The following is an 89,561-nucleotide window of genomic DNA, read 5'->3' as shown; positions in this document are numbered from 1 at the left end:
GAATGGGAGCCATTGGAAAGTCATCCGCATATTACTGTTCAGACTATGGTTTGGACGAGGCAGTGACCTCACCCCTAAAAGGGTTGCAGCTAGGCCATCGCAATGTGACTTCCCTGGACGCTTACGGGCCAGCAGAGACTCGTCGCATCACGATCGCTAACACGTCCCAGCTGAATGCCAATTTAAGCAACGCGACTGGCTCGCTGAGGTGCCGTAGCAAGTTGTATTGCTCTTCCCACGCCCCGTGCCAAGGCCTGAGGTATCGACTCTCCCGAGCGAGTATCGAAAGCTTCCTCATGGAGCGCCATGCCGGAGCCGGCATAAATACCAATGAACATCTCGATGTGGTCAGTTCGGGATCTCCGTACCTGAACATCGATTGTCCTGCCTTCGCTCAGCGCTTCGTTGTGAGTTCTGTGATAGAGGGTCGGGTCAGCCCATTGCCAGAAAACGTCACCACGAATTCGCATACCTTTAGGCTATATATGGTGTGGTTTCACGGTAGCGCAGGTAGGTGGCGATGTGATCACAGGTACGCAGATTTGCTGTTCATATTGTGACGAAATATAACGCAAGGCGCGGGTGGCAGCGATCAGCAGGGCTCGGGTTGGCCAAGGATTTGGAAAGCTCTTAAAAGGTTGCTCCTGAGCGCCGACTTGCACCATCTGCCCACGTTTATCAGTGTTCCATAGGAGCGAAGACGAGCGACATCGAGCACCACTTGGCGACCCCTTTTTCTCATCACAAATTGTCGAGCTTCAGTGGGCGTAGGGTTCAGACGCTTGGCCCCTGGCAGCTCAATTTCTGGGGCGGTACCCGCTTGGCTGTACACTGATATCTTCTGAATATGCAGTGCTTGCTGTGCACATTGCAGGACGCGCTGAGCAAGACTGCGATCTTTCGCGGAGCCTATATCCCGCTCCACCACAAGGCAGGCCGCCGCGAGCACCTCTGCGATTAACTGCTCGGCTTGTTCCTTGTTCTGATTTGGCATGGCTACCCTCGCATTGCTCGAAACCCCAGGCGCGTAAGGTTCCTGGTCTCATTTCAAGCCTGGAAATCATCTCAGATAGACCCGAGCGCTCTGCATCATTCAGCACTGTCCACTCGAATTCGATTAGGCCGCTGTTCCATAGTGATTCTTGCTCAACCTGGAGGGATCAGGCCACAGACGCGGGCAAAAAACGGACAACAATGGTGCCAATACCCTTTAGGGACGGTAGCCAGATCGTACGCGGTGCTAAGGTGAACCGGAGCTTTTGGGCTGCTAAAGATAATGAAAGCTCTTGCAAGTCCACCTTACGAACCCATAGCGTTCGCGATGATAGGGCAGGGCACTGCCTGTGCCGAAGATTGGCCCGCCTCAGCATTGATGCAGCGGTGCATTTCGTGGAGTTGTGCTATATCAATGTCTTTCGCGTGAGTAGCGCACCTGGTACGCGTCCACGCTTCAACGGAATGAGTTATGACCGATTACGCCTGCAGAGAATGCGTGTCTGAGCGATACCTCCAAGAAACACTCGATTTTGAGGTTGAAGCATCTTGCAGTTTTTGTGGCTCTGAAACGGACGTGATTGGCGTCGGTGAGCTGGTTGAAGCTTGCGAGACGGCACTTCATGCTAGCTTCCAGTATGTGCATCAACCGATGTCGGTGGTGCTCTACCACCGCCCGCACGTCGGTGAGCATCTGTATGATGTGCTACACAGAATGCTCGGTTGCTCCAACGAGTTGACGACGAGTATCGGTGAGAAGCTTCTTGACGCATGGAGTGATTGGAACGACGACGACCCTCACTTCAACGAAGGTGTGACGGCAACCACAGAGATGTCTCGCGCCTGGTCGGAGATGGAGCGCAGCCTGCGCGACGAAGCACGAATTGTTAACCCCACCGTCGCGCGCGTATTGGAAGAAGTCTTCGGTGAGATCGAGCAACTCAACATAGATGAGTCGGCCTCTGCCATCCTCACCATCGCTCCTGACCACCCTTTGAATCAGTTTCACCGTGCTCGTGTTTTCTCGAATCATGATGGTGTTGCGGATGCGCTTGCCCATCCTGAGCGCTTCTTGGGGCCGCCGCCACCCGGTGTTGGTGCAGCAGGGCGGATGAATGCCAAGGGTGTGTCAGTGTTTTATGGCGCCACCGATGTGCAGACCGCTATCGCTGAGGTGCGTCCGCCTGTAGGTAGCCTGGTGGTGACAGCCACCTTCAAGGTCTACCGCCCCCTTCGCCTGTTGAACCTTGCGGGCCTAAGTAAGATTCGGCCTAGCCGAGATTTGAGTTTCTTCCAAGAGGAGCGCATTGAGCAGGCTCATCGCTGTGCTTTCCTCAGCGAGTTGCAGCAACAACTGCTTTTGCCTGTGATGCCCGAAATGGTGGATCAAGGTTACCTCATCACTCAGGCGGTCGCTGATTTCCTGTCGACACATCCGAAGCTGAACCTCGACGGGATCTACTTTCCTTCAATCCAGGTTTCCAAGCGAGACGATGCATCCTCAGGGCACAATGTAATCTTGTTCAACAAGGCATCGGGCGTTCTCAATAGCGAGAAAGGTGATCCGACGTGCCACGTCAATCTCTGGGACAGTTCCGAAGACGGCACCTTTTATGCTCCCGAATTTTGGCCCCAGGATGACGACGCAGAGGGGGAGGCAATTGACTCCAGTGCTCGTGAGAGTGGGGCACGACGCTCCCCCCCTGCACTTGAGCTCAATCGGAGCGAGATTTACATCCACGAAGTGAAGGGTGTTCGTTTTGACACGAATGACTCGGACGTTGCATACCATGGCCCTCTTGCTTGCAGCAACGTTGACCCGGCCTTTTGATTCAGGGGTAGACGAGCAATCGTGGGGAGTCCATTCGAGCACTGACCAGATCGCCGTGTCAGGGTCGCTTGGCGCTCCAGGCTCTCCAGATATTGAATCTTGAGTTGATCAACCATCGGTTTGAGCACCGAATTGTCCTTGAATTCAACCAGCAGCTCGTCAATGGCAGCCAAGGTTTGCTGGGTCGCCAGCTCGATGCTGGCGGGGAGGGCAGGGTCGTAACAAATGGCCTCCAGCCTTCAGTCAAGTTGCGCAAGCGCAGTCAAAGCAGCCTTCATTTGGGCAAAAGCTTCGTCTGATACTGACTGCATTATTCACCATCCCTAGCGAGCGGTATGCTGACTCAAAGCCGACACAAAATTGTAGGCTACGGCTGCTGGCGGAGATGGCTGATTTGCTGGGAGGTGACGTTATGCAAAACTGCAAGGTTGTTGCGGAAGTCGGTTAGAGGGGCTTGAGTCTGGGAATCTTAAGTCGGAGGCCTGATACGCCTCGCCAGTGACCGCACCTGTTAATGCAGCCTCTACCGAAGCGTACCGAACATGCTTCATCTGCCCTGTTCAAGGGATTGAAGAGACCGTCAGCTATGAAAAAGCTCGGGGTTACGTTCTATCGTCTCCATGAGAGCGTCGTCCGTTGTCAGCCCTGCCCGAATCAGTTCCGCGAATGCCTCCAATGCAGCCATGGATGTGTTCATTTCCAAAGTGTCTTGCATGAAGGCCGTCGCGATTTCAGGATATTCGCCACTCGTCTTCTGTGGTCCGCCCAGTCGCTCGAACATTTTCAGTACGGCTGCTCCATTGAAGTACTCGTCGATCCCGAACACCTCACTAAAAACCATGCCTAATGTACCGACGATGTGCGCTTGCTGGCGATTCCAGTCGTTTCTAAGCTCTCCCTCCTGCTTGGACAGCTCAAGCTGCTTGCGAATATTTCCCGGAATAGTGGCGGTAGCACGTCGATCGCTATAGTAGCTGCGCCTGGACAACGCCGCCGCATCTCGGGCCACCTTCCACATGATGAACCACATCTGGGCCACACTGTGCGTGTGCAATCCATGACGAATAGTGCTTCGAATTTTGGTCAAATCCGCAAGCTCGATCTCCAAGTTGTGAAGATCGCACTGATCGATCAGGTACCAGAGGACGTCATCACATGCGTATTCAAGCCATAGATTCCACAGCGTTTCAGAATCGGTAAATGCACGATCCATGATCCGCTCAAACACGTCTTGACCACAGCCTAGCTCGGCATCAGGTAGAAGGAACAACTGCGCTTCATCAAGCAGGAGGCGAAGCTCCTCATCTTCCAGGAAGTAGGTGCCGGGATGAGCAGCCATGGGGTCGTCACCTAGCACACCTTGCTCATACAGACGGTTGATGAATGGGCCGGGGTTGTAGGGCGTCAAATCGCGACACTGCGCGTGAGTAAATCTGCCATTCCACAGACGTGGCCCGACCGAGTCATACAGCGCGCGCAGCACCAAAGCAGCATCGTCTTTAAGCTGGCTGTACACGATGGTTTGACGTTTCGTATATGCGATGTGAGAGGTAAGGCGTGCATCAAGCTCGGCCCTTGCCGCAGCCTCTGCCGCTTGCTTTTTCCTGATCATTACCTCAAAGCATTCGTGACAGGGGCGATAGGATTTGCGAAGTGACTTCTTTACATCTGAGCGCGCACTCGCCGGAATGAGCTTGCCACACTCGCACACATGGTTGTGGTCACGCGCGGTAGCGATCTTGCGCACGAACTTGGCTAATTGCGCAGATTGCGTTAGCTCGCGGAAGGGTACGAGTTCCTTCAGCGGCGCCAAAAACTCACACGACTCATTCATCGCCCAGTAGCGTGTGGCTAGCTCGATCTCTTCTGGATCGGTCGTCAAAAACTCAAGCGTTACAGCCATGTAGATACAACCTAAGTAGTTTCAATGGTGTTAGGCATCCGTCGTTGTGTGCCTGTTCGTGCTCGACCGCCAGGAAGCCCAACCTTCCAATCAGTCCACGCCAGCAGCATCTGCTTGGCGGACGCCCCGGGGCAATGTATGCAAAACTCGACCACTATGAAAGCTGGCCAGCTTAAGAATTGACGATCACGTTCGGCCCTAAGCCTTTCAGATAAGGACATCCAGATGCCAGCCCAGCAACCCTGCCTCATTTATCTCGATAGCTGTGATTACTCCAACCTCAGTCATCCCAAGCTTGACTCGGCGAAAGCTGAACAATTGGCCGGACTGAGGTCGCTCAAAAAGCTCGGTGATGCTGTGTTTGTATACTCGGGCGCCCATATCTCCGAAATGTCGCCCTTGGATCAGCAGTATGCCGATGCCGCAATTGCACGGACGCAGCTGATGGTCGAGCTCTGTGGCCGTTCTACGATGATCTCTTACGATCGGCTGATGCGAGCGGAGCTGACTCGCTTGCTGGAGCGTGACTCGCAGCGAGTGAATGTTCTTGATACCAACGGCGGCTGGTTTCCCGATATGGGGTCACTGATCAGTCCTTTGGATGATCTGGATTTGAAGAGGCATATAAATGACGAAGTGGACAAGCATCAACTGAACCGCAAACAGCGAAGGATGTTGAATGCCGCAATGGTGAAAGGCGGCGGCATTCGCGGCAGCTTTGAGCAACGTGCCGGCGAAATGGATATGACGGAGTTGCTCACCCAGATTCCAATGCGGCCTAGAGATGCACTGGTGATCAAGCGCTACGTCATGGGTAACGCGACGCGTCAGCAGGCCGACGAGGTGTTCCTAGAATGCCTGCGTGATCCGACTTTCATGGCACAGTGGTTCATCAACCATCACCATCAGATGGGCGCAATCATCCAGTGGGTCAGACGCCCTGCTCAGCAGCTTCTGGACAATTGCAATCAGGCGCTGGTGGATCTTGCTGCAAACTTTGCCAAGCTTCCGGAGGATGAGCGCGCCAAAGCTATGAAAGGTGTCAGTGGAGAGCGCTGGGTGAAGCTGAAAAAGCGAGGGATGCTCGATATCGTGAATCGAGGGATGGCTGGTCTTTTCCCAGGTGCACCTGAGTGTGATGACGTCAGTTTGATAGAGCAATATTGCCCAGGCATATTCGTATGCATTAGCGCATTCTACGATTCGCTTAGGAACTCGCTCGGGGAGAATGGGCGTCTACTCAAAGGCAGTGATTTCGTCGACACCATCCACGCACTCTACATCCCGTACGTATCGTACTTTCGAGCCGATCGTTACATGTGCGGCGTGTTGCAGCCGTTGGCGGCGCGCTATGGAAGCCAGGTGGTGGAGTCGCCTGCCAAGCTCCTCCACGCTCTGGAAGCGCTTTGATTGCTTGCTTCAGGCGCAGACGGCGAGATCAACGTCTTCGCTAATATGGCCCACATGGTTCGGGAAGTGCGCGCCTATGATCGATGCCCTGTTGTAGAGATGGCGCCTGACAGCGCTTGAGCATGCATGTAGACATTCGCCAAGCCGGAAGTCCTACTCATTGCTGAGCAAGACGAGGGCTTCATTTGGCAGACCTTTCGGCTTCAACTTTGCTACTGGAAGCCAGGGCAATGGCCGTTAAACATCGGTTGCTGGGGTTGACAAGCTCAGAGTCCGAGATCCTCCTGGAGCACGTGCTCGATCAGGCACTCAGGTGCAATGTCCATGCGTATCAGCTCCCTCATGAGGTTCCTAGTGATACTTTTCCAGCCGGAAAGATCAAAATAGAAATCTGATTCTTGGCTGCCAATCAAACAGGGGTATTCTTCACGGATTAGGATTTGAATCTGGATCGAAAATATGCAGATATGCATTTGGCTATGAGTCAGCCAGTATTCGAAGAAATCCTGACCAAAAATCGGCTCTTTAGATGTGGCTTTGCTAATGATCTCTTTTCGTTTGTTTTTAGAAATGCTCGATGTGGCTAGGCTCCATGTTTCGAACAGACGCTCCGGCTCACAGTTTTCGTATATTCCCTCGATCTGTGAAGCTATGGCATCTTTCCTGTAGTACTGCGTGATGGTAGTGGGTGTATGGCCCAGTGCGGCTCTAATCGCGCGAATAGAGGCCAGATGGTTGTTTTGCTGCGATTGCTTCTGCTTGAGGTAGGCATGCACCAGTGCTTTGCGAAGGAGGTGAAAAGGCCGAGTGGAGTTCGATGCCTGTAGCCTAGATTGTTCGCGCTTAGACAGCATGTCAGTGCCTCCTCAGATGCTTATTTTCGTGGTTTAGGGAACGGCAGGACATTTTCGTGTTGGCTGAAAATTTCTTCGTTGCTGCGCAGCGCACGTTGTGCCTCATCCAGCGCTCTAATCAACATAAGCTCTCTGCTCAGCGACTCTATATAACGGGACTCAAAATCTTTGGCCTTGGCTTTCGCTTTCTTGGTTTTTAGCTGTGCGTCCTTGGCTTTCCCTTGGCCAGGCGCTAGGCGTTCGGCCATTTGCTCGGCCATTTTCGTGATGTCCTCGATGAGTGGAATGAAAATGTCCCTGTCCTTTCTGATACTGCTCGGGGATTTTCCTGCTTCTAGTGCAACATTTTTGATGGTCATCTTAGAGTCTTTAGGCAACACGTTTGTGGTGTTATTAAAAATTCGATATGCTGCCTCGTAATAAGCGTTCAGCGTTGGTTGATTTGAATTTCCAAAAGTCATGTCAATCTCCTTCTGCGTATCAAGATGGGATCAGCCACGGGCAATGACGCGGTCACGCATAGCTTTAAAGTCTTCGAGATTCTGGAGCTCTGCCCGGTATTCGATGGTGCCTGGCTGGAGCTCCGCCAGGTCAAATTCCATGATTTCTATCGTCTCTGCCATCTTCGCCTCCTGTCCCACAAAGCTCTTGCAGGAGCTGCAGAAATCCATCTTCGCGTGGGCACGTTTGTCACATGGGACAAGAGAAGCGCAACCGCCTGCAGGAGTTTCCTCATACGCTATCAGCCCGAGATCTACTTGGCGTTTGGTCTGCTCTTCTGTGCCAGGCAGCCAGACCGAATCTTTGCGCATTTCCATGGCTCGACGACCAGCGAATCCATACATCTGTTCTGCGGACTTGAGCACATCTCGAATGTACAGTGCGGCGTCAGCCTCCTGCTTAGCTCTCTTGAGTTCACGCGTAAGTTGCGGATTGAGGTCGCTGAACAGGTAGTTCTTGGCTGAGCACCCCTTCATGTAATAAGCGGACATGACTTTGGTGATGTGCCGAAGCAGGCGTTTGAGCGAGGGCAGGGTGATCAGGCCACTCTGGCCGGCAAATACGGCGATTGAACGGCGAAATTGGTGCGAAGTGACACGCCAAGGTTTGCCGATCTGAAATTTCTTGTCATCACGCCAGTTGCGAAAGGGGTCGATGGTCTCCAGTTCACAAATGTCAGCCTCGGTAATGATAACCTCAGGCAACGCTTTATCATAATTAATTCTACTGACCACTGTCTCGTTCGAAACTTTACTGGAGAGTAGATTTGAAGCCGCCAGAAGTAACCAGTCAGTGTCTGCATCGTTCTCCATGTGCGATGCTACAAATTTTTGAATGGATTGAAGAACCTCCACGGGTTTGCAGATGTCTTGGGTGGTAATCCACTTGGCATTGGTTCTCTCTCTTTCCAATTTAGTCGATGTGCCACAAACGTACAGGGCTTCGTTGTTCCAGCCTCGAATGGGTTCCAAACAATCTACTGGGAGATTGATGGCTTCAGAATCCCGCATGAGCGTGAAAAGATGGATCAGGCACTTGGCGCAATGTTGTACAAGTGCTAAAAAGTGGGGGATACTAGCAATTGTTCTCCAGTTATACTTTTTTGCAAGTGCTGTCAGTTTGTATTTTTCGACTACTTTCCAGAATGTGGGTGGGTCTTGAATGTAAGCCGCCTTTTTTTCAGTGGAGAGCGCGGCGAATTCGTCTGGAGAAAATAAGCGACTACGCTTGCCTCTGCCTAAAAATCGATCTTCGACCGTGGCGTTATAAAATGCGTATATGGCCTGGCTGTGCTGGTGGTAATCCTTGATGCAGTCATTATACTGTTTGTATTTGGCCCACAATATTCTGCTGGGCATAACTGGGTGTTGCTGTCCTTCATTTGTTTCTTCTCGTATTATTTTTTTGAGGAACGGTAGGATAGTGCCGTCGATCGTAAAGCCTCTCTCTCTAGTGTCTAAGCTGCTCAGTGTTCGAATGAGGCCGCTAAAACTTCTGTGACAAGAAGTTGGCATGGCTGACACAGCTTGTTCAAATATTTTTTTGGAGCCGAATATGTCCAGAATTCGTAGTTTGTTTTTGAGGGCGAACATATTCAGGTGGCGAAGTGCTGCTAACTGAGCTTGCATGCTCGACAAACGCATAGGCTTGCCAGTTTGGGGGGAGTTTGAGAACATCTTGATAGTGAAAAGTCGTTTGCAGGTTGCGACATTTTCTGAGTTTACCTTTAGTGCTTTTTCTTCTTTCTCTGATTCTCCAGCGCTATTGGACTCGCCTGAACGGTCTGTTATGCGAAATGGCAAGAAATTAAAGTATGGGTTGTCTGAGACGCTGTAGGCGAATGCTGGAAGAAACCATTCGTCGTCGTCAAATACAGAGATTACATTTCCCTCAATTGATCGTGACATCACCAAGCCTGGGCCGATGCGGGAAAGACTCATTCCGGAATAAACATCAGTTAGCAGGTGTGCCTTCTGCTGCGGGAATGCAGGGCTATTACTGGGCTTTTTACGCTGAATGCTCATTTCATCACCTTCAACTGAATCATACGATGGTAGAAGCGCTTCCAGTAGTCCGAGAGTTTAAACTCGTTGTTGATTTCGGCACTCACCCGGTCAACTACGACGGCCATCTCTGGTCGTTTTTCAAGAAGCTCGGTGATGATGCGGTCAATCTGCGCTATCGCTGCGCCGTGAACCCGATCGAACTGGCTTTTGTCCTCGCAGCAGTTCAGATACTCCATGATAACAAAGCGCATACTGAGGAGCTTACGAATTGACGCTTCGTTAGCGTGAGTTCGAAATTGGGTGCAGTAAATACAGCCTTCAAAGTTTTTGCAGTTGGGTTCATAGTCTGGAGGAGGAGGAACAGCATCGGAGCGCCCTTCAGTATCGGCGCAATCACCTGCGGGTATCTCTTCACCGGAGTAGTCATCTAGCAATTCAACTAGGCGCTTCATCATCGCGGTGATCTCAGCGATCGCTGTTGTTTCGTTAGCGTTCGCGTAGCTCTTGAATACTGTGACCTCGCTCGTTTGCATCAAGGCCGAAACCACTTGAATGGGATAACCTTGAGAAAGTAAGAAGTTGCTTTTGTACTTTCTGAGCTTTTGGTAACTCAAACCCTTGAAGTCAAGGATCAAGAAGTTTTTTATCCTGAAGTTAAGGCTTTTGATTTCGGCCTCGCGCAGCCTTCCATCCGCCTTGGCTTCGTAAACAGTCATTCCCACAAAAAGGTATTCATTTTGGGTGTTTTCGCAAATAAATTTGCGCAGGCGAATAAACTTATCTAAATGCTTAACGAATGTCTTTTTGATGGAAAGCCTAATTTCGCGGCCACCTGCTCGCATTTTGATGCCCACAAAGCCTTTCTCGTTTGAGTCAAAGGTTTCATAGCTGCCGTCAAACGGTAAATCCCTCAACGGCTGCTCGTTGATTCCACTGTTAGCGACGAAAAGAGGAATGAAAGCATCATGTGCGAGCTTCGCCAGCTGCATACGTTTCAAGTGACGTTTATCGTCATTTGCTGCCTTGATTGCTGCATGCCCCTCGTCAAGCTGATATCGCACGTGGTGCGGAAGAGTTGAACTGAACTGCTTCGCTTCTTCGAAAGTGCGGACTCTTCCTCGCTCGTAGTCCCATTTGACACCAAGGCGTGGACTGGATGTCGCAGCTAATAATTCCGCGCTAATGAAAGGTATATCTCCCGGCAGCAGCCAGATGTACTCAGCCATGAAAGGAATTTGGGCGGGATATTTTTTGAAATTGAGCAGGAAATCAGTCAAGCCATCAAATAGGTATTGGAGGGGGGTGAGGTAGGCTTCAATTTCATGTTTGAGAGGAGGCTCTGTTGGCGACTGGCTTCTTGTATCGTTGGAGGGCCGGGGCAGGTCGTCATGGAAGTTGACTGTGCTCTGGGGGAAGAATACGGGCCCACTGTGCAGCGCCTCTGATCGCAGGCGAGTGAGGGTGGCGCTAGATTTTTGTAATTTGAAAGTGTTCAGTTCCTGCGTATAGGCTTGCAGAGCCACATGATAGTTCTCTGGAGATTTGAGAAAGTCGCTGAAGTCGTTTCGCTCTGCCCAGTTAAAAAAGCTGTTTAGCTTGCTAGCATTCTGAGAAATGGTATAGCCACTGTTTCTTGTGTAGTAGAGCGTGACATTGTGTACAACCCACTCGCGCATGGCCTTGGAGCGCTCGGGGCGAAAGGTACTTAGGTCTACCCTCTTGATCCGAGTCCTCCTTCCATCGTTCCGACTTTGGTAGCACAATGCTCCAATGTCGAAGCTACGGCTGTCGGTGAATCTCAGCACAAGTTCCTCAATTTTAGTTGAGGAAATTAACCGCTGGCACTCATCCAGTTCGAAATCCCGGAGGTCTATTTCTTGAATTTTACGATCGACATACCTCATGTCGTCTCATTGCCTCAGTAATCACGCCCTCAAGATGAGATTCAAACTCTGACTGGGCGTGGGCAACCAGAGGATGATCAGTTCTAAATCTCAAGTAGCGTAGAGATACATCAATGCTACTGTGATTTAGTCTTCCTCTAACCAAGTCCAGCAGATCGGTTTGCGTGACTTTGTCTTCTTCGTGAGTATTCATATGATCCTCGATTAAGTTCATGCCGAATGTGGCGCGCAAATCATGAAACCGATATTTGAACTCCTGGTGCAGTTTTCTGAGTTCCTCGCGGATTCGATTGGTGAATTGACGGATGGCGGAACCCCGTTCGTTTGAATAGTCGAAAAGCTCGCTGTCTTCTTCGGCAACGTAGTACGGCTTGCCTGTTCTGGTCAGGAAGACGTATTGGTCGCTGTTCTCTTCAATTGGTGATTTCATGGCTCTCTCTTTGTATCGTTTGGAGTTCAAGTAAGTTGTCAATCGATAGTGCACCCAAGCAGGCATCAATACCGTTTGGCTTTTGTTTCCTTTTGCACCTACTTTGGTCTGACCACCAATCGCAATACCATACAGAGCTTCGCGATTCTCATCGTCTGGTGAACCTACGTCTTGGCGAATACAATGAAAGCGTAGGTTCAGGATTGACTGGAGCCTCATGCCTGTGGTCAAGGCCACGGTATAAATTAGCAGCATTTCTGGGTTCTGCAACCTCACTAATGCATCAATTAAGTAACGCTGATTTTCGCGGCTGATTGGATATAGCTTTCCTCCATCTTCTATATAGGATCCGTCGTTGATCTCTTTCGTTGCATGAAAGGTCAGGTCGGTGGTGGTGACCTCTTTCGACTGTGGGAAACCATGCCGGTCGGTATATGTAATACGTTTAGTGGAGCTCTGCCACATGGATTGCTGAGGTCTGAAGCGCCCTGAGGTCACCAACCAGCGATAGAAGCCAACCATACTCGTGGTCTTTCGATTGGCTGTTCTTTTACCTAGGGCCTGGCCGGTTCTTTGGTTTTTTGGGGTTCCTTGACTTCCACTCCCCGATGAACCGCTCCGATTTTTTCGCAAGATTGCCCGCTTCAGTACCGACTGGTAGTGGTAGGTCGGGCGGCTGTACACCTCACCCTCGAAATTCAGGTAGTGCCTCCCGCCAACCATGGTCTCGTTCATGAAATTGCACAGGTCGCCCGCGATGTTCTCGACCGTCGCGGTCTTTCTCCCGAGCTCCGCTGAGAGGTAGTACAGATACAAGCTCCCGTCGGGCCAGATGCTTCCGTCGGGTTGGAGAATCACGTACAGCGTGTTGATGCTGCTGTCCTGGAGAGGAATGCGTTCAACGGGGTAGGGCTCGATACCCAGGCCGTCCTCTGAGATACCACCCACCCAGTCCATAGCTTTGTCCGGGGCGCAGGGTTGCCAGAGCTTGACGTTTTTGAGCTTTACCTTGGCGTAGAAGCCATTGGATTCCTGGGAGGATTCGGGAGGAATATGTGAGCTCATTGGACATCATCCGAGCGAAGATGTCTGTCAATTCAAGATGAGCTCACGGGTGCTGTCAAATGACGGGAGCTCACGCGTAGATCGGGTTTTCGTCACCATGACCTATCAGCACAGCTACGCCCAGTCCATAGCCGAACCTGCCGCCTTCTGGGCCGAACAGGCCGCCGAGCTGGCCTGGTTCCGCGCGCCTTCCCAGGCCTTGCAAGCCAACGCCGACGGCACCCACCGCTGGTTTGCCGACGGCCGCCTGAACAGCTGCTACCTGGCCCTCGACCGGCAGATCGAGCTGGGCCGTGGCGAGCAGCTGGCGTTGATCTACGACTCGCCAGTGACCGGTGTGCAGCAGGCCTTTACCTACCACCAACTGCGTGACGAAGTGGCGCGCCTGGCCGGGCTTTTGCGGCAACTGGGCGTGGGCAAGGGCGATGGGGTAATCATCTACATGCCCATGGCGCCCCAGGCGGCCATGGCCATGCTGGCCTGCGCGCGCATCGGCGCGGTGCATTCGGTGGTGTTCGGTGGCTTTGCCGCCAACGAGCTGGCCCTGCGCATCGACGATGCACGGCCAGCGCTGCTGCTCACCGCCTCGTGCGGGCTGGAGTTCGACCGGGTGATCGAGTACAAGCCGCTGGTCGACCGGGCGCTGCAGCTGGCCCAGCATCAACCGCGCCATGTGCTGGTGCTGCAGCGGCCCCAGGCCCACGCGCACTTGCAACCGGGGCGTGACCTGGACTGGCAGCAGGCGCTGGCTGGCGCCGCGCCGGTGCCACCGGTGGAGCTGGATGCCGCTGACCCGCTGTACATCATGTACACCTCCGGCACCACCGGCAAACCCAAGGGCGTCGTGCGTGAAAACGGCGGCAACGCCGTGGCCCTGAGCTATGCGATGAAGCAGGTGTATGGCATGCAGGCGGGTGATGTGTGGTGGGGCATTTCCGATGTGGGCTGGGTGGTCGGCCACTCGCTGATCGTCTACGGGCCGTTGATGAGCGGGTGCACCACGGTATTCTACGAAGGCAAGCCGATTCGCACCCCGGATGCCTCGGCATACTGGCGTGTGGTGGAGCAGTACCGGGTGAACGCGCTGTTCTGCGCCCCCACCGCCATGCGTGCCATCCGCAAGGAAGACCCACACGGCGAGTTGATCGCCAAGCACGACCTCAGTTCCTTGCGCCAGTTGTTCCTGGCCGGGGAAAAGCTCGACTCCAGCACCCACGAATGGCTGGAGCGGGTCACCGGCAAACCGGTGCACGACCACTGGTGGCAAACCGAGACCGGCTGGCCGGTGACCGCCCCCTGCGTGGGCTTGGCGGGCAGTGCGGCGCGGCCGGGGTCGAGCAACCGCGCAGTGCCGGGCTACCACGTGCAGGTACTGGACGACGACGGTCGCCTGCTGGGGCCCAACCAGCAGGGGGCGATCGTGATCGCCCTGCCATTGCCACCGGGGTGCAGCCAAACCTTGTGGGGCGATCACCCGCGCTACCTGCAGGCTTACCTGCAGGCGTACCCGGGGTACTACCACACCGGCGACGGGGGCTTTCTCGACGAGGACGGTTTCGTCTACATCATGGGCCGCACGGACGATGTGATAAACGTCTCCGGGCATCGCCTGTCCACCGGGGAGATGGAAGACCTGGTCGCCCGCCACCCGGCGGTGGCCGAATGCGCGGTGATTGGCGTGTTTGATGAGATCAAGGGCCAGGTGCCGCTGGCGCTGGTGGTGCTCAAGGATGGCGAGGGTATTGGCGAGGCGCAGCTGTTGGTGGAACTGGTGGGCAGCGTGCGCGAGGAGATCGGCGCGCTGGCGTGCTTCAACCGGGTAAGGCGGGTGAAGCGGCTGCCCAAGACGCGGTCGGGGAAAATTTTGCGGGCGGTACTGCGCAAGATTGCCGATGGGCAGGATTATGTACCGCCCTCGACCCTGGATGACCCGGCGGTGCTCGGGGAGATCGAGGCGGTGCTGGCGGACTTGCCCAGGGCGGGGTGATCGCCTAAAGGCAACGCACCCCCCGTAGGAGCGAGCGTAGCTCGCGATGGGGCACGCACCGGCCCCAAGCGTTGTTGCGCCGCGAACGGGCCGGATCAGGCAATAGCGCCCTCAGGCCCCACCTGATGCAACTGCCCCAACCGGCTGCGGGTGCGCATCAGGTCGGCCAGCGGCCCGCCCAGGCTTTGCGCCAGGGGCCGGGTGCCGATCACCGTTACCTGCCGGTCCTGGTCATACAGCACATCCACCAGGTTGACGAAGCGTTGCTGCGCAGCCAGTGAGCACTCCGCCAGGTCATCCAGCCCCTCGATCACCCACTCGTCGTACTGCCCGGCCAACACCAGGTAGTCGATCACTGCGGTGGCCTTTTCGCACAGGTCGTCGAACGCCAGCACCACCCGCCGGCCATCGATGGCCAGCGCGCGCAAGGGCCGCTTGTTCACTTCCAGCACCACCGGTTGTTGATCCGGCAGCTTCAGTGTCTGGCGCTGGGCTGCATCGCCCGGCCATACATAGTGGCCCTGGGTGAAACGCTGATGCTCGCGGTTGGCCGGCAGGCTGCGAAAGTCCGTGTCACCTCCCACTTCAAGCACTTCCATTGAGCTGTGGATCAGGCGAATCACCGGCAGGAAGCGCTCGTGGTAAAGCGGGTTGGGCAACAACCCTTCGGGCGCGTAGTTGGACGTTACCAGCAGGAAGATGCCGCGGGCGAACAGGGCGTTGAACAGGCGAGTGAGCAGCATGGCATCGCCGATGTCATGCACATGGAACTCATCGAAGCACAGCACCCGGCAGCCGCCCAGCAGCTCATCGAGGGTCGCGCCCAGGGCGTCGTCCAGCAGACGGTGCTGGTGCATGCCCTGGTGCAGGCGGGCAAAGAAGTCGTGAAAGTGCAGGCGCTGTTTGGCCTCGACCGGCACGGCCTGGAAGAAGCCGTCCAGCAGCCAGCTTTTGCCGCGCCCCACCGAGCCATACAGGTAAAGGCTGCGCGGTTGGCCCTCTTCAAGCTGCGCCAGTTGCGCCGCCATGCTGCGGATGACCCGGCGCTGGCCCTCGCTGAGCTGGTAGCCGCGGCTGGCGGCCTTGTCTTCGAACCAGGCAAGCAGTTCGCAGTGCTGCGGCGCGGCGGTACGCAGGCGCTGGCCGAGTTGGCGCAGCGGGGCAGGGATCCAGGCGGACAAGACGAAGCCTCCTTGGGCGATGGCAGGGCAGGGCGCAGCTTGCCCGAGGACGGCGCGTTTGACCAATACAAAAAATGCCAGGCATCGATCGCCTGGCTCGATAGCTCAGGCCTTGCGCTGCAACTGGCGCTCGATCATGTACTTGATGCTGAGCCGGCGCTCCTTGAGGTGGCGCAGGTCGTCGTCCTGGAAATTGCCGGCCGAGATGGACTCGGCCGCCAGTACCTGGTTGTCGATATCCACGTACTCGTCGAGCAGGCGGTCCAGGGCCGGGTCTTGCTGGCGACGCTGCTGAACGATCTCGCGGGGGTAGTGCAGGTCCTGGTAGAGGTCGTGGGAGACGGGCATGAAATCCTCCTTGGTCAATGCAGTTGGCTTATCTGATTGGAAGGGAGGAATGCCAATGTGTTGAAGCGAAGCGGCAGAAATGCGACGGATGGTGCCCTGGAGACCGCAAAACCGGCTCGCGAACACTAACTTGCTGTTTTAAGGCATTTTTTTTCACGTAGGGGGTTCACAGACTGAAACTTTGTTGTTAAAGTGCCGCGCATTCCAAGACAACAACCCAGTTGTCACCTAATTGGAATTGTCAGAGCAGCATCAGCTGCATCCGATACAGGGGCGTCGCCAAGCGGTAAGGCAGCAGGTTTTGATCCTGCCATGCGTTGGTTCGAATCCAGCCGCCCCTGCCATTTTTCCTATCGAATTCTTTATTCAGTGCAGACAACGGTCGGCGCTGGGTTTTGGCGTTTTCGGGTTTCCTGTTTTGGCCCTATCGCGAGCTGCGCTCGCTCCTACCGAGGGCGGTGCGGTCCTGGTAGGCGCGAGCGCAGCTCGCGATAGGGCCGAAACAGGTAGCGCCTGGCTACCCGCCCACCCGCAACAACTCATTCAACACCCGCGCCAGCTCATCGGCCTGCACCGGTTTCTGCATCACCAGGCTCCGCGGCAACTCCAGCCCACCCAGCTCGGCATACCCGGTGAGGAACACCACCGGCAGTTGCGGATAACGCTCGCGTGCCGCCAGCGCCAGTTGGGCACCGTTGAAGGCCGGCATGGCGAAGTCGGTCAGCAGCAGGTCGATGCCGTCATCCAGCAACGCCAGCGCCTGTTCGCCACTGTGCGCCTGGCGCACCTGGTAGCCATACTGGCGCAGCACATCGCCGAGCATGTCGCGCACCAGGTGGTCATCGTCCACCAACAGCACCGTGCGGTCGCGGCCACTGTCGGCAGCCGACTGCACCGCCCCGGCTGCGACTGGCTCGTTTGGCATGTCATGTTTCACCGCCGGCAGGTAAACGGCCACCTGGGTGCCGTGCCCAGGCTCGGTGTCGATGCGCACGCCACCGCCGGACTGCTTGGCAAAGCCAAATACCTGGGCCAGGCCCAGGCCCGAGCCCTTGCCGATGTCCTTGGTGGTGAAGAACGGTTCGAATACCTTGGCCAGGACGTCTTCGCTCATGCCGCAGCCGGTGTCGCGGATGCTCAGCATCACGTACTCGCCAGGCTCCGGGTCTTCCGGGCGTTGCGGGCGGGCGCTGATGCGGGTGTTGCGGGTAGCCAGGGTCAGCTGGCCGCCGTCGGGCATGGCGTCGCGGGCGTTGATCGCCAGGTTGAGGATGATCATCTCGGTCTGGGTCGGGTCCGTCAGCGCCTGCCACAGGCTGTGGTCCAGGTCCAGGCTTACCGCGATGCTGCCACCGAGGGTGCGGCTGAGCAGGTCCTCAAGGCCGGTGAGGGTGCGGTTGAGGTTCAGCGGCACCGGTTCCAGGCGCTGGCGGCGGGAGAATGCCAGCAACTGCGAGGTCAGCTTGGCGCCGCGCTCGCCGGCTTCGCGAATGTGCGTGAGGCGGCTGCGGGCCTTGCCCAGGTCGCCCTTGCCCAGGTCGCGCTCAAGGAAACTGGCGCCGGTGAGGATCACCGTCAGCAGGTTGTTGAAGTCGTGGGCAACGCCAGCGGTGAGCTGGCCCACCGCTTCCAGGCGCTGCATCTGCTGCAGCGCCGCTTCGATGCGTTCGCGCTCGGTGATCTGTTCGCGTAGGCGGCTGTTGGCCTCGGCCAGGCCCAGGGCGGTTTCCCGTTCGCTGGTGATGTCCCGGGCCACCACGTAGAGCAAGGTGTCTTCCGGCACCACCACCCACGACAGCCAGCGCAGCTGGCCACTGGCATGCTGGATGCGGCCAACGAAGCGCGCACTGGTGCGGCCATGGGCAAGTGCGGCCAGTTCGGTCAGCAGCGCTTCCTGGTCAGCTTCAGGCAACAGGTGCAGCAGTGAGGCCTGGCTCAGGCGTTCGCGGGAGAAGCCCAGGCTGGCTTCCCACGCCGGGTTGAGGGCGACCGGGGTCAGGTCCTTGTTGAGTACCGCCAGCAAGTCCTGGGACAACTCCCAGGCGCGGTCGCGCTCGCGGGTACGCCGCTCGACCCGCTCGCCGAGCATTTCGTTGAGCTGCTTGAGCGCCTGGGTGGCCTGGCGCTGGGTGTGGATGTCCTGCAGCACGCCGGAGAAGCGCACGCACTGGCCATCGACGAACTGGCACTGGCCACTGCTGAGCAGCCAGCGCGGCTCCTGGCCAGCAGGCGGTGCGATGCGCAACTCGACCCGGTACAGGCCATCGCTGTCCGGGCGCATGGCCTGCTCCACGGCTTGGCGCACGCGCGCGCGGTCGGGCGGGTAGATACCGGCGTAGAACACGTCCAGGTTCATCTCGGTATCGGCTGGCAAGCCGAACAAGGCCTTGCAGCGGTCGTCCCAGACCAGCAGGCCCTGCTGCGGGCGGTAATCCCAGGTGCCCATGCCGGCGGCGTCAATGGCAATGCGCGCACGTGCTTCGACGTCGGCCAGGGCTTCTTCGGCGCGGCGCCGGCGCTGGCGCTCCTGCACTTCGGTGAGGGCGCGGCGCACGGCCTTGGGCAGCAGCGGCAGGTTCTTTTTCAGCACATAGTCGGTGGCACCCAGGCGGATCATTTCCACCGCGTGCTCTTCGCCATAAATGCCGGACAGGAAGATGAACGGCGTGTCCGGTGCCAGGCGCTGGGCGATGGCCAGCACGTCGGTGCCGGAGGAGCCGGGTAGCACGCAGTCGCAGAGAATCAGGTCGAAATGGCTGGCGAGCAGGGCATGCTCGACGCCGACATGGTCGAACACCAGGTGCGACTGTACCTGCAGGCCGCTGCGCTCAAGGCGCATCAAGGCCAGCTCGGCGTCCATCGAGCTGTCTTCGACCATCAGCAGTTTCAGGGGCGTTGGCTGCATCTGGCGCTGGCCTCAGTGGCTGCCACGGCGGTTCAGGCGCAGCGAGCCGGGTGGCGGCTCGTTGAGCACCGCCCAGAACACGCCCAGGTCGGAAATGGCAGCGACGAATGCCTTGAACTCCACGGGCTTGACCACGTAGGCGTTAACCCCAAGCTCATAGGCGCGCAGCAGGTCAGGCTCCTCGCGCGAGGAGGTCAGCATCACGGTCGGGATGCTGCGCAGGTCGGCGGTGGCGCGCACGGTCTTGAGCACTTCCAGGCCATCGACCTTGGGCAGTTTCAGGTCCAGCAGCAGCACCGCCGGGTTGCCGTCGTCGCGTTCGGCGTAGGCGTTGCGGCGCAGCAGGTAGTCCAGGGCATCGGCGCCGTCACGCAGAACGATCACCTCGTTGGCCAACTGGCTGCGCTCAAGGGCCAGGAGCGTGAGCTCCAGGTCCCGGGGGTTGTCTTCGACCAGCAAAATGGGCTTGAGCATGATGGTACGGGTGCCTCAGGGGGTCGCTGGGTGACGGGGTAGGGTGAAGTGGAAGCTGGCGCCCCGGTCGATCTGGCCTTCGGCCCAGACCCGGCCATCGTGGCGCTCGATGATGCGCCTGACGCTGGCCAGGCCAATGCCGGTGCCTTCGAATTCTTCCATGCGGTGCAGGCGCTGGAATACGCCGAACAGCTTGTTGGCGTAGGCCATGTCGAAGCCGACGCCATTGTCTTGAATATAGATCTCGGTTTCCCCGGCGTGCTGCCGGGCGCCCACGGTGATGCGCGCAGGCTCGCGGCCACGGGTGTACTTGATGGCGTTGGCGACCAGGTTGTGCAGGGCCAGGTTGATGAACGCAGGGTCGGCGATGACCTTGGGCAGCTTGGCGATGTTCCAGACGATTTCCCGGCCTTCGTAGTCGGGCGCCAGTTCCTGGCGGATGGTTTGCACCAGGGCATTGAGGTCGACGTCCGACAGGCGCAGCGCCGAGCGGCCCATTTGCGAGAAATTGAGCAGGTTATCCACCAGGCTGCCGGCAAACCGCGCCGCTTCCTCGATGTGCTGCAGGTAGCGCTTGCCGCGCTCGCTCAGGCCCTGGCCTTCGATTTCACCCAGCAGTTCGGTGTAGCCGGCAATGTGCCGCAGCGGTGCGCGCAGGTCGTGGGACACGCTGTACGAGAAGGCTTCCAGCTCCTTGTTCGAACGGCGTAGCTCGTTGGCCAGCTGGGCCATTTCCTCGGCCTTGCGCAGCACGATGCCGAGCACGGCGGAGCGCAATTCAAGCACGCCTTCGAGCACCAGCGGGTCCCAGGGCTCGCAGTAGCCACTGAGCTGTTCCTGCCAACGGACGAAGCTGTGCCGCGGGTCGAGCGCGCCGTGGGCGCCGATGTGTTTGTCGGGGCGGCCGGCCCAGTCGACGTTGCGCACCTGTTCGGCCCGGAACCACAGCAGGTAGTGGGAGTGGATTTGCGAGATGGCCACCGCCAGTACCCCGCCGGCATGGGACGCCAGCTCCGGCAGGTCGTCGACATCGCGGCCGAGGTTGTCGGTGTGGAACACCGCTTCCTCGCCGCGCTGGGCCAGCCAGTGCACCAGGGCGTTGACCTGGGCGGCGGGCGGGGTTTGGCCGATCAGGTCGCAGCGCTCGGCGGAGATCACCGCGGCACCGTTGGCACCGGCGAACGCCAGCAGCACCTCGGGCAGGTCGAGCAGGCCGGCACTGACGCTGTCGTGGTCGGCCATCGACGAGATCATGCGCACGATGTGCTGGCGCAGGTAGAGCAACTGGCGGGTCTTGGCGTGGGCCTCGCGCGACTCGATCTGCAGCGACAACACGCTGGCCAGCAATTCGCACGCGGTGCGGGTGCGAAAGTCCACCGGCTGGGGCTGGGCGTGGTGGCAGGAAATCAGCCCCCACAGCTGGTCGTCGACCACGATCGACAGTGACATCGACGCCAGCGTGCCCATGTTGCGCATGTACTGCAGGTGCACCGGCGACACGCTGCGCAGGGCGGCGAAGCTCATGTCCAACGGCTTGCCTGTGCGCGGGTTGATGGCCGGGTGCAGGGGGGATGCAGTGTAGTTGGCGTCTTCGATCACGCGAATGCGGTTGACCCGGTACAGTTCACGGGCCTGGCGCGGGATGTCTGCGGCAGGAAAGCGCAGGCCCAGGTAGCGCGGGTAGTCGGCGTCGGCCACTTCGGCAAGCACCTGGCCGTTACCTTCGGCATCGAAACGGTAGGCCTTGACCCGGCCGAAGCCGGTGATGCGCTTGAGCTGCACCACGCACTGCTGCAGCAGGGCCTCCAGGCTGTCGGCATTGTGCAGGCTGCTGACGAAGCCGCGTACCAGCGGGTAATAGTCGCCTGTGTCGGCCATGCTGGCGGGTTGTCGGCAGGGTTCGAATTCGGCGATCAGCACCTGGTCGTGGCGGTGCGCAAGCAGGCGCAGCGGCGCACTGTAGGGCGCGCCCTGGCGCAGGTGCAGGTCACCGATATGGAACGGGAAGGCTTCGTCGCCGGGCAGGCGCTGCAGGTGCTGGCGCAGGTCGAAGCTTTCGCTGACCACGTCGGTGAAGGTGCAGCCGAGCAGTTCATTGGCCGGCACCCCCAGCCACTGCGCGACGTTTTCACTGGCCTGGAGGATGCGCAGGTCGTGTTCGTCCAGTACCAGCAGAAAACCGTGCGGCTGGATGCTACCGGGCACCTGGATCGGCTCCTGGGCGCAGCGCTCCACGGCTGCGGCTAGCGCGGTGTCTGCTGTGGTCAATGGAAACGCTCCTGTGTTCAGGTACCGGCCGGGTATAGCCCTGCACCGTAACAGAATGCGGGGTGTTTTGCCGGTTCATGGCTTTTGAGGGCTTGTGCGGGTTGGGGTTCGGTTTGGGGGGTGGAAAATCTTTGGGGCGGTGGGGTCCGGCTGGGGAGTTGGGTTGGCCGTGAGATCGAGCGCCGCCCGCGCGGCGCTTCGCGAGCTTTGCTCGCTCCTACGTTTGTTTCGGGCCAGTTATGCCTGTTACAGGCGCGCGCGACCGCCTTGTTTGTACGGCGCGATATCGTGCCATGCGCCAAAGCGTTCGCGCGCAAATCCCCCAGGACTCACTGGCCCGAAACAAACGTAGGAGCGAGCGCAGCTCGCGAAGCGCCGCGTGGGCGGCGCTCGGTCTCACGGCCAACCCAACGCCCCAGCCGAACTTTATGCCTAACACCAAAGAGTGGCCCCCCGCCATTACGCACTTGCCACCTGCTGCTACGCTCAAAACAGAGAACAGGGAAACAAGGAATATTCAGTGACGGAACGCTTCCTGGCCGCGCTGTTGGGCCTGTTGTTGAGCGGCAGTGCCGTGGCGACAGACTTCCTGGTAGAAGTGCGGGTGTTGGTCGAGCGCGGTTGCATGCTGGTGACCCAGCAGCGCGACGCGGGCGCTCAGGCCCTGGGTCAAATCGACCTGGGCAGTGCCGCTCGCCTGGACGGCCCAGGCGCGCCCTTGAGCGGCGTGCTGGTGACCCGCCACCCACCGCGCCTGGAATGCAACCCCGACACCACCTACCAGGTGCGCATCGACGGCGGCCAACACGGCGGCATTGGCGAACTGCGCTTTCTGGCAAGCCCGGACGGCAAGGCCCGGCCCATTCCTTACCGGCTCTACCGTGACCCCGCCTGGCGCGAGCCAGTGGTGGTGAACGAGGCGCAGACGGCGCGCGTGCCCGACAGCGGCAGCGTGGAGCTGCCGCTGTATGCACGGATCGACCGCCTGGCCTGGGTGCCCCGCGCTGGGCAGTACGCCGACCTGCTGAAAGTCACGGTCACCTGGTAGCGAGGCCGCCATGGACAAGGACGCCACCCCATGAAAACCACGTCGATCCTGCTTCTGAGCCTCGGCCCACTGCTGTTGCCCGAAGGCGTGGCCCATGGCACCACCACCGGTTTCATCCAGGCGCGCCTGGAAATCAGCGCCGCCTGCCAGATCAATAGCGGCGACCAACCGCCTGCCACCCTCGGCAACCCTGGGGTGATGGACTTCGGCCAGCGTGGCCCGAACTGGGAGCAGCCCCTGCGAACCCGGGTCGATGGCGCCGCCGGCGATGGCAATCTGCAGATCAGTTGCACGCCCGAGGTGCGGGCCTTCAACGTCAGCATCAACGCTGGCCTGAACGGCGGCGACGGCGTGCGCCGGCTGAGCAACGGCAACGTCATGATTCCCTATCAGCTGGCGGTCGACCCCAGTGGCAACAGCCATTACGGCATCGGCCAGGCCCGCGCGTTCCTCATCAACAGCACCGACCAGGTGCCGATTCCCATCTTCGGCGTAGTGGTAGCGCAGCCGCGCGCGCTGCCTGCCGGGCTGTACCGCGACACCCTGAGAGTGACCCTGGACTGGTAAACGACGCAAGGAGACTCCGATGCGAACGACTTTCACGCGCTGCATGCTCGCCGGCCTCGGCCTGGCCTTGGCTGCCCAGGCCCAGGCGGCCACGGTGACCGGGACCATTTCATCCACCCTGACCCTGATCTCGGCCTGCCAGGTCAATGGTGCCGGCGGCACCTCGGGGTTGAACTTCGGTACGTTGAACTTCGGTACGGCCGATGCCCTGTTCACCACGGCCAACGCCCAGGTGCTGGGCGGTGGCGGCGGTGCCATGAGCATTCTCTGCTCGGCAGGCACCGTGCCGGCCATTCGCGTGCGGGCCGGCGCCCACGATGGCCAGTCCACCGGCGGCACCCGCGCGCTGGCCGATGGCGCCGGCAACTTCGTGCCCTACGACTTCTACACCGACTCAGGGCGCACCACGCTGCTGGCCATCGACGGCACCATTACCCTGCCCACCAGCACGGGCGTGGCGCAAACCGTCAACCTGTACGGCCAGGCACGCGGCAAGGCGGGCCTGCCGGCCGGGGTGTACACCGACACGGTTGCGGTCGAGCTGTCGTTCTGAGCCATGCGCAGCTGGCTCGGCGGGTGCCTGACGGGCCTCGGCGTGCTGCTGGCCACGCCCTTGGACGCGGCCACCACCAGCACCTTCCAGGTGAGCGCGCAAATCGTTGCCGGCTGCCTGGTGGTAGGCGGGGTGAGCAACTATGGGGTGCTCAACTTCGGCACCCAGTCGGCGCTGTCCACCGGCATTCTCAGCACGTCCCTGGGCGGCACCACGGTGACCTTCCAGTGCACCCCGGGGGTGAGCATGACCATGAGCGTGGACGGCGGCCAGAACAGCGCCAGCGGTACCCGCAACCTCAAGCTTAGCGGCGGCACGCAGGTGCTGGCCTACCAGTTGTACCGGGACGCGGCCTACAGCCAAACCCTGGGAATCGGCCAGAGCGTGGCGGTGAGCTACACCGACGCCACGGCCATCAAGTTGCCGGTGTATGGCCGTACCCAGTTGCCCGGCACCTTGCCGGCCGGGACCTACACCGATGTGGTGCAAGTGTCGGTGACCTGGTGAAGCCAGCGGCACCGCAGAAGAAGAAACCAAGGAGAGCGGCATGGTGGCAGGCGCGAAGTGGGCGCAGGGTGTAGTCGGTTCACTGTTGCTGGCAAGCCTGCCGGCGGGGGCGGCGACGTCGGTGCTGATCTGGCCGATTGACCCGGTGCTGGAAGCCGGCCAGAAGGCCGGTGCATTGTGGCTGGAGAACCGCGGCGCGGCCCCGGCCAGCTTGCAGGTACGGGTGTTCGCCTGGCGCCAGGGTGACTACCAGGAGCAGTTCCAGGCCCAGCGCGACATCATCGGCAGCCCGCCGGTGGCCAACATCGCGCCGGGGCAGAAGCAACTGATCCGCCTGACCCGCACCGGCAGCTCGCCGGCCGGCCAGGAGCAGGCCTACCGCATCATCATCGATGAAATTCCTTCACCCCTGCCGGCCGACAGCGCAAGCCAGGGCACCACTGCAGCCATTCGCCTGCAGATGCGCTATTCGGTGCCGCTGTTCGTCTATGGCGAAGGCTTGTGGGGCAAGGCCGACCCGGAGGGCAAGCGCAACGCCGCCGGGGTCGGCAAGCCGCAGCTGAGCTGGCGCCCGGTGACGGTGCAGGGCAAACCCTATGTGGAACTACGCAATACCGGGCCGGTGCACGCGCGGCTGACTGATGTGGTGGTGCAGCAGGGCAGCCAGGCCAAGCCATTGGCCGAAGGGCTGCTTGGCTACGTGCTGCCCGGCGCCAGCATGCGTTGGCCGGCCCCGGTGGCGCCCAATGCAGGCAGCGTGATCAAGGGGAGGGTCAACGGCCAGGAAACGGCCGAAGCGATCCGGCAAGGGCAATGAGTGCGCGGTTGAATGAGCGTCAGGGACCAGGGAGGCCCCGGCAATGGTCGGAATCCGGGTGTGAAAAGGCTATGGCAGGTGCCGTGCCGCTGGTGCATGGGGCTGGCGATGATCGCCCCCTGCCTGGCCGTGGCCGACGACCTGCCGCCACCGCCCACCGAAGCCGCCGCCGTGGCCGATGCCACCCTGTACCTCGACCTGTTGGTGAACCAGGTGCCCAGGGCTGAATTGGTGCCGGTGCAGCAGCGCACTGGGCGGCTGTACCTGGACAGCGACGTGCTGCGTGCCGCTGGCATTCACCTGCCCGGCGAACCCCAGGGCGAGGTGGCGCTGGAGGACATCAGCGGCCTGCACGCCGATTACGACAGCCAGAACCAGCGCTTGATGCTGCAGGTGCCGCCGGCCTGGCTGCCGGACCAGCAACTGGGCGATCGCAACCTGTATCCGCCGAGCGAGGCGCGCAGCAGTTTCGGTGCCTTGCTCAACTATGACATCTACCTCAACGACACCGACGACGGCGGCACCTACCTGGCGGCCTGGAACGAGCTGCGCCTGTTCGACAGCTGGGGCACGTTCAGCAGCACCGGCCAGTGGCGGCAAAGCTTCAATGCCGCGCAGAACGACACCAACCGGCAAGGCTTCCTGCGCTACGACACCACCTGGCGCTTCACCGACGAGCAACGCCTGCTGACCTTTGAGGCGGGCGACTTCGTGACCGGCGCCTTGCCCTGGACCAGCTCGGTCCGGGTCGGCGGCCTGCAACTGTCGCGCGACTTCGGCGCACGCCCCGACCTTGTGACTTACCCGCTGCCGGCCTTTGCCGGCGAGGCGGCGGTGCCGACTTCGCTGGACCTGTTCATCAATGGCTACAAGGCCAGCACCTCGGAACTGCAGCCCGGCCCCTACACCCTGACCAATGTGCCCTTCATCAACGGCGCCGGCGAAGCGGTGGTGGTAACCACCGACGCCCTTGGCCGGCAGGTGTCCACCACCTTGCCGTTCTATGTCACCAGCAGCCTGCTGCAAAAAGGCCTGTCGGACTACTCGGTGGCTGCCGGTAGCCTGCGCCGTGACTACGGGGTGAAGGATTTCGGCTATGGCCCAGGCGTCGCCACCGCCAGCCTGCGCCATGGCCTCAGCGACACCTTCACCCTGGAAACCCACGTTGAAACCGCTGAGTCGCTGCTGCTGGGCGGGCTGGGCGGCAACATGCGCCTGGGCACCTTCGGGGTGCTCAACGCGGCCTTGGCGCAAAGCCAGTTCGACGGTGACAAGGGCCATCAGGTTGCCCTGGGCTACCAGTACAACAGCCAGCGCATCGGCTTCAGCTACCAGCGCCTGCAGCGCCATGGCGACTACGCCGACCTGACCCGCGTCGACACCCCCGATATCCAGCTGAGCCAGCGTAGCGAGCAGGTGACCGTCAGCCTGAACCTCAACCGGTACGGCAGCCTTGGCGCCGGTTACTTCGATGTGCGCGCCGGGGACGGCACGCGCACCCGGCTGATCAACCTGAGCTGGAGCAAGCCGCTGTGGGGCAACAGCAGCCTGTACCTGTCGGCCAACCGCGAGGTGGGTGACAGCAACTGGGCGGTGCAGGCGCAGGTGGTGATTCCGTTCGACTTCGGCAGCACCTTGGCGGTCAGCACCGAGCGCAGCAAGGACGGCGAGAGCCTGCAGCGGGTGAACTACAGCCGCGCCGTGCCGGTGGGCGGTGGCGTTGGCTACAACCTCGGTTACGCCAGCGGCAGCGACCGTGATGCCTACCGCCAGGCCGACGTCACCTGGCGCCTGCAGTCGGTGCAGCTGCAGGCTGGCGTGTATGGCAGCAGCGGCGAGATGACCCGCTGGGCCGATGCCAGTGGCTCGCTGGTGTGGATGGATTCGGGCGTCTACGCCGCCAACCGTATCGACGACGCCTTCGTGGTGGTCAGCACCGGCGGTTACGCCGATGTGCCGGTGCGCTATGAAAACCAGGAAATCGGCCACACCGATCGCAGCGGCCACTTGCTGGTGCCCTACAGCAGCGGCTACTACCGGGGCAAATACGAGATCGACCCGATGAACCTGCCGCCCGATGTGCTGGCCGCGCAAGTGGAGCAGCGAGTGGCGGTGCGCCGTGGCAGCGGCTACCTGCTGGAATTCCCCCTCAAGCGCGTGCTGGCGGCGAGCATCGAGCTGGTCGATGCCAACCAGCAGCCGCTGAAACTGGGCAGCACGGTCGTGCACCAGGAAAGTGGCGGCCAGGCGGTGGTGGGCTGGGACGGCCTGGTGTACCTGGAGAACCTGTCGCCGCGCAACCACCTGCAGGTGACGGTGGAGGGCGCAGGGCCATGCACGGTCGAGTTCGAGCTGCCCGACACGCAAGGCACGGTGCCGCTGATCGGCCCGCTGGTGTGCCGATGAAAAGGCTGCTGTATGCATTGCTACTGCTGCTTCTGCCGGCCGGCTCGGCGTGGGCCCTGTGTTCGTCGGTGGCAACCCTGCCTGCAGGGTTCGGCACGGTCAACTCGACCCTGGTACGCACCACCGCGCAGACGGCCTCGACGACCAACGCGGGGCTGCAATGCACCGGCTCGCTGTTGAGCTTGCTCAGTTCCACCGACCATTTCTACGCCACCATCACCGGTAGCAGCAGCGGCGGCCTGGTTGGCCCAACCGGTGACGTGATCGCTTACACGCTGTATGCCGACAGCACCACCAGTTACCCGATCACCCGGGGCGTGGCATTCGACTTTGCCCGCAACGGCATTCTCGACCTGCTCGGCCTGCTCAACGGCACCTCACCCAAGGCCGTGCCTTTGTACATGCGCACGGTGGTTGGCAGTAACGTCGCCGCTGGGGTGTACCAGGAAACCTTGACCGTGCTCTGGAACTGGAATTATTGCTCCGGCATCGGTATTGGCGCCATCTGCCTTGGGCGTGATATTGGCTCAGGCACGCAGACGCTGGTCGTGACCCTGACCGTGAGCAACGATTGCCAGATCACTACACCCAACATCAATTTCGCCAGCGCGCCCGTGGTGGCCGGGTTTGGTACGGTGAGCCAGAGCGTGAGCCTGTCGTGCACCAAGGGTAGCGCCTACACGGTGGGTTTGAATGATGGCGAGAACGTTTCCAGCGGGCGCCGGCGCATGAAGTCATCGGCCGGCAACTTCCTGGCCTATGACATCTTCAAGAGCGCCGGCACCGTGCGCTGGGGCTCGCTGACCACCGCCCGGCGTTCCAGCAGCGATGCCGACGTGAACCCCGGCAACGGCACGGGGACCGGGAGCCAGGTGTTCAACTACAACGCGAAGGTTTATACCGACCAGACCACGCCTCCGGCCGGTAGCTATCTCGACAATGTGATTCTTGATGTGGCGTTCTGAGCGCGCAGTCCTGCTCCGGCCCTTTCGCGGGGCAAGCCCGCGCCTACAGGTTGTCCGCTAGGCTCAAGGCCAGTGCGGTACCTGTGGGAGCGGGCTTGCCCGCGAAGGGGCCGAACTTGCTCAGCGCAAATCGTCAACCATCTTCAACAGCGTCTCCAACACCGCCCCCGCCAAGGCCTTGGACCTTGCCCCCGACCATCCAGCCACCGGCTCCGGTGCATCGTCGTGGTCCTTGAACGGCATCTCCAACGTCAGCGACAGGCAGTCATACGCCATGCCCACCGCATTGCACGCCAACGTGGTATTGGCCTGCCCCGGTTCATCCCGGGTGTACCCGTGCACCGTCTGGAAATCCCGGGTCACGCTGCACAAGGTGCTGCGAAATTGCTCCTCAAGCTTTGCCAGCCGTGGCGTGTACCCTGGGTTCCCCTCGCAGGCTGCGGTGAACACATGGGGGATCTCCTCATCCCCATGCACATCGATAAAGGCATCCACCCCGTACTGCTTCATCTGCGCCTGGGCGAAGAACACCTCAGGGCTCAGCTCCACACTCGCATCCTGCCAAGCCCGGTTCAGGTCCTTGCCCTTGAAGTTGGTGCGCAGGTGGCCGAGGAAGGCACCGTCGGGGTTCATGTTCGGAATCAGGTACAGGTCGGCTTTTTCCAGCAGCTTCTGCACGGTCGCATCATTGGCCTGCAGGCGGTCGATCACCCCCTCCATGAACCATTCGGCCATGTGCTCGCCCGGGTGCTGCTGGGCAATCAGCCACAGCTTGCGTTTGCCCGCAGCGCCGTCGCCTGCGCGCAGCAGCGGAATGTCCCGCCCTTGCACACTGCGCCCATGGGCCAGCAACTCGACGCCCGGCAACTGCTGGGCCCGCTCGATCAGCTGGTTGTGGCGCGCACGCGGGTAGGGCTCGAAGTAGGCGAGCCAGATCTGCTCCTGCTCGGCCTTGACCTCGAACGCCAGCGCCTTGCCGTCGAACTGGCTCGGCACCCGGAACCAGCGCTGCTGGTCGTAGGAGGCCACCGCGTTGTAACCGCTCCAGGCGTTCTTGTAGGAAGACTCGCTGGCGTTGTCCAGGCTGAAGCGATGGACCTGGCCCGGCGTGAGGCCGCTGACCTTGAAGTGGAACCACTGGAAGTGGCCGCTGTGGGTGTCCGGGCGAATGGCCAGGTGCACCTGCGCCGGGTTGCTGGCATCCAGTACCCGGATATTGCCGGAATCGAAGGCGCAGTCGATCTGCAGGGGGGACAGCGTCACGGTCATGGGCGGGCTCCTTGGGAATTGTTGTGGGGGTTACTGTACACCGCTTGGGCGCCCCGTGAGTGCGCCGGATCACGCCACCAGCCAACTCGCGTCGCCTTCGACCAGCGTGCCCCCGTGGCTGGTGGTATCGCCCACCCGCGCGGCAGGGCTGCCTTCGATGAGCAGGTGGGCGGCAGCGGTGGTGACGGTGGTGGCGCCGTGGAGGGGGCAGTCGTGGCGGTGGCCGATGAGGACGATGGGGTTCATTGAGGCTCCAGAACGTGACTACTGCAAGATCAGGTTGAGTGAATCCAGCACTTCGGCGGTGACAAGGCGCAATCGGTAGCTGTAGTAGGCATACATGCCTGTGATCATGCCGGTAGCTAGCACCAATGGGCTCCACCACGGCCAGTGGCGGCGCATGCGGAAGTTGCGAGGCGCAACGTTGCTCAGCGCATCGGGAAACAGCTCAGGAAGTGGCCCGCGCTGTTTGCTGATAAGCGTGCGCAGTTCAGCGATGTGGGCTTCAAGTGTTTTATCCCCCCCGGGGACGACGGCATACTTGCCTTTCAAGCCCATGCACAGCACCAGATACATGAATTCCAGCACGTCCACGAAACGCGCGGGTTCCTGTTTCATGCGTTCCAGGATTACAAAAAATTTTTCACCACCCAAGGCGTCGTCGTGAAACTCACTCAGCAGCGGCATGTGGCTCCAAACTGAAACTTTGCCCCAAGGCCGGTCCATGACGGCTTCGTCCAAGTACAGGCACAGCGCGTAGGAAAAGGCCGATACCTGTAAAGGCTCATAGGGAAGCTGGGCCATTTCCGCGAGGATGTTGGTTATCTGGATAGAGACCACGCGATAGAGCTCTTCGAGATCGTCGATGTCGTCGAGTGTTTCCAAGCGAAGGGCTAGCCCAAGCAGTGACAGGGCGGCATTGCACATTGGGTTCATGAAGCCGGTGCGCAGGTCGAAGTCGGGGTCGCCCGGTGCAAGTTGCAGGAGGAAGCGAGTGGTTGAAGTGGAGGAGGGTGAGGCGTTATGTTTTTCTGCGTGTTTTGTAAGTTTTGGGAGTAGTGTGTTGGATGGCATGTTAAGAGTTACCTAATGTTATGAGAGGTTGGTTTGATTGGTTGTGAGTTGGTCGGGAAACTTGGAGTTCAGTTATTGAGTTGATGATATTTAAAGGTGGGGCGGTATCTAATTGTCAATCTTTACGCCATTTACTCGTATCACGGGCTTGCGTTTTTCAGCGAAGCCGCAGAGTACGTCGTTTTCATGAGGGAATTTAACGTAGGGTACGTTGTATTGAATCCATGCTTCGACGCTATTCGGGTATGTGTAAAAAAGCAGTAGAAAAATTGCTAGGGGTATAGTTAGTGGTGACCACAGCCAGGCCCGAGTCTTTGAGTGGTTTTCTTGAATGTCTTTTACCCATTCCCTATAAGGTTGAATTGTGGAGTCGAGTCGACTTAGCTTCTTGGCACGCTTTGGCGGTAGGGGTAGGTTTTGTATTCCGTCACTCATAAAGCGTTGTAAGTATTCCCAGAGGGCACGAGCGGAGCGCCCATTATCTAGCGCGCTAAGGTTCCCACAGGCAGCGCATATTTCAGTGGGAGGGCTCATGCGATAGTCAATGGCGAAGAGGTAAAGTGGGTGGCGGGAGCTATAGCCGTAAGATGAAACTATCGGGATGAACCCAGCCATAGCCTCTATTTTGTCCCAGTCGATGATGTGCATGTGTTTTTGGTTGTTTGGATATATGAAATATAGTTTTCGGGTGATTCGGTTTATACGGATATAAGCGCCGCGACAGCGATGAGCGCCGCTTGCAAAATACATGGCTAAGGCAATACAGGGAGTAAGCGGTGACCATGCTAGAGCTATCAGTAGGACTTTGCTGTCGGTGCTGACAAAAATTGCGACAACTACAAGAAATATCAGTGATAGTAATGCCGATAATCCAATGAACATAGCGCTGCCGCTTCTTGTGAGATTTGAATATGTCTCGAGTTCGATGCAGGTGTCATTTATACGATGTACTCCGTCTGGCAACGGTAAAATGTGATGATTTAAGGCGTGCGGTAAAATCGTGCCGCCAGCTTTTAGATTTTTAGGCAAGTTCTTGATTTTCATAATCTAACTGGATCTCGAAATGAATTAAATTTGCTCGCCTCTACGAGGGCGGAGATCGCGCGCTTGAAATTGCAGGAGTATTTCTGATCCCTTGCGGTGGTCGGTCTGGGAATGGCTAGGAGGCGGTTGTCGGAATCCATCAGTCGAGATTGCTCCTGAGTGCCGGTGCCGAGTATGAATTGCAGAGGGTGCGATCCTTGGCGAATGGCTGATTGGGTAAGGGCCGGCGAAGTTGCTTTCTCGAAGCCGGGCTGTCGTGAGCGGTGCTTACTGATCAAGTTTCACACCATTTACACGTATTACCGGTTTCCGTTTTTCGGCGAAGCCGCAGATTACGTCGATTTCGCGAGGAAATTTAACGAAGGGTACATTGTATTGAATACACGCTTCGACACTATTGGGGTAGGCGTGAAAAAGCAGCAAAAATATATATTCGGGAATTGTGAAGGGAGCCCATAGCCAGCCGTGTTTTTTACAAAGCTGTTTTCGGAAATCATCCGTCCACTCTCGGTATGGCTGAAGCGTTGCGTCTCGTCGGCTCACTGTTGCAGTTTGATTTGGTGGTGAGGGCAAGTCTTTTGCGCCATGGGTCATGTAATGCTGTAGGTATGCCCAAAGTGATTGAGCTGACTGACCACCATCAAGAGCTCCAGAGTTTCCACATGCAGCGAATATTTCTGTGGGAGGCGTCATGGCGTAGTCGGTGCCGAAGAGATAGAGAGGATGCCTCGTGGTATAGCCGTGCGAAGTTACAATGGGTATGAATCCAGCTAAGCCTTCGATACTGTCCCAATCAATAACGTGCATATAGTTTGGGTTGTTTGGATGTATGAAGTAGAGCTTTCGTGTGTTTCGGTTAATTCGGATGTATGATCCTCGGTACCGATGAGCCCCGCTGGCAAAATAAAATACAATAGAAAATAAGGGTAGCGAAGGGCTGGCCATTAATATGGCTAGAAGCGTTTCTGTATCTGTGCCAAGCACCAGGGTAATCATAATTGATATTATGATGGATGCTAGAATCGAGACGCCAATGAAGCCGGCGCTTCCGCTTCTAACAATGTTGGCGTAGGTGTTGATTTCGATGCATTTGTCATTGATGCGATGTACCCCGTCAGAATCTGGAAGAGAAGGCTGCTGGGTGCCGTGGTATAACTTTTTACCCCCGAAGCGAAGGTTTTTCGGTAGTTTTTTTATTGCCGTCATTTTTTAGGGGGCTCAATCAATTCTAGCTTGGCTGGGTCTATGATTTCTGAAAATAGATCGGGTGCTCTAAATTCTAGCGGAGACGGCGCTCCGTTTTGTTGAAAATAAATATCGGGTTGCGCAGTGTCTGGGATGAATAAGTACTCTAGCCAGACTTTTGCGGATTGGTGCATTTGAATACTCCAGCCATTTGGTTTTCCACCATGAAACGTAGGAGTGACCAGGCACTCAATCTCATAGTTGGTAGCTCGTTTTTCTGTGTTATGTGCTATAGGGCCCGTTATTTGTTTGAGTTTTTTTCATGTAGTGAGAGTGATAGTCGAGTTTGGAACTCTTCGGTTGGTATGTCGCTGGAATGTGGGAGTTGATACGTGATTCGGAGGGTTCCCACCCGAAATCCGAAGGTTTGCTGCCAGTCAGCCGATATGCGAGGGCGATAATGCAAATTATGCACGGCATTAAGTTCTTCGAGGTTTGTGTAATGCTTGAAATGTTTTCCCCAGGCACTATGTTTTAACCATATTTCTACCGGCCCATGCTTTGTTAAATCAACGCCTGCTGAAAATGCTATAGCTGCGCCAAGTGAAATTAATGCTAAAATCGACCATCCTGGTGGTGTGAGCCCTAATACCGTAACTGGGCCAGCTGTACTTATTGCACCTGCCGCTGCTGCTGTCCCTCCCGCCCATGAAGCGAGAGCTATGACCCCTCCTGCGATAGCAGAGCCAAAATACATAGCTGCTTGTTCAGTGTTTTTTTCTTTGACTGCTCGGATACCTTTTGCGCTGTCAATCAGAGAAACTAGCCCGGCTCCGCCTGCTCCAAAAAATGATACGCCAAATTTTGAAGACAAATATTTCATTGTAGATAAGCCCGTTTTCTGTCCGGCGATCTGGAGCTTTAGTGACAGTGCTGTGGTGGTGAGTTCAATTCCTGCACCTATTAGCGTTGCGCTGGCGCCTACCAGTTCGAATACACTGAAAACTGTTTCATTGCTATTTCTCGCTGCTTTTATGGTGTTGGTTAGGTTTGTTATCGCTAAATACCCTCCGAGTCCTGCTAGTGAAGGTCCGAGTCCTGAGCTTAGTGTATGTTTTGTGCGTAAAAACAGGTTGGTTTCTTTTTTTGAAAGGTGGTTGTTTTGGGTGGTGCTATGGGATGGATTTGTTGTTTGGTAAGTTGTTTCTCCAATCTTAATTAATTCGTAAATTTTTATTTGGACTGTGAATTTGATTTGGTTGGCACTGGCGCGTGGCGATTTCCAGTGCTTAAGTTTATTTTCTTCAAGAATTTCTGGGGTTTGAAACTCCTTGGCTTGTCGAACAAAATCTGCGAGATTCATTTCGTGCATAACTATCGTGGCATTAAACCGAATCTCCACCACAGCCTTGAGCCTAGGCACCAACACATCCGCCTTATGAATGGTTGGCAGTGCCTGAAGTAACCCCATCAATGCATTGGTCGCAGGTGTACCGGCGTGCTCGTCGAGGTAGTTATCCACCACCGCAAACGCCCCTTTGACGAGATCTCCGGCCTTTTCCTTGAACCGGCCGGCCAGCAATTCGCTGCCATTGCCCACCGCCAACCAGAACGGGCTCTGGTCGGTCGGCATCATCACAACGTCATGCAGTAAATCCCGACCTTCACTGCAATGCACCAATCCACCCAGGCAGTCGAACACGGTTTCTTCGTAAGCATCCGCCACTGCCTTGACCTGCAAGTCGAAGGTTTCCAGCGCCTTGCCCAGTAATTGCTCGGCATCGATCAGTCGAACCCAGGCGATAACATCCGCGACCGTTTCGGCCACAGCGTTGTCCAGCTTCGCCAGTTCTTGGGCATACAGATCGGGGAAGCGCATTGCGCCTTCGTAATCCAGCAATTTGCGCTGCCGCTTGAGGGCTTCGGCGGTTTCGGCGTTGCTTCCGGCCTGCTGGTTGGCGGCGTTGAAATAACCGGCAATGAAATTGGCACTCTGCAGGCGGTGGGCGTGCTGGCCGGCGTAGCGGGTCTTTCTTTCAACGGCCAGGGTCACCAAGTGGTGAAGTTCGCTCACTATCCCGATGGGGTCATGCAGGGCCACTGCCAATGGGCTTACGCCTGGGCGTGGGCCTAGTTGACGGGTTAGGTTTATCAAGGCCTGGCCATAGCGAGCCATGAAGTCCGGGCGCTTGGAGGGGCCTGCGAAAAGGGGGAATATGCCGGCGGTGCCGGAAGGCTTTAGGTCAGCCAAGGCATTGCCGGCATGGGCTGAATCGAACACATGCGGCTGCTTGGGCGAGCCTGCCGGTTGCATGGCAGTGGCAAGCTGGCTGCGCAGGCCGCCGTCGTCCTGCTCAATGCGCCACAGGGTGGCGTGGCTGAGCAAGGCTTCGCTGACCATCAGGTACACCCTGTCAGCGATACGGGTTTCGGGTGCCAATACGTGGTAGGCGGCACGGGCGGTGTCCGGGTGTGCGTGGCTGCCGGGTGCGTCGCTGTTGTAGTCCTCTGGTGTCCACCACAGGTGGGCGAAGCGCACGTCCTCGGTCACCTGGTAATGGCGGGTTTTCATGCGCCCCTGGTGGAAGTAGAACAGGTAGAGATAACTGCCCGGGCGCAGCAGCCTTAGCCCATAGGGCTTGGCCGACTGCAGGGGCGGGAACAGGCATCTTGTTATTGCTAGTTGCAATTTGGTGGTTTGGCCCGCAATGGAGATGGCGAGCGTATCAACCGCTGGCAAGCGCAGAAATGCGAGGCATGGCCAGTGTGTTGCTTGTGGTGTTGCTATTACTTTGCTGGCTGTTCGTCACGCGATCGCGTGTTCGTCGTTTACGGCACGAGCGAGAACAGGCCGATGCGATTGAACGGGACCCCGGATTGGGCCACGTGCAGGATCAGGAGCGCGAACTGAACCGGCAGCTGGCGAACTTCCTGGGCCATGTGGGTGGCCGTCGGGCGATGAACCGTTTGCCGCGGTACTTGATGATCGGCGCTGAACGGGCAGGCAAGAGCAGCCTGTTGGAGCGCTCGGGCCAGCGCTTTTCCCTCACGCAAATCGGCAAGGCGCAGGCGCTGGGGCGCCAGGAGCAGCAGCCGGCCCAGGCTGTGAAGTGGTGGGTCAGTGACCATGCAATCATCCTCGACCCGCCAGGGGACTTCATTACCCAAGGCATAATCCCGACCCGTCAACCGCTTGCCGCAAACACTAGCGAGCCGTCAGTACCGCCAGGTAACCCGGCCAGGCTATGGGTTCACTTGCTCGGCTGGCTCACTCGCAACCGCCCAGGCAAAGCGCTCAATGGCGTGATACTGGTGGTGGACCTGGCAGCGCTGCTGCATGCTACCCCGGCACAACGCGTGGCCCTTGCACACGCATTGCGTGCCCGGCTGTTCGAGCTCAGCAATGAGTTGGGGCTGCGTTTGCCGCTCTACATCGTGCTGAGCAAAATCGATTTGCTGGACGGTTTTGGCCAACTGTTCAGCCGGCTGGGAATGGAGCAGCGTGACGCATTGTTTGGCTTTACAGCCAAACTCGACCGTAGCGGTTCGTCCGATGCATGGTTGAGCGATTTTTCCGATCATTACGCCCGAATGATCCAGCTGGTGCAGGCCCACGTGCGGGACGGCTTGGGGGCACTCACCGACGCAAGCCAACGTAAGCGCTTGTTATCCTTTCAGGCCCAGTTTGCCGGGTTGCGCCCGGCGTTGATGGCCTTTCTGCACGAAGCCCTGGCAAGCGACCGTTTTACCACCGCACCCCTGGTGCGTGGTTTGTACCTGTCTTCCGTCATGCAGCAGGGTGAAATCGAGAACGCTTTCTTGCGCGAGTCAGCGCAGCGGTACCGCGTGCCCAGGCCATTGCGGGAGGCGCTTAAACCCGGCCTCAAGGCCTCGCCTTACTTCGCCCAGCAGATTTTCCAGCAAATCCTCTATCCAGAAGCCGGCCTGGCCGGCGACAACCTGAGGGTCACCCGCCGCAAACGCCGCAGCCTTTGGGTCGGCTCCAGCATCAGCCTGCTGGCCATCGCCGCCGCTGCTGCAACCCTGCATCGCTTCTCCGACATCGCCGGTTGCTGGAAACGGTGCGAGACAACACGCAGCTTCAGCCGCAGCCAGTGCTTGTGGAAGGTGATGGCAGTACCGCCCCGGTGGCCGAGCCACTGCCCGAGCCGTTACCCGTAAGCCAAACGGCAGATATTCGCGTAGCCTTCGCTGCCTTGAACGAGGTCATGGAAGCCAAGGGTGAGCGCCCAAGCTTTTACGAAGAAACCCTGGGTGCGATCAAGGCCCTGCATGACTATGCCAGGGCCGTCCAAGACAGCCCGAACCGGGGCAGCGCGGCGCTGGATGCTGTTCTTGAGCGCTCGGCAACCAAGGGTGGCGACCCCATAACGACCTTGCAGCGCATTGCCATCGGCCTGCCTGAGCCAATCCGCCAACACATCGAGTCGGTGGCCGAACAAACTGCGCAGGTGATGTTGAATGAGGCGCTGCAGGAGTTGGAGCGCCGTTGGCAGGCCGATATCCATGGCTTCTTCGAGGAGCGCCTGGCGCGGCGCTATCCCTTCGTGGTGCGCGCTGAGGATGCTGCGCTGGACGACTTCGCGGCGTTCTTCGGCCCCAGCGGGCGGCTGCAGCAGTTTCAGGCTCGCTACCTGGATACCGTCCTGAAGGAAAACCTGAAAGGGGGGTACGCAAAAACTGCAGGTGGCGGGCTGTTCCGTGCCGATGTGATCGAACAGCTGGAAAACGCAGCACGCATCCGCGAAAGCTTTTTCGACCACCGTGGCCAGTTGAGTGTGCAGTTCAGCATCGAACCCTTGGGCCTCAGTGGCAACCAGCGCACCAGCCTGCTCGAAGTGGCGGGGCAGCAGATTGCCTACACCCATGGCACTGGCCCGATGACGGGTATCGTATGGCCGAACCCTGAGCATGCACGCAGCACGCTGACCTTGCTGCGCCAGAACGGCAACAGCAGCAGCCTGGAATATCGTGGGCCCTGGTCGATGTTTCGCCTGCTCAGCCGGGGCGGGCTGAACGGGCGCACGCAAACGACGGTAGACCTGACCTTCAGGGCGGGCGATGGCGCAGTTCGTTACCAACTGCGCTCGGAAAAGGCCTATAACCCGATCACCCAGCAGCCGTTCAAAGGCTTCAAGCTGCCGCGTACCTTGTTTGATCAGCAGGATGCAGGTGAAGCCCGGTTCACCCTGTAATGGGCTTAGGCCCAGTACCCAAACAGCAACAGCGCAGCCACACCAAAGCCCACTGCCACCGAACACCCGCCCAGCGAAAGCGCTGCGCGCCCTTGCCGGTACCAGCCATCCTGCCCCAGCTCGCGTGCCGGAGCCAGCAGGCTGCGCCAGCGCAGCTCGGTGTCATGAAAGGCTTGCAGGTGGGACGGGTCGGCATCCAGCCAGCGGCGGAAGTCGATACGCTCGCACGAGGTGACGTCAGGGCTTTGCAGGCGCACGTACCATTGGGCAGCCTTGCTGGCCGAGGCATTGGCTTGCAGGTTTGCGGGCTGCAGCGCCTGGTTCATATTGCGCTCGATGCTCAGCAGCGGCAGGTCGAGGCGTTTGGCGATGCTGGCGAAATCCAGTTGGTCGAGGCGGTTGAGCAGGAACACTTGCTGTACACGCCGTGGCAGGCGTTTGAGCCCATGCAGCAGTTCATGCTCGGCAGTGTGCTCGCGCGAAGGCGTGGGGTGCTCAAGGGGCAGCAGCAGACGGGTCATGGACAGCTCCTTGCTCAAGGGGTAGGGGTGGGGGCATCGTCCTTGATGCGGAATTAGCGTAGGCGAAACGAGATTGATTCTCAAGTGCTGATTCCGCAAAGTTTTGTAATGAGCGTTCACGCCCTGACACACTTTTGCTATCATGGCGGCCATCAACGATCTTCATTAGCCTGAAGAGCCAAAAAAAATGACCCGGCAAAAAGCCGGGTCAAAAACCGTGATTAGCCTGATGAGGAGATAATCTGAGAGCGACCTAAGCTTTCAGGTTATCCAGCAGATCTCGCGATCAGCTGAGTGCAATAATAATCGTTATCATTTGCCAGTCAAATGATTTTTCTGTCATCCGGTGAAAATATTTTTCCGGAGCACTGCCTTGTCCCGGCAATCGGGGACTTTCGCCGTTCCGGCCATCACGTTTTCTCCCTTCTTTTTCCTGGCCTACGAGGCTTTCTGCACGGCGCGGTTGTGCTCCAGCAGAGCCCTGGCCATGTCCATCATGTGCATCAACGCGAAGGTCAGCTCGCGGGTACTGCCGTCCTGATGAGCGGCGGTTTCGTGGGCCGTGGCGGCGGCGCAGCGTAGCAGGGCGATGGCATGTTCCTGCGCCTGGTCGGCGGTGACGCCTTTGTGCAGGGTCCAGACCGGGTTGTTCTCGTCCGCGCGTGGCGGGTTGGGGTTGAGGTAGTAATCCAGGGCGCGGCGGGCGGCGTCGCTGTCGAGATCTGTTACGTCTTTTTTCGGTGGTTTCATCCTGATACCTGTGGATGGCCTATGGGCGTGGGGTCTGGCTAATTTTAATACTTAAAGTAGTCATGCGCCTTTGGGTAAATAATACTGAATGTTTATTGAGCGCCAGAGGGCAGTCCGTATCGTGCCAGCGATGAATATGGATAAATGGATTGCCCTCGTCCGTGAGCGGATCGAGGAACTCGATATCTCCCAGGAGCAGCTCGCCGAGCGCGTTGGGGTGTCTCAAGGCAGCATCGGCCATTGGTTGGGCAAACGGCGCCAACCGAAGGTCGAGTCGATGAACCGTGTCTTCGTCGAGCTGGGCATGCCGCATTACCATGTCAGCATGGTACTGCGCGTGCTTGGCCAGGTGGGTGAGGACAAGGGCCGATATGCGATTGTCGAGGATGATGATGAAATCGACCTCATGCAATACATCGTGTGCTTTCGCTACCCCGTTCGTGGTTGGGATGAGCTGGGGGCTGCAGAGCCTGAGAATGCGATGGTGTTCGAGCAAACCGAATATTTTGCCCAAGGCAAGGCGTTCTGGCTGACCGTGGAGAACGATGCCATGAGCTCCGCCAGTGGCCGTAGCGTGCCCCAGGGAATGCGGGTGCTCGTGGATGCTGGGTTGGAGGCAGAGCCTGGGCGTTTGGTGATTGCGCGGCAGCCGGGGAAAACGGCGATTTTGCGTGAACTGGCCGAGGAGGGTGGGCAGCGGTATCTCAAGGCGCTGAACAGCAGTTATCCGGCCCTTGTGTGTGAAGAGGGGTGTGAGTTTCTGGGGGTGGTTGTGCGGGTGCATGGGGTTTTCTAGGGGCTTGGCGTGGCGTCTTTGGTGCCTGTGAGATCGAGCGCCGCCCGCGCGGCGCTTCGCGAGCTATGCTCGCTCCTACGTTTGTTTCGGGCCAGTATCGCCTGTGCCATCGCGCGCGAACGCCTTGTTCGTTCACCTCGATATCGAGACATACGCCAAGGCGGCGCGCGCGCTGGCCACATGAACATTGGCCCGAAACAAACGTAGGAGCGAGCATAGCTCGCGAAGCGCCGCGCGGGCGGCGCTCGATCTCATAGGCGCCAACGATGCCATGCCAAGCGCGCGGCGCTCGATCTCACAGGCGCCAAAAATCCCCCGTCAGGCAGCCTCACTCCACCAACTCAACCAGCACCGCCCCTTCGCTCACCATATCCCCCTCCTGGCAAAACAGCGCCTTCACCGTCCCACCGTGGGGCGCACGGATGCTGTGCTCCATCTTCATGGCCTCCAACACCACCAGCGCCGTGCCCGCTTCCACCACCTGCCCAGGCTGCACCAGCACGCGCACGATGCTACCGTTCATCGGCGCCCCCAGCCCGCCTTGCTGGCCATGGCTGGCTTCAGCCTCGGCGATCGGGTCGAAGGCCTCTACGGCATGCACCTCACCGCCCCAGCGCAGGAACAACGTGCCACCCCGGCGCACCGCCAGGTGGCGGCGACGAACACCGCCCGCGTCATGCCCCAACTGCTCACCGTCCAACTGCCACGTCGGCGCGCTGGTGCGTTCCAACGCCACCGCTTGGCGCTCACCGCCACTCACCAGGTGCAGGCTGCTGCGCGCCGGCAAACCCAGGCGCAAGCCATTGCGCTCGGCCCATGGCGAACCGGCATCGTCATCGCGCGTGCTCCGCGCCTGGCCTTGCAGCCAGGCCTCGGCCGCCGCTTCCCAGAAGCCGGCAGGCAAGGCCTCGGGCGCAGGCAGCAACGCCTGCTGGTGGCGGGGGATGAACCCCGTGTCCAGTTCCGCCTCGGCAAACGCCGGGTGGGCAAGGATGCGCCGCAGGAAGGCGATATTGGTCTTCACCCCGCCAATGGCAAACTCATCGAGCATCGCCAGCAACCGCAGGCGCGCCTGCTCGCGGTCCTGGCCCCAGGCAATCAGCTTGCCCAGCATCGGGTCGTAGAACGGCGACACGCTATCGCCTTCGCTGACGCCACTGTCCACACGGCGGCCTTCACCGGCCGCCGATTCGCGGTACAACGCCAGGGTGCCGGTGGCCGGCAGAAATTCGTTGGCCGGGTCCTCGGCGTACAGCCGCACTTCGATGGCATGGCCAACCAGCGGCACCTGCGCCTGGGTCAGTGGCAGCGGCTCGCCGCAGGCCACGCGGATCTGCCAGGCCACCAGGTCAAGGCCGGTGATGGCCTCGGTGACGGGGTGCTCCACCTGCAGGCGGGTGTTCATCTCCATGAAGAAGAATTCGCCACGGGCATCGAGCAAGAACTCCACGGTGCCAGCGCCCACGTAGCCAATGGCCTGGGCCGCCCGCACCGCGGCTTCGCCCATGGCCCGGCGCAGCTCGGTAGACAGGCCCGGGGCCGGTGCCTCCTCGACGACCTTCTGGTGGCGGCGCTGAATCGAACAGTCGCGCTCATTGAGGTACAGGCAGTTGCCGTGTTGGTCGGCAAACACCTGGATTTCCACATGGCGCGGCTTGAGCACGTACTTTTCCACCAGCATGCGCGCATCGCCGAACGACGACTGGGCCTCGCGCTGGGCCGAGGCCAGGGCATCGGCCAGCTGGCTTTCTTCCTCCACCACCTTCATGCCCTTGCCACCGCCACCGGCGCTGGCCTTGAGCAGCACCGGGTAGCCGATACGCTCGGCGGCGGCGCGGAAGGTGTCCAGGTCCTGGGCCTCGCCGTGGTAACCGGGTACCAGGGGCACCCCGGCATCTTCCATCAGGGCCTTGGCCGCCGACTTGCTGCCCATGGCGTCGATGGCGCTGGCCGGCGGGCCGAGGAACATCAGCCCGGCTTGCTCGATGGCGCGGGCGAAACCGGCGTTCTCGGAAAGAAACCCGTAGCCTGGGTGAATCGCCTGGGCGCCACTGGCCTTGGCCGCTGCGAGGAGCTTGTCGATCACCAGGTAACTGTCGGCAGGCTTGCTGCCGCCCAGGTCGACGCGGATGTCGGCTTCGCGGCTGTGGCGCGCGTCGCGGTCGATGGCGCTGTGCACGGCGACCGTGGTCAGGCCCATGGCCTTGGCGGTGCGCATGACCCGGCAGGCGATTTCGCCGCGGTTGGCGACCAGCAGGGTGGTCAGAACGGGGCGGCTCATGGGCGCGGCTCCTTCGTGTCATCGGTTTGCCAGGCAGGGCGGCGTTTTTCCAGGAAGGCCCGCAGGCCCTCCTGGCCTTCGGCGCTGACGCGGATGCGGGCGATGGTGTTTTCGCAGTAGCGGCGCAGCGCAGGGCTGAGTTCGCCATCGTCCACTTCGCGCAGCAGGTCCTTGGTGGCGCGCAGCGCTTGCGGGCTGTTCTGCAGCAGGTTGTTCACCCAGGCTTCGACCTGTGCGTCCAGCTCACTGGCGGGGTATACCTCGGCCAGCAGGCCCAGCTCACGGGCCCGCACGCCGCTGAAGCGCTCGGCGCTGAGGGCATAGCGGCGCGCGGCGCGCTCGCCAATGGCCTTGACCACGAACGGGCTGATGACCGCCGGCGCCAGGCCGATACGCACTTCCGACAGGCACAGCTGGGCATCGTCGGCGCCAATCGCCATGTCGCAACAACTGATCAGCCCCAGCGCACCACCGAAGGCGGCGCCTTGCACCACGGCCAGGGTGGGCGCCTTGAGGCGGTGCAGGGCGTACATCAGCTCGCCAAGTTCGCGGGCGTCATCGAGGTTGGTGTTGAAGTCCAGCTGCGCCGATTGCTGCATCCAGGCCAGGTCGGCGCCGGCGCTGAAATGCCGGCCACGGCCGCGCAGCAGCAGGAAGCGCAGGCTGGCGTCTTCGGCCAGCTGGTCGAGGGCAACGATCAGCTCGCGGATCATCAGCGCGTTGAAGGCGTTGTTCTTGTCCTCGCGGCTCAGCCACAGGGTGGCGAAGCCGCGGGGGTCGCGGGTCACTTCGAGGGTGCTGAAATCGCTCATGGGTCACATCCGGAAAATGCCGAAGCGGCTCTGTTCGATCGGCGCGTTCAACGCGGCCGACAGCGCTAGGCCAAGCACGTCACGGGTTTGCGCCGGGTCAATGACGCCGTCGTCCCACAGCCGCGCACTGGAGTAGTAGGGGTGGCCCTGGTGCTCGTACTGGTCCAGAATCGGCTGCTTGAGCCGGGCCTCGTCCTCGGCATTGAAGGCCTGGCCACTGCGCTCGCTTTGCTCGCGCTTGACCTGGGCCAGCACCCCGGCGGCCTGCTCGGCGCCCATCACGCCGATACGGGCGTTGGGCCACATCCATAACAGGCGCGGGTCGTAGGCACGGCCGCACATGCCGTAGTTGCCGGCGCCGAAGCTGCCGCCGATGATGACCGTGAATTTCGGCACCTGGGCGCAGGCCACGGCGGTTACCAGCTTGGCGCCGTGCTTGGCGATGCCGCCTTCTTCGTACTTTTTGCCAACCATGAAGCCGGTGATGTTCTGCAGGAACAGCAGCGGGATGCCGCGCTGGCAGGCCAGCTCGATGAAATGCGCGCCTTTTTGCGCAGCTTCGGCGAACAGGATGCCGTTGTTGGCCAGGATCGCCACCGGGTAACCGTGCAGGTGGGCGAAGCCGCACACCAAGGTGGTGCCGAACAAGGCCTTGAACTCATCGAATTGCGAGCCGTCGACCAGCCGCGCGATCACTTCGCGCACGTCGAACGGCTGCTTGGCATCGGCCGGCACCACGCCGTACAGCTCATCGGCAGGGTACAGCGGCGCCACCGGGGCCTGGCATTGCAGCTTGCCAAGCTTGTGCCAGTTGAGGTTGGCAACGCTGCGCCGGGCCAGGGCCAGGGCGTGTTCGTCGTTGTCGGCGTAGTGGTCGGCCACGCCGCTGGTGCGGCAGTGCACGTCGGCGCCGCCCAGGTCCTCGGCGCTGACCACTTCACCGGTGGCGGCTTTTACCAGCGGGGGGCCGGCGAGGAAGATGGTGGCCTGCTGGCGCACCATGATCGCCTCGTCGGCCATGGCCGGCACATAGGCCCCGCCAGCGGTGCACGAGCCCATCACCACGGCGATTTGCGGGATGCCCAGGGCGCTCATGTTGGCTTGGTTGAAGAAGATGCGCCCGAAGTGCTCGCGGTCGGGGAACACTTCGTCCTGGCGCGGCAGGTTGGCGCCGCCGGAGTCCACCAAATAGATGCACGGCAGGCGGTTCTGCAGGGCGATGGTTTGCGCCCGCAGGTGTTTCTTCACCGTCAGCGGGTAGTAGGAGCCGCCTTTGACCGTGGCGTCGTTGGCCACGATCATGCATTCCACGCCTTCGATGCGGCCAATGCCGGCGATCACGCCGGCGGCGGGCACGTCCTCGCCGTACACCTCATGGGCGGCCAGCTGGCCGATCTCCAGAAATGGCGAGCCCGGGTCGAGCAGGCGGTCGATGCGTTCGCGTGGTAGCAGCTTGCCGCGTGAGGTGTGCCGTTCCTGGGCCTTGGGCCCGCCGCCCTGGGCCACCTGGGCAAGCAGGCCGCGCAGGGCCTGGACCTGTTCGAGCATGGCCGCGCTGTTGCTGGCGAACTCCGCCGAACGCGGGTTGATCTGGGTGTGCAAGGTAGCCATGTGCGCCTGTCCCTTGTGCTCAGCGGGTTTCGTTGAACAGTTCGCGGCCAATCAGCATCCGGCGGATTTCGCTGGTGCCGGCACCGATCTCGTACAGCTTGGCATCGCGCAGCAGGCGGCCGGCCGGGAATTCGTTGATGTAGCCGTTGCCACCGAGAATCTGGATCGCCTCCAGGGCCATTTGCGTGGCGCGCTCGGCGGTGTACAGAATCACCCCGGCGGCGTCCTTGCGCGTGGTTTCGCCACGGTCGCAGGCCTGGGCCACGGCGTACAGGTAGGCGCGGCTGGCGTTGAGCTGGGTGTACATGTCGGCGATCTTGCCCTGAATCAGCTGGAACTCGCCAATGCTCTGGCCGAACTGCTTGCGGTCGTGGATGTAGGGCACCACCAGGTCCATGCAGCTTTGCATGATGCCGGTGGGGCCACCGGACAGCACCACGCGCTCGTAGTCCAGGCCGCTCATCAGCACCCGCACACCGCCGTTGAGCTGGCCGAGGATGTTTTCCTCCGGCACTTCCACACCGTCGAAGAACAGCTCGCAGGTGTTGGAGCCGCGCATGCCCAGCTTGTCGAACTTGTTGCTGCGGCTGAAGCCTTTCCAGTCACGTTCGACGATGAACGCGGTGATGCCGTGGGCGCCCTTGTCCAGGTCGGTTTTGGCGTAGATCACGTAGGTATTGGCGTCGGGGCCATTGGTGATCCAGGTCTTGCTGCCGTTGAGCACGTAGCGGTCGCCGCGTTTTTCCGCCCGCAGCTTCATCGACACCACGTCGGAACCGGCGTTGGGTTCGCTCATGGCCAGGGCGCCGATGTGCTCGCCGCTGACCAACTTGGGCAGGTATTTCTGCTTCTGCGCAGGGCTGCCGTTGCGGTTGATCTGGTTCACGCAGAGGTTGGAATGGGCGCCGTAGGACAGGGCCACCGAGGCCGAGCCGCGGCTGATTTCTTCCATCGCCACCACATGGGCCAGGTAGCCCAGGCCGGCGCCGCCGTACTCCTCGGGCACGGTGATGCCCAGCAGGCCCATGTCGCCGAATTTGCGCCACATGTCGGCGGGGAACAGGTTGTCGTGGTCGATCTGCTGGGCGCGTGGGGCCAGTTCGGCGGCGACGAAGGTGCGCACCTGGTCGCGGAGCATGTCGATGGTTTCGCCCAGGGCGAAGTTCAGGGTGGGGTAATGCATGCGGGGGCACCTTGTTGTTCTTGAAGTTTGGGTAACACCGTAGCTCAAGGATCCGGCACCGGACCCTGGGGGGTGTTGTTCATCACCTTTACGTTAACGTAAACCTGCATCCCACCACTGTCAATCGGCTCATAACCTTTACGTAAACGTAAATCTGCGCCAGAGTATTCTCCGCTCGCATCAGCCGTGCCCAGAACAACCACAAGAAGGGACACCCATGAGTCAACCAAGCTACACCCGCGGCCGCCAGGACCAACCGCTGCTGACCCTGACCATCGGCCAGGCCTTCGACGCCACCGTGGCCCGCTGCGCCGACGGCGAGGCGCTGGTGGTGCGCCACCAGGGCCTTCGCTACAGCTGGCGGCAACTGGCCGAACAGGTCGACCTGCTTGCCCGCGCCCTGATGGCCCTGGGCGTGAACTCCGGCGACCGGGTCGGTATCTGGGCGCCGAACTGCGCCCAGTGGTGCATCTTGCAGCTGGCCAGCGCCAAGGTTGGCGCGATTCTGGTCAACATCAACCCGGCTTACCGTGTGGGGGAACTGGAATACGTACTACGCCAGTCTGGCTGCCGCTGGCTGGTGTGCGCCGATGCCTTCAAAACGTCTGACTACCACGCCATGGTGCAGGCACTGCTGCCTGAGCTTGCGCTCACGCCCCCCGGCCAGCTGGCCAGCGAAGGCCTGCCAGCCTTGCGCGGCGTGATTAGCCTGGCCGCCAGCCCACCGGCGGGGTTCCTGCCCTGGCAGACGCTGGCCGAGCGGGCAGGGCAGACCCCGCCCGAGGCCTACGCCGCGCGCCAGCACAGCCTGCAGTTCGACCAGCCGGTGAACATCCAGTACACCTCCGGTACCACCGGCGCACCCAAGGGCGCCACGCTCAGCCACTACAACATCCTCAACAACGGTTTCATGGTGGGCGAAAGCCTGGGCCTCAGCGAGCGCGACCGCATGGTGATTCCGGTGCCGCTGTACCACTGCTTCGGCATGGTGATGGCCAACCTGGGCTGCATCACCCATGGCAGCACCATGGTCTACCCCAACGATGCCTTCGACGCCGAACTCACCCTGCGCGCCGTGGCCGAGGAGCGCGCCAGCATTCTGTATGGGGTGCCGACCATGTTCATCGCCATGCTCGACCACCCTTCACGCACCACGCTGAACTTGTCGAGCCTGCGCAGCGGCATCATGGCAGGCGCCACCTGCCCGATCGAGGTGATGCGCCGGGTGATCGACCAGCTACACATGGCCCAGGTGCAAATCGCCTACGGCATGACCGAAACCAGCCCGGTGTCGCTGCAAACCGGCCCGGACGACGAACTGGAACTGCGCGTGACCACCGTCGGCCGCACCCAGCCGCAGTTGGAGAGCAAGTTGGTGGATGCCGACGGCTGTATCGTCCCCCGCGGCCAGATCGGTGAATTGTGCACCCGCGGCTACAGCGTGATGCTTGGCTACTGGGACAACCCCCAGGCCACGGCCGAGGCCATCGACCCGGCAGGGTGGATGCATTCCGGCGACCTGGCGGTAATGGACGAGCACGGCCATGTGCGCATCGTCGGGCGTAACAAGGACATGATCATTCGTGGCGGCGAGAACATCTACCCGCGTGAACTGGAAGAGTTCTTCCATACCCACCCAGCGGTGGCCGATGCGCAGGTAATCGGCATTCCCTGCAGCCGGTATGGTGAGGAGATCGTCGCCTGGATCAAATTGCACCCTGGCCACAGCCTCACGGTCGAGGAACTACAGGGCTGGTGCAAGGCACGCATCGCGCACTTCAAGGTGCCGCGGCATTTTCGCTTCGTTGACGAGTTTCCGATGACGGTGACCGGCAAGGTGCAGAAATTCCGCATGCGCGAGATCAGTGTGGCGGAAGTCGGCGCGGTTCGATGACGGTAGCCCAGGGCAACACCGGTGGCAGGGCTACGCAAACAGGCCGACCTTGCGGAGATCACCCAGCCCTGCGGGCTGCGCTGTTGCGTTGGGAACATTGCACGCAGGCAGGCCGTGATCCCCTGTGGGAGCGGGCAAGCCCGCGCTTACAGGGGATTGAATGTTCCCAGCGCGACAGCGCAGTCCGGGTATGAACGTCTACCCTTAAGCCTTCACCGGGGGCTCCTCATTCGGCGGGTCTCCCACCGTCGGCGGCATGGTCGGCTTGATGGGCAGCTCGTCCGGTTCCTGTTCCGGCACGGGCGGCGGCAAGCTTGGGTCGTCGATGTTGGGGTCGGGTGTCTCCGGTGGAATGGGAATGTTCATGGCCTGACCTCGCGTGGGTGAATGGAAAGAGGTGCTGAAGGCTCTGACCACTGGCAGCTGCCGTTCGCTCAATTTTTTTGAACCCCACGCCTGTGCCCGGCTCTGAACCCTTACCGCCACCAGCCTGAGGGAGCAAGGTCGATGTCACGAAACGAGCCCTTTGAACGCGTGCCCATGGCGAACGATCACCCGGACCAGGCCATCAGCCTGTCCCAGGCGCTGTTGGCGCCGCGTATCGTGATCGAAGACACCCAACCGGTACTCGAAGCCGGCACCTTCGCTGCCAAGGCCGTCAGCGGCCAGCCAGTTGCAGTCAGCAGCAAGGTCTACAGCGACGGCCACGACCGCCTGGCGGTGATGCTCAACTGGCGCCAGGCCAACAGCCGCCGCTGGCATTGCGTGCCCATGCACTCACCAGACAACGACCTGTGGCTGGCCGAGTTCACCCCATCCGAGCTCGGCCCACACCTGTTCAGCATCGAGGCCTGGATCGACCCCTTCGCCACCTATTGCCACGACCTGGAGCGAAAGTACCACGCCGGCGTCGAGGTCAAGCTGGAGCTCGAAGAGGGCCGGTTGATGCTGGGCCAGGGCATGGACCTCACCGAAGGTGTGCTGCGCGATGAAATCGGCGCCCTGCGCGAGCGCCTGGTGGCGCTAAAACCCGATGACCAGGTGGCGCTGCTGCTGCACCCCGACACCGCACGCCTGATGGCCGATGCCGAGCACCGCAGCTACCTCACCCGCAGCCGCGAATTCCCCGTCGATGTCGACCGCCCGGCGGCGCTGTTCGCCAGTTGGTACGAGCTGTTCCCCCGCTCGATCACCAGCAGCCCCGGCCGCCACGGCACCTTCAACGACGTGCACGAACGCCTGCCGATGATCCGTGACATGGGCTTCGACGTGCTGTACTTCCCACCCATTCACCCCATTGGCACCCAGCACCGCAAAGGCCGCAACAATGCCCTGCGTGCCGAGCCCGGCGACCCCGGCAGCCCCTATGCCATCGGCAGCGACGAGGGCGGCCACGAAGCCATTCACCCGCAACTGGGCAGCCGTGAAGACTTCCGCCGCTTGGTCGCCGCTGCCGCCGAGCACGGCCTGGAAATCGCCCTGGACTTCGCCATCCAGTGCTCCCAGGACCACCCCTGGCTCAAGCAACACCCCGGCTGGTTCAGCTGGCGCCCCGACGGCACCATTCGCTACGCCGAGAACCCGCCGAAAAAGTACCAGGACATCGTCAACGTCGACTTCTACGCCGCCGAAGCGGTGCCGAGCCTGTGGCTGGCCCTGCGCGACGTGGTGGTCGGTTGGGTGGAGGAGGGCGTGAAGACCTTCCGCGTCGACAACCCGCACACCAAGCCGCTGCCGTTCTGGCAATGGCTGATCGCCAATGTGCGCAGCCAGTACCCCGAGGTGATTTTCCTCGCCGAAGCCTTCACCAAGCCGGCCATGATGGCGCGCCTGGGCAAGGTGGGGTATGCCCAGAGCTACACCTACTTCACCTGGCGCAATACCAAGCAGGAACTGCGCGAGTATTTCGAAGAACTCAACCAGCCGCCGTGGAGCCAGTGCTACCGGCCAAACTTCTTCGTCAACACGCCAGACATCAACCCCTACTTCCTGCAAACCTCCGGCCGTGCCGGCTTCCTCATTCGCGCAGCCCTTGCCACCATGGGCTCGGGGCTGTGGGGCATGTATTCGGGCTTCGAGCTGTGCGAAGCCACGCCGCTGCCGGGCAAGGAGGAATACCTGGATTCGGAGAAGTACGAAATCCGTCCGCGCGACTTCACCCAGCCCGGCAACATCGTGGCCGAAATCGCCCAGCTCAACCGCATTCGCCGGCAGAACCGCGCCCTGCAAACCCACCTGGGGGTGGTTTTCCTCAACTGCTGGAACGACAACATCCTGTACTTCGCCAAGCGTACGCGCGAGCGCGACAACTACATCCTGGTAGCGATCAGCCTCGACCCGCACAACGCCCAGGAGGCCAGCTTCGAGCTACCGCTGTGGGAGCTGGGGCTGGGCGACAACGCCGATACCCTGGGCGAGGACTTGATGAACGGCCACCGCTGGACCTGGCACGGCAAAACCCAGTGGATGCGCATAGAACCCTGGCACCAGCCGTTCGGCATCTGGCGTATCGAAAAGGCTCATTGAAACCACCGCAACCTGGTAGGAGCGAGCGTAGCTCGCGATGGGGCGCCTGGCGGCCCCAGGGTTTCAGCTTCGCAGCCCGTGTTGCCGGGGCTGCCTTGCAGCCCATCGCGAGCTGCGCTCGCTCCTACCGGGGCCGTGCTGTACCGAGATCTGAAAGGAGTCACCCATGGCCAAGCGTTCCCGCCCGGCAGCCTTTATCGATGACCCGCTGTGGTACAAGGACGCGGTGATCTACCAGCTGCACATCAAGTCGTTCTTCGATGCCAACAACGACGGCATCGGTGACTTCGAAGGCCTGATCGGCAAGCTCGACTACATCGCAGGCCTTGGCGTCAACACCCTCTGGCTGCTGCCGTTCTACCCCTCGCCACGCCGGGACGACGGCTACGACATTGCCGAGTACAAAGCCGTGCACCCCGACTACGGCAGCCTGGCCGACGCCCGCCGCTTCATCGCCGAAGCCCACGCACGAGGGCTTCGGGTGATCACCGAGCTGGTCATCAACCACACCTCCGACCAGCACCCCTGGTTCCAGCGCGCCCGCCACGCCAAGCGTGGCAGCAAGGCGCGGGACTTCTACGTGTGGTCCGATGACGACCAGAAGTACGACGGTACGCGCATCATTTTCCTCGACACCGAAAAATCCAACTGGACCTGGGACCCGGTCGCCGGCCAATACTTCTGGCACCGCTTCTACTCGCACCAGCCTGACCTCAACTTCGACAACCCCCAGGTGCTCAAGGCGGTGATCGGGGTGATGCGCTTCTGGCTCGACCTGGGCGTCGACGGCCTGCGCCTGGACGCCATCCCCTACCTGATCGAACGCGACGGCACCCACAACGAAAACCTCCCCGAAACCCACGCGGTGCTCAAGGCCATCCGCGCCGAAATCGACGCCAACTACCCCGACCGCATGCTGTTGGCCGAGGCCAACCAGTGGCCCGAAGACACCCGCCCATACTTTGGCGAAGGCGCTGGCGACGAATGCCACATGGCATTCCACTTTCCGCTGATGCCGCGCATGTACATGGCCCTGGCCATGGAAGACCGCTTCCCGATCACCGACATCCTGCGCCAGACCCCGGAAATTCCCGCCAACTGCCAATGGGCGATCTTCCTGCGCAACCACGATGAGCTCACCCTGGAAATGGTCACCGACCGCGAGCGCGACTACCTGTGGAATTACTACGCCGAAGACCGCCGTGCGCGCATCAACCTTGGCATTCGCCGGCGCCTGGCGCCGCTGCTGCAGCGTGACCGGCGGCGCATCGAACTGCTCACCAGTCTGCTGCTGTCGATGCCCGGCACGCCCACTCTGTACTACGGCGACGAGCTGGGCATGGGCGACAACATCTACCTGGGCGACCGCGACGGTGTGCGCACGCCGATGCAGTGGTCGCCAGACCGCAACGGCGGCTTCTCCAAGGCCGACCCGCAGCGCCTGGTGTTGCCGCCGATCATGGACCCGCTCTACGGCTACCAGACCGTCAACGTCGAAGCCCAGGCCCACGACCCGCATTCGCTGCTGAACTGGAACCGCCGCCTGCTGGCGGTGCGCAACCAGCAGAAAGCCTTCGGCCGCGGCACCTTGCGCACCCTTGCCCCCAGTAACCGGCGCATCCTCGCCTACCTGCGCGAGTACACCGATGCCGACGGCAACAGCGAAGTGATCCTCTGTGTCGCCAACGTTTCCCGCGCAGCCCAAGCCGCGGAACTGGAGCTGCAGCAGTACGCCGAGCGGGTGCCGGTGGAGATGCTGGGCGGCAGCGCCTTCCCACCGATCGGCCAGCTGCCGTTCCTGTTGACCTTGCCACCCTATGCCTTCTACTGGTTCCTGCTGGCCGCCCACGACCGCATGCCCAGCTGGCACATCCAAGCGACCGAGGGGATGCCGGAATTGACTACCTTAGTGCTGCGCAAACGCATGGAAGAACTGCTCGAAGCGCCGTCGAGCGACACCCTGCAAGGCTCGATCCTGCCCCAGTACCTGCCCAAGCGGCGCTGGTTCGCCGGCAAGGAAGGGCCGATCGATGCGGTGCGCCTGTGTTACGGCGTGCGCTTCGGCACGGCCACCACACCGGTGCTGCTCAGCGAAATCGAGGTGCACAGCGACGGCGTGGCCACCCACTACCAGCTGCCGTTCGGCCTGCTGCCCGAGGAGCAGATCAACAGCGCCTTGCCCCAGCAACTGGCGCTTTCCCGGGTGCGCCGTGCCCACCAGGTGGGCCTGATTACCGATGCCTTCGTGCTCGAACCGTTCATCCGTGCGGTGCTGCGTGCTTGCCAGGAGGAGCAGCGCCTACCCTGTGGCAATGGCCAGGGCGAACTGCATTTCGCCAGCAACGCGCAGCTCGCCAGCCTGGGCTTGGACGACGAAAGCGCGGTGCGTTACCTGAGCGCCGAGCAGTCCAACAGTTCGGTGGTGATTGGCGACCGCGTGGTGCTCAAGCTGATCCGCCGGGTCAACCCGGGCATTCACCCCGAGCTGGAAATGAGCGCCTACCTGACTGCCGCAGGCTTTGCCAATATATCGCCGTTGCTGGCCTGGGTCAGCCGCGTCGATGACCAGGCAACGCCGCACTTGCTGATGATTGCCCAGGGCTACCTGAGCAACCAGGGTGACGCCTGGGCCTGGACCCAGAACACCCTGGAACGGGCCATTCGCGACGAGATGGAGCCCGACAGCGCCGAGGCACAAGCTCACACCGACGCGCTGGCCGAGCTCAACGGTTTCGCCAGCCTGCTCGGCCAGCGCCTGGGCGAGATGCACCTGCTACTGGCCGCGCCGAGCGACGACCCAGCCTTCCAGCCGCGCGCCAGCAATGCCGAGGACAGCCAGCGCTGGAGCACGCAGGTCAGCGCCGAACTCAACCACGCCCTCGACCTGTTGGCCCAGCACCGCGCACAGCTGGACAGCGACAGCCAGGCCCTGGTGGACGACCTGCAGCAGCAGCGCGAAGGCCTTGCCCAGCACATCGTCAGGCTGGCCGAGCAGGCCCAGGGCGGGCTGCTGATGCGGGTGCATGGCGACCTGCACCTGGGCCAGGTGCTGGTGGTGCAGGGCGATGCCTACCTGATCGATTTCGAGGGTGAGCCGTCCCGCCCACTGGAGGAACGCCGGGCCAAGCACAGCCCCTACAAGGATGTCAGCGGCGTGTTGCGATCCTTCGACTATGCTGCTGCGATGATCCTGCGCAGTGCGTCTGCGGTCGACCTTTCAGGCCCGGCGCGCCAGGCCCGTCAACGTGTTGCCCGGCAGTACCTGCACCAGTCTCGGCATGCCTTCGTCCAAGCCTATGGGCTGGCCACTGCCGCCATGCCCCATGCCTGGCAACAGGCCGAAGGCGAGCGCGCCGCACTGGAGTTGTTCTGCCTGGAAAAAGCCGCTTACGAAATCACATACGAAGCCGAGAACCGTCCGAGCTGGCTGGCCGTGCCCTTGCATGGCCTGCATGGACTGATCAGTACCTGGGGAGAGTCAGAATGAACGTTACAACGCGTGAAAACGGCGGCCTTCGGCAACGGGACCTGGATGCCCTGGCCCGCGCCGAGCACGCCGACCCTTTTGCCGTGCTGGGTCCCCACGCGGATGGCCACGGCGGCCTGCAGCTTCGCGCCTTCCTGCCCGGCGCGTTGAATGTACGTGTGCTGGCGCGCGACGATGGCCGGGTGCTGGCCGACATGGCGCAGGGCAGCCTGCCAGGGCTGTTCACTGCGCACCTGGATGAGGCGCACCCCTACCGGCTGCACATTGGCTGGGCCGGGGGCGAGCAGGTGACCGAAGACCCGTACAGCTTCGGCCCGCAACTGGGCGACATGGACCTCTACCTGTTCGCCGAAGGCAACCACCGTGACTTGTCCGGGCGTTTCGGCGCGCAGCCGATTCAGGTCGATGGCGTCGACGGCGTGTGCTTCTCGGTGTGGGCGCCGAACGCCCGGCGGGTGTCGGTGGTGGGCGATTTCAACAACTGGGATGGCCGCCGCCACCCCATGCGCCTGCGCCACAGCGCCGGGGTGTGGGAGCTGTTCCTGCCGCGCCTGGGCGTGGGCGAAACCTACAAGTTCGAGGTGCTGGGCAAGGACGGCGTGCTGCCGCTCAAGGCCGACCCCCTGGCCCGTGCCACCGAGTTGCCACCCAGCACAGCCTCCAAGGTGGCCGGCGCACTGAGCCATGCCTGGCACGACCAGCAGTGGATGGAGCAACGCGCCCAACGCCATGCCTACAGCGCGCCGCTGTCGATCTATGAACTGCACCCAGGCTCCTGGCAATGCGAGCTCGACGAGCTGGGTGAGGTCGCGCGCTTCTACAACTGGCGCGAATTGGCCGAGCGCCTGGTGCCTTACGTGCAGCAGCTGGGCTTCACCCACATCGAGCTGCTGCCGATCATGGAGCACCCGTTTGGCGGCTCCTGGGGTTACCAGCCGCTGTCGCTGTTCGCGCCCACTTCGCGCTACGGCAGCGCCGAGGACTTCGCCGCGTTCGTCGATGCCTGCCACCAGGGTGGCATCGGCGTGATTCTGGACTGGGTGCCCGCGCATTTCCCCACCGACGAGCATGGCCTGGCCCGCTTCGACGGCACCGCGCTGTATGAGTACGACAACCCGCTGGAAGGCTACCACCAGGACTGGAACACGCTGATCTACAACCTGGGGCGCAACGAGGTGCGCGGCTTCATGCTGGCTTCGGCGTTGCACTGGCTCAAGCATTTCCATATCGATGGCCTGCGCGTCGATGCGGTGGCGTCGATGCTCTACCGCGATTACTCGCGCAAGGCCGGCGAGTGGGTGCCCAACCGCCACGGTGGGCGCGAGAACCTGGAGGCCATCGACTTCATTCGCCACCTCAACGGCATTGCGGCCCACGAGGCGCCAGGCGCGCTGATCATCGCCGAGGAATCCACGGCCTGGCCCGGTGTCAGCCAGCCGATCCAGCAGGGCGGGCTGGGCTTTGCCTACAAGTGGAACATGGGCTGGATGCACGACACCCTGCACTACATCCAGAACGACCCGGTGCACCGGACCTATCACCACAACGAGATGAGCTTCGGGCTGATCTACGCCTATTCCGAGCATTTCATCCTGCCGATTTCCCACGACGAGGTGGTGCACGGCAAGCACTCGCTGATCGACAAGATGCCCGGCGACCGCTGGCAGAAATTCGCCAACCTGCGCGCCTACCTGACCTTCATGTGGACCCACCCGGGCAAGAAGCTGCTGTTCATGGGCTGTGAGTTCGGCCAGTGGCGCGAGTGGAACCATGACCAGCAGCTGGACTGGTACCTGCTGCAGTACCCCGAGCACCAGGGCGTGCAGCGCCTGGTAGGTGACCTCAACCGGCTGTACCGGGAGCTGCCGGCGCTGCACGAGCAGGACTGCCAGCCCCAGGGCTTCCAGTGGCTGATTGGCGATGACGCGCACAACAGCGTGTATGCCTGGTTGCGCTGGAGCAGCCAGGGTGAGCCGTTGCTGGTGGTGGCCAACTTCACCCCGGTGCCGCGTGAGGGCTACCGGATTGGCGTGCCGTTCGGGGAACGCTGGGAGGAAATGCTCAACAGTGATGCCGAGTTGTATGCCGGGTCCAACGTTGGCAACCTAGGGGCGGTGCAGAGTGAGGACGTGGCCAGCCATGGGCAGCCGTTGTCGCTGGCGCTGAACCTGCCGCCGCTGGGGGTGTTGGTGATGAAGCCGGCCTAATTGTAGGAGCGGGCTTGCCCCGCGAACACCGGCGCAGCCGGTGCCACGCACCGCGCCGCCTGCTTCGCGGGGCAAGCCCGCTCCTACAAAGGCCTACCAGCGCATGCGGATGCCAAGGCTGGCAATCAACCCGTTGATGTCGTTGTCATCCACATCACTGCTGTAGTCGGCACTGACGAACAGCGCCACCGAAGGCGTCACCCGCGCCACCAACCCCAGCCCCAGTTCCACCGTGGTCGAATACCGCGAGCTGGAAATCTTGTCGACCTGGTCCAACTTCACCTCATCGGCATTGCTGAAGTCGTACCACACGTTGGTGCGTACATAGGGCTCGATCGGCATGCCGTTGACATCGTAGCGCCCCGACAACCGCGCACCCACCCGGCCGCTCCAGCTGGGCTGGTTGTCGAAGGCCTGCGCGGTTGCCGCCGGCACCTGGCTGCCGGGGTAGAAACGCTGGTTCACCAACTGCGCCTGGGGCTCGATCACCCAGTTGTCAGTGAGGTGGATGGGGAAACCGCCCTCCACCGAAAAGGTCGTGGTACGGCTGTCATAGCGCCCCTGTGCGTTGCCGCCATCGAGTTGCGAGCCGGTGGCCGTGGCGTCCAGGTGCCAGCCCTGGGTGTGGGTCAGGCTCCAGTACGCGCCTTGGCTCTCGCCGCTGAGGTTGATGGCGTTGCGCTGCATGTCGGCTACCTGCGCACGGGGCACTTCGATCGGGCCCTGCAGGTTGTCGTGGCCCACGAAGGTGCCGCTGCGCAGCACCATGGCCGGCTGTTGCTGGGCACTGGGGTAGGTGGCGGGTTCTTGTAGTTCCGAGGCAAAGGTTTCCACCGGGGTTGCCAGAAGCATCGACGTGGAAACCGCGTAGAAAATACGGTCGAAACGCAACGGATTCGAGTGGGTATTCATGGCGGATCTCCTCAGTTTTCTTGTTGTACAGCCAAGGATCTGGCCTGTTGTCACGAGCTGTACGGCAAAAACAGAGGGCGACCCAAACCAGCACGCCACGCTTCAGGCGCGCGTGCAAAGGCGCGAGCTAGAGGCCCGGCATGAGTGTTAACTGCAAGTGGTAGTGTTCAGCTAAGGAGACGGCGGCGCTTGCGTCAAGAATGTGTGAAAGCCATGTGCAAAACCTGTATTGCAGGTTAACTGCTTGATTTCCCCGGCAATCGACTCGGGCATAGCGGGTATGGTTCTTTACTGGCCTGGCGCTATGCCGAATCGTTGCTAGAGCCGCACCTGCCGCCAGGGGGCCGCAGGGCGGGCGCTGCCTCAGTCTTCCTCGCGCTGCAGCACCATCAGCAACAGCGAGCGGCCCTTGACCTCGAAGGTGCTGTCGAACTGCAGGTGTTGCGGCTTGCGCAGTTCTGGCCGGTCGGTGTCGACCAGGCAGCTCCAGTAGTCCCCTTCAGGCACTGCAGGCAACTGGAACGGCACCACGTCATGGTGTGCATTGACGATCAGCAGCATGGTGGCCTCCGCACCAGGCCGGGCAATGCCGCTTTCCTGGGCGCGGCCATCGATCAGCATGCCCAGGCAGCGCCCGTGCGGGTCTTCCCACTGCTCCACGCTCATCTCGCTGCCATCGGGCGCCAGCCAGGTCACGTCCTTGACGCCGATTGCCTCGTTGTAGTCGCCCACCAGAAAACGCGAGCGGCGCAGCACCGGGTAGGCCAGGCGCAGGCGGGTCAGGCGCTTGACGAAGGCCAGCAGCTCCTCGCCTTGCTGGTCCAGGTCCCAGTTCACCCAGCCGATTTCGCTGTCCTGGCAGTAGGCGTTGTTGTTGCCATGCTGGGTGCGGCTGAATTCGTCGCCGGCAACGATCATCGGCGTGCCCTGGGCCAGCAGCAAGGTTGCGAAGTAGTTGCGCATCTGGCGCATGCGCAGGGCGTTGACCTGCGGGTCGTCGGTGGGGCCTTCCACGCCACAGTTCCACGACAGGTTGTTGTCGGTGCCGTCCTGGTTGTTCTCGTCGTTGTCCTCGTTGTGCTTGCTGTTGTACGACACCAGGTCGCGCAGGGTGAAGCCGTCGTGGGCGGTGATGAAATTGACCGACGAATAGGGCCGCCGGCCACGGTTGTTGAACAGGTCGCCCGAGGCGGTCAGGCGTGCGGCGAAGTCGGCCAGCTGGCCTTCGTCACCTTTCCAGAACGCCCGCGTGGTGTCGCGGAAGCGGTCGTTCCATTCCGCCCAGCCTGGCGCGAAGTTGCCCACCTGGTAACCCCCGGGGCCGCAGTCCCAGGGTTCGGCGATCAGTTTCACCTGGCTGAGCATGGGGTCTTGGCGGCAGGCCACGAGGAAGCCGTGGCGTTCGCTGTAGCCGTCGTGGTAACGGCCCAGGATGGTGGCGAGGTCGAAGCGGAAACCGTCCACGCGCATTTCGCCGGCCCAGTAGCGCAGCGAGTCGGTCACCAGTTGCAGCACCCTGGGGTGGCTCAGGTCGAGGGTGTTGCCGGTGCCCGAATCGTTGATGTAGAAGCGCTTGTCGTCGGGCATCAGGCGGTAGTACGAGGCGTTGTCGATGCCGCGCATCGACAGGGTGGGGCCGCGCTCGTTGCCTTCGGCGGTGTGGTTGTAGACCACATCCAGAATCACCTCCAGGCCTGCGTCGTGCAGGTGCGCCACCATCTCCTTGAACTCGGCGATCTTGCCGCTGGCAAGGTAGCGTGGGTGCGGCGCGAAGAAGGCGATGCTGTTGTAACCCCAGTAGTTGTTCAGGCCCTTTTCCAGCAGGTGCTGGTCGTTGACGAAGGCGTGGATGGGCAGCAGCTCGATGCTCGATACGCCCAGCTCCTTGATGTGCTTCAGCAGCTCGTCATTGGCAAGGCCGGCGAAGGTGCCGCGCAGTTTTTCCGGCACCGCCGGGTGGCGCATGCTGATGCCGCGGGTGTGGGCTTCGTAGATGATGGTGCGCTCCCACGGCACCTGCACTGGCTGGTCGCGGCCCCAGGTGAAGGCCGGGTCGATCACCTTGCACTTGGGCACGAAGGGCGCGCTGTCGCGCTCGTCGAACGATAGGTCGCCGTCGGGGTGGCCGATGGTGTAGCCAAACAGCGCTTCAGACCACTTCAGGCTGCCGACCAGCTGCTTGGCGTAGGGGTCGATCAGCAGTTTGTTGGGGTTGAAGCGATGGCCGTTTGCCGGCTCGTAGGGGCCGTACACACGGTAGCCGTAGACCAGCCCGGGGTGGGCGTCGGGCAGGTAGCCGTGGTAGATCTCGTCGGTGTATTCGGGCAGCTCGATGCGTTCGAGTTCCTGCTCGCCCGTGGAGTCGAACAGGCACAGCTCAACCTTGGTGGCATTGGCCGAGAACAGGGCAAAGTTCACGCCCAGGCCGTCCCAGGTGGCGCCGAGCGGGAAGGGCAGGCCTTCACGAATGCGCGATGGGGCAACGGAGCGGGTTTTCTTTGGGGTGCGCGGGCTCATGGCAATCCTCGAATGGCCTTGTGGATGGGGGGTGGGGAAACATGTACCGGCCTCTTCGCGGGGCAAGCCCGCTCCTGCACAGGGATCGTGATGGGCCTGTAGGAGCGGGCTTGCCCCGCGAAAGGGCCGCTACAGGCGTTAGCCAGCGGTGGGCTTTTTCACTGCCCGAGGCTTCTTGGCAGCCGGCGCCTTGGCCGCTGGCAGGGCCGTCACCTTGGGCTCGGCTGGCGCCTTGGGCTTGGCTGCCGCGCGCTTGCGTGGCTCGGCCTTGGGTGCCAGGGCTTCGGCTTCGGCCAACTTGCGGGCCATGTCCCAATGGCGGTCTTCCTGTCCCTGTGGCTTACCCTCCGACTCCCAGATCTGGTAGGCGAATTCGCGTACTCGTTTTTCATCGACACTCATCTCGACGCTCCTGAATGCTAGGCATGTTCAATCAACAGGTTGACTGGAAAATCCGCCAATACGGCGCTCAGTGGCAGCTCCCTTGTAGGGCTGACAGCGGCGCCGCCGAAAAGTCCAGTCCAAGTGGCAGGCGACAAGGCAAACGGCAAGATCACCCGTGTATCGTCCCAGTTCTGTGCCGGGATCAACGGTTCGGTTGCGCTGCCCAGCAGGCTGCTGGCCAGGCGCGGGGCTACGACGATGGCGCGCTCGCCGTCACCCAGGCGGGCGAAGGCGATGACCTGTTCGGCATGCCGGCCCTGCACGTTCAGGGGCAGGTAGGCGCCGCGGCGAAACAGCTCGGCGTGGGCCTGGCGGCAATCCAGCACGCGGGCCACAAGCGCCTGCTTGATGCGGCCATCGCGCCAGTGCGCCAGCAGCTCGCCAGGGGGCGTGGCAGCGTCCAGCGTACGACGCCTGCAAGCGTAGTCCACGGGGCGGCGGTTGTCCGGGTCGACCAGGCTGAAATCCCAGTACTCGTTGCCCTGGTACAGGTCGGGCACGCCGGGCACGGTCATGCGCAGCAGCGTCTGCACCAGCCCGTTGAGGGCACCGGAGCAGGCGATCAGCTGCACGGCATCGGCCAGTGACTGGCGCAGTTGCTGGTTTTCCCGGTCCAGCAGCAGGCCGTCGACATAGGCCGCGCACGCGGCTTCATAGGCATCGTTTGGTGCGTTCCAGCTGCTGCGCAGCTTGGCCTCGCGCAGGGCCTTCTGCTGCCATTGGCGAATGCGCTCGGCGTACTGGCGCAGGCCATTGTCGTCGCGCGAGTCGAGGTTCAGCGGCCAGCTGCCGAGCAGTGTCTGCAACAGCAGCAGCTCGTCGCCGGGGCTGGGCGCCGGGCCATCGTCCAGGCTTTCGCGCAGCGGTGCGGCCAGTTCGCGCCAATGCCCCACACGGCTGGCGAACCACGGGCCACGTTCGCTCAGCACGGCCAGGCGCGCGCGGGTATCTTCGCCGCGCTTGTGGTCGTGGGTGGCGGTGGCCAGCAGGTTGTCTGGGAAGTCGCGCAGGCGGCGTTGGGCTTCGTTGTGAAAGTGCGCGGGGCTGGCGCTGAAACGCTCGGCCTCGAAGCCCACATCGTTGCGCGACAGCAGCCGCGCCGAGCGGTAGAAAGCGGTGTCTTCCACGGCCTTGGCGGCGCTGGGCGCGGTGAGCTGTTGAAAGCGCACGCAGGCGTGGCGCAGGTGCTTGCGCGGGCGGCCCGGCGGCAGCTGGCGCCAGGGCTGGCCGCCCAGCCAGCGTTCGAGTTGCTCCAGCAGCGGCCAGTCGGCTTCGGCCAGGTCCTGGCGGGCATTGGCCAGGGCCTGCTGGAAGAAATGCTCGTCCTCGGCCGGGCGGCCGCAGGCGTTGAAGTAGGTGCGGTACACCGGGTAGTGCGCAACCAGGGCCTGCAACGCGCGGCGGATGGCGCCGAGGGTCAGGTCGCGGGTCATCAGGTCGTCGCGGGCCACTTGCAGCAGGGCCTGGGCGACCGACTCGCAATCGCCGGCCAGGCTGGCAGTGAGTACCAGGTGCCGGGCCTGGCGCACTTCCTCGGTGAACGCGGGGCGTTCGCTGACTGTGCTCCACAGCTCGGTCAGCGGCGCTTCGCCGGCGGGGTCGTGCTGCAGCAACGACACCTGGTTCATGAACTCGTAGCCGGTGGTGCCGTCGGTGAGCCAGTCGCGGTGCAGGTGCTCGTCAACGCCGAGGATCTTCTCGACGTAGATCGGGAAGTGCTCCAGCGCCGCGTGCAGTGGGCGCCGGGCAAGCAGGCTGTCGACCCGGCGGCGCAGCTTGCGGCAGTAGCCACGCGGGTCGGCCAGGCCATCGATATGGTCAATGCGCAGGCCATCGACCAGGCCGCGCTCGATCAAGGCGAACAGCTTGGCATGGGTGGCCTCGAACACCACTGCGCGCTCTACCCGCAGCCCACCCAGTTCGTTGATGTCGAAAAAGCGCCGCCAGTTGATGTCGTCGGCGGCGGTGCGCCAGCTAGCCAGGCGGTAGGTTTGGCGTTCAAGCAGCAGGTGCAGGCGTTTGAAGCCGGCCTCCGTGCGGCTGTCGAAGGCCAGCAGGGCCGCTTGCAGGTCGGCGCCTTCGCGCACCAGGCGCGCCAGTTCGGCGTGCAAGGGCAAGGCGCTGGCCAGCGGGTCGGTGGCCTCGGCCAGGGCGGTGAAGTGTTCGGCCAGGGTGTTCAGTGCAGGCTCCGGGCTTTGCGCCAGGATCCAGCCGTAGTCCTGGGGGCAGATCGGAAAGCGGTGATCGTGGTGGGCGACTTGCAGCAGGCCCTGCTGCGCGTCGAACTGCAAGGGAATTTCGCCGTTCTTCAACGCCGCGCCATAGTCGCTGCCCAGGAACGGCAACAGCAGCTGGCCGGCCAGCAGCGGGTCGCTGGAATGCCACTGGATGTCGAAGAATTCGGCATAGGGGCTGCGCCTGCCCCAGGCCAACAGGTTCTGCCACCAAGGGTTGTCGGCGCCGCCCACGGCCATGTGGTTGGACACGGTATCGAGGAGCAACCCCATGCCGTGCTGGCGCAGGGCGGCCACCAGCCGCTCCAGTGCAGCTTCTCCGCCCAGCTCGGGGTTCACGCACGTTGGGTCGACCACATCGTAGCCATGGCGCGAGCCGGCCCGGGCCTTGAGGATTGGCGAGGCGTACAGGTGGCTGATGCCCAGCTGGGCGAAATACGGCACCAGCGGCACCGCATCGTCCAGGGTGAAGTCGCTGTGAAACTGCAGGCGCAGGGTTGCGCTCAGGGCTTTCATCGGTCGCGCTCCCAGGCTTGTTCACGGGCCTGGGCCAGCAGCTCCAGGCGCCGGGCGGCGTGCTCATCGTCGAGCAGTTCGCGCACCGGCGTGGCAAAGCGCCGGCGCCAGTTCGGGTGGCCGCTGGTGGTGCCGGGCAGGTTGGGTTGCTCGTCGCTGCCCAGCAGGTCTTCCAGCGGGATCAGCACCAGCGGCGCGCGGGTGTGGCCGACGTAGCGGATGGCCGCATCGATCACGGCGTCGTTGTCTGCTTGCGGGCCGTAGTTGGCCTCCAGGGTGCGGCGCAGCCCCTCGCTTTCCCGCTGCCGCTCGTGGCGCCAGTGCAGCTCGGTGGCAGCGTCGATCAGTTGCAAGCGGTGGCTCCAGTCGATGTCGCGGCTCTGCAGCCAGCCGGCCAGCGGCGCCAGGTCGTGGGTGCCGGTGGTGGCCAGGGCGTTGTCTGGCCAGTCGAGAATCGGCTTGAAGTGGCCGGGCTGGGTTTGCTCGAAGGGCAGCACGCGCATGCCCAGCACGGCGTTGGCCGCCAGCTGCTCGCGCAGGCCCTCGGGCACCGTGCCCAGGTCTTCGCCGAGGATCACCGCCTGGTGGCGCACCGATTCCAGGGCCAGCAAGCGCAGCAGGTCTTGCAGTGGGTAATGCAGGTAGGCGCCCTCGCTGGGCTTGCAGCCGCGGGGGATCAGCCACAGCCGGCGCAGGCCCATCACGTGGTCGATGCGCAGGCCGCCGGCGTGGGTGAGGTTGGCCCGCAGCATTTCGATGAAGGCGCGGTAGCCGTTGCGCTTGAGGCCTTCGGGGGAAAACGCGCAGATGCCCCAGTCCTGCCCGGAGCGGTTGAGGATATCGGGCGGCGCGCCGACCTTGAGGTTGGCCAGTAGCTCGTCCTGGCGGCTCCAGGCCTGGCTACCGGCGCCGTCCGCGCCCACCGCCAGGTCGGCGATCAGGCCGATGGCCATGCCGCTGCTACGGGCCGCTTGCTGGGCGCGCTGCAGGCTGCGTTCGGTCAGCCATTGGCAGAAGGCGTGGAACTCGACCCTGGCCGGGTAAGCGTCGGCGAAGGCCTCCACTTCCGGGTGATAGGGGTCGTGCCAGGCGCTTGGCCAGTTGCGCCAGTCAGCGCCCAGGCCATGCTCGACGGCCTGGGCCTGCAGCACTTCGAAGCGGCAATGGTGCTCCAGGGCCTGGCCACCGGCCTGGCGGTAACTTTCGAAGTCCTTGCGCAGGGGGTGTTCGGCTTTGCTGAAGTCCTGGTACAGCGCCTCCAGCAGGCGCAAGCGGGCGTCGGCGGCGCGTGGCCAGTCCACCAGCGGGCGTTGTTCCAGGTCTTCGAGCACTTGTTCCAGGCCGCAGGCGGCGATGGCCATGCGCACGCTGCGCTCGCCCAGCAGCGCGGCGGGGCTGGCATACAGGGTGTTGAGCAGCAGGCGGCTGGAGGGCGAGTAGGGGCTGTAGTGCTGCTGGTCGACCGCCGACAGGGCGTGGATCGGGCTGATCGCCAAGGCATCGGCGCCGCGTTCGGCGGCGCTTCGGGCCAATTGCTCCAGGGCCAGGCAGTCGCCGTAGCCACCATCGCCAGGGCGGCGCAGGCTGTACAGCTGCACCGCCAGGCCCCAGCAACGTGGCGGCGGTTCGGCCACCGCGTCGGCCAGGCTGTAGCAACGCGGCGGCGCCACGGCCAGGGTGAAGCTGCGCTCGTCGATGTGCAGTTGGTGATAGCCGATTGGCAGGCCACCGGGCAGGTTGCCTTGGGCATCCAGCGTCAGGTGTTGCAGGCGGTTGCTTTCCAGGGTGCAGCGCACGGCGCTGCCCGGGGCGAAGTAGCGTTGCAGGGATACCGGCTGGTCCACTTCGGCGGTCAGCAGCGGCGGCAAGTGCTCGCCGTCTTCGGCGACCTCCACGGCGCGCAGGCTGGCCAGGGTGGCGGGCTCATCCTGGGCGGGGTGGCCAAGGCCGTCCAGGACCTTGCGCAGTACCTCGTCGCTGACTTGCTGGGGGCGGTTGTTGGCGTCGATCCAGTCACGGGCCAGCCCTACGCGGGCGGCCAAGCGGTGCAGGGCGGTTTCGCTCATGGGCGCTCCTGGCCAGGTGGAAGCAGGCTGACCACACAGCTGTGGGCGGCCAGTGCGGAGTCGGGGTGCGTGGTGTCGCTGCTGTCGAACAGGCGCCGTTCGGCTGCCGGCAATGCCACGGCCTGGGGCGTGGCGGCCAGGTTCAGGTCGATGCGCAGGATGTGGCCATTGCCCAGTTGCCAGCGTGCGGTCAGGGCCTTGTCGCCCAATACCTCGGCGCCCAGGGCGCGGCTGCCGGGCAGGTGCGGGATGACGTGGCGCTGGCGCAGGCTGAGCAGTTGCTGGTAGAGACCGTGCCAACCGGCGATCACTTCCTGGTTGCTTGGCCGTGAGGCTTCGAAGGTGTGCCGGGCGTTGGGGTCGGGGATGTGCGCGCGTTGCTCGGGGTCGGCGAAGGCGGCGAAATGGGCGAACTCGCCACGGCGGCCTTCGCGCACGGCATCGGCCAGTTCATCGTGAAAGTCGGTGAAGAACAGGAACGGCCGGCAACTGCCGTCGTCGTCGCCCATGAACAGCAGCGGGATCATCGGCGCCAGCAGCAACAGGCCGGTGGCGGCGCGCAAGGCCGGGGGCGGGCACAGGCGGGTCAGGCGCTCGCCCAGGGCGCGGTTGCCGATTTGGTCGTGGTTCTGCAGGAACAGCACGAACGCGCTGGGCGCCAGGTGCCCGCTGGGCTCACCGCGTGGGGTGCCGTGGCGGTTGGCCTGGCCCTGGAACACGAAGCCCTCGGCCAGGCAGCGGGCCAGCTTGTCGATCGGCTGCTGCTGGTAATCGGCGTAGTAGCCTTCGGTTTCGCCGGTCAGCAGCACGTGCAGGGCATTGTGGCCATCGTCGTTCCACTGGGCATCGAAACCTTGTTCCAACAGGAACGCCTGGTTGTGTTCGTTCTCCAGCACCAGCCACACCTGGCGCCCGGGTGCGACAGCGGCGCGTACCCGTTGGGCCAGTTCCAGCAGAAAGTCGGGCTGGTCGATGGCGTGCACGGCATCCAGGCGCAGGCCGTCGCAGCGGTAGTCGCACAGCCACATCAGGGCATTCTGGATGAAGTACTCGCGCACCTCGGCGCGGCGAAAGTCGATGGCCGCGCCCCAGGGTGTCTGGCGGTCCTGGCGAAAGAACGCGCTGGCGTACTGGTGCAGGTAGTTGCCGTCGGGGCCGAAGTGGTTGTACACCACATCGACCATCACCATCAGGCCCAGGCCATGGGCCTGGTCGACCAGCGCGCACAGCTGCTCGGGGCTGCCATAGCTGTGCTGCGGGGCGAAGGGCAGCACGCCGTCGTAGCCCCAGTTGCGCTCGCCGGGGAACTGCCCCAAGGGCATCAGCTCGATGGCGCTGATGCCAAGCTCGGCCAGGCGCGGCAGGTGCCGCGCCACGCCCGAGTAGCCTTCGAGCACGCCCACGTGCAGTTCCTGAATCACCGCCTCGTGCCAGGGCCGACCCTGCCACGGGTGTTGCCAGGGGTAGGCGTGTACATCCACCACCTGGCTTGGCCCATGCACGCCCTCAGGTTGGTAGCGCGACGCCGGGTCGGCCACCTGCAGCTGGCCGTCGATACAGAAGTGGTAACGGTCACCGGCCTGGCACGGGGCGATGCCCGTATGCCAGCCGCCTTCCTCGGGCAGCAGGGCGATGGCCGGCTGCTGCTCCAGGTGCAAGCTCACGTTGCGCGCATCGGGTGCCCAGAGGGCGAAGCGCGCCGACGTGGCGTCCAGCAAGTGTGCGCCATGCCTGTGCATCTTCGGCCCTCGCTCAGTAGTGGCTCAGTTGCGCCTGCTTGACCAGGTCCTCGTAGAGGCGGGCATAGGGTTCTACCGCCTGGCACCAGTTGAACGGCTGGGTCATGGACAGGCAGCGCATGGCGTTGAACAGGTCCTTCTTGGCGTAGATATAGAAGGCGCGGTTCAGGGCCTCGCGGTAGCTGTCCACGCTCGACTCATTGAACAGGAAACCGGTCACGCCATTTTCGATGGTGTCGGCCAGGCCCCCGGTGTTGCGCGCCACCGGCAGCGACCCGAAGCGCTGGGCGTACATCTGGCTCAGGCCGCAGGGCTCGTAGCGCGAAGGCATCAGCAGGAAGTCGCTGCCGGCGAACATGCGCCGGGCGTCGGTTTCGTTGAAGCCGATGCGCACGCCGATACGCCCGGGGTGACGCACGGCCAGCTCGCGCATGGCCTGTTCTTCCTCCGGTTCGCCGCGGCCGATAATTGCAATCTGCCCGCCTTGCTCGACGATGTAGTCGGCCACGCCCAGGGTCAGGTCCAGGCCTTTCTGGTACACCAGCCGCGACACCACGGCGAACAACGGCCCGGTGGATGGTTCAAGGCCGAACAGGCGGCGCACGGCCTCGGCGTTGCGGGCCTTGCCGTCCCAGTCATTGATGCTGAAGTTGTGCTCCAGGTGCTGGTCGGTGGCCGAGTCCCAGCTTTCGTCGATGCCGTTGGGAATGCCGCCCAGCAGGCCTTGCTGGGCCTTGCTGGACAGAAAACCATCGAGGCCGCAGCCAAATTCCGGGGTGGTGATTTCCCGGGCGTAGGTGGCGCTGACCGTGGTGATGTGGCTGGAGTAGGCAAGGCCGGCCTTGAGGAACGACAGCTTGCCGTAGAACTCCATGCCTTCCTGCTGCATGGCATGGTCGGGAATTGCCAGCTCAGGGCTGCAGGCGCGGCTGTACACGCCCTGGTAGGCCAGGTTGTGGATGGTGAACAGGGTAGGGGTATTGAGCCCACGCCAGTGCATGTAGGCCGGGGCCAGGCCGGCTGGCCAGTCATGGGCGTGGACCACCTCGGGCTGCCAGTGAATGCGCCCCTCGCCGGCAGCGATCTCGGCAGCGGCCAGGCCCAGGCGGGCGAAGCGGATGTGGTTGTCGGGCCAGTCGCGGCCGTTGTTGGCACCATAGGGCGTGCCGTCGCGCTCGTACAGTTCGGGGCAGATCAGCACGTAGATCACCAGGCCGTCGGCCATGTCCATGCGGCCGATGCGGCAGGGCGGCAGGGCGGCGTGGCCACCGAGTTCGCCCACTACATGGATGGGGTTGTCGCTTTCCATTACCTGGCGGTAGCCGGGAATCAGCACGCGCACATCGTGCAGGTGCGCCAGGGCCCGGGGCAGGGCAGCGGACACGTCGCCCAGGCCGCCGGTTTTCACCAGGTCGGCGATTTCCGAGGTCACGAACAGGATTTTGCGTTTGTTGGGGTTGTGCTGGCGCTGGGCGCCGGGTGCCTTGGCTGTCGTGGCGAGCGCCGGGGTAAGCGGCTCGCGGTTTTCCGGGTTGAATGAATCTACGTGAGGTTCGACAGCGGCACTGATCATACTTCTCTCCGTCCCTATGTGTGGCCGGGTGCTGGCACCCGTTGCAATGTGGCGTGCTGGTTCTCTCTGGTTCTGTCGTTGCGTAACGCTATCCATGCCCCGAAGTCGTGCGCACGGGCACAACGCGATCAGCATTCCGGCCGAAGGCGATTGGACTGATAGGGGTAGGCGGGCCGTGCGAAGGAAGTCCTTTTGCGTTTGGCCTACTCAGTTGCTGACCCGCCGCCATTTCCAAAAGTTCGACTTTTTTACGTCGCACTTTCCCTGAGCAAATGGCGGGCCGAATCCTGAGTGTAGGAGAGCTGGAGATAAAAAGGTGACCCACTGGTCACTTTCGTTATGACGCGGAATAGACGCAAACGTTGGCGTGTGTGACCGCATGTGAATGCGCTGTTGGAAGGGGGTGTGGGCGTGCTCTTCTGTGGAACTTGCGCACCTGTTTGGTGCATTAGGTAGCCCTAGACTCGCGCGCCTTTGGCGCAGGAATAACTGGCCAGAGGCGCGCCCACCGGGGGAGGCGAAATGGGTGTGAATCAGCTCGACGGCTGCAGCGACGAATGATGGTGGGTAATCAGCCATTCACCCCCAACCTTGCGATAGTTGAACGTGAAGCGCGCTGGCACCTGTTTGCCCGTGGCGGCGAACGTGAAGGTATACAACCCCGCCAGCGTGGCTTGGTCGCAGCCGCTGAATACCTGGGTTTCATCCAGCGCCCCGGCGGGCCGGTCGCGCAGGAAGCCCTTGAAATAGTCGATATGCGCCTCGCGGGTGAGCCTGGGCGTGGCGGACAGCGTCGGCAGCAGCAGGGCGCCATCCTGATACAATTCGGCCACCTTGGCCGCATCACCCACTTGCAAACGGTTGTTCCACTCGCCAAACAGGGCCAGTACCTGCGCATCGCTAGGGGTGTCGCATGTCGCAGCGCTTGCTGCAACCGCGGGCAGGCTGAAGCAGCTGGCCAGCATGAGAGGCAGCATGAAAGGCAAACGCGGCATTGGCTTGAATCCTCGTATATGGCAACCCCGGGCGGGCTGCGGGCGCACACTGTGGCGTTTGGCAGCCGCGCAGGTTATCGGCGCTGGCAGCTCAGTTGCCGCGATTGATCGCTGATGCACGTAGGACGAGGGGAAGGCTTGGTACTGGCCAGGTTACCCATGGCCAGGTGGGAGCAGGGCGCTCCCACGGCGGGGCGGGTGAATCAGCGCGTGACGGCCTTGCCGTCGTGGCGTGCCTGTTCCAGCAGCTGGTGCAAATGCGCGACCTGCTGGCGCAGCTGGTCACGTTCGTCCTTCAGTTTGCGCAGCTCGTCGCGGCGCAGGGACACATAGAGGGTCTGGGTGGGGGTGGAAGGCATCAAGGTACCCATGAGTACACCTCGCGGTTTTGGCTGGTGACAGTTAAAGCGTGGTCGCTTCACGCGGCGCGCATTCTGAATTCTTTTGCCGTGCTTGGGAACTTTTTTGTTTAACGTTGTCTGGCCGTTCGTCGCTGAACCCTCGGGCGGCGCGCTGGACTAATCTGAAACGCTGAACGTGTCGTCATTCATTTCGCAAGGGGAGCAACGGCTCATGCAACTGGGAATCGTCGGGCTGGGCCGCATGGGCGGCAACATCGCAAGGCGCCTGATGCGCGCCGGCCATCGCACCGTGGTGCACGACCGTAACCGTGATGCCATCGCGGGCCTTGAGGGCGAGGGCGCGCAGGGTGCCCACGACCTCGGCGCGCTGGTGCAGAAACTCAAGGCACCGCGCGCGGTGTGGGTGATGCTGCCGGCCGGCGAGCCGACCGAGCAAACCATCGCCCAGCTGGCCGACCTGCTGGAGCCGGGCGATGCGATCATCGACGGCGGCAACACCTTCTATAAAGATGACATGCGCCGCGCCGCCGAACTGGGCACGCGCGGGTTGCATTACCTGGACGTCGGCACCTCCGGTGGCGTGTGGGGCCTGGAGCGCGGCTACTGCATGATGATCGGGGGTGAAAAGGACGTGTTCGAGCGCCTGGAGCCCTTGTTCAAGGCGCTGGCGCCAGGTGTCGGCGATATTCCACGCACCCATGGCCGCAGCGGTGAACACCAGCGCGCCGAGCATGGCTACATCCATGCCGGCCCGCCCGGCGCCGGGCACTACGTGAAAATGGTCCACAACGGTATCGAGTACGGCCTGATGCAGGCCTATGCCGAAGGCTTCGACCTGCTGCGCAGCAAGGGCGGCAGCGAGTTGCCGGAAGACCAGCGCTTCGACCTGGACGTGGCCGAGATCGCCGAAGTATGGCGCCGTGGTAGCGTGGTGACCTCGTGGCTGCTCGACCTCACCGCCGATGCCCTGGTGGCCGACCCACAGCTCGCGCAGTTCAGTGGCTCGGTGTCCGACAGCGGCGAGGGCCGCTGGACCATCGACGCCGCCGTCGAGCAGGCGGTGCCGGTGCCGGTGTTGTCCAGCGCCTTGTTCGCCCGCTTCCGTTCGCGCCAGCAGCAGGGCACCTACGGCGACAAGATTCTTTCCGCCATGCGCCTGGGCTTCGGTGGCCACGTCGAGAAAAAAGACTGATGAGCAAACAGACCATTCCTGCTGCCCCGCCCTGCACGTTGTTCCTGTTCGGCGCCAACGGTGACCTGGTCAAGCGCCTGCTGATGCCGGCGCTTTACAACCTCAGCCGTGATGGCCTGCTGGACCGCAACCTGCGCATCGTTGGCGTCGACCACAACGCAGCCACAGCCGAGGCATTTGCCGAGCGCCTGCATGCGTTCATGCTTGAGCGCGACAAGGGCGGCGAGGGCGCCGCCAAGTGCCTGGACGAAAAACTCTGGGCCCGCCTGGCCAAGCGCCTGGACTACCAGACCGGAGATTTCCTCGACCCGGCCACCTACGCAGCGCTGGCCAAGCGCATCGACAAGACCAGCCATGGCAATGCCATCTTCTACCTGGCCACCTCGCCGCGCTTCTTCCCGGAGGTGGCCCAGCGCCTGGGCGAAGCGGGCCTGCTCGATGAGTCGGGCGGCGGTTTTCGCCGGGTGGTGGTGGAAAAACCTTTCGGCACCGACCTGGCCAGCGCCGAAGCGCTGAACGCCTGTTTGCTGAAGGTGATGAGCGAGCGGCAGATCTACCGCATCGACCATTACCTGGGCAAGGAGACGGTGCAGAACATCTTGGTCAGCCGGTTTTCCAACGGCCTGTTCGAGTCGTTCTGGAACAACCACTACATCGACCATGTGCAGATCACCGCAGCCGAAACCGTCGGCGTGGAAACCCGCGGCGCGTTCTACGACAACACCGGTGCGCTGCGTGACATGGTGCCCAACCACCTGTTCCAGCTGCTGGCCATGGTTGCCATGGAGCCACCGGCGGCCTTTGGCGCCGATGCCGTGCGCGGGGAAAAGGCCAAGGTGATCGGCGCCATCCGCCCGTGGTCGGCAAAGATGGCGCTGAAGAACTCGGTGCGTGGCCAGTACGCAGCGGGCAAGCAAGGGCGCAAGGCGTTGCCCGGCTACCGCCAGGAGGCCAATGTTGCCCCCGATAGCCAAACCGAAACCTACGTGGCGCTGAAGGTGATGATCGATAACTGGCGCTGGGCCGGGGTGCCGTTCTACCTGCGCACCGGCAAGCGCATGAGCGTGCGCGACACGGAAATCGCCATCTGCTTCAAGCCCGCGCCCTATGCGCAGTTCCGCGAGTCGGAGCTGGAGCGGCCCAAGCCCAACTACCTGAAGATTCAGATCCAGCCCAACGAGGGCATGTGGTTCGACCTGCAGGCCAAGCGGCCGGGGCCGGAGCTGGTGATGGAGAATGTCGAACTGGGCTTTGCCTACAAGGACTTCTTCAAGATGACCCCGGCCACCGGCTACGAGACGCTGATCTATGACTGCCTGACCGGTGACCAAACCCTGTTCCAGCGGGCCGACAACATCGAGAATGGCTGGCGTGCGGTGCAGCCGTTTCTCGATGCCTGGGCCCAGGGCGGGGAGGTGCATGAATACCCGGCCGGGCAGGATGGGCCGGACGCTGGCAATGAATTGCTGACCCGCGACAAGCGCGAGTGGCATACGTTGGGATGATCGTTTTCTGTTGGCCTTTCCGGCCCTTTCGCGGGTAACCCCCTGTAGGAGCGGGCTTGCCCCGCGAAGAGGCCGGCACAAGCAACCCCATAAAGGAGGTGCAATGCCCGCCCATATCGAAGACTACGCCCTGCTCGGCAACTGCCGCAGCGCCGCCCTGGTCAGCCGCGACGGCTCCCTCGACTGGCTGTGCCTGCCACGCTTCGATGCCCCGGCGGTGTTCGCCGCATTGCTGGGCAATGAAGAAAACGGCCGCTGGCGCCTGGCCCCCAGCGACCCCGTGGAGCACTGCAGCCGCCAATACCTGGCAGACACCCTGGTGCTGGAAACCACCTGGGTCACCCGCAGTGGCCGTGCCCGGGTGCTGGACTTCATGCCGCTGGGCGAAGTGAACTCGGTGGTGCGCATCGTCGAAGGCCTTGCAGGCGAAATCCATTTCGAAATGGACCTGGTGATGCGCTTCGATTACGGGCGCAGCGTACCTTGGGTGGAAAAGCTCGACCCGCTTACCCTGACCGCCGTCGCCGGCCCCGACCGGCTGGTTCTCGGCAGCACGGTCACCACCCATGCCCGCGACCACCACACCGTGGCGCGCTTTCGCGTGGGCACCGGCGAGCGCGAGGTGTTCAGCCTGCGCCACCAACCCTCGCACCTGCCAGTGCAACCAGACTGCGATATCGACCAGGCCCTGCAGCACACCCAGGCGCACTGGCAGGCTTTCGCCGACCGCTGCCCGCTGGTGGGGCCCTACACCCACTTGGTGCGGCGCTCGCTGCTGACCCTCAAGGCCATGACCTACGCCCCCACCGGCGGCATCGTCGCTGCGGTGACCACCTCGCTGCCCGAGCGCATCGGCCATGAACGCAACTGGGATTACCGCTTCTGCTGGCTGCGGGATGCCACCATGACCTTGCTGGCGTTCATGAACCTGGGCTACTTCGACGAAGCCCAGGCCTGGCGCGAATGGCTGCTGCGTTCGGTGGCCGGCAACCCTGAACAGATGCAGATCATGTACGGCCTGGCCGGCGAGCGCGACCTGCAGGAGTACACCTTGCCGTGGCTGGCCGGCTACGAGCAGTCGCAACCGGTGCGGGTGGGCAATGCGGCGTCGGAGCAAGTGCAACTGGACATCTACGGCGAGCTGGCCGATGCCATGACCCAGGCGATCAAGGGCGGTTTGCCGCGCCACCCGCGCAGTGCGGCGATTTCCCGGTTGATTCTGCCGTACCTGGAGCGCATCTGGCGTGATCCGGACGAAGGCCTGTGGGAAGTGCGCGGTGGTCGCCAGCATTTCGTGCATTCCAAGGTCATGGCCTGGGTGGCATTCGACCGCGCGGCGGGGCTGGCCGACACCACCGAGGAAGGCCGTGAACGTGGCCGGCATTACCGCCAGGTGGCCGACCAGATTCACCAGGAGGTGTGCGCCCAGGGGCTGGATGCGCGCGGCGAGCACTTCGTCCAGGCCTATGGCTCGGCCGAGCTCGATGCCAGCCTGCTGCAGATCGCCCTGACCGGCTTCTTGCCCGCCACCGACCCGCGCTTTCAACGCACCTTGGTGCAGATCGAACAGCGCTTGCTGAAGAACGGCCTGCTGCTGCGCTACGACAGCGACAGCTGCAGCGACGGGCTGACGGCGGGCGAGGGCACGTTCCTGGTGTGCTCGTTCTGGCTGGCCGACGTGTACGTGCTGCTTGGCCGCGAGGCCGAGGCCCAGGCGCTGTATGAAAAGCTCACCGGGCTGTGCAATGACCTCGGCCTGCTGGCCGAGCAGTACGACCCTGCCGGGCAGCGCATGCTCGGCAACTTCCCCCAGGCCTTCAGCCATATCGGCATCATCAACACCGCCCTCAACCTGCACCGGGCGCAGTGCCCGGCGCGGGACCGGGCACGCACTGGCTAAGCCAGCGGAGGCTGCACTTCATTCGGTGTTGTCGGAGTAGACTAAGGCACCCCCACTCGGCAAGGAGTACGCATGAGCGTTCGTGGCCACGACAGGCAGATCGACAACATCGAGTTCAATGTCAGCGACATTGCGCGCTGCAAGGCCTTCTATGGCCAGGTGTTTGGCTGGCGATTCACCGACTACGGGCCGGCTTATACCGAGTTCAGCGATGGCCGCCTCACGGGTGGTTTCACCACCGGCGAGCCGGTGCGGCCAGGTGGGCCGTTGGTGATCCTGTACGCCGATGACCTGGACGCCACGCAGCAGCGTATCGAAGCGGCTGGGGCGCGCATCAGCCGGGCGACGTTCGCCTTTCCGGGTGGGCGGCGCTTTCATTTCATCGACCCGGACGGCTATGAACTGGCGGTGTGGACGGCGCAAGCCTGATGGCCAACCACAAGATCGAAATTCGCCGGCGCAACATCGAAAAAATCCTGGTGGCGGCCGAACGGCTGTTTGCCGACAAAGGCTACGGCGCCACGTCCATGGGCGATATTGCCGAGCTGGCCGAACTGCCGCGTTCCAATTTGCATTACTACTTCAGCACCAAGGATGAGTTGTTCCGCGCCGTGTTGCAGGACTTGCTGGAGGTGTGGAAACAGGACGCGCTGTGCTTCGAGAATTTCGACGACCCGCGGGTGGTGCTGACCAGCTACATCCGCGCCAAGATGGGCCACTCACGTTCGCGGCCGCTGGGCTCGAAGATCTGGGCCGAGGAAATGCTGCACGGTGCACCGGTGCTGGGTGAAAGCCTGGGGGAGAGCCTGGTGCCCTGGGCCAGGCTCAAGGAAGACAAGATCCGCCGTTGGGTGGCGCAGGGGCGGATTCTGCCGGTGGAACCGTCGGCCTTGCTGTACATGATCTGGGCATCGACCCAGCACTACGCCGATTTCGGTTACCAGGTGACGTTGCTCAACGAGGGCGAGCCGCTGTCGGACGGCGCCTTCGAGCGGGCGGTGCAGACGGTGACCAGTGTGATTTTGCGCGGGATCGGCTTGGAGCCTTGAACGGCGGGGCTGCCGTGCAGCCCCTATCGCGACCTACGGTCCCCTGTAGGAGCGACCGCAGGTCGCGATAGGGCCCTCAATCAGCCCGCCTCACGGTAGGGATTGCGCGGATCCTGCGTCCAGTTCAAGTAAGGCTTGCCCGTCTCCTGCGCCACCATCTCGATGCAGCTCTCCACCGGGCAAGTGATCTGGCACAGGTTGCAGCCCACGCATTCTGCTTCGATCACGCTGTAGGCATGGGTTCCATCGGCCTTGAGCGTACTGGCGATGGCCTGGTGCGAGGTGTCCTCGCAGGCAATGTGGCAGCGCCCGCAACCAATGCAGGCACCCTGGTCGATCTGCGCCACCGACTTGTAGTTGATGTCCAGGTACTTCCAGTCGGTGGTATGCCCCACCGCCTGGGCGCGAAACGCCTCCAGGTTGCGGTGCCCATGCTGGTCCATCCAGCGCACCAGGCCATCCTGCATGTCTTCGACAATGCGGAAACCATGCAGCATGGCGGCGGTGCATACCTGCACTGCGCCACAGCCCAGGGCAATGAATTCGGCAGCGTCGCGCCAGTTGCCGATGCCGCCAATGCCGCAGATCGGCAAGCCATGGGTTTGCGGGTCGCGGGCGATTTCCGCCACCATGTTCAGGGCAATCGGCTTCACCGCCGAGCCGCAGTAGCCACCGTGGGTGCTCTGCTCGCCAACGATGGGGTGGGCGACCATGCGGTCGAGGTCGACGCTGGTGATCGAGTTGATGGTGTTGATCAACGACACCGCATCGGCGCCGCCCCGGTGGGCCGCCCGGGCCGATTGGCGGATGTCGGTTATGTTCGGCGTCAGCTTGACGATCACCGGCAATGAACAGTGCTGCTTGCACCAGCGGGTGACCATCTCCACGTACTCCGGCACCTGGCCGACCGCCGCACCCATGCCGCGTTCGGGCATGCCATGGGGGCAACCGAAGTTAAGCTCGATGCCGTCGGCACCGGTGGCTTCCACCAGCGGCAGGATGAACTTCCAGGACGCCTCGATGCACGGCACCATCAGCGACACGATCAAGGCGCGGTCGGGCCAGTCCTTCTTCACCTGGGTGATTTCCCGCAGGTTGATTTCCAGCGAGCGGTCGGTAATCAGCTCGATGTTGTTGATGCCCTGCACCTGGCGGTTGGGGCCGTAGTGCGCGGAGTAGCGCGACGACACGTTGACGGCCGCCGGGTCCTCGCCCAAGGTTTTCCAGACCACCCCACCCCAGCCGGCCTCGAACGCGCGGACCACGTTGTAGGCTTTGTCGGTGGGCGGTGCGGAGGCCAGCCAGAATGGGTTGGGCGCCTTGATGCCGGCGAATTCGATGGACAAGTCGGCCATTTACGCTGCCTCCACGTTGAGCATGAGTTGGGCATGGATGGCTTCGGCGGCCAGCTTGCCGTGTTGCACGGCCTGGACGGTGAGGTCCTGGCCCAGGGTGGTGCAGTCGCCACCGGCGTAGACACCCGGCAGGCTGGTGCGCAGCTGCGCGTCGACGCGAATGCGTTCGCCGTCGCGTGCCAGTTGCTGGGCAGTGGGGTCTGCCAGCGCGGAGGCGTCGAAGGCCTGGCCGATGGCCTTGAAGATGGCGTCGGCAGCCAGCTCGAAGCGCTCGCCGGTGTCGCGCAGGTGGCCGTCGGCCAACGCGGTGCGCATGAAGCGCATGCCGCGTACCTGGCCTTGGTCGTCGAGCAGCACGGCGTCGGGGCGCGCCCAAGTGTGCAGGCGTACCTGGTTGGCCTTGGCGATGTCCTGCTCATGGCCGGTGGCGCCCATGTCGGCGTGGCCGCGGCGGTACACCAGGTTGACGTCGCGCGCGCCCAGGCGGCTCATCTGCACGGCCATGTCGATGGCGGTGTTGCCGGCCCCGATCACCAGGCAACGGTCAGCCAGGGGCAGCTGTGCCAGGTCATCGGCCTGGCGCAGTTCGCGGATGTAGGCGGTGGCGGCGAGCAGGCCGGGGGCTTCTTCATCGGGCAGGCCAAGCTGGCGCACGGCGTTCAGGCCCAGGCCGAGGAACACGGCGTCGTATTCCTCGCGCAGGCTAGCCAGGCTGAGGTTGCTGCCCAGACGCTGGCCATGGCGAATTTCGATGCCGCCGATGCCCAGCAGGAACTGCACCTCGCGCTGGGCGTAGTCGTCCACCAACTTGTAGCGGGCAATGCCGTATTCGTTGAGGCCACCGGCCTTGTCGCAGGCTTCGAACACCACCACGTCGTGGCCGTGCAAGGCCAGGCGGTGGGCGCAGGACAACCCGGCAGGCCCGGCGCCGACCACGGCGATACGCTTGCCGGTGGCCGGCGAGCGCTGGAACGGGTGCTCGGTGAAGCCTGCGTTGTCCAGGGCGTAGCGCTGCAGCTGGCCGATCAGCACCGGCGCGCACTCCTGGGCGTTGTTGCGCACGCAAGCCTGCTGGCAGAGGATTTCCGTGGGGCACACCCGGGCACAGCTGCCGCCGAGAATGTTGGCCGCCAGGATGCGCTCGGCGGCGCCTTGCAGGTTCTCGTCACTGATGCGGTGGATGAACGACGGGATGTCGATTTCGCTGGGGCAGGCGTTCACACAGGGGGCGTCATAGCAGTACAGGCAGCGGGCGCTTTCCACGGCGGCCTGGCGGGCGGTGAGGGGTGGGGCCAGGTCGGTGAAGCGCTCGACCAGGGTGTCGCTGCCGGCACGTGGGCGCGGCAAGTGGTTCAGGGCATCGATCACGGTGGTAGCCTCTCTTTTTTATGGGGCTTGAACTGAGGGCGCAAAGCCGCCCCTACAAGAAACCGCGATCTCGTGTAGGAGCTGGCTTGCCTGCGATGGGCCGCAACGCGGCCCCAAGGCCTCAGCGCTGCACAGGCGTCGGGCGCTGTTGCTCGGCGCGGCGGCCCAGCACCTCGTACACCGAGGGGTAGGCCGGGCGTTCCACGTAACGACCGGCGCCAGGCTCGGCGCGCAAGTCGCCATCGGCCCAGAGCACCTTGCCCTGGCTGATGGTGTGGCTGGGGATGCCGCGCACGGTGCGGCCTTCGAAGATGTTGAAATCCACCCGCTGATGGTGGGTCTGGGCGGAAATGGTGCGCGTGCCGTGTGGGTCCCACAGCACCAGGTCGGCATCGGCGCCAACACGGATGGCGCCCTTGCGCGGGAACAGGTTGAAGATCTTCGCGGTGTTGGTGGAGGTCAGCGCGACGAACTCGTGCATCGACAGGCGCCCGCTGTTGACCCCGGCGTCCCACAGCACCGCCATGCGGTCCTCGATGCCAGCGGTGCCGTTGGGGATACGGCTGAAGTCGTTGCGGCCCATGGCCTTCTGCTCGGCGCAGAAGCAGCAGTGGTCGGTGGCCGTGGTGTGCAGGTTGCCCGACTGCAGGCCGCGCCACAGGGCTTCCTGGTGTTCACGCGGGCGGAACGGTGGGCTCATCACGTAGCCAGCGGCGGTGGCCCAGTCTGGGTGGCGGTAGACACTGTCGTCGAGCAGCAGGTGGCCAGGCAGCACTTCGCCGTATACCGGCTGGCCCTTGGCCCGGGCGTAGGTGATTTCATCCAGCGCTTCGCGGCTGGAAATGTGTACCAGGTACAGCGGCGTGCCGAGGGTTTCGGCAATGCGGATGGCGCGGCTGGCCGCTTCGCCTTCCACCTGCGAGGGGCGCGACAGCGGGTGCGCTTCCGGCCCGGTCAGGCCCTGGGCCAGCAGCTTTTGCTGCAGGTGGTACACCAGCTCGCCGTTCTCGGCATGCACGGTGGGCACCGCGCCCAGTTGCAGGCAGCGCTCGAAGCTCGCCACCAGGGTGTCGTCGGCGGCCATGATGGCGTTCTTGTAGGCCATGAAGTGCTTGAAGCTGTTGACCCCATGCTGGCTCACCAACTGGCCCATCTCCTCGGCCACCTGCTCGCTCCACCAGGTGATGGCGACGTGAAAGCCGTAGTCGCTGGCGCTTTTCTGTGCCCAGCCGCGCCAGGTGTGGAAGGCCTCCAGCAGCGATTGCTGGGGGTTGGGAATGACGAAGTCGATGATCGAGGTGGTGCCGCCCGCCAGCCCCGCGGCGGTACCGCTGAAGAAGTCTTCGCTGGCCACGGTGCCCATGAAGGGCAGTTGCATGTGGGTGTGCGGGTCGATGCCGCCGGGCATCAGGTAGCGGCCGCTGCCGTCGAGGATTTCGCAATCGGTAGGGGGGTCGAGGTCGTTGCCAATGGCGCGGATCTGGCCATCGACGCACAGGACATCGGCGGGGTAGCTCTCTTCATGGGTAACCACGGTGGCGCCACGGATCAACAGGGACATGCCGTCTTCCTCGCAGGCTGACCGGTCTGTGCCGGTTCTTGGAGTTGTTCTAATCGCAGGGCTCACAGGTGGCGTGCTCCTTAATCCTGTCAGACCTAACAAGAATCGAGGCTAGTTGCGGATGGGGTTTTCGGCAAGAAAATAAGCCAGATAAATTTTGTGGTCATTAACCCAATGAAAAACAAGAAATTAGTGGCGGTTAAGCGACTCGGCTTGGGTTTTTCATCATCTTGCCTACCTTGACAGGAACAGAATTTGAGCAAGATTTTCTACGCGACCTAAGCGTTTCCAATGCCCACCGTGTGTGTACTCCGGCCATCGCATTAGCCCGATGAGCGAACAACTAAAAGAAATCTGGAGAAGGCCCCATGCAACAGAGCAGATCGCAGGTGATCGAGCAGGATGGCCTGTTCGAGCTGGCCGCGGGCAGTGACGTGCTCGACAGCCCGCGCTACAACCACGACATCGCACCCACCCAGGTGCACCAGCGAACCTGGAACAAGTGGCACATCACGGCGTTGTGGGTGGGCATGTCCATCTGCGTGCCCACCTACACCCTTGGCGGCGTGCTCACGGCGTATTTCGGCCTGAGCGTGGGCGAGGCCTTGCTGGCGATCCTGCTGGCCAACCTGATCGTCCTGATTCCCCTGACCCTCAACGCCTTCCCCGGCACCAAGTACGGCATTCCGTTCCCGGTGCTGCTGCGCTCGTCGTTCGGCATTTTCGGCTCCAACGTGCCGTGCTTGATCCGTGCCGTGGTGGCGTGCGGCTGGTTCGGCATCCAGACGATGTTCGGCGGGCTGGCGATCCACCTGTTTCTCGGCTCGATCTTCGACGGCTGGAAGGCCCTGGGTGGTACCGGCGAGGTGATCGGCTTCATGGTGTTCTGGGCACTGAACCTGTGGGTGGTGCTGCGCGGCGCCGAGTCGATCAAGTGGTTGGAAACGCTGTCGGCGCCGCTGCTGGTGGCGGTCGGCTTCGGCCTGCTGTTCTGGGCCTTGCCGCACATGTCGATGGCCGAACTGCTGGCACAGCCGCCCAAGCGCCCGGAAGGCGCCAGCGTGGTCGGCTATTTCTGCGCAGGGCTTACGGCCATGGTCGGTTTCTGGGCCACCTTGTCGCTGAACATTCCCGACTTCAGCCGTTACGCCAAAAGCCAGAAGGACCAGATACTCGGGCAGATCTTCGGCCTGCCGCTGACCATGTTCCTGTTCGCCGCCCTAGGCGTGGTGATGACTGCAGCCTCGGCCTCGTTGGTGGGGGAAACGGTGTCGGACCCGGTCAGCCTGATTGGCAAGATCCACAGCCCCGGCTGGGTAGCCCTGGCCATGGCGTTGATCGTGGTCGCCACGCTGTCGACCAACACCGCTGCCAATATCGTCTCGCCCACCAACGACTTCCAGAACATCGCCCCGCGCCTGATTGGCCGCAGCCGCGCGGTGTGGCTGACCGGGTTCATTGGCCTGGCGCTGATGGGCCACGAACTGCTCAAGAAGCTTGGCTGGATCGTTTCCGACCTGAGCCTTGAGAGCGTGTATTCCAACTGGCTGCTGGGGTACTCCAGCCTGCTCGGGCCGATTGCCGGGATCATGGTGGTGGACTATTTCCTGATTCGCCGGCAACAGCTGGACCTGGCCGGGTTGTACCGCGACGACGTGTACCCGGCCTGGAACTGGGCGGGTTTTGCCGCCTTCGGCGTGCCGGTGGCGCTGACCGTGCTGGCCATCGGCAACAGCAGCTTCAGTTGGTTCTACGACTACGGCTGGTTCACCGGGTCGCTGTTGGGCGGGGCGCTGTACTACGCGCTGGGCGCCGTGGCGGTGCGTGGGCCGGTACACACAACGAGAAATGCCTGAGGAGAAACACCATGAGCCAAGCCAAGCATGTGCTGCAATCGAGTGACCGCCACGTCGACAGTGAACGCCTGTGGCAGTCGCTGATGGACCTGGCGCGCCTGGGCGCCACGGCCAAGGGCGGCGTGTGCCGCCTGGCCCTGACCGACCTCGACCGCCAGGCCCGCGACCTGTTCGTGCAGTGGAGCGAGGCGGCAGGCTGCAGCGTCAGCGTCGATGCGGTGGGCAACATCTTCGCCCGCCGCCCGGGGCGCAACCCCAAGCTGCCGCCGGTGATGACCGGCAGCCATATCGATACCCAGCCCACCGGTGGCAAGTTCGATGGCTGCTTTGGCGTGATGGCCGGGCTGGAGGTGCTGCGCACCCTGAATGACCTGGGCATCGAAACCGAGGCGCCGCTTGAGGTGGTGGTGTGGACCAACGAGGAAGGCTCGCGCTTCGCCCCGTGCATGATGGGGTCGGGGGTGTTTGCCGGCAAGTTCACCCTGCAAGAGACGTTGGCCAAGCGCGATGCCCAGGGCACCACGGTGGGCGAGGCGTTGAATGCCATTGGTTACGCGGGATCGCGGGCGGTGCTCGGCCACCCGGTAGGTGCCTATTTCGAGGCCCATATCGAGCAAGGGCCGATTCTTGAAGACCAGGCCAAGACCATCGGCGTGGTGCTTGGCGCGCTGGGCCAGAAGTGGTTCGACCTGACCCTGCGCGGGGTTGAAGCCCACGCCGGCCCAACCCCGATGCACCTGCGCAAGGACGCCTTGGTGGGTGCTGCCGCGGTGGTGGAGGCGGTCAACCGCGCGGCCTTGGGCCATCAGCCCCATGCCTGCGGCACGGTCGGTTGCCTGCAGGCTTACCCCGGCTCACGTAACGTGATTCCGGGTGAAGTGCGCATGACCCTGGATTTCCGTCACCTTGAAGGTGAGCGGTTGGATGCGATGATTGCCCAGGTGCGTGAGGTAATCGAAGCGACCTGCGCCAAGCATGGGCTCAGCCATGAGCTGGTGCCGACGGCGGATTTCCCGGCGTTGTACTTCGACCGTGGCTGCGTCGATGCGGTGCGCGAGTCGGCGCGGGCGTTGGGTTTGCCGCATATGGACATCGTCAGTGGGGCAGGGCATGACGCGATCTTCCTTGCCGAGCTTGGGCCGGCGGGGATGATCTTCGTGCCGTGCGAGAATGGCATCAGCCATAACGAAATCGAGAACGCCACGCCCGAGGACCTGGCGGCGGGCTGTGCGGTGTTGCTGCGGGCCATGCTGGCGGCTTCGGAGGCGATCGCCAGCGGACGGTTGGCGGCGTAGCAGGCACTGCTGGCGCAGCGCATCGCGAGCTGCGCTCGCTCCTACCGGGACGGATTTGCCCATGTAGGAGCGAGCGAAGCTCGCGATGCGCCGCCAAGCGGCGCCTCACGCGCTCAGCCCGAAACACACTCCAAAACCCCATCACGCCCAACATGATACCGCTGCAGGTCCTGCGCCAAGGTCAGGTGCCCGCTGTAATGGGCTTGAGCCTCCTCGCGCACGTCATCAATGCTCGGGCTGCGCCGTGAATCGCCCTGGTAACGCGCACTGAAATGCGTCAGCACCAGGTTGCGCACCCCTGCCGTTTGCGCAAACTGCGCCACTGCCGCCGCGGTGCTGTGGCCAAACGCATTGCCGCTGCGCTCGACGATCGGCTGGGTGAAGGTCGCTTCATGCACCAGCACATCCGCGCCCTGAGCAACCTCAGCCAGCAGCGCTGGGTTGTCGTTGTCGCCGCAGACGATCACCCGCCGCGGCGGGCGCGAAGCCTTCAGGTAAACCCGGGCGTCGAGGGCCCGGCCGGCATGCTCGACCGAGATGCCCTTGGCCAGCTCACCCCACAGTGGCCCGCGCGGAATACCTTCTGCCTCCAGCCGGGCAATGTCCAGGCGCGGCTCGGGGTTGAGTTCGCTGAACACGAAGCCAACGCTCGGCACCCGATGCGACAGCTGCACGGTGCTGACCTGAACCTGCTCGCTATGCCAGTGCTGCAGGCCTTCGACGCTGAGCAGGCGCAGTTCGAACGGCAGGTAGCTGGCGCTGGACTCCAGGCTCAGGCGTACCCAGTCATGCAGGGCGGCGGGCAGAATCAGGTCGAGTGGCTCGGTGCGCCCGCTCATGCCGGCGCTGGCCAGCAGGCCGGGCAGGCCGAAGCAATGGTCGCCATGCACGTGGGTGATGAAGATGCCGCGCAGGTCGCGCACCGACAGCGAGGTGCGCAGCAATTGGTGCTGGGTGCCTTCGCCGCAATCCACCAGGTACCAGTGGCGGCCACTGGCTTCGATCACCGCCGTGGCGCTGACGTTACGGGCTTTGGTGGGCACCCCGGAAGAGGTGCCCAGAAACTGCAGGTCCACTGTTTCGCTCCATGCGTGAGGGAGCGACACCTTAGCCGGATTGCAGCAGGGCGTCGACGGTCACGGCTGGGTGTTGTCGCCCTGGCGCCAGATCAGTTTCTGCGTGTCGTAACCCTGCTTGTGGGCAATGGCCAGCAGTTGTTCGCGGGTTTGGTCGGTGATCGCCGGGGTGCGCGACAGCAGCCACAGGTATTCGCGGTTGGGGTGCCCGACCAGCGCCACGCGGTAGTCCTTGTCGTGGTACAGCACCCAGTAGTCGCCCTTGGTCAGGCCTGGGGCCAGGCGGCTGAACCAGTTGTCGAAGCGTACCCAGAGCTTGTCGGTCTTGCCGGCCACCTGGGGTTCGGCGATGCCGCGGGCTTCGTTCCATTCGCCGTCCTTTTCCCGGCAGCGGTTGGTCACATCGATGCGGCCGTCTTCGCGCAGTCCGTAGTGGGCTTCGGACTGTACGCAGTTACGCTGGAAGAACATCGGCAGGCGCGCCAGTTCGTACCAGGTGCCCTGGTAGCGTTGCAGGTCGACTTGCTGGGTGCTGGGCGGCGCGCGGTGCTCGTCGCTGGAGCCGGCGCAGCCCAGCAGGGCCAGGGTCATGCAGGAAAGCGTCAGGGCCTTGCGCATCGCCATGGGGAGTCTCCTGTGGGCGGATGTGGGGCTTACACAGGATTTGATGCTTGGGGGAGGGGAAAGTTGTATTGGGATCGAGCGCCGCTTGCGCGGCGCATCGCGAGCTGCGCCCCTACGAAGGCGGCAAATCGAACGACCCGGTTTGCACATCCCCGGTTCGCACGAATCGGGCAATGATCACGCCCTTGGGCGTAACCTGCGAATGCTGCAACGTGAACGCGCCAGGCGCAGCGTCATCGGCGAACAAGCGTTTGCCACGCCCCAGCAGCACCGGGTTCATCAGCAACTGCAACTCATCCACCAGCCCCGCCGCCAGCAACTGCTGAACCAGGTTGGCGCTGCCCTGGGTCAGCAGGTCGGCGCCTTGCTGTTGCTTGAGCGCCCGCACCGCCGCCACGACATCCGCCCCCAGGCCATGGCTGTTGCGCCACCCGAGGCTGGCAGGGTGGTGGGTTGCCACATGCTTGGGCACGCTGTTGAACAGGTTGGCGATGGAAAACTCCTCGGTGTCGTCCTTAACCCTCGGCCAGTAGCCGGCGAAGATGTCGTACGTACGCCGGCCCAGCAGCAGTTCGAAGGGCTGGCTGAACAATGCCTGCATGGCCTGGCCAAACACCTCTTCGGCGTAAGGCACCATCCAACCACCAAAGGTAAAGCCGCCGCTGGTGTCTTCCTGGGGCCCGCCGGGGGCTTGCATGACCCCGTCGAGGCTGGTGAAGGCGGCTACGATAAGTTTGCGCATGGGGCTTCTCCTGTTACAGGGCAGTGTCGAGGACTCATCACTGGTCGAATGGCGCGTGGCATTTTCGACAGGGCGTGCAGTCCCGTTTTTGGCACAAGCGCGGTCACGCTGCTGGGTTACCATCCGCGCAGTGAACCTCAACCCCTGCAGGAGTGCCGCCCGTGACCGAGTACAGCGCGTTCAAGGTCGAACTGACCGATAGCATCGCCCATGTGCAGATCAACCGCCCGGAAAAGATCAACGCCATGAACGCGGCCTTCTGGGACGAGATCGTCGATATCTTCCAATGGATCGACGACACCGATGCGGTGCGTGCGGTAGTGATCAGCGGCGCCGGCAAGCACTTCTCCTCCGGGATCGACCTGATGATGCTGGCCGGGCTGGCTGGGCAGATGGGCAAGGACGTGGGGCGCAATGCGCGCCTGCTGCGCCGTACCATCCTGCGCCTGCAGGCCTCCTTCAATGCCGTGGACAACTGCCGCAAGCCGGTACTGGCGGCGATCCAGGGGTATTGCATCGGCGGCGCCATCGACCTGGTTTCGGCCTGCGACATGCGCTACAGCAGCCGCGACGCGCAGTTTTCGATCAAGGAAATCGACATGGGCATGGCCGCCGATGTCGGCACCCTGCAACGTTTGCCACGTATCATCGGGGACGGCATGATGCGAGAGCTGGCCTTCACCGGGCGCAACGTGGACGCCGACGAGGCCCTGCGTATCGGCCTGGTGAACCGCGTCTATGATGATCAGGCCGCGCTGCTCGACGGGGTTTTTGCCATTGCCCGCGAGATTGCCGCAAAATCGCCGATCGCCGTGGCCGGCACCAAGGAAATGCTCAGCTACATGCGTGACCATCGCATCGACGATGGCCTGGAATACATCGCCACCTGGAACGCCGCGATGCTGCAGTCAGAAGACCTGCGCGTGGCCGTGGCGGCGCACATGAGCAAACAGAAACCGACGTTCGCCGACTGACCTGGCCGGGGGACGCGCAGTAAAGGAACCCCCGACATGTCAGCTCGCTGGACTACCGCAGTACTCGACCCACAGATCACCGGGGGGCTGGCCGTGGCCCGCGGCCCGGAAGGGTTCCTGGTGGACGCCAACGGTGCGCTGTTCCCCCGGGACTGGCTCAAGCGCCAGGGCCTGGACGTGCTGTGCGAGCATGGCATCGGCCACTTCGACGGCGAGCCGGTGTTCCTGCTGGAGCTGCGCAGCAGCGCCGAGGTGCCCGGCTGCAGCTGGCGCGGCCTGCGCGCCTTCATGCTTGAAGGCGATTTCGATACCTACAAAGTACTGGGCTACGCCGCCCAGGTCGGCACCTGGGCCCGCGAGCACCGTTTCTGCGGCAGCTGCGGCCAGGCGATGACGCAAATCCGCTGGGAGCGGGCGATGTACTGCCAGCCCTGCGAGCTGCGCAGCTATCCGCGCATTTCCCCAAGCATGATCGTGCTGGTGACCCGTGGCGACGAGATTCTGCTGGCCCGTTCGCCACGCTTCGTCACGGGCGTGTACAGCACCCTGGCCGGGTTCGCCGAGCCGGGCGAGTCGGCGGAGGACTGCCTGGTGCGCGAAGTGCGCGAGGAAGTGGCGGTAGAGGTGCGCAACATCCAGTACGTCGGCAGCCAGTGCTGGCCGTTCCCACACTCGATGATGCTGGGCTTCCACGCCGAGTATGCCGGCGGCGAGATCGTCATGCAGCCGGACGAGATCGAGGACGCCAAGTGGTTCAGCGTCCACGACCTGCCGCCGCTGCCGGCCGGGCGCTCCATTGCCCGGCATTTGATCGACCTGTACGTCGCCAGGCGCTTAGGCCTGCCCGAACCCGTGTTGCCACACTAGGCGAAACTGCCAATCGGTGGGTATGACCCCAGTGGCTACTTCGCATCGGCCCCGAGTAGCGCGCACGTCGAATCTAAGCCTGCTGATGCACGGAACTGTTATTTTTGACAGTTGATGATGGGCGCGCTCGAACGCTACTGTGCCTTCAGCTGATGATAGCGGGGTACTTATGAACAACAGCGCGAACATCATAAGGCTGCTCGGTGTCGATCATCAGGGTTCAGTGCTGAATTACAGTGCGAACCCTTTACCCGAGTTCTGTGAGTACACTGCCTATGGTTTCAATGATGGCTGCGCAGACAAGACGTTGTTAAATTACATTGCGCAACATCGGAATCCATTGTACGCACTGTATCTATTAGGGAACGGTCACCGGGGCTATTACTGCCCCTTGATGAGATTTATATCACCTGACCGTCTGAGTCCGTTCGGTGTCGGCGGAATAAATGCCTATGCCTATTGTAGTGGCGACCCCATCAATTATCGTGACTCGTCTGGTCGCGCGCCGTTATTATTTTCGTTCTTGCGCAAGACCATAAAATTTGATGATACCTATCAAGTCCTTTATCCCGGCAATGACACCTCAGCGCCCACTGTTTTTCACAAAGAGGTATTCCAAAGTGGGCATGCTGGGTTTGTCACCCATGGCAATGCTAGTAAAGGTGCGGTGCTCATGAACCAACGAGGGCAGACATCCTCTGCCAAGACGGTCGCCCGGGATGAAATCGCACCTAGGCTAAGAGGCATGCCGGCCTATCGTGACGATCCCCATAAACCCCTGTATCTGATCGCTTGCGAAGCAGGATCAAGTGGGGCAGCTCAAGCAGTTGCCGATACTTTGGGCAGGCCGGTTTTTGCCTACAAGACAAAAATCCACGCGCCTGACCAGGATTTTATAAATATCCACCCATCTGATCACCGATCGTTGGGGGTTTTCGAGTCTTCTACAAATCCCCTTCAGCGCAAACATGCTGTAGCCGACACGTATGTTCCCAAGAATACGAGTCGCATTCGTCGAACTTAATAGATTTGCAGGGTGCTGGAGGACTCGTCACTAGCCTCAAACCTGCCCGAACCAGTGCTGCCACGCTAAGCGCACGGTCAGTGCCAGTACCACGGTGATGAACACCGGGCGAATGAACTTGCTGCCGCCGCTGATCGCCGTGCGTGCGCCGAAGAAGGCGCCGACCATCACCGACAGGCCCATGCACAGGCCGACGATGTAGTCCACCTGCCCGGAAATGATGAACACCGTCAGCGCTGCGATGTTGCTGACGAAGTTCATGCTGCGTGCCACGCCGCTGGCGCGGACCAGGTCGATGGGGTAGAGCAGCAGCGTGCTGACGGTCCAGAACGCGCCGGTGCCGGGGCCGGCCACGCCGTCATAGAAGCCCAGGGTGAAGCCTTGGGGGAACTGCCATTTCTTCTTGATCGGCGCATCGGCATCCAGTGGCGCCTTGGGCGTGCCGCCGAACAGCAGGTAGATGCCACAGGCAAAGACGATCACTGGCAGCATCTTGTTCAGCCACTCGGCGGGCATGTAGTGCGCGATGACCGCACCGATGGCGGCGCCGAGCAGGGTGGCGAACAGGGCCGGGCGCCATTGCGCGGGGTGGAACAGCTTGCGCCTGTAGTAGGTGAAGCCGGCGGTGGCCGAGCCGAAGGTGGAGCTGAGCTTGTTGGTGCCCAGTACCAGGTGCGGCGGCATGCCGGCGGTGAGCAGCGCCGGGGTGGTGAGCAAGCCGCCGCCACCGGCGATGGCATCGATGAAACCGGCGACGAAGGCGACCAGGGCCAGGATCAGCAGGGTGAGCGGTTCTACGGTGAGTTCGAAGGGCATGGTGTTTGGTGGGCAGGGGGCTGGGAGGGCGCGGCAACGGGCGGCGCTGGAAGGTGGACATGGTAATCCTGGGGTTGCTCGGTTGCCAGTGCTGGCCTCTTCGCGGGGCAAGCCCGCTCCTATGTATGGACTCGCCAACATTGTCTAGCTGCTTTTGAACATGGTTACCCGGTTGCATCTATGTATCAGGCCTGTTCGAGGAAGCTATTCGCTTCTGGCC

General features: G+C 62.3%; 68 protein-coding genes, 1 tRNA gene and 2 pseudogenes. 28 read left to right on the top strand and 43 right to left on the bottom strand.

Annotated features, from left to right (window positions below; genetic code table 11):
- Window positions 1–592 precede the first annotated feature (592 nt).
- Window positions 593–994, bottom strand: a complete 402-nt coding sequence (locus F3J45_RS22800; RefSeq protein ID WP_167068275.1) for a hypothetical protein — start codon at window positions 992–994, stop codon at window positions 593–595.
- Window positions 995–1,465: 471 nt separating this feature from the next.
- Here F3J45_RS22800 and F3J45_RS22795 point away from each other — a divergent pair, with 471 nt between their 5' ends.
- Window positions 1,466–2,824, top strand: a complete 1,359-nt coding sequence (locus F3J45_RS22795; RefSeq protein ID WP_167068272.1) for an RES family NAD+ phosphorylase — start codon at window positions 1,466–1,468, stop codon at window positions 2,822–2,824.
- 580 nt (window positions 2,825–3,404) lie between these two features.
- On the opposite strand, the gene F3J45_RS22790 is transcribed toward F3J45_RS22795, so the two are convergent.
- Window positions 3,405–4,727, bottom strand: coding sequence for a hypothetical protein (locus F3J45_RS22790; protein ID WP_167068269.1), 1,323 nt, complete (start codon window positions 4,725–4,727; stop codon window positions 3,405–3,407).
- Between the two features lie 225 nt (window positions 4,728–4,952).
- Here F3J45_RS22790 and F3J45_RS22785 point away from each other — a divergent pair, with 225 nt between their 5' ends.
- Window positions 4,953–6,137 carry a hypothetical protein gene (locus F3J45_RS22785; RefSeq protein WP_167068266.1) on the top strand — a complete coding sequence of 395 codons (1,185 nt, stop codon included), beginning with the start codon at window positions 4,953–4,955 and terminating at the stop codon, window positions 6,135–6,137.
- A 266-nt stretch (window positions 6,138–6,403) separates the two neighbouring features.
- Here F3J45_RS22785 and F3J45_RS22780 read toward each other — a convergent pair whose 3' ends face one another.
- Genes F3J45_RS22780 through F3J45_RS22760 form a run of 5 tightly spaced genes read right to left on the bottom strand, consistent with a single transcriptional unit; the run spans window position 6,404 to window position 12,897 of the window.
- Window positions 6,404–6,991, bottom strand: coding sequence for a hypothetical protein (locus tag F3J45_RS22780; protein ID WP_167068263.1), 588 nt, complete (start codon window positions 6,989–6,991; stop codon window positions 6,404–6,406).
- Between the two features lie 20 nt (window positions 6,992–7,011).
- A complete protein-coding gene (locus tag F3J45_RS22775; RefSeq protein ID WP_167068260.1) occupies window positions 7,012–7,452 on the bottom strand; it encodes a hypothetical protein in 441 nt (146 codons plus the stop codon).
- A 30-nt stretch (window positions 7,453–7,482) separates the two neighbouring features.
- Window positions 7,483–9,516 (bottom strand): integrase, encoded by a 2,034-nt coding sequence (locus F3J45_RS22770; RefSeq protein WP_167068257.1) that lies wholly within the window; start codon window positions 9,514–9,516, stop codon window positions 7,483–7,485.
- Complete coding sequence (locus F3J45_RS22765; protein ID WP_167068254.1) at window positions 9,513–11,402, bottom strand: integrase; 1,890 nt, start codon at window positions 11,400–11,402, stop codon at window positions 9,513–9,515. Before F3J45_RS22765 ends, F3J45_RS22770 begins: the two co-directional genes overlap by 4 nt.
- Window positions 11,383–12,897 carry a site-specific integrase gene (locus F3J45_RS22760; protein WP_167068251.1) on the bottom strand — a complete coding sequence of 505 codons (1,515 nt, stop codon included), beginning with the start codon at window positions 12,895–12,897 and terminating at the stop codon, window positions 11,383–11,385. The genes F3J45_RS22765 and F3J45_RS22760 overlap by 20 nt, the downstream gene beginning before the upstream one ends.
- A gap of 97 nt (window positions 12,898–12,994) precedes the next feature.
- Between F3J45_RS22760 and F3J45_RS22755 the strand changes: the two genes are divergently transcribed.
- Complete coding sequence (locus F3J45_RS22755; RefSeq protein WP_167068248.1) at window positions 12,995–14,884, top strand: propionyl-CoA synthetase; 1,890 nt, start codon at window positions 12,995–12,997, stop codon at window positions 14,882–14,884.
- 95 nt (window positions 14,885–14,979) lie between these two features.
- Here F3J45_RS22755 and zapE read toward each other — a convergent pair whose 3' ends face one another.
- Both zapE and F3J45_RS22745 read right to left on the bottom strand, forming a co-directional pair.
- On the bottom strand, window positions 14,980–16,065 hold the full coding sequence (gene zapE / locus F3J45_RS22750) for a cell division protein ZapE (RefSeq protein ID WP_167068245.1): 1,086 nt from the start codon (window positions 16,063–16,065) through the stop codon (window positions 14,980–14,982).
- Between the two features lie 105 nt (window positions 16,066–16,170).
- Window positions 16,171–16,413 (bottom strand): hypothetical protein, encoded by a 243-nt coding sequence (locus F3J45_RS22745; protein ID WP_167068242.1) that lies wholly within the window; start codon window positions 16,411–16,413, stop codon window positions 16,171–16,173.
- A 269-nt stretch (window positions 16,414–16,682) separates the two neighbouring features.
- On the opposite strand from F3J45_RS22745, the gene F3J45_RS22740 reads away from it, so the two are divergent.
- Window positions 16,683–16,757 (top strand) — tRNA-Gln (locus F3J45_RS22740).
- Between the two features lie 173 nt (window positions 16,758–16,930).
- On the opposite strand, the gene F3J45_RS22735 is transcribed toward F3J45_RS22740, so the two are convergent.
- Genes F3J45_RS22735 through F3J45_RS22725 form a run of 3 tightly spaced genes read right to left on the bottom strand, consistent with a single transcriptional unit; the run spans window position 16,931 to window position 22,060 of the window.
- Window positions 16,931–19,318 (bottom strand): response regulator, encoded by a 2,388-nt coding sequence (locus F3J45_RS22735; RefSeq protein WP_167068238.1) that lies wholly within the window; start codon window positions 19,316–19,318, stop codon window positions 16,931–16,933.
- Between the two features lie 12 nt (window positions 19,319–19,330).
- Complete coding sequence (locus F3J45_RS22730; protein ID WP_167068235.1) at window positions 19,331–19,792, bottom strand: response regulator; 462 nt, start codon at window positions 19,790–19,792, stop codon at window positions 19,331–19,333.
- A gap of 15 nt (window positions 19,793–19,807) precedes the next feature.
- Window positions 19,808–22,060, bottom strand: coding sequence for an ATP-binding protein (locus F3J45_RS22725; RefSeq protein ID WP_167068232.1), 2,253 nt, complete (start codon window positions 22,058–22,060; stop codon window positions 19,808–19,810).
- Between the two features lie 520 nt (window positions 22,061–22,580).
- Here F3J45_RS22725 and F3J45_RS22720 point away from each other — a divergent pair.
- Genes F3J45_RS22720 through F3J45_RS22690 form a run of 7 tightly spaced genes read left to right on the top strand, consistent with a single transcriptional unit; the run spans window position 22,581 to window position 28,923 of the window.
- The gene (locus tag F3J45_RS22720; protein WP_167068229.1) at window positions 22,581–23,108 is read left to right on the top strand and encodes a spore coat U domain-containing protein; all 528 of its coding nucleotides are present in this window, start codon (window positions 22,581–22,583) and stop codon (window positions 23,106–23,108) included.
- Window positions 23,109–23,138: 30 nt separating this feature from the next.
- Window positions 23,139–23,675 carry a spore coat U domain-containing protein gene (locus F3J45_RS22715; RefSeq protein ID WP_167068226.1) on the top strand — a complete coding sequence of 179 codons (537 nt, stop codon included), beginning with the start codon at window positions 23,139–23,141 and terminating at the stop codon, window positions 23,673–23,675.
- A 19-nt stretch (window positions 23,676–23,694) separates the two neighbouring features.
- Complete coding sequence (locus F3J45_RS22710) at window positions 23,695–24,228, top strand: spore coat protein U domain-containing protein (protein WP_167068223.1); 534 nt, start codon at window positions 23,695–23,697, stop codon at window positions 24,226–24,228.
- A gap of 3 nt (window positions 24,229–24,231) precedes the next feature.
- Entirely contained in the window at window positions 24,232–24,735 is a 504-nt protein-coding gene (locus F3J45_RS22705) for a spore coat U domain-containing protein (protein ID WP_167068219.1), read from the top strand.
- Between the two features lie 40 nt (window positions 24,736–24,775).
- Window positions 24,776–25,552, top strand: a complete 777-nt coding sequence (locus F3J45_RS22700) for a molecular chaperone (protein WP_167068216.1) — start codon at window positions 24,776–24,778, stop codon at window positions 25,550–25,552.
- Window positions 25,553–25,612: 60 nt separating this feature from the next.
- Complete coding sequence (locus F3J45_RS22695; RefSeq protein WP_205299798.1) at window positions 25,613–27,958, top strand: fimbria/pilus outer membrane usher protein; 2,346 nt, start codon at window positions 25,613–25,615, stop codon at window positions 27,956–27,958.
- Complete coding sequence (locus tag F3J45_RS22690; protein ID WP_167068213.1) at window positions 27,955–28,923, top strand: spore coat U domain-containing protein; 969 nt, start codon at window positions 27,955–27,957, stop codon at window positions 28,921–28,923. Before F3J45_RS22695 ends, F3J45_RS22690 begins: the two co-directional genes overlap by 4 nt.
- Before the next feature lie 120 nt (window positions 28,924–29,043).
- Here the strand turns inward: F3J45_RS22690 and F3J45_RS22685 are convergent, their stop codons facing one another.
- The 6 genes from F3J45_RS22685 to F3J45_RS22660 form a co-directional block, all read right to left on the bottom strand.
- On the bottom strand, window positions 29,044–30,192 hold the full coding sequence (locus tag F3J45_RS22685; protein WP_167068210.1) for a M14-type cytosolic carboxypeptidase: 1,149 nt from the start codon (window positions 30,190–30,192) through the stop codon (window positions 29,044–29,046).
- A gap of 69 nt (window positions 30,193–30,261) precedes the next feature.
- Complete coding sequence (locus F3J45_RS22680; protein ID WP_167068207.1) at window positions 30,262–30,438, bottom strand: PAAR domain-containing protein; 177 nt, start codon at window positions 30,436–30,438, stop codon at window positions 30,262–30,264.
- Between the two features lie 18 nt (window positions 30,439–30,456).
- Window positions 30,457–31,266 carry a type IVB secretion system protein IcmH/DotU gene (gene icmH / locus F3J45_RS22675; RefSeq protein ID WP_205300648.1) on the bottom strand — a complete coding sequence of 270 codons (810 nt, stop codon included), beginning with the start codon at window positions 31,264–31,266 and terminating at the stop codon, window positions 30,457–30,459.
- Window positions 31,267–31,374: 108 nt separating this feature from the next.
- Complete coding sequence (locus F3J45_RS22670) at window positions 31,375–32,310, bottom strand: DUF6708 domain-containing protein (protein ID WP_167068203.1); 936 nt, start codon at window positions 32,308–32,310, stop codon at window positions 31,375–31,377.
- A 267-nt stretch (window positions 32,311–32,577) separates the two neighbouring features.
- On the bottom strand, window positions 32,578–33,516 hold the full coding sequence (locus F3J45_RS22665) for a DUF6708 domain-containing protein (RefSeq protein ID WP_167068200.1): 939 nt from the start codon (window positions 33,514–33,516) through the stop codon (window positions 32,578–32,580).
- A gap of 280 nt (window positions 33,517–33,796) precedes the next feature.
- A complete protein-coding gene (locus F3J45_RS22660; protein WP_167068092.1) occupies window positions 33,797–36,235 on the bottom strand; it encodes a toxin VasX in 2,439 nt (812 codons plus the stop codon).
- Between the two features lie 17 nt (window positions 36,236–36,252).
- Between F3J45_RS22660 and F3J45_RS29910 the strand changes: the two genes are divergently transcribed.
- Complete coding sequence (locus F3J45_RS29910) at window positions 36,253–37,677, top strand: type VI secretion protein IcmF/TssM N-terminal domain-containing protein (protein ID WP_205300647.1); 1,425 nt, start codon at window positions 36,253–36,255, stop codon at window positions 37,675–37,677.
- Entirely contained in the window at window positions 37,611–38,711 is a 1,101-nt protein-coding gene (locus F3J45_RS29905) for a type VI secretion IcmF C-terminal domain-containing protein (RefSeq protein ID WP_205300646.1), read from the top strand. Before F3J45_RS29910 ends, F3J45_RS29905 begins: the two co-directional genes overlap by 67 nt.
- 5 nt (window positions 38,712–38,716) lie before the next feature.
- Here the strand turns inward: F3J45_RS29905 and F3J45_RS22650 are convergent, their stop codons facing one another.
- A complete protein-coding gene (locus tag F3J45_RS22650) occupies window positions 38,717–39,232 on the bottom strand; it encodes a DUF4880 domain-containing protein (protein ID WP_167068197.1) in 516 nt (171 codons plus the stop codon).
- A gap of 438 nt (window positions 39,233–39,670) precedes the next feature.
- Window positions 39,671–39,982 carry a hypothetical protein gene (locus tag F3J45_RS22645; RefSeq protein WP_167068194.1) on the bottom strand — a complete coding sequence of 104 codons (312 nt, stop codon included), beginning with the start codon at window positions 39,980–39,982 and terminating at the stop codon, window positions 39,671–39,673.
- A 130-nt stretch (window positions 39,983–40,112) separates the two neighbouring features.
- On the opposite strand from F3J45_RS22645, the gene F3J45_RS22640 reads away from it, so the two are divergent.
- Window positions 40,113–40,778, top strand: a complete 666-nt coding sequence (locus tag F3J45_RS22640) for a LexA family transcriptional regulator (RefSeq protein ID WP_205300645.1) — start codon at window positions 40,113–40,115, stop codon at window positions 40,776–40,778.
- A gap of 328 nt (window positions 40,779–41,106) precedes the next feature.
- Here F3J45_RS22640 and F3J45_RS30605 read toward each other — a convergent pair whose 3' ends face one another.
- The 6 genes and pseudogenes from F3J45_RS30605 to F3J45_RS22620 all read right to left on the bottom strand — a co-directional run bounded on the left by F3J45_RS30605 (window position 41,107) and on the right by F3J45_RS22620 (window position 46,665).
- The gene (locus F3J45_RS30605) at window positions 41,107–41,301 is read right to left on the bottom strand and encodes an acetyl-CoA carboxylase biotin carboxyl carrier protein subunit (RefSeq protein WP_370526454.1); all 195 of its coding nucleotides are present in this window, start codon (window positions 41,299–41,301) and stop codon (window positions 41,107–41,109) included.
- A gap of 78 nt (window positions 41,302–41,379) precedes the next feature.
- Window positions 41,380–42,030 (bottom strand): annotated as a pseudogene (locus tag F3J45_RS30600) (hypothetical protein); the annotation flags it as partial.
- 111 nt (window positions 42,031–42,141) lie between these two features.
- Window positions 42,142–43,059 (bottom strand): annotated as a pseudogene (locus F3J45_RS30595) (biotin carboxylase N-terminal domain-containing protein); the annotation flags it as partial.
- On the bottom strand, window positions 43,056–43,871 hold the full coding sequence (locus F3J45_RS22630) for a gamma-carboxygeranoyl-CoA hydratase (RefSeq protein WP_167068185.1): 816 nt from the start codon (window positions 43,869–43,871) through the stop codon (window positions 43,056–43,058). The gene F3J45_RS22630 and the pseudogene F3J45_RS30595, both read right to left, overlap by 4 nt.
- A gap of 3 nt (window positions 43,872–43,874) precedes the next feature.
- Window positions 43,875–45,482: a carboxyl transferase domain-containing protein gene (locus F3J45_RS22625; RefSeq protein WP_167068183.1), complete on the bottom strand. Its 1,608-nt coding sequence runs from the start codon at window positions 45,480–45,482 to the stop codon at window positions 43,875–43,877.
- A gap of 19 nt (window positions 45,483–45,501) precedes the next feature.
- Window positions 45,502–46,665: an isovaleryl-CoA dehydrogenase gene (locus F3J45_RS22620; protein ID WP_167068180.1), complete on the bottom strand. Its 1,164-nt coding sequence runs from the start codon at window positions 46,663–46,665 to the stop codon at window positions 45,502–45,504.
- Between the two features lie 217 nt (window positions 46,666–46,882).
- On the opposite strand from F3J45_RS22620, the gene F3J45_RS22615 reads away from it, so the two are divergent.
- Entirely contained in the window at window positions 46,883–48,559 is a 1,677-nt protein-coding gene (locus F3J45_RS22615) for an AMP-binding protein (protein WP_167068177.1), read from the top strand.
- 204 nt (window positions 48,560–48,763) lie between these two features.
- Here the strand turns inward: F3J45_RS22615 and F3J45_RS22610 are convergent, their stop codons facing one another.
- Window positions 48,764–48,925, bottom strand: coding sequence for a hypothetical protein (locus tag F3J45_RS22610; protein WP_167068174.1), 162 nt, complete (start codon window positions 48,923–48,925; stop codon window positions 48,764–48,766).
- A 174-nt stretch (window positions 48,926–49,099) separates the two neighbouring features.
- On the opposite strand from F3J45_RS22610, the gene F3J45_RS22605 reads away from it, so the two are divergent.
- The 3 genes from F3J45_RS22605 (at window position 49,100) to glgB (ending at window position 56,779) form a co-directional block, all read left to right on the top strand.
- Complete coding sequence (locus F3J45_RS22605; RefSeq protein WP_205300644.1) at window positions 49,100–51,085, top strand: alpha-1,4-glucan--maltose-1-phosphate maltosyltransferase; 1,986 nt, start codon at window positions 49,100–49,102, stop codon at window positions 51,083–51,085.
- A 166-nt stretch (window positions 51,086–51,251) separates the two neighbouring features.
- On the top strand, window positions 51,252–54,572 hold the full coding sequence (gene treS, locus F3J45_RS22600; RefSeq protein ID WP_167068168.1) for a maltose alpha-D-glucosyltransferase: 3,321 nt from the start codon (window positions 51,252–51,254) through the stop codon (window positions 54,570–54,572).
- Entirely contained in the window at window positions 54,569–56,779 is a 2,211-nt protein-coding gene (gene glgB / locus F3J45_RS22595) for a 1,4-alpha-glucan branching protein GlgB (RefSeq protein ID WP_167068165.1), read from the top strand. Before treS ends, glgB begins: the two co-directional genes overlap by 4 nt.
- A gap of 93 nt (window positions 56,780–56,872) precedes the next feature.
- Here glgB and F3J45_RS22590 read toward each other — a convergent pair whose 3' ends face one another.
- The 9 genes from F3J45_RS22590 to F3J45_RS22550 form a co-directional block, all read right to left on the bottom strand.
- Entirely contained in the window at window positions 56,873–57,691 is an 819-nt protein-coding gene (locus F3J45_RS22590; RefSeq protein WP_167068162.1) for an autotransporter outer membrane beta-barrel domain-containing protein, read from the bottom strand.
- A gap of 363 nt (window positions 57,692–58,054) precedes the next feature.
- Window positions 58,055–60,208, bottom strand: a complete 2,154-nt coding sequence (gene glgX / locus F3J45_RS22585) for a glycogen debranching protein GlgX (RefSeq protein ID WP_167068160.1) — start codon at window positions 60,206–60,208, stop codon at window positions 58,055–58,057.
- Window positions 60,209–60,346: 138 nt separating this feature from the next.
- A complete protein-coding gene (locus F3J45_RS22580; protein WP_167068158.1) occupies window positions 60,347–60,610 on the bottom strand; it encodes a DUF2934 domain-containing protein in 264 nt (87 codons plus the stop codon).
- Window positions 60,611–60,627: 17 nt separating this feature from the next.
- The gene (locus F3J45_RS22575; protein ID WP_167068155.1) at window positions 60,628–63,402 is read right to left on the bottom strand and encodes a malto-oligosyltrehalose synthase; all 2,775 of its coding nucleotides are present in this window, start codon (window positions 63,400–63,402) and stop codon (window positions 60,628–60,630) included.
- A complete protein-coding gene (gene malQ, locus F3J45_RS22570) occupies window positions 63,399–65,468 on the bottom strand; it encodes a 4-alpha-glucanotransferase (RefSeq protein ID WP_167068152.1) in 2,070 nt (689 codons plus the stop codon). Before malQ ends, F3J45_RS22575 begins: the two co-directional genes overlap by 4 nt.
- Window positions 65,465–67,207: a malto-oligosyltrehalose trehalohydrolase gene (treZ, locus tag F3J45_RS22565; RefSeq protein WP_167068149.1), complete on the bottom strand. Its 1,743-nt coding sequence runs from the start codon at window positions 67,205–67,207 to the stop codon at window positions 65,465–65,467. Before treZ ends, malQ begins: the two co-directional genes overlap by 4 nt.
- Window positions 67,208–67,220: 13 nt before the next feature.
- Window positions 67,221–68,780 carry a glycogen synthase GlgA gene (gene glgA / locus F3J45_RS22560; RefSeq protein ID WP_167068146.1) on the bottom strand — a complete coding sequence of 520 codons (1,560 nt, stop codon included), beginning with the start codon at window positions 68,778–68,780 and terminating at the stop codon, window positions 67,221–67,223.
- Between the two features lie 533 nt (window positions 68,781–69,313).
- On the bottom strand, window positions 69,314–69,775 hold the full coding sequence (locus F3J45_RS22555; protein ID WP_167068143.1) for an SgcJ/EcaC family oxidoreductase: 462 nt from the start codon (window positions 69,773–69,775) through the stop codon (window positions 69,314–69,316).
- A 203-nt stretch (window positions 69,776–69,978) separates the two neighbouring features.
- Window positions 69,979–70,146 carry a DUF6026 family protein gene (locus tag F3J45_RS22550; protein WP_167068141.1) on the bottom strand — a complete coding sequence of 56 codons (168 nt, stop codon included), beginning with the start codon at window positions 70,144–70,146 and terminating at the stop codon, window positions 69,979–69,981.
- Window positions 70,147–70,348: 202 nt separating this feature from the next.
- Here F3J45_RS22550 and gnd point away from each other — a divergent pair, with 202 nt between their 5' ends.
- From gnd to F3J45_RS22525, 5 genes are all read left to right on the top strand, one after another.
- Window positions 70,349–71,329 (top strand): phosphogluconate dehydrogenase (NAD(+)-dependent, decarboxylating), encoded by a 981-nt coding sequence (gene gnd / locus F3J45_RS22545; RefSeq protein ID WP_167068139.1) that lies wholly within the window; start codon window positions 70,349–70,351, stop codon window positions 71,327–71,329.
- The gene (gene zwf / locus F3J45_RS22540) at window positions 71,329–72,834 is read left to right on the top strand and encodes a glucose-6-phosphate dehydrogenase (protein WP_167068137.1); all 1,506 of its coding nucleotides are present in this window, start codon (window positions 71,329–71,331) and stop codon (window positions 72,832–72,834) included. Before gnd ends, zwf begins: the two co-directional genes overlap by 1 nt.
- A gap of 103 nt (window positions 72,835–72,937) precedes the next feature.
- Window positions 72,938–74,734 (top strand): glycoside hydrolase family 15 protein, encoded by a 1,797-nt coding sequence (locus tag F3J45_RS22535; RefSeq protein ID WP_167068135.1) that lies wholly within the window; start codon window positions 72,938–72,940, stop codon window positions 74,732–74,734.
- Between the two features lie 72 nt (window positions 74,735–74,806).
- Window positions 74,807–75,163, top strand: a complete 357-nt coding sequence (locus tag F3J45_RS22530; RefSeq protein WP_167068133.1) for a VOC family protein — start codon at window positions 74,807–74,809, stop codon at window positions 75,161–75,163.
- Window positions 75,163–75,783: a TetR/AcrR family transcriptional regulator gene (locus F3J45_RS22525; RefSeq protein ID WP_167068131.1), complete on the top strand. Its 621-nt coding sequence runs from the start codon at window positions 75,163–75,165 to the stop codon at window positions 75,781–75,783. The genes F3J45_RS22530 and F3J45_RS22525 overlap by 1 nt, the downstream gene beginning before the upstream one ends.
- 80 nt (window positions 75,784–75,863) lie before the next feature.
- On the opposite strand, the gene preA is transcribed toward F3J45_RS22525, so the two are convergent.
- From preA to hydA, 3 genes are all read right to left on the bottom strand, one after another.
- Complete coding sequence (gene preA, locus F3J45_RS22520; protein WP_167068128.1) at window positions 75,864–77,138, bottom strand: NAD-dependent dihydropyrimidine dehydrogenase subunit PreA; 1,275 nt, start codon at window positions 77,136–77,138, stop codon at window positions 75,864–75,866.
- Window positions 77,139–78,506 (bottom strand): NAD(P)-dependent oxidoreductase, encoded by a 1,368-nt coding sequence (locus F3J45_RS22515; RefSeq protein WP_167068125.1) that lies wholly within the window; start codon window positions 78,504–78,506, stop codon window positions 77,139–77,141.
- Between the two features lie 121 nt (window positions 78,507–78,627).
- Window positions 78,628–80,067: a dihydropyrimidinase gene (gene hydA / locus F3J45_RS22510; protein ID WP_167068122.1), complete on the bottom strand. Its 1,440-nt coding sequence runs from the start codon at window positions 80,065–80,067 to the stop codon at window positions 78,628–78,630.
- A 368-nt stretch (window positions 80,068–80,435) separates the two neighbouring features.
- Between hydA and F3J45_RS22505 the strand changes: the two genes are divergently transcribed.
- Both F3J45_RS22505 and F3J45_RS22500 read left to right on the top strand, forming a co-directional pair.
- Window positions 80,436–81,923 carry an NCS1 family nucleobase:cation symporter-1 gene (locus F3J45_RS22505; protein ID WP_167068119.1) on the top strand — a complete coding sequence of 496 codons (1,488 nt, stop codon included), beginning with the start codon at window positions 80,436–80,438 and terminating at the stop codon, window positions 81,921–81,923.
- Window positions 81,924–81,934: 11 nt separating this feature from the next.
- A complete protein-coding gene (locus F3J45_RS22500; RefSeq protein ID WP_167068115.1) occupies window positions 81,935–83,218 on the top strand; it encodes a Zn-dependent hydrolase in 1,284 nt (427 codons plus the stop codon).
- A gap of 113 nt (window positions 83,219–83,331) precedes the next feature.
- Here F3J45_RS22500 and F3J45_RS22495 read toward each other — a convergent pair whose 3' ends face one another.
- From F3J45_RS22495 to F3J45_RS22485, 3 genes are all read right to left on the bottom strand, one after another.
- A complete protein-coding gene (locus F3J45_RS22495; protein ID WP_167068112.1) occupies window positions 83,332–84,294 on the bottom strand; it encodes a ribonuclease Z in 963 nt (320 codons plus the stop codon).
- Window positions 84,295–84,354: 60 nt separating this feature from the next.
- Window positions 84,355–84,918, bottom strand: a complete 564-nt coding sequence (locus F3J45_RS22490; protein WP_167068109.1) for a lipocalin family protein — start codon at window positions 84,916–84,918, stop codon at window positions 84,355–84,357.
- A gap of 112 nt (window positions 84,919–85,030) precedes the next feature.
- Window positions 85,031–85,660 (bottom strand): dihydrofolate reductase family protein, encoded by a 630-nt coding sequence (locus F3J45_RS22485; RefSeq protein WP_167068106.1) that lies wholly within the window; start codon window positions 85,658–85,660, stop codon window positions 85,031–85,033.
- A gap of 161 nt (window positions 85,661–85,821) precedes the next feature.
- Between F3J45_RS22485 and F3J45_RS22480 the strand changes: the two genes are divergently transcribed.
- The 3 genes from F3J45_RS22480 to F3J45_RS22470 all read left to right on the top strand — a co-directional run bounded on the left by F3J45_RS22480 (window position 85,822) and on the right by F3J45_RS22470 (window position 88,525).
- Window positions 85,822–86,634 carry a crotonase/enoyl-CoA hydratase family protein gene (locus tag F3J45_RS22480; RefSeq protein ID WP_167068103.1) on the top strand — a complete coding sequence of 271 codons (813 nt, stop codon included), beginning with the start codon at window positions 85,822–85,824 and terminating at the stop codon, window positions 86,632–86,634.
- Between the two features lie 36 nt (window positions 86,635–86,670).
- Window positions 86,671–87,501 carry an NAD(+) diphosphatase gene (gene nudC / locus F3J45_RS22475; RefSeq protein WP_167068100.1) on the top strand — a complete coding sequence of 277 codons (831 nt, stop codon included), beginning with the start codon at window positions 86,671–86,673 and terminating at the stop codon, window positions 87,499–87,501.
- 169 nt (window positions 87,502–87,670) lie between these two features.
- Complete coding sequence (locus F3J45_RS22470; RefSeq protein WP_167068097.1) at window positions 87,671–88,525, top strand: RHS repeat-associated core domain-containing protein; 855 nt, start codon at window positions 87,671–87,673, stop codon at window positions 88,523–88,525.
- 36 nt (window positions 88,526–88,561) lie between these two features.
- Here the strand turns inward: F3J45_RS22470 and F3J45_RS22465 are convergent, their stop codons facing one another.
- On the bottom strand, window positions 88,562–89,341 hold the full coding sequence (locus tag F3J45_RS22465; protein WP_167068094.1) for a TSUP family transporter: 780 nt from the start codon (window positions 89,339–89,341) through the stop codon (window positions 88,562–88,564).
- Between the last annotated feature and the right edge of the window lie 220 nt (window positions 89,342–89,561).

Origin of the sequence: Pantoea sp. Ap-967, assembly GCF_011752565.1 — a bacterium.
In the GTDB taxonomy this organism is placed as follows: domain Bacteria; phylum Pseudomonadota; class Gammaproteobacteria; order Pseudomonadales; family Pseudomonadaceae; genus Aquipseudomonas.
The sequence above is the reverse complement of the archived record's forward strand: the minus strand, read 5'-3'. Positions and strand labels throughout refer to the sequence as shown.

Bases quoted from the DNA above. Each gene is read 5' to 3' on its own strand.
- F3J45_RS22800 (WP_167068275.1), bottom strand. From the start codon at position 994: ATGCCAAATCAGAACAAGGAACAAGCCGAGCAGTTAATCGCAGAGGTG.
- F3J45_RS22795 (WP_167068272.1), top strand. From the start codon at position 1,466: ATGACCGATTACGCCTGCAGAGAATGCGTGTCTGAGCGATACCTCCAA.
- F3J45_RS22790 (WP_167068269.1), bottom strand. From the start codon at position 4,727: ATGGCTGTAACGCTTGAGTTTTTGACGACCGATCCAGAAGAGATCGAG.
- F3J45_RS22785 (WP_167068266.1), top strand. From the start codon at position 4,953: ATGCCAGCCCAGCAACCCTGCCTCATTTATCTCGATAGCTGTGATTAC.
- F3J45_RS22780 (WP_167068263.1), bottom strand. From the start codon at position 6,991: ATGCTGTCTAAGCGCGAACAATCTAGGCTACAGGCATCGAACTCCACT.
- F3J45_RS22775 (WP_167068260.1), bottom strand. From the start codon at position 7,452: ATGACTTTTGGAAATTCAAATCAACCAACGCTGAACGCTTATTACGAG.
- F3J45_RS22770 (WP_167068257.1), bottom strand. From the start codon at position 9,516: ATGAGCATTCAGCGTAAAAAGCCCAGTAATAGCCCTGCATTCCCGCAG.
- F3J45_RS22765 (WP_167068254.1), bottom strand. From the start codon at position 11,402: ATGAGGTATGTCGATCGTAAAATTCAAGAAATAGACCTCCGGGATTTC.
- F3J45_RS22760 (WP_167068251.1), bottom strand. From the start codon at position 12,897: ATGAGCTCACATATTCCTCCCGAATCCTCCCAGGAATCCAATGGCTTC.
- F3J45_RS22755 (WP_167068248.1), top strand. From the start codon at position 12,995: ATGACCTATCAGCACAGCTACGCCCAGTCCATAGCCGAACCTGCCGCC.
- F3J45_RS22745 (WP_167068242.1), bottom strand. From the start codon at position 16,413: ATGCCCGTCTCCCACGACCTCTACCAGGACCTGCACTACCCCCGCGAG.
- F3J45_RS22735 (WP_167068238.1), bottom strand. From the start codon at position 19,318: ATGCAGCCAACGCCCCTGAAACTGCTGATGGTCGAAGACAGCTCGATG.
- F3J45_RS22730 (WP_167068235.1), bottom strand. From the start codon at position 19,792: ATGCTCAAGCCCATTTTGCTGGTCGAAGACAACCCCCGGGACCTGGAG.
- F3J45_RS22715 (WP_167068226.1), top strand. From the start codon at position 23,139: ATGAAAACCACGTCGATCCTGCTTCTGAGCCTCGGCCCACTGCTGTTG.
- F3J45_RS22710 (WP_167068223.1), top strand. From the start codon at position 23,695: ATGCGAACGACTTTCACGCGCTGCATGCTCGCCGGCCTCGGCCTGGCC.
- F3J45_RS22705 (WP_167068219.1), top strand. From the start codon at position 24,232: ATGCGCAGCTGGCTCGGCGGGTGCCTGACGGGCCTCGGCGTGCTGCTG.
- F3J45_RS22700 (WP_167068216.1), top strand. From the start codon at position 24,776: ATGGTGGCAGGCGCGAAGTGGGCGCAGGGTGTAGTCGGTTCACTGTTG.
- F3J45_RS22690 (WP_167068213.1), top strand. From the start codon at position 27,955: ATGAAAAGGCTGCTGTATGCATTGCTACTGCTGCTTCTGCCGGCCGGC.
- F3J45_RS22685 (WP_167068210.1), bottom strand. From the start codon at position 30,192: ATGACCGTGACGCTGTCCCCCCTGCAGATCGACTGCGCCTTCGATTCC.
- F3J45_RS22680 (WP_167068207.1), bottom strand. From the start codon at position 30,438: ATGAACCCCATCGTCCTCATCGGCCACCGCCACGACTGCCCCCTCCAC.
- icmH (WP_205300648.1), bottom strand. From the start codon at position 31,266: ATGCCATCCAACACACTACTCCCAAAACTTACAAAACACGCAGAAAAA.
- F3J45_RS22670 (WP_167068203.1), bottom strand. From the start codon at position 32,310: ATGAAAATCAAGAACTTGCCTAAAAATCTAAAAGCTGGCGGCACGATT.
- F3J45_RS22665 (WP_167068200.1), bottom strand. From the start codon at position 33,516: ATGACGGCAATAAAAAAACTACCGAAAAACCTTCGCTTCGGGGGTAAA.
- F3J45_RS29910 (WP_205300647.1), top strand. From the start codon at position 36,253: ATGGCCAGTGTGTTGCTTGTGGTGTTGCTATTACTTTGCTGGCTGTTC.
- F3J45_RS22650 (WP_167068197.1), bottom strand. From the start codon at position 39,232: ATGACCCGTCTGCTGCTGCCCCTTGAGCACCCCACGCCTTCGCGCGAG.
- F3J45_RS22645 (WP_167068194.1), bottom strand. From the start codon at position 39,982: ATGAAACCACCGAAAAAAGACGTAACAGATCTCGACAGCGACGCCGCC.
- F3J45_RS22640 (WP_205300645.1), top strand. From the start codon at position 40,113: ATGAATATGGATAAATGGATTGCCCTCGTCCGTGAGCGGATCGAGGAA.
- F3J45_RS30605 (WP_370526454.1), bottom strand. From the start codon at position 41,301: ATGAACGGTAGCATCGTGCGCGTGCTGGTGCAGCCTGGGCAGGTGGTG.
- F3J45_RS22630 (WP_167068185.1), bottom strand. From the start codon at position 43,871: ATGAGCGATTTCAGCACCCTCGAAGTGACCCGCGACCCCCGCGGCTTC.
- F3J45_RS22625 (WP_167068183.1), bottom strand. From the start codon at position 45,482: ATGGCTACCTTGCACACCCAGATCAACCCGCGTTCGGCGGAGTTCGCC.
- F3J45_RS22620 (WP_167068180.1), bottom strand. From the start codon at position 46,665: ATGCATTACCCCACCCTGAACTTCGCCCTGGGCGAAACCATCGACATG.
- F3J45_RS22615 (WP_167068177.1), top strand. From the start codon at position 46,883: ATGAGTCAACCAAGCTACACCCGCGGCCGCCAGGACCAACCGCTGCTG.
- F3J45_RS22610 (WP_167068174.1), bottom strand. From the start codon at position 48,925: ATGAACATTCCCATTCCACCGGAGACACCCGACCCCAACATCGACGAC.
- F3J45_RS22605 (WP_205300644.1), top strand. From the start codon at position 49,100: ATGGCGAACGATCACCCGGACCAGGCCATCAGCCTGTCCCAGGCGCTG.
- treS (WP_167068168.1), top strand. From the start codon at position 51,252: ATGGCCAAGCGTTCCCGCCCGGCAGCCTTTATCGATGACCCGCTGTGG.
- glgB (WP_167068165.1), top strand. From the start codon at position 54,569: ATGAACGTTACAACGCGTGAAAACGGCGGCCTTCGGCAACGGGACCTG.
- F3J45_RS22590 (WP_167068162.1), bottom strand. From the start codon at position 57,691: ATGAATACCCACTCGAATCCGTTGCGTTTCGACCGTATTTTCTACGCG.
- glgX (WP_167068160.1), bottom strand. From the start codon at position 60,208: ATGAGCCCGCGCACCCCAAAGAAAACCCGCTCCGTTGCCCCATCGCGC.
- F3J45_RS22580 (WP_167068158.1), bottom strand. From the start codon at position 60,610: ATGAGTGTCGATGAAAAACGAGTACGCGAATTCGCCTACCAGATCTGG.
- F3J45_RS22575 (WP_167068155.1), bottom strand. From the start codon at position 63,402: ATGAAAGCCCTGAGCGCAACCCTGCGCCTGCAGTTTCACAGCGACTTC.
- malQ (WP_167068152.1), bottom strand. From the start codon at position 65,468: ATGAGCGAAACCGCCCTGCACCGCTTGGCCGCCCGCGTAGGGCTGGCC.
- treZ (WP_167068149.1), bottom strand. From the start codon at position 67,207: ATGCACAGGCATGGCGCACACTTGCTGGACGCCACGTCGGCGCGCTTC.
- glgA (WP_167068146.1), bottom strand. From the start codon at position 68,780: ATGATCAGTGCCGCTGTCGAACCTCACGTAGATTCATTCAACCCGGAA.
- F3J45_RS22555 (WP_167068143.1), bottom strand. From the start codon at position 69,775: ATGCCGCGTTTGCCTTTCATGCTGCCTCTCATGCTGGCCAGCTGCTTC.
- F3J45_RS22550 (WP_167068141.1), bottom strand. From the start codon at position 70,146: ATGGGTACCTTGATGCCTTCCACCCCCACCCAGACCCTCTATGTGTCC.
- gnd (WP_167068139.1), top strand. From the start codon at position 70,349: ATGCAACTGGGAATCGTCGGGCTGGGCCGCATGGGCGGCAACATCGCA.
- zwf (WP_167068137.1), top strand. From the start codon at position 71,329: ATGAGCAAACAGACCATTCCTGCTGCCCCGCCCTGCACGTTGTTCCTG.
- F3J45_RS22535 (WP_167068135.1), top strand. From the start codon at position 72,938: ATGCCCGCCCATATCGAAGACTACGCCCTGCTCGGCAACTGCCGCAGC.
- F3J45_RS22530 (WP_167068133.1), top strand. From the start codon at position 74,807: ATGAGCGTTCGTGGCCACGACAGGCAGATCGACAACATCGAGTTCAAT.
- F3J45_RS22525 (WP_167068131.1), top strand. From the start codon at position 75,163: ATGGCCAACCACAAGATCGAAATTCGCCGGCGCAACATCGAAAAAATC.
- preA (WP_167068128.1), bottom strand. From the start codon at position 77,138: ATGGCCGACTTGTCCATCGAATTCGCCGGCATCAAGGCGCCCAACCCA.
- hydA (WP_167068122.1), bottom strand. From the start codon at position 80,067: ATGTCCCTGTTGATCCGTGGCGCCACCGTGGTTACCCATGAAGAGAGC.
- F3J45_RS22505 (WP_167068119.1), top strand. From the start codon at position 80,436: ATGCAACAGAGCAGATCGCAGGTGATCGAGCAGGATGGCCTGTTCGAG.
- F3J45_RS22500 (WP_167068115.1), top strand. From the start codon at position 81,935: ATGAGCCAAGCCAAGCATGTGCTGCAATCGAGTGACCGCCACGTCGAC.
- F3J45_RS22490 (WP_167068109.1), bottom strand. From the start codon at position 84,918: ATGGCGATGCGCAAGGCCCTGACGCTTTCCTGCATGACCCTGGCCCTG.
- F3J45_RS22485 (WP_167068106.1), bottom strand. From the start codon at position 85,660: ATGCGCAAACTTATCGTAGCCGCCTTCACCAGCCTCGACGGGGTCATG.
- nudC (WP_167068100.1), top strand. From the start codon at position 86,671: ATGTCAGCTCGCTGGACTACCGCAGTACTCGACCCACAGATCACCGGG.
- F3J45_RS22470 (WP_167068097.1), top strand. From the start codon at position 87,671: ATGAACAACAGCGCGAACATCATAAGGCTGCTCGGTGTCGATCATCAG.
- F3J45_RS22465 (WP_167068094.1), bottom strand. From the start codon at position 89,341: ATGCCCTTCGAACTCACCGTAGAACCGCTCACCCTGCTGATCCTGGCC.